Here is a 114,143-nt window from a genome sequence, read left to right as displayed (position 1 = left end):
CATGCTCAACGAATTTGACGGCAAGCTTTACAGCTCCATCGATCCCATCGGCGGCAAGATAACCGAGCTGGTCAGCCTGCAGCTCGACGTCGCCAAGTCCGAGTACGAGCAGGCGCAGGCCTGGTACGACGTCATGCTGCTCACCATGCTGGCGGTCGTTGCCGCAGGCATGGTGGCTGCCGCCTGGTTTGGCATCGTCCTCATCCGCAGCATCATCTCCCCCATCAACCAGGCACTGCAGGTAGCCAACCACCTGGCCGAAGGCAACCTCGACGTCACCATCGACATCGGAGCCCACGACGAAGCCGGACAACTGCTGCTGGCCATGCAGAACATGGTCAACAAGCTGACCGCTCTCATCAACGACATCGAGACCCTGGTGACTGCCGCCGTCGAGCAGGGAAACTTCAGTTACAAGATCGAACTGAATGGACGCCAGGGCTACATCAAACGGCTGTCCGAACTGCTCAACCGTCTATCCAACGTCACCGATACCAGCCTCAACGATGTGATGCGCATCGCCACCGCCCTGTCGCAGGGTGATCTGACCCAGAAGATAGAACAACCCTATCCGGGTATTTTTGGCCAGACCAAGGATGGCCTCAACAGCACCATAGAGGCGCTGACCGCCATCATCGAAGAAGTGCGCAACGCCGCCGACAACCTGACCAACGCCTCCAACCAGGTCAGCACCACGGCCCAGTCCCTGAGCCAGGCCACCAGCGAACAGGCCGCCAGCGTGGAAGAGACCAGCGCCTCCATCGAACAGATGAGCGCCAGCATCAACCAGAATACCGACAACGCCAAGGTCACCGACAACATGGCCAGCAGTGCCGTGCTCGAAGCCACCGAAGGTGGCCGCTCGGTTCAGCAGACGGTGGCCGCGATGCAGCAGATCGCCCGCAAGGTCAGCATCATCGACGACATTGCCTACCAGACCAATCTGCTGGCACTCAACGCCGCCATCGAGGCAGCAAGGGCCGGTGAACACGGCAAGGGGTTCGCGGTGGTGGCCGCCGAGGTCCGCAAGCTGGCCGAACGCAGCCAGATAGCGGCGCAGGAGATAGGCGAGCTCTCATCGAGCAGCGTCGATACTGCCGAGAAGGCCGGCAGCCTGCTCGACAAGATAGTGCCCTCCATTCGCAAGACTTCCGATCTGGTGCAGGAGATCAATGCCGCCTCCGGTGAGCAGGCCAGCGCCGCCAACCAGATAAGCCTCGCCATGAGCCAGCTCAACCAGGTAACCCAGCAAAACGCCGCCAGCAGCGAGGAGCTGGCAGCCACGGCCGAAGAGATGAGCTCTCAGGCCAACGAGCTGCAGCAAACCATGGATTTTTTCTCGCTGGAGAACCTGAGCAAACCGGCCAGGATCCACGAGAGCGGACATAAAGGATTGCCCCCCAGAGGCAAATTTGTCATGCCGACCCAGCACCCACTGCACGGCAATACGGCAGCGCAACCTCAGGTTGACGAGGCCGATTTTGTCCGTTTTTAACCGGAGAGCCCCATGAGCATGTCTACCGAAGTGGCCGTCCAGCCCGGCACGCTGGCCCCTGATAACCAGGGCGATGCCCAGTACCTGACCTTTCTCATCAACGGCGAGATGTTTGCTATCAACATTCTCGGGGTCAAGGAGATCATCGAATACGGCAACATCACCCCCATCCCCATGATGCCGAGCTTTATCCGCGGCGTGATCAACCTCAGGGGAGCCGTGGTCTCGGTGGTGGATCTCAATGCCCGCTTTGGCAATGCCCCTTCCAGCATCACCCGCCGCAGCTGCATCGTCATTATCGAGGGAGTGCATCCGGACGATCCGGAACACGGCAATCAGGACATCGGCGTGGTGGTCGACTCCGTCTCCGAAGTGCTGACCATTCCCTGCAATGAGATAGAGCCGCCACCGAGCTTCGGGGCTCGCATCCGGGCGGACTTTATCAGCGGCATGGGCAAGGTAAATGGCAAGTTCGTCATCCTCATCAATACCGAGAAGGTGCTCTCCATCGACGAAATGGCACAGCTCAGCGAACTGACCCAGCAGCAGGAACGGTTGCTGGAACAGAAGCCACAGACACCGTGATTCAGGCGTAACAAGCAACAAGAGTGTCGCTCACAACACCACACAGCAATGACATGTCGCACAAGGATAAGGCTCATGACTCAATCATTTTTTGGCAATCTGTTCGGCAACGGCAGCGCTCATACCTTGCTGCAGGAACAACTGCTCCAGCTCATTGGTGCAACCCGATCGCTCCAGCAGGGGATCAGACAAGGCGACCAGTCAGCCCAGCTTGAACTGGGTTCGCTCAGCGGTCCGCTGCGGGAACTCTGTCAGGAGTTCAATACCGTGCTGGCGCTGCTGGGGGAGCGCCTTAGCAACACCCTCGCCACCATCAGTGCCAATCAGACCCTGTATGACGAAAACCTGCGAGTGCGCAAGGCGCTGGATGGGGCCTCGACCAATGTGATGATCGCCGATACCAATCTCGACATCGTCTATATGAATGAAGCCGTGCTCGCCATGCTGGGCCAGGCCGAATCGGACATTCGCAAGGATCTGCCCAATTTTGATGTCAGACAGCTGATGGGCAAGAACATTGATACCTTCCACAAAGACCCCTCCCATCAGCGCAGCATGCTGGCCAAACTGAACAGCACCTATCGCGCCCAGATAACCGTCGGGGGGCGCATCTTCTCGCTGATCGCCAATCCGGTCTTCAACGATGGCGGCGAACGGCTTGGCTCCGTTGTCGAGTGGGCAGACCGGACCAAGGAGATCGCCATCGAAAACGAGATGAAGGCAGCCAGCGCAGCGGCCAAGATCGCCGCTGCAGAGAGCCTGCGCGTCAAGAAGGCGCTCGATGGCGCCAGCACCAACGTGATGATCGCCGACACCGATCTCAACATCATCTACATGAATGAATCCGTCAAAGAGATGCTGAGCCTGGCTGAAGCGGATATTCGCAAAGAACTCTACAACTTCAATTCAGCCACCCTGATGGGGGCCAACATCGACAGCTTCCACAAGAATCCGGGCCATCAGCGCAGCATGCTGGCCAAGCTGAACAACACCTATCGTACCCAGATCCTGCTCGGCGGGCGCACCTTCTCGCTCATCGCCAACCCGGTGTTTGGCGACGATGGCGAACGGCTCGGCTCCGTGGTCGAGTGGTCGGATCGCACCAAGGAAGTCGCCATCGAGCGAGAGATGTCGGAGATCGTGCAGGCGGTGATCAACGGTGAACTGCACCGCCGCATGGATCTCACCGGCAAGAATGGCTTCTTCCAGACCCTGGGAGAGGGCATCAATCGCATCGCTGAGGTGATCGATACCAGCCTCAACGACGTGATCCGGGTGGTGCAATCCCTGGCCAGAGGCGACTTGACACAACAGGTCGAGGCCGACTACCCCGGTGTGTTTGGCACCACCAAGGACTCCCTCAACCAGACCATCGTCTCGCTGACCAATATCGTCACCGAAGTACGGGGCGCATCCGACAATCTCTCCAGCGCGGCCGAACAGGTCAGCGCCACCGCCCAGTCCATCAGCCAGTCCAGCAGCGAACAGGCTTCCAGCATGGAAGAGACCAGCGCCTCCATCGAGCAGATGAGCGCCAGCATCAACCAGAACACCGACAATGCCCAGGTCACCGATGGCATGGCCAGCAAAGCCGCCAAGGAGGCCGTGGAAGGCGGTGAGGCCGTCAAGCTCACGGTCGATGCCATGAAGCAGATCGCCAAGCGGATCGGCATCATCGACGACATCGCCTACCAGACCAATCTGCTGGCCCTCAATGCCGCCATTGAGGCCGCCCGGGCCGGGGATCACGGCAAGGGCTTCGCCGTGGTGGCCGCCGAAGTGCGCAAACTGGCGGAGCGCAGCCAGGTAGCGGCCCAGGAGATTGGCGAGCTGGCCTCTAGCAGTGTCGACATGGCGGAGAAGGCGGGCCGTCTGCTCGATCAGATGGTGCCCTCCATCAACAAGACCTCGGATCTGGTGCAGGAGATCAGCGCCGCCTCCGCCGAACAGTCCACCGGCGTCAGCCAGATCAACATCGCCATGAATCAGCTGAGCCAGGTCACTCAACAAAATGCCTCCTGCAGTGAGGAGCTGGCCGCCACCGCCGAGGAGATGAGCAGCCAGGCCGAACAGCTGCAATTGGCGATGGAGTTCTTCACGCTGGAACAGCACAAGCACGGCACCAACCAGAAGGCACCGGCCCGTGGTAGCCCACGGGGGCGTTTCATGCACGAGGGCAACGGCCAGGAAGGTGTAGGCACCACGCCACGCCCTCACAATGACGCCGACTTTATCCGCTTCTAGCCTGATGCGGGTGTGCCAAGCTCACCCGCATCCCGCTCACCGCAGGGAGTTTGCGCGTGTATCAGACCCAGTTGCATGATGATGAGTTTGCGCAGTTTCAACGCTGGATCCACCAGACGGCGGGTATCGACTTGTCACCGGCCAAGAAGGCCCTGGTCGCCAGTCGCCTGTCAAAACGGCTCTGCCACTACGAGTTGGAGAGCTACGGCGACTATTTCAGCCTGATCATGAATAACCGGGGGGCAGAACTGCAGGTCGCACTCGATCTGCTCACCACCAACGAGACCTATTTTTTTCGCGAACCCAAGCACTTTGAATTTCTCGGCAACAAGGTATTGGCACAACTGCCAAAAGAACGGGCGGTACGGATCTGGAGCGCAGCCAGCTCTTCCGGTGAAGAGCCCTACAGCCTGGCCATGACCCTGGCCGACAATCTGAACCATGGCAGTTGGGAGGTCATCGCCTCGGATATCTCGACCCGGGTGCTGGAGCAGGCCAGAGCCGGGCAATATCCCATCGAGCGGGCCCACAACATCCCGCTGCCATTTTTGATGAAGTACTGCCTGAAAGGGGTCGGTTTTCAGGAAGGCACCTTCATCATCGATCGCAAGCTGCGCGAGAAGGTGCAGTTTCATCACATCAATCTGAATCAGGAACTGCCCGACATCGGGCTGTTCGACGTCATCCTGATCCGCAACGTGATGATCTATTTCAACCGGGAGACCAAGGCCCAGGTACTGCAACGGTTGGTACCGCGCCTGCGCAAAGGGGGCTATCTCATCGTCAGCCATGCCGAGAGCCTGAACGGTCTGCCCCATGGCCTGCAACTGGTATCGCCTTCCATCTATCTGAAACCATAAGGGTTTCAATATGAGAGAGGTCTCGCTGCAACCCGGAGAATTCTATTTTGGGCAGGATGACACCATCATCCGCACCCATCTTGGTTCCTGTGTGGCCATTACCATGTGGCACCCGGAACAGAAGCGAGGCGGCATGTGTCACTACATGCTGCCCAGCCGCGGTCACAGCACCATGAGTCTGGACGGTCGCTATGCCGATGAGGCAATCCAATTATTTATCAATGAAATAAGCAAATACCCCGCCCCCATCCACGAATACGAGGTCAAGCTGTTTGGCGGCGGCAACATGTTTATCGAACAACAAACGCTCAACACCATGAATGTGGCCATCAGGAACATCAAGGCTGCCTGGCAACTGACCCAGCACCTGGGCCTCACCATCAAGGCCCACCATCTTGGCCATGCGGGACACAGAAGCCTGATTTTTGAGCTGGCCAACGGCAATGTCTGGGTGCGTCATCACCGCTTGCCACATCGCTAAGGGGACGGGAATGAAACAGATCAAGGTCATGCTGGTGGATGATTCCGCCGTGGTCAGGCAGGTATTGCAGGCCATTCTCGAGCAGGAGCCCGACATCAAGGTCATCGCCACCGCGTCTGACCCGCTGTTTGCGCTGGAGAAGCTGAAGAAGGAGTGGCCGGACGTGATCGTGCTGGACGTGGAGATGCCGCGCATGGATGGCATTACCTTCCTCACCAAGATCATGGCCGAACACCCCACTCCTGTGGTCATCTGCTCCTCCCTGACCGAGAAGGGGGCAGAAACCACGCTACAGGCCATGGCCGCCGGCGCCGTGGATATCATCACCAAGCCCACCGTCGGCCTGAAAAGCTTTCTGCAGGAGTCGGCGCAGGAGCTGGCCATGGCGGTACGCGCAGCCGCCCAGGCCAATGTCAGACGACTGGCCAAAGTGCCCGCCCCCAGCGTCGCCCCCAAGCTCAACGCCGACGCCATCATGCCCGCCGCCAGCCAGCATGCCATGGCCCAGACCACCGAGCGGATCGTAGCGATCGGTACCTCCACCGGCGGCACCCAGGCGCTGGAAGCCGTGTTGACCACCCTGCCCCGGGTCTGCCCCGGCATTGTCATCGTGCAGCACATGCCGGAGAAGTTCACCGCTTCGTTTGCCGAGCGGCTCAACAGCCTGTGTCAGATAGAAGTGCGGGAGGCCAAGAGCAATGACAGGGTGATCCCCGGGCTGGCGCTGATCGCCCCCGGCGGCAAGCACATGCTGCTCAAACGCAGCGGCGCCTACTATCACGTCGACGTGATGGATGGCCCCCTCATCAACCGCCACCGCCCTTCGGTGGACGTGCTGTTTCGCTCGGTGGCCAAGTTTGCCGGCGGCAATGCCACCGGCATCATCATGACCGGGATGGGGGATGACGGTGCCCGCGGCTTGCGGGAAATGCTGGAGGCCGGCGCCAACACCTTCGCTCAGGATGAGGCCTCCTGCGTGGTCTTCGGCATGCCCAAGGAGGCCATCAAGCTTGGCGCCGCCCGCCATGTCTTGCCGCTGCAGGATATCCATCACGCCATCGTGGGCCGCTAACAGGCGGCAGAGATATGAAACGACACAGCCCGGCATAACCGGGCTGTTTTATCTCAATGTGGCATATCGTCGAGCAGGGCAAACAGGCGGTCAATCTCGGCCGAGGTGTTGTAGTGCATGCAGCCTATGCGCAGCACCCCATCGCTCACCCCCAGTTGCTCAACCAGTGCCAAGGCATAGAAATGGCCGGCCCAGCTGCATACCTGATGCTGCCCCAAAAACTCGGCCATTTCGGCCGGGGTATGGCGGTTTGACGTCAGGGCGAAGGTCGGGGTGCGCCCCAGGCTGTTGTGAATGCCGTGCAGGGTGAACCAAGGCCGCTCGGCCAGCTTGGCCAGCAGATGTTCACTGAGCTCGCGTTCGTGGGCCAGGCTGCGGGCAAACGCCAGATCGAGGCGAACTTCCAGCTCATGCTCGGTGCCGTCCAACCCGGACAAGGAGGCCAGGTATTCGACGGTGGCCTCCACCCCGGCCAGCGCTTCCCAGCTCTGGGTGCCGGTCTCCCACTTGTAAGGCGCCACGTTCTTGGCCGGTTCAACCTTGTAGGGAGTGAAATGCGCCAGGTGACGATGCTTGCCGTAGAGAATGCCGAGATGCGGGCCGAAGAACTTGTAGGCGGAACACCCCAGAAAATCGCAATCCCAGGCCTGCACATCGATACGCTCGTGGGGCGCAAAGTGAACCGCATCCACATAGAGCAAGGCCCCTACCCCGTGCACCGCATCGGCGATACGAGGGATATCGACCAGGGTGCCGGTGGTATTGGAGGCCGCCGTCACCGCCACCAGCCGGGTCTTGGGCCCCAGCAGGCTGAACAGATGCTCATAGTCCAGCCCACCGGTGGCCACGTCCACTCTTGCCTGATGCACCACCACGCCGCGATCCGCCGCCGCTTGCTGCCAGCTGGAAACGTTGGAGTAGTGATCGAGCGCGCTGACGATGATCTCGTCACCAGCCTGCCACTCCCGCGCCAGCGCTCGGCTGAGCGCAAAGGTCAGGGTGGTAAAGTTGGCGCCGAACACTATCTCCTCTGCCCGCTCAGCCCCCAGCAACGCAGCCACCGCCTGCCTGGCCCGCAGCGCCTGCTGCTCGGTCACCCTGGCCGAGAAGAAGGGCCCCCCCAGATTGGCGTTGAAGTGACCGAGATAATCGGTCATGGCGGTGAGTACGGCATGTGGCACCTGAGCGCCACCGGGGCCGTCGAAGAAGATGGGGGCTTTGCCCTCAACCAGCTGATTGAGAGCGGGAAACTGGCCGCGCAACACGGCGATATCGAGAGCCTGCATAGGGAGAGTCCACAATCCATGTTAACAGTTGAATAACATGGCGAGAGTAAAATGCGGCAGCAGCAATGTCCATCAAGGAAGCGGTCAGCCATCACACTTAGAAGAGAAGGTGATTTTTTCAGTACAAAACGCTACTCGGTACATCTTGTCTGATGATGTTTCACACCCGCGATGAGTCCTGGATCCGGTCTGACAGCGACAGGGAAATCGTTGATAAGCGTGAAAAATGAGCGACAAATATCAAAAAATGACCGAATGGCACTTTTTTATCGCCAGATAGGCCCAGCAGGGGTTCACAAAGAGCGAAGATCTGATAGTATGCGCCTCGCACTTGGGGAGGGGTTCCCGAGCGGCCAAAGGGATCAGACTGTAAATCTGACGGCTCTGCCTTCGAAGGTTCGAATCCTTCTCCCTCCACCATTCAAGTGCAACAATCAGGAAAATACCCCGTGGAGGGGTTCCCGAGCGGCCAAAGGGATCAGACTGTAAATCTGACGGCTCTGCCTTCGAAGGTTCGAATCCTTCTCCCTCCACCATCTTCCTGAACACAATATGCAAGGCCCCTGTGGAGGGGTTCCCGAGCGGCCAAAGGGATCAGACTGTAAATCTGACGGCTCTGCCTTCGAAGGTTCGAATCCTTCTCCCTCCACCATCATTCAAGAAAACCCGGCCCAGTGCCGGGTTTTCGCTTTTCACGCGTCTATCCATTTGACACTGTCAGATCTGACAATTGCCTGCCGGCCCGCTTTTGGAAACAGTATTGCCATCACATCAAGAGACATGACCATGTTCGAGATCTGGGATGAAGAGGGACAGGCAACCGGGCTGAGTCTGCCACAGCTGCAGCAACGACTCAGCTCCTATCGCGGCGAGGTGATGGTGCGCTACACCAACCGCATCGGCCTGCCCACCACCCTGTTTCTGACCATCGACCAGGGCCTTGCCTATCAGCGCTTCAAAGCCGATACCCCCCTGCTCGACTGGGCCTGGTTGGCACAGGCCGTACAGCCGGAGCAACGCAAACAGTCATTGCTTCCACTTGAAGCAGTTGCTCCCTGAATAGTTGTATGTATCAATAGATAAGTAAATGGGAAAACTATTTAAGAGAACAGATTAAATACTTAAAATTTTACTTTATATACTCCATCCAATAAGAGCATGTATTAATAATAGCTTACTATTTAAAATCATCTAGGTAGCAATGAAATTTATAACATCATACATGATGTGATCTGTTATCTATCCCAGATTATTAATATTTATAAATAGTCAGAGCGCTTACGCCCTATTCTCCGAAACAATTAGTCTGAACGAACTTGCCACCTGAACCCATTCTATAACAATCTCAAGTGCCCCCATAGCTGGCGTCATCATAAATCACTTCATGAATGGCGATCTTTACAAAAATCGCCTAACCAGCTGATGTAAAAGCAATTTAAAATGTGATCCTGGCTAGCTAAACATATGATCATATAAACTTACGATACTGATTCCTGCCGATGCAGAAGTATTGCCGCTGAACAGCAAAAAAAAGATCAAATATACTTTCCTCATTACCATTCCAAGCGTCTATCTATACAAGAGGGATGAGTGGAATCATCAACACGGCGAGGCGTTGCGGCTCTTTAATAATCATCCCACCGTATATTTACCGGGCCAGTCTATGACGCAAACGAGTCAGCGTTAATCGGAATAGTCCTATATTGCAGGCATTAATTAACGTTAATTATCAGACGATTCCTACAGGCTTTACCGATCTCTTCTGCTGTATTATCCGCAACCCTATCCGTCAACAGATGAGTGCCGTGTTTGCATTTCAAGAAGAGTACCCAATAAGTGACATGGCAAACATCGCGGTGGCCGATCTTGCCGTGCCCTTCTATCAGCCGATCATCGGTCGGGATCATCAGGTCAAGGGTTATGAGGTACTGGCCAGACGCTGGGAGCCGGCCCAGCAGAGCTATCAGGGCATCGACTTTGCCTCCCTCAGCGAGGAGCAATCCCTCCATCTGGACATCGTCATGCTGCGGGCCATCATGCGGGATCTGCCGACCCTGGCGCAGGCCGGACCCTATTTTCTTTCCATCAATCTCAACCCGACCCTGAACAGCCCCACCTATCAGAACCTGTTGCTGCTGGTGCTGATGCAGGCGCGCAAGCTGGGGATCGAGGTCTGGTTCGAAGTGCTGGAACAGGCCCCGCTGCTGCGGCAGCACAGGGCGCTGATCGAGGTACTGCGCAGCCACGGTGCCCATATTGCCTGCGATGACTTCGGTACCCTGGAGTGCAACTTCCAGCGTATGCTGGCGCTGCCCTACGAGGTCATCAAGCTGGATCGCTCCCTGCTGCTGCAAGCCAGCAAGACGCCCCATGCTCTGCGCATGCTGACCGGTCTGGTGGAGTACCTGCAGCAGCTCGGCATGAAGGTGGTTTGCGAAGGGGTCGAGACCCTGCAACACATCGAGATCGCCAACCGGCTCGGTTGCGACTATCAGCAAGGCTACGCCTACGCCATGCCCTCCCCCCTCTCTCGCTGGGCCTGAACCACCTATTTTTTGGCCGCCGACTCGCGCCGGGGCCATTCCCCTGCCAAATTGCATGATGCGGTGAGGGCGAGTACAATCTCGCACCCCGTTTATCCGGTGCATGCTGCTGCAGCCCGGATATGCCGTTATCGGGTCGCGCCGAGTGAGTATCCACTCCCGGCGCAGCTCAACCCATACGGCGCCATCAGGTGGCGCCGTCCTGATTTGCAATCAGATACGAAGAGTCCGCCATGTTTAAACCAGAATTGCTCTCCCCCGCAGGTTCCCTCAAGAACATGCGTTATGCCTATGCCTATGGCGCCGATGCCGTCTATGCCGGCCAGCCCCGTTACAGCCTGCGGGTGCGCAACAACGAATTCGATCACGAGAACCTGCAACTCGGCATCAACGAAGCTCATGCCCTCGGCAAACAGTTCTACGTGGTGGCCAACATCCAGCCCCACAACTCCAAGCTCAAGACCTTCATCCGCGACATGCGTCCGGTGGTGGAGATGAAGCCGGATGCGCTGATCATGTCCGACCCCGGTCTCATCATGATGATGCGCGAAGCCTTCCCGGATATGCCTATTCACCTGTCGGTGCAGGCCAATGCGGTCAACTGGGCCACGGTGAAATTCTGGCATCAGATGGGCCTGACCCGGGTCATCCTCTCCCGCGAACTGTCGCTGGACGAGATCGAGGAGATCCGCATGCAGGTGCCGGAGATGGAGCTGGAAGTGTTCGTTCACGGGGCGCTGTGCATGGCCTACTCCGGCCGCTGCCTGCTCTCCGGCTACATCAACAAGCGTGACCCCAATCAGGGCACCTGCACCAACTCCTGCCGCTGGGAGTACAAGGTGCACGAAGGCAAGGAAGATGACGTGGGCCAGATCGTCCACCGTCAGGAGCCCATCGCCATCCGCCCGGACAACACCCTGGGTCTTGGCAAACCGACCGATGCGCTGGTGCTGCTGGAAGAGTCCAACCGCCCGGGCGAGTACATGAGCGCGTTCGAAGACGAACACGGCACCTACATCATGAACTCCAAGGATCTGCGCGCGGTCGAGCACGTCGAACGACTGACCAAGATGGGCGTGCACTCGCTGAAAATCGAAGGCCGCACCAAGTCCTTCTACTACTGCGCCCGCACCGCCCAGGTCTATCGCAAGGCCATCGACGATGCGGTCGCCGGCCGCCCGTTTGACCGCAGCCTGATGGGCACCCTCGAGAATCTGGCCCACCGCGGCTATACCGAGGGCTTCCTGCGCCGTCACAACCACAGCGAATACCAGAACTACGACTACGGCTACTCGGTCTCCGACACCCAGCAGTTCGTTGGCGAGATCACCGGTCGCAACGGTGACATGGTGGAAGTCGAGGTGAAGAACAAGTTCCTGGTGGGCAACAGCCTGGAACTGATGACCCCGCAGGGCAACCTCAGCTTCAATCTGGAGCAGATGCAGAACCGCAAGGGCGAGCTCATCGACACCGCGCCGGGCAACGGCCACGTGGTCTATGTACCGGTGCCGAAGGAAGTGGACGTTGACTACGGCATCCTGCTGCGCAACCTCGGTGAGCGCCAGGATACCCGTCAGCCGCACTCGGCCGCCTGAGATGGCACTGCTCATCACCGACAAGTGCATCAACTGTGACATGTGCGATCCCGAGTGTCCGAACCAGGCCATTAGCCTGGGTGAGGAGATCTACGAGATCGACCCCAGTCGCTGCACCGAGTGCGTCGGTCACTACGAGAAGCCGACCTGCATCAGCGTCTGCCCCATCGACTGCATCATCTGGGATCCCGCTCACGTGGAAACCGAAGATCAGCTGATGGAAAAGTTCGTGCGGATGCACAGGCAGTAACATCGGCATCAGCATCTGCTCTACATGGACTGCATCATCTGGGATCCCGCTCACGTGGAGACCGAAGATCAGCTGATGGAGAAATTTGTACGGATGCACCGGCAGTAACTTCGGTAACCCGCAGGTCGCTGACGACACATAAAAAAAGCCCCGCATGCGGGGCTTTTTGACGTTTGGCGCTCACGGCATCTAGACGTATTCCATAAAGACCCGGGAGGTGAGCTTGGTGATGAGCTCGTAGGGGATGGTGCCGATCTGGTCGGCCACCCGCTCCACCGGCAGCCCTTCACCCCACAGCACCGCCTCGTCGCCGGCCTTGTCGGTGGCGCCTGGGCCGAGATCCACCGTGGTCATATCCATGGAGACCCTACCCACCAGCGGCACGATACGGCCGTTGACCAGCACCGGCGTGCCGTTGGGGGCCATGCGTGGATAGCCGTCGCCATAGCCGATGGCGATGACACCGAGCCGGGTATCGCGATCCGACACCCAGTTGGCGCCATAGCCCACCGGCTCGCCCGCCTTGTGATCCCGCACTGCAATCAGTTGTGTCTTGAGGGTCATCACCGGCTGCAGGTCGTAATCGGCCGCCACCGTGTTGGGGAAGGGGGAGACGCCATAGAGGATCACGCCGGGGCGGATCCAGTCGCAGTGGGAATCCGGCCAGGCCAGGATGCCCGCGGAGTTGGCCATGGCCCGCTCGCCCAACAGCGGCGCGGTCAGCTGGCTGAACAAGTCGATCTGCTCGCGGGTGGTGGGCTGCTCCAGCTCATCGGAGCGGCTGAAGTGGGTCATGATGTTGAACGGTTGAACCACGTTCTTGCACTTGGCGAGGCGCTCGATAAAGGCGGGCATCTCGTCGGCCCGCACGCCGAGGCGGTGCATGCCGGTGTCGAGCTTGAGCCAGGCCACCACGGGGGCAGGCAGATCCGCCTGCTCCAGCGCTTCGAGCTGCTCCCAGGTGTGCACCGCGGTCTGCAGGTTGTTGGCCGCCAGCACCGGCAGGTCGGCCGCGCTGAAGAAGCCTTCCAGCAACACGATGGGTTTGACCACGGCACAGGAGCGCAGCATCAGCGCCTCTTCGATACGGGCCACCGCGTAGGCATCCGCATCCACCAGGGTGCGGGCGACCGGCAGCAGCCCATGGCCATAGGCGTTGGCCTTGACCACGGCAATGATCTTGCATTGGGGGGCGTGGCGTTTCACCACGGCGAGGTTGTGGCGCAGGGCCGCGGTATTGATTTGGGCGATAGCCGCTTTCATCTGTTTTCCCTTACGAGGGCATGATAACGCGCGAACGCGCCAGGCACCGGGGGGTGTCAGCCCTTAATTGTCATCGTCTAAGGCCGGACCGGCAGAATTGTCGAACCGGGAAAACTGTTTCTGGATACCGGGAGCAGGCTCCCGGCTTACTTAGTAGTCATCATCAAACGCCGGGCCCGCGTAGTTGTCAAAACGCGAGAACTGACCCTGGAAGGTGAGGCGCACCCGGCCGCATATTGGCACCGTTACGCGGCTTTGCAGCGATGACTCTCACCACTTTCTTTCTCTTCAGGATCGCGCTGACGATGATCAGTAGTCATCATCAAACGCCGGACCCGCGTAGTTGTCAAAGCGCGAGAACTGGCCCTGGAAGGTGAGGCGCACCCGCCCGATAGGGCCGTTACGCTGCTTGCCGATGATGATCTCGGCGATCCCCTTGTCGGGGCTGTCGTCGTGATAGACCTCGTCGCGGTAGATGAACATGATCAAGTCCGCATCCTGCTCGATGGAGCCCGATTCCCGCAGATCCGAGTTGACCGGGCGCTTGTCGGCCCGCTGTTCCAGGCTTCGGTTGAGCTGGGAGAGCGCCACCACCGGGCACTGCAACTCTTTCGCCAAGGCCTTGAGGGAGCGGGAGATCTCGCCGATCTCCAGGGTCCGGTTGTCAGACAGCGCCGGCACCCGCATCAGCTGCAGGTAGTCGATCATGATCATCGAGAGACCGCCGTGCTCACGGGCGATACGACGGGCGCGAGAACGTACGTCGGTCGGGGTGAGGCCGGAGGCGTCATCTATGTACATCTTGCCCTTCTCCAGCAGCAATCCCATGGTGGAGGAGAGCCGCGCCCAGTCCTCGTCGTCGAGCTGACCGGTCCGCACCTTGGTCTGGTCGATGCGCCCCACCGAGGCGAGCATACGCATGATGATCTGCTCGGAGGGCATCTCGAGGGAGAAGATCAGTACCGGCTTGTCGGCGGTGAGCGCCGCATGCTCGCACAGGTTCATGGCAAACGTCGTCTTGCCCATGGAGGGACGGGCCGCGACGATCACCAGATCCGAGCGCTGCAGGCCGGCGGTCATCTTGTCGAGATCACCGTAACCGCTCGATACCCCGGTCACGCCGTTGTGGGGCGTCTTGAACAGCTCTTCAATCTTGTCGACGGTCTGCTCGAGAATAAGCTTGAGCGGCTGGGGCCCCTCGTTGGCGCTGCTGCGCTGCTCGGCAATCTTGAATACCTTGCTCTCGGCCAGGTCCAGCAGATCGCCGGAGGTGCGCCCCTGCGGCTCATAGCCTGCTTCGACTATCTCGTTGGCGACCGAGATCATCTCCCGCACGACCGCCCGCTCACGCACGATCTCGGCGTAGGCACTGATGTTGGCGGCACTCGGGGTGTTCTTGGCGATCTCCACCAGATAGGCGAAGCCACCGGCCTCTTCCAGCTGTTCGGAGCGCTCCAGCTCCTCCTGCAAGGTGATAAGATCGATGGGGTTGCCCGCGTTGGAGAGGCGGGTCATGGCCTGGAAGATCAGGCGGTGCGGGCGGCTGTAGAAATCCTTGTCGATCACCCGTTCGGCGACCCGATCCCAGGCCTCGTTGTCCAGCATCAGGCCGCCCAGTACGGACTGTTCGGCCTCAAAAGAGTGGGGAGGTACTTTCAGCTGTTGTGTCTTGGCGTCTTTTTTCGCCGTCACTTGCTCTGCCATACACATAAAAACCGCAGCGGGAAGGGGACGGGAATTTTACAAAAGAAACCCCGTCATCGCGAGTGCAAATGCACGCTATTCACTTCTGTCAGCCACAACCGCCCTCCTGATGGTTGCTGGCGCCGCCTGTCGATGAAATCCGTCTCGCATTCATACCATGATGAAGGGCCAGACCAGGGTCTGATCTTGCGGTTTGGCTCTCGCCTTGTTGCGCAGCTTGCGCTCCTTTCGGCTCGGTCGTCGACTTTTCATGGCCTGTCTCCTCGCAACGCCCCCGATCGGGGCAATCTGTTCATGAATAATTCATGCCAATCGTGTTAATCATAGTCGCAAGCTGCAATACAACGAGGGACAGGCAGCCTGCCATGCGCCTCGCTGAGCTTGCCAAAGCAGAGCATGCCCCACCCACTGATGAGAGTGAAAAGAGTCAAAATGAAAAAGATGCTGACCCTGTTTGCCGTGATCCTGGCCATTGGCCTGGGGGCACCCATTGCCGAGGCCAAGAAATTTGGTGGCGGCAAATCCTTTGGCAAGAGCTATAAAACGGCTCCGGCCCAACCGGCCGCCAAACCCGTCGACACCAAGAACCCCACCGTGGGCGCCCAGGCACCCAAGAAGGGCGGCATGATGGGCGGCCTGCTTGGCGGCCTGCTGGCCGGTGGTCTGTTCGCCTACCTGCTGGGTAGCGGCGCCTTCGAAGGTCTGCAAGGGATGGACTTCCTGCTGATCGCCCTGCTGGCACTGGGGGCCGTATTCCTGATCCGCACCCTGCGCAAGGGCAAGATGGCGGCGCCACAGCAACAGACGGCCTATGCCGGCTATCAGCCGCCCCAGAGTGCGGCGCCCCAGCAGTTCGAGCAGAACCACAGCGCCCCGCAGGCCACCGGTTTTGCCGACAGCGACGTGCCGTTCCGCCTGCCGCCAGGTTTTGACATGAACGGTTTCCTCGCCGGGGCTCGCGATCACTACCGCACCCTGCAGGAAGCCTGGAACAAAAACGATCTGGAAAAGGTACGCGAGTACGTGAGTCCGGAGCTGTTTGAACAGCTCAAGGCCGAGCGGGCCGAACTCAGCGGTGAACAGCATACCGAAGTGATGTATGTGGACACCCAGCTGGTGCGCGCCGACTACGGCAGCGACTGGGCCCAGGTCAGCGTGCGCTTCAGCGGCCGCTACATGGATCGCCAGGAGCAGGTCGAGGAGGACATCAAGGAGGTGTGGCACCTCGAGCGCAACCTCGCCAAGGACAATGCCCCCTGGCATATCGTCGGCATCGAGCAGCTGTAAACGCGCTTTCCTGCGATGACAAACAAAGGCGGCCTGCGGGCCGTCTTTGCTTTTTGGCATTTCCAGCCCCCTGCACCCGCCCATGCCGCCCCTTGTACCGGCTATGAGATTGAGGTGTGATTGTGTAGTATGACCGACCTTTTTTTGTTCAATTGACTCTTCATCGAGGCGTGGCCCATGGCTCTTCCCTTTCTGCGTCGCAGCAACATGCCTCGTCTCCTGGCCAGCCTGCTGTGCTGCGCCACCCTGATCCTCATCTCCCTCGTCACCCTCTACTGGCAGACCTGGTCGATGACGCGCCAGCAGGCCCAGACCGCCGCCGAACGCGCCATGACCCAGATCGACAGCGCGCTGCACCACTCGACCCTGGCGGCCAAGGCGGCGCTGCCGCTGGCCAGCCGTCCCTGCCGCGAGGTGGCCCGCGAGCTGCGGGTGCTGGTCGCCACCTCCCCCTATGTGCGCTCGGTCAATCTCTCCCGCAACGGCCGCCTCTACTGCTCCTCCATCTTCGACGAGATCGATCTCAAAGACCGGCTGCAGAACAGCCAGCACGAACTGCTCAGGCTGGAGGCGGTCACCCAGCTCGGACGTAAACCGTCGCTGCTGTTCTACCACCTGAGCGAAGGGGATCATGCGGTGGTGGTCGCCATCAACCCCTACCATCTGAGCAAGCCGTTGCAGTGGCACCTCGCCGGGCCCCACAGCTGGGTGCAAATCGGTGAGCAGTGGCTCGACCTGCAGGGCAAGGTGCACGATGGCCAACCGCCCAGGCTGCGAGGCTTCAACTACCGGCTCGACTCGGCCACGTTCGGCTACAGCCTCAACCAGGGGTTCCCACTGAGTGCCGTGCTGGCCATGACTCTGCAAAAGCAGGGCAGCATGGTGCTGCTGATCCTGGCCTTGGGGGGGCTGGCCGGCCTCGCCACCTACCGCTGGTGGAGCCATATCTCGACCCCGACCCAGGAGCTCAGGCGCGCCATCATCAAGCAGGAGTTCGTGCCCTATCTGCAGCCCATCGTCGTCAGCCAGAGTGGCCAACTGCATGGCTGCGAGGTATTGATGCGCTGGCAGCATCACCGCCAGGGGCTGATCCGGCCGGATCTCTTCATTCCGCTGGCGGAGGAGAGCGGCCTCATCATCCTGATGACCCAGACCCTGATGCAGCAGGTGCGGCTGCAATTTGCCCCCCACGAGGCGGCGCTGCCGCCCCGCTTTCACTTCAGCTTCAACATCTGTGCCCGCCACTGCCAGCAGTTGAGCCTGCTGGATGACTGCCGCAGCTTTCTCGCCGCCTTCACCGCCAACCCGATCACCCTGGTGCTGGAGCTGACCGAGCGCGAGCTCATCACCCCCAACCACCTCACCGAGCGGCTGTTTGAGGAGTTGCGGCAGATGGGGGTCAGGATCGGGTTGGACGACTTTGGCACCGGCCACTCCAGTCTCACCTATCTGCAACAGTTTCACGTGGACTATCTCAAGATCGATCAGAGCTTCGTCGCCATGATCGGCACCAACGCCCTCTCCCGTCATATTCTTGACAGCACCATCAGCCTGGCGACCCGGCTGGGGCTGCAAACCATCGCCGAAGGAGTCGAGACCCAGGAGCAGGCCGACTTTCTGGTCGAACGGCAGGTCGATTACCTGCAGGGCTACCTGTATGGCCGCCCGCTCACCCCGCAGCAATTTCTGCAGCAGCTGAGCCCCACTCCTGCGCCTTGAACCACCGCTGACACCAATGGGGTTGCATTGACACCCATGCTGGCGGAAAATCCCCGCCGCGCCTTCCCCTGCTCTGCCAAATAGAGCAAACGTTTATTTGCTTTATTAATGTGCAGTAGCTCAAAGGAATCAGCTCTGTTTATTTCCAATTATTACTTTTTGCCTAGAATCGCCACACTCCTGTCATGCAGGAACGATATACAGGACTATAACAACAAGAGGAATATTACCGATGAAGAAGACGCTACTGGCCGTCACCGTCTCTATTACCCTGTTCGGGCTGACCGCCTGCAATTCAGAAAACAGCAGCAAGGAGCATATTCCGCTGGATCTGACCATTGCCCACATCAATGATACCCACGCCCACCTCGACCCGACCGAAAATGCGCTGGCGATCCAGCCCACCGGCCAGGAACTGTTCAAGTTCAACGCCAAGCTGGGCGGCTATCCGCGCCTGAAGTTCAAGCTGGACGAGCTGCGCAGCCAGGCCGCCAACGAGGGCCGCAACTTCATGGTGCTCAACGGTGGCGACGCCTTCCAGGGCACCCTCTATTTCACCCAGTTCAAGGGTGAAGAGGAGTCCCGGCTGCTCTCCGACATGGGTATCGATGCCATGGTGCTCGGCAACCACGAATTCGATCTGGGCAACCAGGCTATTAAAGACTTTGTCTCACGGGTGAATTTCCCGGTATTGGCTTCCAATATGGTGAAATCCAGTAGCGCCACCCTGAAGGACAGTGAAAATATTCACGAATATGTCATTAAGGAAGTCAATGGCGAGAGCGTGGGTATTTTCGGGCTGGTGCTGGAAAATATGCATGACATCTCCTCGCCGGATACCGACACCAAATTCCTGCCGATGATTGAGACCGCCCAGAAAATGGTCGACACCCTCAAATCCAAGGGTGCCAACAAGATCATCATGGTCACCCATATCGGCCTGCAAAATGACCAGGCGGTCGCCAAGGCCGTCAACGGTATCGACCTGATCGTCGGCGGTCACTCCCAGACCTTCCTCGGCGACATCACCGAGCTCAACAGCATCGGCTACACCGCCCACAACCAGAACCCGGCCGACGACAATACCTACGCCCAGATCGTCAGCAACCCGGACGGTGGCAAGACCTGTATCGTGCAGGCCGGTGAATGGGCCAAGGGCTACGGCCTGGTCAACGTCTCCCTCAGCAAGGAAGGCCAGCTCACCAAGTGTGAGGGCCGCAACACCCTGATGACCGGCGACGACTTCACCAAGGAAGTGGCCAAGAAGAAAGTGCCGCTCAGCGGCACCGAGCAGACCAACGTGGTCGACTTCATCAACAAGTCCCCGGTCATCGAGATCGTGCCGGAAAACACCGCCATGCGCGATGTAATCGACACCGAGTACAAGCCGGCCGTGGCCGAGCTCGAAGCCAAGATCATCGCTGACGTGCCGACCAAGCTGACCCACGTGCGCGTGCCGACCACCCCGGACGGCGCCGGCCTCATCGATCCCCTGGTAGCCGAGTCGCTCTACTGGAAGCTCAACAAGCTCAACACCAAGGTCGACTTCACCATCCAGAACGCCGGTGGCGTGCGTGCCGACGTGAACGCCGGCCCGCTCTCGGTCGGTTACGTGATGGGTACCCTGCTGCCGTTTGGCAACAAGATCGCCGCCTTCAACCTCAAGGGCAAGGACGTTCGGGCCACCCTGGAGTACGCCGTTGACTACTCCATCGGTCTGGAGACCGGGATCGCCGCTTCCAGCGGTGCCTTCCCCTACGTCGGCCACCTGAGCTACACCTACGACGGCAAGCTGGCCAAGGGCTCCCGCATCACCAAGCTGGAACTGCTGGACGCCAACGGTCAGTGGCAGCCGCTGGATGACGAGAAGGTGTACCGGGTCGGTGCCAACACCTACATCGCTTCCGGCAAGGATGGCTACAACGGCCTGCTCAAGCGTGAAGAGCTGCCCAACAAGGGTGACTACGTCGACTCCGGCGTCGGTGAGAACGAGATGTTCATGGAGTACGCCGAGTCCCAGGGCACCCTCAACCCGCTGCCCTACGCGACCGTGACCTACTACAAGCCCTGATCCGGCTCACAAGCTGTTGCAACGGCGCCTGAGGGCGCCGTTTTTATGGCATACTCCCCGCCAATCGATGCCGAGGAGACCCTTTGATGGCGAAGTACGACAAGATTTCCCCCGAGACCCAGCAGGAGGCGATGAAAATTGCCCGTGCCAACCAGAAGCCGGGGCAGACCAAGGAGCAGACCCAGCTGATCGCGCAGGGGATCCAGAAAGGCATAGACGAATACAAGAAACAGATGAAGGTGCGGGCCCGCGAGGCCAGCCGTCAGAAAAAACTGCAGGCCAAGGCCAAACAGTCCCACGCAGCGCCGCAGGATGAGGAACCGGACGACATCGTCGAGCTGGTCGAGGTTTCTCGCCAGCATCCGCTGCCCTGGCTGCTGCTGGCCATCAGCTGGCTGGGCTTTGCCGCCTGGTTCTGGCTGCGCTGAAGCCCAGGCCGACAAACCTTTGCCCGGGATCTGCTTCACAGCCCGGGCCCTTGTGGCTGGTCATCCCCGCCTCGGGCTGATTAAATCCCGCCACTGCTGCTCACGCCTTTTTCAGGATACCCGTTATGAACCCGGCTCCACTCTACCTGCTGGCACCCCTGGTGCTGTTTATCGTGACCCTGCTGCTCTATCGCATCTCGCCGCTGCGCGCCGTTGCGGCCGGCAGCGCCCGCTGGTTTATTCTACCGGCCTTCACCCTCTTCATCCTGCTCATCATCATCAATGGTGCGGCAGACCCGAGCCTGCGTAACCCGGCCTTTCACTGGCTGATGCCGGGGCTCGGCTTCGCCCTCAGCCTGTTCCCGGCCCTGCCCAAGGCGCTGGTGCCGCGCCTCGCCATCAAGGAGGGGGCCTTCGCCGCCCTCGGCCTGATGTTGATGAGCCTGGCCATGGTCTACTGACCGGCTCGCCACTGATGCAAACATGACTCAAGGGGCACTCTGTGACGGGGGCCCCTTGTACAAACAATGGCCTGCAGGCATCTTGGGGGGAGGATAGCCAGCAAGGAGGCCAAATGGACAATCCGCCCGATTTCATGGCGCAGTGGGATTATCGGGATCCCGCCGCCAGCGCCCTGCGTTTTCATGCCCTGTTGCCCGAGGCGCGCGCTGCCGCCGATCTGCAGTACGAGCTGGAACTGCTCACCCAGATAGCCCGCACCCATTCGCTGCAACGCCAGTTTGCACAGGCGCACCAGCTACTCGACGAGATAGACCCCCGCCTCACCGACGCCACTCCGCGAGCCCGCCTGCGCGCCCTGCTGGAGCGTGGCCGCACCTTCAACTCCGCCGGCGACAAGGCCAGCGCCAAGACGCTGTTTGAACAGGCCTGGCAGCTGGGGCTCAAGCACAAGGAGCTTTATCTCGCCATCGACGCCGCCCACATGATCGCCATCGCCGCCCCGCTGGAAGAACAAAGCCGCTGGCATCAGCTGGCGATGGAGCTGGCCGAGCGCAGCACCGATCAAAAGGTGCGCGGCTGGCTCGCCACCCTCTACAACAACCAGGGCTGGACCCTGTTCGAGCTGGGTCGTTTCGATGAGGCCAGGGGCTTCCAGCAAAAATGTCTGGCCTGGCACGAGCAGCACAACAACCAGGCCAAGGCGTTTATCGCCCGCTGGAGTCTGGCCCGCCTGCTGCGGGCCCAGGGTCAGCACGAACAGGCGCTGGCCGACCTGATGCTGCTAAAGGGTGATATGGCGGCCGCCGGGGTGGCAGAGGATGGCTATCTGTTCGAGGAGCTGGGGGAGAATGCGCTGGTACTGGATGAGCCGGCGGCGGCCGAATACTTCTCCCGCGCCTGGTTCCTGCTCTCGCAGGATCGCTGGCTCAAGGCCAACGAGGCAGAGCGGCTGGCCCGCCTCAAGCTCTTGGCCAAGCTCTAGCGAGCGACCTCAACAAACGCAGCGGGGCGGCCAATCGGCCGCCCCGCACATTTATCCCCCGGGAAGGTGACCTCTTCCCGACGCCGGCCTCACGCCAGACTCGCCTCTTCCCAGCCCTGTTTCTTGCGATAGATGGTGGAAGGGCTGATCTCCAGCAGCGCTGCCGCCTTGGGGATGTTGCCGTCACAGCTGGCGATGGCCTGCTCTATGGTCTCTTTTTCCACCAGCCAGAGCGGGCGGATCGGGGCATTGGCCACCACCACGGCACCGCTGCCGGTCGCGGCCGCAGCGGGGATCGCCGCCAGCAGGCTGGCACGGCTGCCGTTGAGCGGGGGCGGCAAGATGTCGGGGCTCACCAGCTCGCGATCGTTGAGCACCACTATGTTGCGCACCACGTTCTGCAGCTCGCGCACGTTGCCGGGCCAGGGGTAATCGAGCAGCACCCGCGCCGCCTCGGCATCGAAATCCTTGAAGCGCTTGTTCTCTTCCTTGGCATAGCTCTGCAGCAGGGTTCGCGCCAGCAGCAGTATGTCCTCGCCCCGCTCGCGCAGCGGCGGCAGGCTGAGGGGGATGACGTGCAGCCGGTAGTAGAGATCCTCGCGAAAACGCCCCGCCTTCACCTCCAGCAGGGGATCGCGGTTGGTGGCGCAGACGAAGCGCACGTCGACCGTCTCCAGCTTGCCGCTGCCGACCCGCTGCAGGGTGCCGGTCTGGATGAAGCGCAGCAGCTTGCTCTGCAGGTCGAGATCCATCTCGCAGATCTCGTCGAGGAACAGGGTGCCGCCATCCGCCAGGCTGGCCGCCCCCTTGCGATCCCCCTGCGCGCCGGTGAACGACCCCTTCACGTGGCCGAAGATCTCGCTCTCCATCAGGTCGTGGGGAATGGCGGCGCAGTTGAGGGCGATGAAGGGTTGCTCGCGACGGGGGCTGCACTGGTGGATGGCCTCGGCGCACACCTCCTTGCCGGTGCCGCTCTCGCCGGTGATGAACACGGTCGCCTTGCTCGGCGCCGCGCTCTCGATAATGCGATAGACCGCCTGCATCGGCATGGAGGCACCGATGAAGCCGGCAAACGAGCTGCGCTCGAAGTTCTCCCGGTACTGGGCCACCAGCGAGCTGAGCTGCTGGTGCTTGAGGGCATTGCGCGCGGTGGCGCACAGCCGCTTGCCGTCGAACGGTTTGGTCAGAAAGTCGAAGGCGCCAAGCCGCATCGCCTCCACTGCCACGTCTACCGAGCCGTGGGCGGTGATCACCACCACCGAGCAAGGCAGCTGCTGCTCGGTAATCTGCTGCAGGATGTCCATGCCGGACATGTCGGGCAGCTCGAGATCCAGCAGCACCACCGGCGGCGGGCTGCTCAGCAGCTGCGCCAATGCCTGCTGGCCGCAATCGGCCCGCAGCACCTCGTAGCCATCCTGGGCCAGATACTGTTCATAGACCACCGCCAGACTGCGGGTATCTTCCACCAACAGGACTCGAGGTTTGCTTTCCGCCACGGGAGCCATCCTTGCAATTGATTTTGTTGTCTATTTCGGGTGTCGTTCGCCATGTTAGCACAGTTGGCGATACTCTCTTTTATCCCGCCATTCGGGCAGAGTTACAAGTAAAAACGGCTCCCTAAGGAGCCGTTTTTTCAACGTTTTCCGCTTACTTCTTGGCGTTGTCGCCATCGGCAGCCGGCTTCTCGATAGCCAGCAGCTCAACGTCGAATACCAGCACGGCATTGGCCGGGATGGAACCCGCACCGTGTTCGCCGTAGGCCAGCTTGGACGGCAGGAAGAACTTGAACTTGGAACCGACCGGCATCAGCTGCACGCCTTCGGTCCAGCCCGGGATCACCTGGTTGAGCGGGAAGGTGGCCGGCTCGCCGCGATCGACGGAGCTGTCGAACTTGGTGCCGTCGGTCAGGGTACCGGTGTAGTGGACCTTGACGATGTCGGTGGCCTTCGGCTTGGCGCCGGTACCCATCTTCTCGACCTGGTATTGCAGGCCGGATTCGGTGCTCTTCACGCCCTCTTTCTTGGCGTTGGCAGCCAGGTACTCTTCACCCTTCTTCTGGTTTTCCACGGCATCCTTGTCAGCCTTGGCCTTGGTCAACTCGTTGATCTTGGCGTCGTACTGCTGCAGAACCTTCTGGATCTCCTCGTCGGTCATCTTGGCTTCTTTGCCCAGACCGTCGGTCACACCCTTGAGGATGACGCTGTTGTCCAGCTTGATGCCGAGTTCCTGCTGACGTTCCAGGGTATTGGCGATATAACGACCCATGGAGAGGCCAATTGCATAGCCGGATTGCTCTTCAAAGCTCTTGGCTTCAGCCTTGGGGGCCTCTGCCGGCTTGCTGGCTTCTGCCTTGACCTCTGCGGTATTCGCAGCAGTCTTCTCGTCTTTTTGGCAAGCAGTCAGACTCACGGCAACTGCCGCGGCCAACAGGGACACCTTCAGAAAATTGTTCATCAGTTTCTCCAAAACTCTAAATACCGCTCTCGGTTCCTTCGTGAAATGAGAGGTTTATCGTGATAAGCGCCTTATACTAACGCCGTGATCGCAGGTAACGAAAGCATGAGACAGGAAAAATGATAAAAAGTGCCATTTATCTCGTCGCGATTTGCCTGATACTGACAGGCTGCGAACAGAGCTCATCGCCGGACCGACAACTGACCCTCGCCAACCAGGGGCTGCTGAGCGCCGATCTGGCCAGCGACGGCAAGCAGGCCATCGTCTCCAGCCTGAGCCAGGGCACTGTGGTGTGGGACCTGGAACAGGGCAAGGAGCGCTGGCGCTGGCGCCAGTCCGACAATCCGGACAACTTCATCATCATCACCCGTTTCTCGGCGGACGACAGCCACGCCGTGACGGCCACCCCCGACAGCTTCGGGATCTGGCGCCTGCAGGATGGCCAGTCGCAAGGCTACTATTCGCTTCCTGAATCCAGGCTGAGGGACATCGCCCTGTCGGCCGACGGTCGCCAGGTGCTGATCGGCCGGGAAGACGGCAAGGCGGAAGTGGTGGATACCCGCACCGGTCGCCGGCTGCAGTTTCTCGGCCACACCGAGCAGGTCAACACGGTGGATCTCTCCCCCAATGGCCGTTACGCCCTCACCGGCGGCAACGACTACAGCGCCTACCTGTGGGATACCCGCACGGGCCAGGTGGTATGGCGCTTCAACCATGCCGGTCGGGTGGTGCTGGCCCGGCTCGACCCGAGCGGACGGCTCGCCTTCACCGCCGACAGCCGCCAGGCCAGCATCTGGGATCTGACAACCGGCAAGGAGCTGAGTCGGCTGCAGTTCGATCACCGCTTCGAGGTCTACACCGCGGCGCGTTTTGCCAACGACGGCAAGTGGCTCATCACCGGCGCCCCCTCCCGTCAGCTCTCCCTGTGGCAGGTGAGCGACGGCAGCCTGCTGCAGAGCTGGCGCGTCTCGCCCCATCCCAGGGTGAAACCGCCGAGCGCAGTGGTCTACGGCGTGGCTTTGCGCGACAATAGCCACCTTGTCAGCGCCAGCTCCAGCGGCCTGGCCGAAATCTGGACTATCAAGTAAGGACCAAAAGGCCCATGAGTCAGCAATTAAACGATCGCCTCGAAACCCTGGAAAGCCGCCTCGCCTTCGCCGAATACACGGTGGAGCAGCTCAACGACGAGGTCACCACCCAGGGCCGCGAGCTGGATCGGCTCAAGCATCAGATCCAGCTGCTGGTGGACAAGCTGCAGAGCGTGCAGCCGAGCCAGATCGCCAGCATGGCCGAAGAGACCCCGCCACCGCACTACTGATGAGTGCCAGCCATAAAAAAACCCGCGCCTGGCGCGGGTTTTTTTATCATCGGCAATGCCGTGATCAGTGCTGATGGCCCTTGCCACCGCAACCACCACCACCACAGCAGCCGCCGTGACCGTGGTCGTCGCCGTGGTCATGACCGTGATCGTGGCCGTGATGACCACCACCGCAGCAACCGCCGTGCTCATGACCGTGGTCGTGATCATGGTCGTGGCCATGATCGTGACCGCAACCACCGGCACCGTGAACGTGGCCGTGGGCCAGCTCTTCGGCAGTGGCGGCGCGCACGTCCTTGATCTCGACCTTGAAGCCCAGGGTCACGCCAGCCAGCGGATGGTTGCCATCCACCTTGACGAACTCTTCGGACACTTCGATCACGGTCACCGGACGGTGGCCGTCGTCGGTCTCGGCCACAAAAGTATCCCCTTCAGACACTTCCATGCCGTCGAACAGCTCGCCGGGCACTTCCTGCACCAGGTTCTCGTCGTACTGGCCATAGGCCTGCTCCGGCGTCAGGGTGACGTCGAACGCCTCGCCCACGCTGCGACCTTCCAGCTCGGCTTCGAGGCCGGAGACCAGATAACGGGTACCGTGCAGATACACCAGAGGCTCTTTACCGACAGTGGTGTCGATGACTTCACCGTGTTCGTCGGTGACCGTGTATTCCAGCGTAACCACGCTCAGGGGAGCTACTTTCATGTCAGGGATCCTGCGGATAGAAAAAAACGGGCCCAGAATACCTCAAAAAGGCAGACAAGCATATGGTCGGTCCGGCTTCAGCATGATGAAAAAGCAATCAACAGCCACCAGCCCGATCGGCGCGCCATCACCTTGAGGCACGGCACTCACTCGGGACGAAACACGCCGATTACCTGTTCCGTCTCCCGGGTCACCTTGTCCACCTCGGCCTGGGTCTGTACCTGGGTATCCCCGCACTCGACACAGGTCACCTTCTCGACTCCATGCTCCATATACAGCATCATGGTGTCCATTTTGCCGCACGCCGGGCAGACCGCACCGGCAATGAAGCGTTTTTTACGTCTGGTTTCCATTTTCGTTACCTCCAGGCAGCATCATATCAGGGTTTTTACATGCATCACGCCATCGAATATCAGCATTTTTCCACTTCGCATCTGCAAGTCGGTGCCCGCAAGCGCGTGCCAGTGGGCCAGCTGCTGCGGATCACCCGGGGCGCGGCGCTGCTGCGCCTCGGCGCCCATGAGTGGCTGATGCCGACGGGAAGCCACTTCTGGCTCTGTGCAGATGCCCTGGCCGCATTCACCCCGTTGGCGGGCTGCCAGCATGATTTGCTGACCTGTTCGGTACGCGTGGAGCAGCCAGAGCGGGCTGGCTGGCTGCAGCCCACCCCGCTGCTGACGGCGCTGCTCGACGGCCTGGCCCAGTGGCAGCGCCCCCGCGACTGGCAAGGTGCCTATGGCCACCGCTTGCAGGTAATTCTCGATGAGCTGCCGGCCTGCCCCATTGCCTCCCAGCCAGACAATGCCCTGCAGGCCGCCTGGCAGGCGCTGGCAAACGGTCAGGAGGGCAGCGATGCGGCATGGCAGCAATGTCTGGCGCAGCGTGGCCTTACCGACCCCGCGCTGGCGGGCGATGCGCTGCGCGCCCAGTGGCAGCTGCTGCAGGCGGTGCGTCTGCTCAAGAGCGGCAGCCAACGCGCCCAGGTGGTGAGCAAGCTGGGTTATGGAGATGAAGCCGCGCTCGTCCACGCCTGTCAGCAGTGGCTCGGCACCCCGCTGGAGGCGTTGCAGGCGCGCTGAACACCCCGCCCATGAGGGCCCCAGGCAGTGCGCACAGGTGCGGATTGCGGCAATAAATGGATGAAATGAGTCCAGTTTTGCGGCCAATGGTCGTTAATAACCACAAGGCCATTTCTTCTATAATCCTTTATGCTAGGGGCCTGAATTGACTGATACCGTTTTGACTCACAGGACATCTGCCATGAAAAGCAAGGCCAACCAATCCCAGGGCATGTTGCTGTTTCATCTCTCGGCCAAGCAATCCTTCGCCATCGGCACCCTCAAGGTGAAAGAGATAGTGCCCTACACCCAGCTGACGGCCATGCCGCACTCGCACCCGACCGTGCTCGGCGCCGCCAGCATGCGTGGCACCACCATCCCGGTGATCGACATGGCCATGGCGGTGGGTTATCGCCCGATCAGCAAGGAAGAGATGCCGCACTGCTTCATCATCATCACCGACTGCCGCCGTACCCTGGTGGGTTTTCTGGTGCGCGGCATCGACAAGATCACCGAGTGCAACTGGCGCGACATCGAGCCGCCGCCCGCCACCCTCGGCCACAACGTGTTCGTCACCGGCGTGACCCGGGTCAATGACCAGCTGATCCAGCTGCTGGACGTGGAGCTGATCCTCTCCCGGGTCTATCCGGACGATCCCAGCCACCTCTACCCGGTGCTGACCGACGTGCAGCGGGAGCGGATCAAGCCGATGCGGATCCTGCTGGTGGATGACTCCTCGGTCGCCCGTCGCCAGCTGATGGCCGCGCTGGACTACATCAACATCCCCTACGAGGTGTGCACCAACGGCAAGGATGCGCTGACCCTGATGCAGACCCGCGCCAGCCAGAAGACCCCCATCGACATCCTGGTGAGCGACATCGAGATGCCGGGGCTCGACGGCTATGAGCTGGCCTTCGAGGTGCAGAGCGACGCCAAACTGGCGGGCGCCTACATCATCCTGCACACCTCGCTTTCCAGCGAGATAAGCGTAGAGCGGGCCCATCAGGTGGGCGCTCACGAGGCGCTGACCAAGTTTGAAGCCAACGAACTGATCCAGGCCATGCTGCGCGGTGCCGAGCACCACGACAGCCTGCCGGCCTGATCCCGACGGCGAGAAGCCTGGTTTCTCGCCGTTGCCTTTTCTGTCCCTGTCACCCCGCGGACCCAGCATGCTGATCGAAAGCCACTTCCACGCCCCCTGGTGGGCGCGCAATCCCCATCTGCAAACCATTTTGCCCAAGTGGCTACGCCGGCAACCGGCCCGCTTCGTGGCGGAGCGCTTCGAGCTGGCGGACGGCGACTTCGTCGATCTCGCCTGGAGCGGCGAGATCAGCCGGGATGAGCGGCCGCTCATCGTGCTGTTTCACGGGCTGGAGGGGAGCATTCACTCCCACTATGCCAAGGGACTGTTCGCCCACCTGCAACGGCAGGGCAACGAGGCGGTGCTGATGCACTTTCGCGGCTGCAGCGGCGAGCCGAACCGGCTGCTGCAGGCCTATCACTCCGGCGCCATCGAGGATGCCCAGGCGCTGATCGCCGAGCTGGGCCGCCGCTTTCCCGGCAAGCCGCTCATCGCCATCGGCTATTCGCTGGGGGGCAACATGCTGGTCAATCTGCTGGCGCGCGCCTGCCCGAGCGAGCTGAAGGCGGCGGTGGTGATCTCGGCACCGCTGCGACTGGACAGCTGCGCCGATCGGGTCAATCAGGGCTTCTCGCGGGTTTATCAGAGCTATCTGCTGCGCACCATGCGCCACAACCTGCAGCAGAAGATCCAGCGACAGGCGGCGGCCGGCGCCCACTGGCAGCCGCAGCAGGTACGCGCCATCGCCACCCTGCGCGACTTCGATGAGCAGGTCACGGCGCCACTGCACGGTTTTGACAGTGCCGATCACTACTATCAGCGCTGCTCGGGCCTGGGGATGCTGGCACGGATCCCGATCCCCACCCTGGTGATCCACGCCGCCGACGATCCCTTCATGACCGAGGCGGTGATCCCGCAGGCGGAGCAACTCTCACCCATGGTGCGCTACGAGCTGAGCCGCCAGGGCGGCCACGTGGGCTTCCTGCACGGTACCCCCTGGCGACCGCGGTTCTGGCTGGAAGAGCGGATCAGCCAGTGGTTGCAGGAGCAGACTCAGGGGGCGAGCCGGTAGCCGTTGCGGCCAGCCTCCTTGACCTGATAGAGCGCCTCGTCGGCGCGCACCAGCATGTCGGCGATGCCATCCTGCCCCCCATGCCACAGGGCGATGCCCTGACTCACGGTGACCCGATCCGACACCTCCGACAGCGCATGAAGGATGCCTCGCCCGGCCAGCGCGGCGGCAATGCGTTTGGCGATGGCGCTGGCGGCCAGTGCATCGGCACTGGGCAATAACAGCACGAACTCCTCCCCGCCATAGCGGGCCACCACGTCAGCCGGCTGGCGAATGGCCTCGCGCAGGCAGTCGGCCACCGCGATCAGGCAGTTGTCCCCCTGCAGATGGCCGTAGTGATCGTTGAAGCGTTTGAAGAAGTCCACGTCCAGCAGCAGGATGGCAAACTCGCCGTGCTGCTCTCTCGCCTCCTGCAGGATCTGCTCGCCGACGTTGTCGAAATGGCGCCGGTTGGCCAGCCCGGTCAGCGGGTCCCGCTTGGCCATGGCATCGAGCTGGCGGGCTAGGGTCAGGTTCTCGTGCTCACGGGACACCGCCAGCTCGAACCAGCCGTTGAGCATGCGCCTTCCCGTCTCCAGCATGATGATGAGACAACCCACCGCCATCCAGTGCACCGCCGGAAACGGCACCTTGACCAGCAGCGCCTCCAGCAGCAGAAACAGCAGCGGCGGGGTGCTGAAGCAGTAGAACAGCCGCACCTCGCAATAGAGCGCCACCAGCGCCGTCATCAGCAGCATGCTGATGAGATCGAACGCCAGGCTGAAACCGCCTCTCAGCTCCACCAGGGCGATGGCGTAGCCGAGCAGCGCCCAGCCGATCCCCCACAGCAGGGCACCGGCACGCAGGCAGGGTTGCCAGATGGTGGGGGGCTGACGGGAGAGCCAGTGCCAGAACAGCGGAAACGACAGGCAGGCCAGCGTCATCAGCACCAACTGCACCTCATAGCTCCAGGGCAATACCCGGGCCACCACCAGATGGGCGTCCTGATAGACATAGAAGCGCGCCAGCAGGAACAGGATCGCCAGCTGGTTGACGGCCCAGAACCAGCGCAACCCCTTGCTCAGGGCGTGGCGGCGAGACTCGTACAGATGGTGATCGAGGTGGCTGGAGAGACGACGTTGTTCATCAGAGAGCATGTTCATACCTGCTTGCTGCCATATAAATCCCTTGCGCTTGCTGCCGACAGATAGACAATACTCGCTCTCTGGTAACGGAAGATGAAACCATGATTATCCCCTGGCAAGAGCTGGATGCAGACACCCTCAACAACCTGCTCGAGCACTTCGTGCTGCAAGAGGGCACCGAGTACGGCGAACATGATGTCAGTCTGGCCGACAAGGTCGCCGATGTCAGGACACAGCTGCAGCAGGGGCTGGCCGTGATCGTTTACAGCGAGCTGCACGAAAGCGTGAACATAGTGCCCAAGGCGACCCTAGACCGGGCTCAGGTGGACGATATACCGGAATAGCCGGCCCATTGCCATCCCGATCTGGGTCTTGCCAGCCGGGCCGACACGATGGCGGCACGCACCCGACAGTTCCCGCCGGGCTGGCGCGTCCCTTTCAGAAAATAAAAATGGCCCTCCGCACTGGCGGAGGGCCATTTTTATTGTGAGCAGAGTGCGCTCTGCCGGATGTTATGCATTGATTGGTGCCCCGCGGCAATATGCTGCGGGAAAATAGGCCATATCAATACCGGTTTAATTAATAGTGGCGAGCCATGCAGAGAACCTGGCCATAGCGGCAATATAAAATTAATAAAGTGAATCAGCTCACAATATTAAATAAATATGACGACGACGCTCACCGACAATAGCGACGAAAATAGTCTTGTTCAGCGTGAAGAGATACCGCACTGCCATTGCACTGAAACATGGCGGCAGCGTAGCATGATATTTTTATTTCATTACCGATTCGCCCCGCCCAATGGCGTAGTAATGAAAACCATGATCTTTCATCCGGCCAGGATCAAACAGGTTGCGGCCATCAACGATCAGCGAATAACGCAACGCCTGCTTGATGGCGGCAAAATTGGGGGCCTTGAAATGGTTCCACTCGGTGCAGATCACCAGGGCATCCGCACCAAACAGCGCCGCCTCCTTGGTGCCCATCAGCCGCAGCTTGTCACAGTTGCCGTAGATCTGCTGGGCCTCCTGCATCGCCTCGGGATCGTAGGCCTGCACGGTCGCCCCGGCCTGCCACAACGCCTCCATCAAGGCCCGGCTCGGCGCCTCGCGCATGTCGTCGGTGTTGGGCTTGAACGCCAGCCCCCACAGGGCGATGGTCTTGCCGGCCAGGGTCTCCCCTTCGGCGCAAAAGAACGCTGACAGCAGCTGAAACAGCCGCGACTTTTGCAATTCGTTGACTCGCTCCACCGCCCGGATCAGCGGCGTGTCGTACTCCAGCTCCTGGGCCGTGGCCAGCAAGGCTTTGACATCCTTGGGAAAACAGGATCCGCCATAGCCGCAACCCGGGTAGATGAACTGATAGCCGATGCGCTGATCCGAGCCTATTCCCTGGCGCACCATCTCGATGTCGGCGCCGACCCGCTCGGCCAGTCCGGCCATCTCGTTGATGAAGCTTATCTTGGTGGCCAGCATGCAGTTGGCGGCGTACTTGGTCAGTTCGGCGCTGCGCACATCCATGAACAAGATGCGGTCATGATTGCGGTTGAACGGCTCGTAAAGCTCACGCATCAGCTGGCGGGAGGCCTCGTTGGCGGTGCCCACCACGATGCGATCCGGCCGCAGGCAATCCTGGATGGCGGAGCCCTCTTTCAGAAACTCGGGGTTGGAGACCACGTCGAAGGTGAACGACTGATCCCGCTGCTGCAGGATGGCGTTGACCCTGGCGGTCACCTTGTCGGCGGTGCCCACCGGCACGGTCGACTTGTTGACGATGATGACGGGCCGATCGCGATACTGGGCGATGGTCTCGGCCACCGTCAGCACGTGGCTCAGATCGGCGGAACCATCTTCCCCCGGTGGCGTGCCTACCGCCAGAAACTGCACATCGCCGTGTTTGACGGCCAGCACGGCGTCCGTGGTGAACACCAGGGCGCCGCTCTTGATATTGCGCTGCAGCAGGGATTCGAGACCGGGTTCATAGATGGGCACCTGGCCATCCATCAGGGCTGCCACCTTCTGTTCATCGACATCGACACAGATCACCTGATGACCGACGTCGGCCAGTACGGTGGCCTGAACCAGGCCCACGTAGCCACTTCCAAATACAGTAATGTTCATATTGATACAACCAAAATGTCAGAGAAGATGTAATTTGGAAAAACAAGAGTTGGGGGGGTTATAAATATTTATCACATTACCTAAGATGACCGCACCAGTTAATTGTTACCAGCTGTTTCTGGACCATTGCAGGCCCGCTTTTATATACGTTATGTTGAGTGCAATTTGTTGGGGCTGCCCGCTTTCACGGGCACTGATTAATATTCTTCGTTGGATCTCTTATGCAAGATTTTCTGCCATTTTCGAGGCCCGCCATCGGTGATGCCGAGATAAGTGCTGTCTGTGACGTATTGAAATCGGGCTGGATCACTACGGGCCCGAAGAATCATGAACTGGAACAGCAATTCTGCGACACATTCGGCTGCCAGCACGCGGTCGCGCTCTGCTCCGCCACCGCCGGCATGCACGTCACCCTGCTGGCGCTGGGCATAGGCCCGGGAGATGAGGTGATCACCCCCTCCCAGACCTGGGTCTCCACCATCAACATCATCACCCTGCTGGGGGCCGAGCCGGTCTTCGTCGACGTGGACAGGGACACATTGATGACCAGCGCCGAACTGATAGCGCCGCTCATCACCGCCAGGACCAAAGCCATCATACCGGTCCACTACGCCGGTGCCCCGGTCGATCTGGATCCGATCCTGGCACTGGCCGGCCAGCACGGCATACCGGTCATCGAGGATGCCGCCCACGCGGTCGGTACCCGCTACCGGGAACGCTGGATCGGCGCCAGCGGCACCGCCATCTTCTCCTTCCACGCCATCAAGAACCTGACCTGCGCCGAAGGGGGCATGCTGGTGACCGACGACAAGGCACTGGCGGACAAAGTTCGGATGCTCAAATTCCACGGCCTGGGGGTGGATGCCTTTGATCGCATGAGCCTGGGCCGCAAGCCGCAGGCGGAGGTGATCACCCCGGGCTTCAAATACAACCTGGCCGACATCAACGCCGCCATCGCCCTGGTGCAGCTGGCGCGCCTGCCCGAACTCAATGCCAAGCGGGCCGAACTGGTGGCCCGCTACCGGGAGCAACTGGCCGGTCTGCCGCTGGCGCCGCTCGCCGTGCCTGGCTACCCCCACCTGCACGCCTGGCACCTGTTCATGGTGCGGGTCGACCCGGAGCGCTGCGGGCTCGACCGGGATCAGCTGATGCAGGCACTGCAGGAGCGCGGCATCGGTACCGGTCTGCACTTTCGGGCAGCCCATACCCAGAAATACTACCGCGAACGCTACCCGACCCTCAGCCTGCCTCATACCGAGTGGAACTCGTCACGCCTGTGCACCCTGCCACTCTTCCCGGACATGACGCAGGCCGACGTCGACCGCGTAGTCGCGGCCCTTATCGACATTTTGGAGTAATGCAACGTGAACAACACTGACATCAAGCTGGTTTCGGTGGTCATCCCCGTCTACAACGAGGAGGCCAGCCTGCCCGCGCTGCTGAGCCGGGTCACCGCCGCCTGCGATCAGCTGTCACAGGATTACGAGGTGATCCTGATCGACGACGGCAGCCACGACGGCTCCACCGAGCTCATCAGAGACGCCGCCGCCGTTGAGGGCAGCAAGCTGGTCGGGGTGCTGCTCAACCGCAACTACGGTCAGCACGCCGCCATCATGGCCGGCTTCGAGACCGCCAAGGGGGATCTGGTGATCACCCTGGATGCGGATCTGCAGAACCCGCCGGAGGAGATCCCTCGCCTGGTCGAAGCCGCCATGCAGGGCTACGACGTGGTGGGCACCATGCGCCGCAACCGCCAGGACTCCTGGTTTCGCAAGACTGCCTCCAAGCTCATCAACAAGTCGGTGCAAAAGGCCACCGGTGTGCACATGAGCGACTATGGCTGCATGCTGCGCGCCTACCGCCGTCACATCATCGACGCCATGCTCTGCTGCCAGGAGCGCAGCACCTTCATCCCCATCCTGGCCAACAGCTTTGCCCGCCGCACCATAGAGCTGGAAGTGGGCCACGCCGAGCGGGCCCACGGCGAGTCCAAATACGGGCTGATGCACCTCATCAACCTGATGTATGACCTGGTCACCTGCATGACCACCACCCCGCTGCGTCTGCTCAGCATCGTCGGCAGCGTGGTGGCGGGCATCGGCTTTACCTTCTCCATCCTGCTGATCCTGATGCGCCTCATCCTGGGCGCCGACTGGGCCGCCGATGGCGTCTTCACCCTCTTTGCCATTCTCTTCACCTTTGTCGGCGTACAGCTGCTGGGCATGGGGCTGCTGGGAGAATACATAGGCCGCATGTATACCGACGTGCGCGCCCGTCCCCGCTACTTCATCCACCAGATCGTGCGCAGCGCCACCACCCCTTCGCAACAGGAAGCTGAACAATGAAAGTCGTCGTCTTTGCTTATCACGATATCGGTTGCACCGGTATCGAGGCCCTGCTCGAGGCAGGCTACGAGATCCAGGCCGTCTTCACCCACGCCGATGATCCGGGCGAGAATCGCTTCTTCGGCTCGGTCGCCCAGCTCTGCGCCGAGCACAACCTGCCGGTCTACTCCCCCGAGGACGTGAACCACCCGCTCTGGATTGAGCGCATTCGCGAGCTGGCACCCCAGGCCCTCTTCTCCTTCTACTACCGCAACATGCTCAAGCAGGCGATCCTCGACATCCCGACCGTCGGCGCCTTCAACCTGCACGGCTCCCTGCTGCCCGCCTACCGCGGTCGCGCGCCCATCAACTGGTGCCTGGTCAACGGCGAGGCCGAGACCGGCATCACCCTGCACCAGATGACCGCCAAGCCCGACGCAGGCGCCATCGTCGCCCAGCAGGCGGTGGCCATTGCCGACGACGACACCGCGCTGACCCTGCACGGCAAGGTACGCCTCGCCGCCCGGGCGCTGCTGGAGCAGGAGCTGCCCAAGCTGCGCGCCGGCGACATCCGCCTCACCCCGCAGGATGAGAGCAAGGCCAGCTACTATGGCCGCCGCACCCCGGCCGATGGCGAGCTGCACTGGCACCGCCCGGCCCGCGAACTGCACAACCTGGTGCGCGCCGTCACCCAGCCCTACCCGGGCGCCTTCAGCTTCGCTGGCGATCGCAAGCTGACGGTGTGGAAGAGCCACTGGCTGGCCCAGCAGAGCGACAAGCAGCCGGGCACCATCCTGAGCCAGGAGCCGCTACGCATCGCCTGCGGTGAAGGGGTGCTGGAGATCGTGGCCGGTCAGGCCGAAGGCGGACTCTATGTGCGCGGCGCCCAGCTGGCCCGCGAACTGGGGCTGGTCGAAGGGATGAAGATCGGCGCCAAGGCGAGCAATGCCCTGCGCAAGGCGCGGCTGACCCGGGTGCTGATCCTCGGCGTCAACGGCTTCATCGGCAACCACCTGACCGAACGCCTGCTCCAGGATGGCGGCTACGAGGTATATGGCCTCGACATCGGCTCCAGCGCGGTGGACCGCTTCATTGGTCACCCCAACTTCCATTTCGTGGAGGGGGACATCAGCATCCACACCGAGTGGATCGAGTATCACATCAAGAAGTGCGACGTGATCCTGCCGCTGGTGGCCATCGCCACCCCCATCGAGTACACCCGCAACCCGCTGCGCGTGTTCGAGCTCGACTTCGAGGAGAACCTCAAGATCGTCCGCTACTGCGTGAAGTACCACAAGCGCATCATCTTCCCCTCCACCTCCGAGGTGTACGGGATGTGCGACGATCACAGCTTCGATGAAGACAGCTCCCGCCTCATCGTCGGCCCCATCAACAAGCAGCGCTGGATTTACTCGGTCTCCAAGCAGCTGCTGGATCGGGTGATCTGGGCCTACGGCAAGAAAGAGGGGCTCAACTTCACACTGTTCCGCCCCTTCAACTGGATGGGGCCGCGTCTGGACAGCCTGGACTCCGCCCGCATCGGCAGTTCCCGCGCCATCACCCAGCTGATCCTCAACCTGGTGGACGGCACCCCGATCCAGCTGGTGGACGGCGGCGCCCAGAAGCGCTGCTTCACCGACATCGAGGACGGCATCGAGGCCCTGTTCCGCATCATCGAGAACAAGGAGAACCGCTGCGACGGCCAGATCATCAACATCGGCAACCCGGACAACGAGGCCAGCATCCAGCAGATGGCCGAGATCCTGCTCGCCAAGTTCGAGGCTCACCCGCTGCGCGACCAGTTCCCGCCGTTTGCCGGCTTCAAGCTGGTGGAGAGCAAATCCTTCTACGGCGACGGCTATCAGGACGTCTCCCACCGCCGGCCGAGCATCGCCAATGCCCGTCGCCTGCTGGACTGGGAACCGACCATCGAGATGGAAGAGACCATCGGCAACACCCTGGACTTCTTCCTGCAAGGGGCGGTCACCACGGGAGTCGAGCATGACTGAGGTAGGTCTGCGGATCGACGTCGATACCTTCAGGGGAACCCGTGACGGGGTGCCCCGCCTGCTGCAACTGCTCGACAAGCATCAGGTCAAGGGGAGCTTCTTCTTCTCGGTCGGACCGGACAACATGGGGCGCCACTTGTGGCGCCTGCTAAAACCCCGCTTTCTGCTCAAGATGCTGCGCTCCAACGCAGCATCCCTCTATGGGCTGGACATCCTGCTGGCCGGCACCGCCTGGCCCGGCAAATCCATCGGCAAGCAGCTCGGCTCCCTGATGCGCGACACCGACAGCGCCCGTCACGAGGTGGGGCTGCACGCCTGGGATCACCACGGCTGGCAGGCCAACACCGGCCGCTGGGACGAAGCCGAGCTGGCTCGTCAGACCCGGCTCGGGGTGGATGCGCTCAACCAGATCCTGGGGCGCGAAGTGGATTGCTCCGCCGCCGCCGGCTGGCGGGCCGACCCCCTCACCACCCAGGCCAAGGAGCAGTTCGGCTTTCGCTACAACAGCGACTGTCGCGGCAGCGGCCTGTTTCGGCCCCTGCTGCAGGATGGCCGTCCCGGCACCCCGCAGATCCCGGTCAACCTGCCCACCTTCGACGAAGTGGTGGGCCATCAGGTGACGGTCGACGATTTCAACCGTTTCCTGCTGGATCAGCTGGCGACCCCGCCGGCGCAGGGCCCTCACGTCTACACCATCCACGCCGAAGTGGAAGGGATCGTGATGGCCGAGCAGTTCGATGCCCTGCTCGGCGAAGCCAGGTCGCGCGGTATCCGCTTCGTGCCGCTCGGGGATCTGTTACCATCCGACCCGACCACGCTGCCGACCGGCCGGCTGGTACGCGGCACCCTGCCCGGACGGGAGGGCTGGCTCGGCTGCAAGGCCGAGGCCTGAGATGAATGACGCCACCTCGGGTGGCAGGACTAACCATCGCGCTAATCACACCATGCAACAGAGGATGTCATGACGTTGACCAAGTGGGCCCTGCCCCTGTTCTTTCTCTTCTTTTACCTGCTGCCGCTCGACCAGCGGCCGCTCTGGAGCCCGGACGAAAACCGCTACGCCGAGATCAGCCGGGAGATGGTGAGCACCGGCGACTGGGTGGTCCCCCACTTCCTGGGCTTGCGCTACTTCGAGAAACCCATCGCCGGCTACTGGTTCAACAGCATCAGCCAGCAGCTGTTCGGCGACACCAACTTCGCCGTGCGCTTCGCCTCGGCCGCCGCCACCGGTCTGAGCGCCCTGCTGATCTGCTGGTTTACCCTGCAGCTGTGGCAATGCCGGCGCAAGGCTTTCCTGACCGGGCTCATCTATCTGTCGCTGCTGATCGTCTACGGCATCGGCACCTACAGCGTGCTGGACGCCATGGTGACCCTCTGGCTCAACGCCGCCATGGTGAGCTTCTACATCATCCGCAAGGAGGGCTCCCTTGGCAGCCGGGTCGGTGGCTATCTGCTGTTCGGCCTCGCCTGCGGCATGGGCTTTCTCACCAAGGGCTTCATCGCCCTGGCGGTGCCGGTGGTGGTCATCGTGCCCTACGTCATCTATCAGCGCCGCCTGCTCGAGCTGGTGCGCTTCGGGCCGCTGGCCATCCTGAGCGCGGTCCTGCTGGCCGCCCCCTGGGCCATCGCCGTACACCTGCGCGAACCGGACTACTGGCACTACTTCTTCTGGGTTGAACACATCCAGCGCTTCGCCGCCGACAACGCCCAGCACAAGGCACCGTTCTGGTACTACCTGCCCATGGGGCTTCTCGGCACCCTGCCCTGGCTCGGCCTGCTGCCCGGCGCCCTGCGCAAGGGCTGGCAGGAGCGCAAGATAAACCCGGAAACCCTCTACCTGCTGGCCTGGGTGATCCTGCCCCTGCTGTTCTTCAGCATTGCCAAGGGCAAGCTGCTCACCTACATCCTGCCCTGCTTCGCTCCGCTGGCCATGCTGATGGCCGCCAGCGCCGTCGACCTGCTCAAGGAGGGGAAAGAGCGGGCCTTGCGGGTCAATGCCTGGCTCAACGGCCTGTTCGGCCTCATCTGTCTGGTGGTGCTGGCCGTGCTGGCGTTCTCCCCCAGCCACGCCGTCTATGGCGAGGAGGATCACGGTGCACTGGCGGTGGCCATGGTCATCTTCGCCGGCTGGAGTCTGCTTGGCTTCATCCAGTTGAAAGAGGTCAGCCGCCGCTGGATCCTGAGCGCGCTCTGTCCCATGGTGCTGGCCATCGGCCTGCCCTGGGCGCTGCCGCAATCGCTGATCGACTCCAAGCTGCCGGAGCGCTTCATCGAGGCCAATCAGGCCGTGCTGATGAAATCAGGCACCCTGCTGGCCAACGACGTCGGACTGGCCTCCTCCCTCGCCTGGGGCACCCAGCGCAGCGAGATCAATCTGTTCGACAGCAAGGGGGAGGTGCATTACGGCCTCGGCTACCCGGATGCGGCGGGGCGCTACGTGGCCCGCGCCGACTTCCCGGCCTGGCTGGAACAGGCACGCAAGAATGGGCAGGTGGCCCTGTTGATGAAGACCGATCGCGACGGCAACACCGGGCCCGTGCCCCCCGCCGACGAGACCATCGTCAGCCACCGGTTGACCCTGCTCATCTACCACGGAGCCCAGTGATGGACATCCTGCTGCTGTTGCTGGTGTGCCTGCTGACCTGCAGCGGCCAGATGCTGCAAAAGCAGGCGGTCGTCAGCTGGCAGCGCCGGCCCTGCAACCACTGGCAGAAGCTGCGCTCACCCTGGCTCATCGCCAGCGTGGCGGCGCTCGGCTGCGGCATGCTGCTCTGGATCTACCTGCTGCAACGGCTACCGCTCAGCATGGCCTACCCCATGCTCAGCATCAATCTGGTGCTGGTGCTGGTGGGTTCCAGGCTGTTCTTTCACGAGCAGATCAGCTACCACAACTGGCTGGGGGTGGGGGCCATCATAGTGGGCGCCCTGCTGCTGGGAGGCTTGCTATGAAAGATGGTCATCCGCAGGCGGGCCAACTACCGGCCAGCCCTGCAAGAGCGGCGCTGAAGGGGTATCTCTACGTGCTCGGCAGCATCTTGCTGGTGACGGCGGCCCAGCTCGGCATGAAGTGGGGGGTGATCCAGCTGCCGACCTGGCAGATGGATCTCGCCGTGATGCTGGCCCATCCTCTGCCGCTGCTGGTGATCCTGGCCGGGGTGGGCTGCTACGCCCTGTCGCTGCTCTGCTGGCTGGTGGCGCTGCACTCCACCCCGCTCAACATCGCCTACCCCCTGCTCAGCACCAGCTATGCGCTGGTCTACCTGCTGGCGGTCAACATCCCGCTCTTCGCCGAACCGCTGGAGCCCGGCAAGGCGCTCGGGGTGCTGTTCATTCTGCTGGGGGCCGTGCTGGTGGGGATCAAGCCAGCCGGCACCAAGCAGGCTGACTAGTCTTATTCTCTTTGTTTATCGCAAGGGCTGCCACGGCGGCCCTTTTTTGCGTCTGCGACCGATGCAGGCACGCTGGCACGCCCGCGAAGCAGTTGCGCGGTGGTACTGTCAGGTCGCACACTTGACCGCACTCGGAACATGCCTTTATAACGGAACTCCCAAGGAAGAGAGAATTCTATGTCGGCAAAGCATCCCATCATTGCGGTTACCGGTTCGTCCGGAGCCGGCACCTCCACCTCCACCAACGCCTTTCGCTCCATGTTTCATCAGCTCGGTTATCAGGCGGCCGTGGTGGAAGGGGACAGTTTTCATCGCTACACCCGCCCGGAAATGGACGTGGCGATCCGCAAGGCGCGCGAGCAGGGGCGCCACATCAGCTATTTCGGCCCCGAGGCCAACGACTTCGGCCTGCTGGAGAGCTTCTTTCAGGAGTACGGCCAGAACGGCAGCGGCCAGTATCGCCGCTACCTGCACAGCTTCGACGAGGCGGTGCCGTTCAACCAGATGCCGGGTACCTTCACTCCCTGGCAGAACCTGCCGAGCGACACCGACCTGCTGTTCTACGAAGGGCTGCACGGCGGCGTGGTCACCGATGAGCACAACGTGGCCCGCCATGTGGACTTCCTCATCGGGGTGGTGCCCATCGTCAACCTGGAGTGGATCCAGAAGCTCATTCGCGATACCTCGGAGCGCGGCCATTCCCGCGAGGCGGTCACCGACTCCATCGTCCGCTCCATGGACGACTACATCAACTTCATCACCCCCCAGTTCTCCCGCACCCACATCAACTTCCAGCGGGTGCCGACGGTGGATACCTCCAACCCCTTCAGCGCCAAGGTGATCCCGAGTCTGGACGAGAGTATGCTGGTGATACGGTTTCGCGGCATCAAGCAGGTGGATTTCCCCTACCTGCTGTCGATGATCGACGGATCCTTCATGTCACGGATGAACACCATAGTGGTGCCGGGCGGCAAGATGGGCTTCGCGATGGAGCTGATCCTGCGCCCGTTGATCCAGCAACTGATTGAAACCGGCAAGATCACCTGAGCCAAGGAGCTGATGATGCGGTTAGCGTTTATCTCTGTGGGATTGGCCGCCCTGCTGGGTGGCTGCAGCAGCGGCCCGGCCGCGCCGACCCTGGAAGCGGGCACCATGGTGGTGCGCCCGGCGGCCAGCTGGCCTTTCGGGGCGACGCCGCGCTATGCGCTGGCCGAGCAGTTCCAGTATGCCGGCGACAGCGCCGAGGGCTGGCTGGAGCCGGTGCAACAGGCGGTCAATCAGGAGCTGGGGCGCAAGGGGTGGCAGAGCGTGCCCCTCGACGAGGCCGATGTCTGGGTCGCCATCGGGGTGGCCGGCAGCAAGGATCTGAGCGATGGCGAGATCTTCGCTCGCCTCGGCATGACCCCTGGGCTGCAGGCCAAGGCCGATGCCCGCAAGGGTACCCTGGCCATCGTGCTGCTCGACCGGCGCACCCAGCAGGCGGTGTGGAGCAGCGCCATCTCCCTGGCCAGCGACGTGGCCATCGCCGAAGGGGAGCGTCAGCAACTGAGCCAGCAACTGGCCGCCAAGATGCTCAACGCCCTGCCGCACTGACCCCCAATATGCAAAACGGCCTGCATTGAGCAGGCCGTTGTCATCACACCATGACGATCACTTGCGCTGGCAAGTCAGCAGGGTTACCCCTTTCTGGCTGAGGATGGCCTGCTTATCCTGATTCCAGAAGGTGGTCACCCCATCGGAATACTTGGCACCGGATTCCGCCTCGACCCGGCCCAGCTTGTGATAGACCCCGGCATAGGGGAACTGCACCATGTCGGCCTGGGCATCATAGGTCACGGCCAGCAACTCCTCACCGCACTGATACTGGCTGTACTGGTACTGGGTCGGTTGCGGCATGCTGCAGGCCGCCAGCCCCAGCAGGGGGAGTAACGCTATCATCTTTTTCATTGCACTTTCCTTATGTCATGGTGTTATTCGATCGGAAGAGCCACTGCTATCAGGCTTCAAGAATTTGATAACTATGGGTAATTTCTACCGCTTTTTCCAACATCAGGGAAACTGAACAATATTTTTCCATCGACAGATCCACCGCGCGGGCCACCTGCTTTTCGGCCAGCCCCTTGCCGGTCACCACGAAGTGGAGGTGGATCTTCTCGAATACCCGCGGCACCGAGTCAGCCCGCTCTCCGGCCAGCTCCACATGGCAGGCGGTCACGGATTGACGCGCCTTCTCCAGGATGGAGACCACGTCGATCGAGCTGCAACCGCCCACCGCCAGCAGGATCATCTCCATCGGGCTGGCACCTTCGCCGGGGTTGGCACCGTCCAGGATCACCTTGTGACCGGACTCACTCTCGCCCACAAACTGCATGCCTTCCACCCAGCTGACCTTGGCTTTCATTTCACATTTCCTCTTGATGACGACAGATCTGACTGACATAGCATACCGCAGACGACGCGACAGCGGCACATATCCGCCATTTTCACGAACTTCCTGACTAACTAGATCAAAATCAACATCTGATGCCCCCATCTTCCCTACAATGGCGAACGGAACGCAGCAGGGGTTGCAAGGGGAGCTGGCAAAAGCCCTCAAAGCCTTGTCAGCACAGACAAAGGCTCTTATCCTACTGCGACTAATACAAGGAATGGCAAGGTTGGCAGCTTGCCCGGACGCACGAGTCCATAAAAAGACACTACAGAGGAATTCTCATGGTCATTGGCAAACCGCAAAGCGATCCCACCCTGGAATGGTTCTTGTCGCACTGCCACATTCATAAGTATCCCGCCAAGAGCACCCTGATCCACGCGGGTGAGAAAGCGGAAACCCTCTACTACATCGTCAAGGGCACTGTGGCCGTCTTGATCAAGGACGATGAAGGCAAGGAGATGATCCTCTCCTATCTGAACCAGGGCGACTTCCTGGGCGAGATGGGGATGTTCGAGGAGAGCGAAAACCCGGAGCGTTCCGCTTGGGTGCGTGCCAAAGGTTCCTGTGAAGTGGCCGAGATCTCCTACAAGAAGTTCCGCCAGCTGATCCAGGTCAACCCGGAAATCCTGATGCGCCTCTCCGGCCAGATGGCGGCCCGCCTGCAGCACACCAGCCAGAAAGTCGGCAACCTCGCCTTCCTGGACGTGACCGGCCGGATCGCCCAGACCCTGCTGAACCTGGCCAAGCAGCCGGATGCCATGACCCACCCGGATGGCATGCAGATCAAGATCACCCGTCAGGAGATAGGCCAGATCGTCGGCTGCTCCCGCGAAACCGTCGGCCGGATCCTCAAGATGCTCGAAGAGCAGGAGCTGATCTCCGCCCACGGCAAGACCATAGTGGTGTTCGGCACTCGCTGATCCCCGCGACTGGCGGCCCCGCACTGGGTCGCCGGATAAAAAAGGCTGCCACGGCAGCCTTTTCTGATCGTCTCCCCTATAATCCCGAACGCCCCTGCCGTCATGGCCTTCGCCAAGAGAAATCCTATGCACCTGCAATGCCCTATCTGTCGCAGCCCGCTGCAACTTCATGAAGCCTCCCGCGGGGTCTACTGCGCCAACAAGCACCACTTCGATCCCGCGCCGGAAGGCTATCTGGATCTCATCCCCGGCAAGAAGAACCCCAAGGACAGCGACAGCCGTGCCCTGATGCGCGCCAAGCGCCACTTCCTCGAGCAGGGCCACCAGCTGCCGCTGGTCGAGGCGATGGCCAGCCTGCTTGCCCCCTCGAGCCGCGCGAGCTGATCCACCTGGGCTGTGGCGAGGGTTACTACTGCCGAACCCTGGCCGAGCGCCTGCCGGGCTGGCAATTTGCCGGCGTCGACATCGCCAAGAACACCATCTTCGCCGCCAACAAGGCGCAGCCGGACGCTCAGTTCATCATCGCCGATCCGGCCCGCGCCCCCATCCTGCCGGGCACGGCCCAGCTGCTGCTGGTCAACGATCTCAAGGTCAAGACCGAGCAGCTGGTCAGCTGGCTGGCACCGGGCGGCTACCTGCTCTACCTGCAACCCGGCCCCCGCCACCAGTGGCAGCTGAGGGTCAGCCTCAACCCGGTCAGCATGGAGCACCCGCTGAGCTGGCCGAGCCTGGCCGGCCTCAACCCCATGGGTCAGCTGCGCTGCCAGTTCAGCATGCAGATGGACCAGGGCCTGCGCAGCTTCATCCTGGAGACCAGCCGCCTCGGCTGGCGCGCCAGCGGTGAGCAGCGCCACGCCTTCAGCCATCAGGGACCGGACGAGCTGGAGCAGGATCTGCTGCTGAGCCTGTGGCAAAAGCCGCAGTAAGCATGTTTACCCCATGAAAAAGGCCCTGACGGGCCTTTTTTATTGCGCGGATATCCACCGTTACAGCTTGATCCAGGCATCGCTCCAGGCCGTGCCCTTGCCGGGCTCATAGGCCCAGGCCGCGCCGGCACACCAGCCGGTGTAGGGATGGGGCTTGCACTGATAATTGCCTCCCAGGTTGCTCACCTTGTCACCGGCCTTGTAAGCGGTACCCTCTTTGTAGGGCGGGTTGCCATCCGGCGGCGTGGTACCGCCGCTGCCCTTGATCAGGATCTCGTGGGTGACGCTGCGGCTCAGCCCCTTGTCGTCGGTCACCTTGAGCACGAAGCCGTAGCGGGTGTCGCTGGTCGGGGTCGGCGGCAGGATGGCGCTCAGGGTGGACTGTGTCAGATCCGAGGCGCTGGCGCCGGCAGGCAGGGTCCAGGCGTAGCTGAGGGGCTTGCCTTCCGGATCGCTCGAGCCCTGGCCGGAGAGCAGCACGGTGGCGCCGCCCAGCGCCTCGCTCGGGCCGCTGATGCTGGCCACCGGCGGCAGGTTGGTGCCACCGCCGTTGTCCTCGATCACCACCTCGGGGAAGAAGTGCTGCACGCAGCGGCTGTAGTCACGCTCCTTGAACGCGCTGAAGCGGGTCTGGTAGCCCACCAGCTTGCAGGCGTAGCTCTTGCCACCGTTGGGGTTGCCCGGCACATAGCTCCAGTCGTTCTCCCAGTAGATGGGCAGGGCACCGGCGCCGGCCTCGTCAAAGACCTTCATGTTCTTGCAACCGAGCACCTCGTCGGCAGGCACCGGCACGCCCAGATACTGGGCCTGGGCCTGGTAGTAGGTGATCCGGTTCTGGGACTGGGCATGCTCGGCCGCACCGCCGCACTCCACCCCGCCGTTGATGATCTGGGTGGTCACCCCGAAGCCCGGCACCAGGCCGTTCTGCCGGTCGTGGGCGTTGGGCTGCCAGGTACCGTCGATCACGTGCAGCATGGAGGGCTTGGGCGGCTGTGGATAGACGAAGAAGAACACGGCGCTGGCCAGGTTGAGCCAGGTGTCCGCCACTTTCTCCGGGTTGTCCAGCAGGGTGCGCACAGTGCCGAACATGGCCTCGGAGAAGGGGCCGTAGTTGTAGTTGTACGACAGCTGCTTGGCGCCACGACCGAAGTAGCTCTTGAACTCGCCGTTGTCGAACTTGCCGCACGGCCACTGCTGACCCTGCCACACATCCGGCCGGCACTCGGCGTTGTAGCCGCCGCGCATCTGCTCGGTCCAGCCCATCTCCCGTACCCACACCAGCCCCTGACGCCACTCGGGCTCGGGGCGCCAGCTCTCGTGGCCGCCGGTCTCCTGGGCGAAGTGGGCGAACATGGTGGCCAGCGACTTGCGGCAGATGGCCTCGGCGTTGCGCCCGTCGCTGTAGTCGCCGCAGAAGGCCGGGAACTTGGCCACCGCCTGCAGGAAACCGCGATAGGTGTACTCCGGTGCCCGCAGCGGGAACAGGAAGTTGAACTGCGACTCGCTGAGCAGCCCCTCCACCCGCTTGACGTTGGCGGGGTTGAGCGGCAGGCCGGGGGCCACCGCCTCGACCACGGCATTGTCGCGGGTGGCGATGGAGGCCTTGACCGCCGTCATGGCCGGGAAGTCGGTGAGCGCATGCTCCTTGGCATCCAGCTCGCTCTGGCTCAGGTAGACGGTGCTGCCGTCAGCGGCGCCGCTGCCTCCCTGCGCGGGCGGGGCTATGCCCTCCCCGTCACCGGGTGGCGTCGCTTCACCCGCTCCCAGCAGGGCCCACGGAGAATCCCACTCGTTGGCGACCTGCACGCCCGGGCTCTGGCCCGGATTGGCATACCACTTGGCCTCGTAGATCTGGCCGTTGAAACTGACCTGGCTGCCGCCGCCATAGCCCTGATTGATGTCATAGGCGCTGGCGGCCCACAGCTGACCGCTCAGACAGAGCCCGGCCAGCAGGGTGGCCACAGAGGACTTTCTTGTCATCATATTTACCTCTTGCTTGATGAAAGGCGGGGCTTGGCCCCCGCCAGTGGCACCTCACATTGCGCGAGGAGAAAGGAGAAAAACACTCAGCGCGCCGCCAGCGGCATGCCGTTGACCGTGTAGCCAAGCCCGGCCGGGGCCGGGGCAAGCTGGGCCTCGGCCTGTGACTGGTTGCGGCACAGCACGCTGGCGCTGCGCGGTTCACTCGCGCTCGGCACGTTGACGTGGAACTTGTTCATCACGCTGGCGCTCAGCCGGTGATTGGCCAGCTTGAAGCGCAGCAGGCCGTCGCGGGTCTCCACCTGCAGCTGGCAGTCACTGTTGCCGAGCCGCTCGCCGTCATCGCCATAGGCAAAGCCGTAGGCGCCGTGCAGGGCCGGATAGAGGTAGCTCGGCAGCTGCCCCTGCGGATCGTAGTAACCGACCAGGGTGGTCACCGGCACACCGAAGGCAGCGGGCTTGCGATCAGCCGCCAGATCCGTCGGCGCGCCCTCGTTCCAGCGGCTGCCGTCGGAGCGGTAGCTCTTCTTGAAGCCGCGCGAGACGGTGATCTGCTGACCGTTGATGAAAAGGGTGCTGTTGTAGCCGGCGTTGTGGTCGATGCTGACGATGCGGCCGCGATTGACCGCCGAGGCGGCCGGCAGCTGGATGTTGCGGGTCCAGTTGCCATCCCACATGGCCACCTTGACCAGATCGTACTCGTCCAGCAGGGCAGCCAGCTTGACCTCTCCCAGATCGCTCACCGGCGCGGTGATCTGCTCGGCGAGGTCGACCCGGTGGCGGTAGGGCTCCATCCTGGCCTGGCTTTCATTCCACTTGCTGAAGCCGGTGGGGGACGCTGCATCGAACACCGCCTTGCTCTCGAGGAAGCGCTGGATGATGGCGGCCGAGTTGGGTGTGTAGAGGGTGAAGCGGTTGAAGCCGGAGAGCGGCTCACCGCCGGCCATGGCGTCGAAACCGAACTTGCGGCCGTCAAACGGCGCCTGGCACTGACCGTCGAGGCAGGCGCTCTGGCCGCTGCGGCTCGCAAAGAAGTTGGGGATGAAGCGGTTCTTGTCGCCATCCCAGCCCCAGGTGGCATTGATCTGATCGGCGCTGCGGTGCACCGAGCCGGCAAAGCCGCCCACGTAGTGGCCAAGGCCGTAGTTGTGGCCCACCTCGTGGCTGAACTCGTTGCCAAGGGAAGCGTCTAGGGTGACGATGCCGCCCCCGCCGGAGCCGCCATGCACCTGCACCCCGTTGGCGTACTTGCCGCGGCTGTTGTGGGCCGCCAGCTGAGCCACCACGTAGGGATGGCTGTTCTCCCCCTCCCCGGCGGTGCTGTTGATGCCGTAGTTGGCATTGTCGATACCAAGGGAGATGAGCTCCTTGCCGATGCGCTGACGCATGGTACCGCCGTGCCAGCCCCCCTCGCTCGGATCAAAGTCGGTGAGCAGGGTGCCATCCGGCAGCATCACCTCCGGCAGCGACAGCGGCGCATACTGGCTGACGATGAGGCGGCTGGCGGGAATGGTCTGGAAATACTCCCGCTGGGCTTCTTTATCTTTGGCAAAGGCGAACTGGTCGCGCGGGCTGGTCAGCATGCCGATGTCGATGGTGTGAATCAGCAGCTCCCCCGGCGCCCCCACCTTGAGGTCGTTCAGCTCGCCGCTCAGATCCCCCTGGCTCAGTCGCAGGATGAGGCCGGGCATGATCCACTCGGCCGGCAGCACGGCGCTCCAGGCATCGCTGGAATAGGTAATGCCGTTGTTTTCCAGCTCGCCATCGCGGATCCACTGACCACGCACGAACTTGAACTGCTGGCTCTGGCCGCGGGAGATTGTTACCTGGCGGCCACTGAAGTAGACGGTGGAGTTGTAGCCGGCATTGGAGGCGAGGCGCACCATCTTGCCCTCCAGGCTCGCGTCGCGCGGCAGGTGGATGTCGCGCACCCAGCGGCCGTCGGCGGTCTGGATGGTGACCAGGGCATGGGGCTGCAGCTTGCCGAGCAGGAAGGCACCGCTCGGATCGCTCAGCCTGGCCAGCTCGCTGCTGCTGTTGATGACGGCACTGGTGCCGGGGCCCGGGGTGAAGTCGACCCCCTCCTCCGGCGTTCCTTCCAGGTAGTAGGCGGTCTTGGGCAGGCGGGAGGGGGGATCCAGCGTGAGGCTGCCGAGCAGCTTGCCGGCGCCGTCGCGGGCCTCGAGCGCCAGCGGCGCCTGGTTGCCGGCCTGCAGCGGGCGTACCAGCAGCAGGCTCTTGCGCAGGGCGGTGAGGCAGGGCTGGTTGTCCCCCTCCCGCGGGTGGGCGGGCAGGATCTGGCTCTGGGCAAACTGGATGCCGGCCAGCAGCGACCCCTGCAGATCGTTCTGCGGCCGGGTGGCGTCAAAGACCAGCGGGGTGGGTGGCTGAACGGCGGCCAGCAGCGGGCCGCTTGCCAGGGCTGCGCCGATCAGGCAGGCAAGACGTGTGGTGCATGTGGTCATGGTGGTGCTCTTTGTTGTTATGGGGAAAAAAGGGGGCATGCCTGGCATGCCCCTATGGGTTTGACGGTGGGGTTATTTGCAGCTGGCGGCGCCGATGTCCTGCCAGACGTCGTGCTTGCCGGGCTCGTTGCCGCGGGTCCAGTACAGGGCCTTCCACTGGCGACCGTTGTGGGTGGTCACGTCACCGGCGTTGTAGGCGACACTGGCATCCCAGCCCAGCTGCACCTGGCTTATCAGCTTCCACTGATCGGCGGTGCGGCTCGGTTCGTTGCCCTGGGTCCAGTACTTGGCCTGCCACACCAGCTGGTTGTGGCTCACCTTCTCGCCACCGTTGTAGGTGATCGAGGCCTTCCAGGCCGGCCAGTTGGCGGCATCCGGATCGGTGGCATTGCAGTCGCCGCCACCGCTGACCGGGGTCACGGTGAGGCGGGTCTTGCCTTGGGCATCCAGTGCGCCGTCGGTCACGGTGACGGTGAGGTCATAACCGGTCTCCACGGTGACGCTGGGGCCCGTCACCACCAGGGTCTTGCTGTTCTGACCGCTGGCGGTGAGCCCGGCCGGCACGCTCCACTGATAGCTCAGGGTGTCGCCGTTGGGGTCGGTGGCGCTGGCGGTGATGCTCACCTGCTTGCCGGCCTGCACCGAGACCTTGTCCTGCACCGTGACGACCGGCGGCAGGTTGGGTTGCGGCGCCTTGTTGGTCACCACCACCTGATCCTTGGCGCTGAGGTTGTGGTCATCGGTCACCGTCAGCTCGAACACCAGATTGACGTCCTGGCTCACCGCATCGACGCTCACCTTGGCCTTGGCCTGGGTGGCATCGCTCAGGGTCGCCTTGGGACCGGAGATCTGAGCCCAGCTGTAGCTCAGCACCGCCCCTTCCGGATCGCGGGAGGAGGAACCATCCAGCACCAGCTGGGCCGGGCCGGTCACCGCGAGATCGGTGCCGGCGTTGGCCACCGGCGGCTTGTTGACCGGCGGTGTGCTGTCGCCGTGGCCCAGCCCCTCGTGCATGGCGTTGAGAATGTCGCCGTTGTCGGCGTCGATTTCCCAGGCGAACATGCCGCCGAGCTGGTTGGCCAGCACGTACTGCCCCTTGGCCTTGACCGAGCGCTCGTCATCGAAGGTGATGAGCTCGCCGGTGGAAGCCTTGAACACGGACGGTGCCTCGGCCACTTCGTCATAACTGTACTGCCAGTCGCCGGCCATCTTGCCCTTGGCGATGCCGCGGTAGTCGATGACCCCCTTCTCCCAGATCCCTTCCGCTTCGGTTCCCGCAATCGGGCCGGTGGCGGTGCCGGTGAAGGGGTTGTTGCCCTGATACCCGCTGACGCCGGTCCAGCCGCGACCATACATGGCGGCACCCACCACCACCTTGCCCGGCTCGACGCCCTGACCCAGCAGCGCCTTGACCCCCTTGTCGGTGGTGTACTTGGTGTTGGGATCCCAGCTCGACTCGTAGAGCGCGGTCTGGTGACCCAGCCCGGTGTTGGTCCAGGCGCCGTTGAAGTCATAGCTCATCAGGAAGATGTGATTCATGTATTGCTGGGCGGCGCGATAGTCCACCTTGGCAATCTTGTCACCGCCGGCGCTGATGGCGGAGGTGAGCTCGTAGGTGCGGCCCGTCTCTGCGCTCAGCTCGTCGAGCATGGCGCGCAGCTCCTTCATCAGCAGCACGTAGGTTTCGCCGTCGGAGGCGCTGCCGAGGTTGGGGTTGGCCCCGAGGCCCCCCGGGAATTCCCAGTCGATGTCCACCCCGTCGAAGAATTTCCAGGTCTGCAGATACTCCTTCACCGAGGCGACGAAGGTGTCGCGCTTGGTCTTGTCACCGAAGAAGAAGAAGGGGTCGGAGAGGGTCCAGCCACCGATGGAGGGGAGGATCTTCAGGTCCGGATAGGCCTTCTTGAGCGCCATCAGGTTGCCGAAGTTGCCCTTGTAGGGTTCGTCATAGGCGGTGAGATTGCCCTGCCCCATCTGGATGGCAGCCCAGGGATCGTGGATGGAGACCTTGAAGTCCTCGCGGCCGGCACAGGAGCGCTGCAGCGCCTCGAAGCTGCCGGAGATCTCTTTCAGGCTGTCGTTGATGCCGTTGCCACCGCAGATCGGGGTGAAGCCGTAGAGGATGTGGGTCAGGTTCTGGGCCGGGATCTTGTCCACGGTGAACTTGCGACCATAGACCCCCCACTCCACGTAGTAGGCCCCCATCACCTTGCCGGTCTTGTTGACATAGGGCTTGTTGTTCTCCTTGAGCGGCGCCTTGAGCGGCAGCAGGTGGCTGCCGTCGGTGTCGGCCACCAGGATCTCTTTCTTGTCGGAGAGGGTGCAGCCGTCGGCGTTGCACAGCGCCACCTGCATCTGGTAGCGGCCCCCCTTGGTGACCTTGAAGTTGGCGGTGCCGGAGGCGGACGCGGCACCAGACCACACCTCCTTGCCGTCGAGCAGTACCTTGGCGGTCTGGCCGACATCACCGGACCAGAGGTTCCAGCTCACGCTGACCGGCGCGCCATCGGCGTGCACCTTGACCAGCTTGTTGTAGGAGGTGGCGGCTTGATCCACTTCGACGATGGCGAACTTGGTTTCGCCCCAGCCGATGGTGGGTTTGCCGGGGGCGGCAGCGAAGGCGGAGGAGGCGCACAGACCCCCGACCAACAACGCCAGTACGGAGGGTTTTGGACTTAACATAGTTGAATATCCTTATTTCGTTCTTGGAATAGATAACGAAAAAGGCAACGCAACCTGACAGGTAACGCAGACAACATCGCACCATGGCTTGGCCCATGGACGAAACAACCTGTGGTGGCCCCGCTATCTTAGGTACTGCTGACCCTTAGACCGGAAGCTTTGCGTCCCGGACTTTCATCCGGTTTGCCTTTTGCACAACTTGATTTGCGACAAAAATAATCGCGACCTGACTATAAGGGAGTCAAAGGAGGGAGGGCAAACCCCCGAGCGGTTATTAATAAACCACTTTTTATCGAAAATGAGCCTCAAACGAGAAGAAAAGGCACTTTTTTGTGTCAGAAAGTGCCGATCTTGCTGGCTGGGAGCCGTCGATTAAAATTCGGACGAATTCCCGGTTTCGTGATCATCATCAAGTTTGGCCGGCCGCAAGATGCTGTTCATCAGCGCTCGCAGCTTGAGCGGCTTGACCGGTTTGCTGATGTAGCCGTAGCCGTGTTCGCGGATCTGCGCCTGCAGCTCGCTCTTGCGATCCGCACTGATGATGATGCCGCCGATGTCGTTGCCGTGGGCGAGACGCAGCATGTGCAGCGCCTGCAGTCCGGTCTTGCCGTCGTCCAGATGGTAATCGGACAGCACCAGCTGCGGCAGGAAGCCGCCGGCGATGAGATCCTCCGCCTGGGCCAGGCTCTGGGCACAGACCACCTCGCAGCCCCAGCGCCCCAGCAGGGAGTGCATGGCGATCAGGATGTCGCTCTCGTTGTCGATGCAGAGCACCCGGATCCCCTCCAGCTGGCTGTCGCGCTGGGTGGGGGCCGCCACCTGCGTCGTTGCGACAGGACGGGTCGCCAGGTTGAGGGTGATGGCAAACACCGAGCCCGCCCCCGGCCAGCTGTGCAGGGTCAGGTTGTGGCCGAGCACCAGGGCGATGCCACGGGCGATGGCAAGGCCGAGCCCCAGCCCTTGCTCTCGCGCGGTGCGGGAGTGATCGAGGCGGGAGAACTCGTCGAAGATCGCCTCCTGCTTGTCGGCCGGAATGCCGGGGCCGTTGTCCCACACCTCGATGCGCACCTTGTCGCCGAGCCGGCGACAGCCGAGCAGCACCCGCCCGCCCGGGTTGTAGCGAAAGGCGTTGGTGAGGAAGTTTTGCAGCACCCGCCGCAGCAGGCGCACGTCGCTGTAGACCGCCACACCGCTCTCCACCACCGAGAACTGGATCCCCCCCGCCTGCGCCAGCACCCCGAACTCCGCCTTGAGGTTGTCGAACACGTCGCGCAGGGCGAAATCCAGCTTCTTGGCCTTGAACTTGCCCGCTTCGAGCCGCGAGATGTCGAGCAGATCGGTGATGAGATCCTCGGTCGCCCCCAGCGCGTCGTCGATGTGGCGGGCGATGCGGGCCGGCTCGTCCGCCGGCGGCAGCATCTCCAGCAGGGAGGAGGTAAACAGCTTGGCGGCGTTGAGCGGCTGGGTCAGGTCGTGGCTCACCGCCGCCAGGAAGCGGCTCTTGGAGTGGTTGGCCCGCTCCACCTGCTGGTTCACCAGCAGCAGCTGGCGGTTGAGCTCGGAGAGCTCGTGGGTACGCTCGGCCACCCGCGCCTCCAGGTGTTCGTTGGCCTCCCGCAGCACCCGCTCGGCGTCACGAAACGGGGTGATGTCGGTAAAGGTCATCACGAAACCGCCCGCCGGCATGGGGTTGCCCTGCATCTCGATCACCCGGCCATCGGGGCGCTCACGCGCCGAGATATGCTGGCTGCCGCGCTGCATGAAGGCGACCCGCCGCGCCACGTGAGCCTCGACATCGCCGGGGCCGCACAGCCCCTGCTCGGCGTTGTAGCGGATGATCTCCTCGATGGGGCGGCCCACCTGGATGAGGCCGGGCGGATAGTGGAACAGCTCGATGTAGCGCCGGTTCCAGGCCACCAGCTTGAGCTCCCGGTCCACCACCGAGATCCCCTGCCCCATGTGTTCGATGGCTCCCTGCAGCAGGCCGCGGTTGAAGCGAAACACGTCGGAGGCCTCGTCCACTATGGTGGCGATCTCCTCGAGCTGCATGTTGCGCCCCTGCAGGGCCGAGGCCAGTACCAGGCGGGCGGACGAGGTGCCGAACACCCCGGCCAGCAGCCGCTCGGTGTGGGCAATCAGCTCGGCGGAGGCCTGCATCTGGGGCGCCAGGGTGCCGCCCCGCTCGCCGGCGAAGCGACCAAAGGCGCGCTTGACCCGGCTCGAGCCGACGAAGCGGGCCGCCAGCATCTCCAGCTCCTTGACCGAGACCCGCGCCTGATAGAGCGCCGTGGTGTCGCGGCTCGGCTTGCCGACGAAGTTGGCCGCCTGCAGCCGCTCGCTCACCGCCGCCTGCGACAGCAGGGAGCCCGCCACATAGCCGATGAGGTTGAGCAACAGGCTCAGGAAGATGCACCAGGCCCCCAGGCTGAGATCGCGAAACGCGGGCCAGTCCGGCGGTGCCAGCAGGGCCGCCAGCGGCGAGCCGGCCAGCAGGCCGCTCTCCGCCAGCAGGGTGGCGAACCAGAGGCTGACCCCGAGGGCGAGACCGAGGTAGACCCCCTTGCGATTGCCGTGCCGCCAGTAGAGGCCGAGCAGCAGCGCCGGCGCGAACTGGGCCACGGCGCCGAACGACAGGTAGCCGATGCGCGACAGGCTGGTGAGATCCCCGAGCCAGAGGTAGAGCCCCCAGGCCGCCAGCAGGATCAGCAGGATGGCGCCGCGGCGCACCTGCAGCAGCAGGCGCACCAGCCGCTCGTCGCGCCCCTGCTGCCAGAAGCGGCGCAGCAGCACCGGCAGCACCAGATCGTTGCTGACCATGATGGCCAGCGCTATGGTGCAGACGATCACCATGCCGGTGGCCGCCGAGGTGCCGCCAAGAAACGCCAGCAGCGCCATGCCGTCGAAACCGAGCGACATGGGCAGGCTGATCACATAGGTATCCGAGGCCATGCCGGCCCCCACCCACTGCTTGCCCGCCAGCGCCAGCGGCCAGATGAAGAGCCCCATCACGAACAGGTAAAGCGGAAACAGCCAGCGCGCCCAGTGCAGATCCTGGCCCTGGTTGTTCTCCACCACGGTCACGTGAAACTGGCGCGGCAGGCAGATGACGGCGCACATGGCGACCAGGGTGTAGATGGCAAGCTCCAGCAGACTGCCCGGCGTTACCGCCACCACCGCATCGAGAAAGTCGCTGGCCACCAGGGTGCGGGCCTGGCTCGGCTTGCTGAGGATAAGCCAGAGCGCAAAGCCCCCCACCGCCATGAAGGCGAGCAGCTTGACCACGGATTCGAAGGCGATGGCCACCACCATGCCGCGGTGGTGCTCGGTGGCGTCCAGATGGCGGGTGCCGAACAGGATGCTGAACAGCGCCAGCAGCAGGGCCACGCCGAGGGCCAGCCCGGCGGTATTGCCGGTGGGGCCGGCAGGTACAGAGTTGGCCATCAGCAGATCCAGCCCGGTGACGATGGCTTTCAGCTGCAACACCAGGTACGGCAGTATGCCCATGATGGCGATCAGCGCGATCACCATGGCCAGGCGCTGGGACTTGCCGTAACGGGCGGCGATGAAGTCGGCGATGGAGGTGATGTGCTCGCGCTTGGCCACCAGGATGAGGCGGGCCAGCAAGCGCCAGCCGAACAGGAACACCAGCATGGGGCCCAGATAGATGGGTACTGGTGACCAGGGCGACTCGCTGGCCTGGCCCACCGTGCCGAAGAAGGTCCAGGAGGTGCAGTAGACCGCCAGCGACAGGCTGTAGAGCAGGGGCTGCCCCTTTAAACGGCGACGTTTGTTCTTGTCCGCCACGTAGGCGATCAGAAACAGCAGCCCCAGATAGGAGAGCGACAATCCGATCAGCAACCATCCCTGGTGCATCTGTAACCTCTTGTCCGTGTTGAAGATTCAAGCGCAGCAGCAGCCAGTCTAGAGAGCCGCCCGAAAAATGTCATCTTCTTATTGCAGCGAGAATTTATCGTTTTTCAATAAAAAATGGTTGAATAAATATCGAAAAACGATAAACATCTGGCTGTGTTTATTGATAAACAATAATTCGGTGCTGCGCGTGGCCCACCCTTTCACTCCAAGAGGTAAGCGATGAAACACAACAAGCTCGAACGCATGAGCAACCTGATCGAATGGATCCTGCTGTTCGCCCTGCTGGCCACCCCGCTCATGACGGTCATGGGGGTCTGGTCCCAGCTGCTCGGCGGCAGCGACTACCTGCAGCAGGAGCTGATCGACGCACTGGCGGTGCAAGACAGTTCGGTGCTCAACCATGTCCCCCTGACCATGGCACAGCCGGCGCTGGCCAGCACGGCGCCCTCGATTGCCGACTACCCCCTCAGCCTGGGCACCCGTCTGCTGGGCACCCTGGTGATGCTGCTGCCGGATCTGGTGTTCATGCTGATGCTGTGGCAGCTGCTCCAACTGTTTCGCGGCTATCGGCAGGCCATGCTGTTCACCTTCAGCCAGATCCGCCGCTACCAGTTGATCGGCCTGCTGCTCTGTGTCAGTTTCGTCACCAAAATCATCACCACCCCGCTGCTGGACCTAGTGCTCACCCTGCCGGGCCCCGAGCTGCACGGCCAGATCAACATAGGTTCATCGGACTTCCAGTTGCTGCTGGCTGGGCTTATCGTGTCGGCGCTGGCGCTGGTGATGCGCGAGGCCAAGCGGCTGGCCGATGAACAACAACTGACGGTGTGAGGAACCCATGCCCATCATCATCCGACTCGATGCCCTGCTGGCCGAACGCAAAATGACTGCCCGCGAGCTGGCCCTGCGGGTCAACATCACCGAGGCCAACCTCTCCATCCTGAAAAACGGCCATGCCAAAGCGGTTCGCTTCTCCACCCTGGAGGCGATCTGCCGCGAACTGGGCTGCCAGCCCGGGGATCTGCTGGCCTTTGAGCAGGAGTCCTGAGCCTGCCGGCACGGCCTGCGTGCCAGCCGTCACCATGCAACAAGGGGAGCCGAGGCTCCCCTTTTTCTTTGCTGATCAATGTGGTCGCGAACCGGACAGGGCCCATCAGGCGGCCTTCAGCTCGCCCTCCCGCAGGCGCAGCACGAACACCGGCAGCACCACCAGCACCATCAGGAAGAAGATGCCGCCCCCCAGCGGTTCGAACAGCAGGCCGCACAGGGTCATCAGGGCGGCCACCGTCATGCCGAGCCCCAGCGCAGCATAGAGCGCCTGGGTCGGGATCAGCTGCTCTGCCGGCAGCTGACGGGTCATGAAGCGCACGGCACCGAGGTGGCTGACGCAGAAGGTGACCGCATGCAGCAGCTGACCCGCCACCAGCACCAGCAGCTCGGTGGAGGCACCGAGCAGGATCCAGCGCACCACGCAGCCCAGCGCCCCCACCAGAAACAGGGTCTGGGCGCCGAAGCGGTTGAGAAAGCGCTTGTCGGCGGCAAACATGCCGATCTCCGCCACCACCCCCAGCGCCCACAGATAACCTATGGTGGTGCCGCTGTAGCCCGCAGCCTTCCAGTGCATGGCACTGAAGCCGTAATAGGCGGCGTGGCTGCCCTGCAGCAGGGCCGAGATCAGCAGAAAACGGCGCACCTGGGGGGACTTGAGAGTATCGAGCAGGGAGGCCTTGGCCCGTTCGCCCTGAATGTCCTGCGGCGCCGGGTGCAGCGGCAGCCAGCTCAGCAGCAGCATCAGCAGCAGCCCGGCCACCATGGTGTGCAGTATCCAGTCGCTGCCAAAATTCCCCACCAGCGCCCCCACCAGGGTCGAGGCGACGATAAAGGCGAACGAGCCGCACAAGCGCACCTTGCCGTAGTCGAGGTGTGCCTGCACCACCATGCGGGTGGCCAGCGCCTCCCCCACCGGCATCAGGGTCGGGTAGATGAAGTTCGCCACCAGGGTCAGCCCCACCAGCCACCAGAGGTTGTGGCTGAGGTAAAAGCCGAGGAAGGCCAGCAGACTGAGCAGGCAGAGCAGGCGGGTGACCGGCAGCAGGTGCCCCGCCCCCTTGATCTGCCCCATCACCATCAGATTGCCGGCAAAGCGGATCGCCATGCCCGCGCCGAGCAGCAGACCGATCATCTCGGCGCTGACCCCGATCCCCTCCAGCCAGAGCGACCAGAACGGTAGATAGGCACCGTAGACGAAGTAGAAAGCGCCAAAAAACAGGGCTAACCAGGAGAAGGCGGGCATAGATCCTCGACACTGAGAAACGGGGGCACAAATGATAACCGATTTGTCGGTGGGGATCCTGCGATCCCGGGTGGGAAGCCGCTCAGATAATAATGAAAAACATCAATAAAATTGAACTATTGCCACAAGGCCGGTGTCTATTGAGTAACACCTCCTCCTGGTTAGTGTTGCAATCCTTCCACCCGCCTTCGGCGGGTTTCTTTTTGTCCGCCATCGGAGGCCCGGTTCCCGCCATGAAAAAGGGGCCAGCAGGCCCCTTGTCATAGTGTGCATTCATCAGAACACGTACTTGACCCGTGCACTCAGGTTGCGACCCGGCTCGGTCTGGCGGCTGGTGCTGGCACTGGCGCTCTGACCGGTGATGCTCTCGTAGTTGACGTACTCCTTGTCGAACAAGTTGAAGACGCCCACGTTGAACTGCAGATCCTGCACCGGCTTGAACTGGGCATAGATGTCCACCACGCCCCAGCCCGCACTCTTGATGTTGTCGTTGCCCTTGGCATCCTTGCCCACCTTGCCCACCTTGCTCATGTCGTCGGCAAAGCGCAGGGCGGTGTTGATGTTCCAGTTGGGCTGCTCCAGTCGAACACCCAGGGTCCCCTTGAGCGGGCTCAGGCTGTTGATGTAGTTGCCGTCGCCATCCTTGCCCTCGATGTAGGAGAGGTTGCCCCAGACGTTGACCAGATCGTTCAGCCAGTAGTCCGCCTTGGCCTCGGCCCCCTTGGTGGTTGCCTTGTCCAGGTTCTGATACTGATACAGCGCGGTGCGGCCCTCGGTGCCGACCCCGGCCAGCTCGATGAAGTCTTCGAACTTGTTGTAGAAGGTGGCCACTTCATAACTGAAGCCGCCGGCACTGCCGCGCACCCCCAGATCGATGCCGTCGCTGCTCTCGGGCTTGAGGTTCGGGTTGGGCTCGATGCGATAGCCATATGCCTGGTGGTTCAGGGTCGAGAACGCGTTGTCATACATGGGGGTCTTGTAGCCGTGGCTGTACTGGGCGAACAGGTTGGCCGCCTCGCGCGCCTTGAACACCAGCCCCAGCTTGGGCGAGAACTCCCCTTCGGAGAAGCGCTTGAGGTTCTCGCCGGTGTAGGCGGGATCCTGATCCGGGTTCATCCGGTAGTAGTCGTAGCGGGCACCCGGCGTCAGCACCCAGCGCTCGCCGAACTTCAGCTCGTCGAACGCCCACAGGGCGCCGTGCTCGGTGGTGGTGGAGGGGAAGCTCAGCTCGTTGTAGCCGACGAAATCCCCCGGCACGGTCGGCGCCTTGAAGCGGGTCCGCTCGTTGTCGGTGTGCTCATACTCCAGGCCCCAGGCCAGCCGCTGGCTCGCCAGCGCCTTGCTGAACTTCAGCTGGGCACCCAGGCTCTTCTGCTCGAAACCGTTGTTGTCCAGCGAGTTCTTGGTCACATAGGGGTTGGTCGGCCGCACCGGGTATTTGGAAGAGGCGTACTGATCCATGGTCTGCTTGGTGCGGGCGTAGTAGAGCTTGCTGTCGATGCGATCGACCCAGGGCGCGTTCAGGGCGATGCCGTGATCCAGCACCAGCGACAGGTTGTCGGTCTCCTTGTCGGTGATCGGCTGGTTGAAGACCGAGCCCGCCTTGGTGAGGTCGACGGCATCGGGGTCCTGCCCCTCGTTGAAGTAGTCGACGGTCAGCTTGAGGAACTGGGCATCGCTCAGGTTCCACTGGCTCTTGAACAGCACGGCCTGGCTGACAATGTCGAACTCGTTCTTGTCGCCGTCGTAGTTCTGGGTTACCCCGCCGTCACGCCAGGTGTAGCGCAGCAGGTTCTCGAACGCGCCGGCGCGCAGGGCCCCGGTAACGCCGGCCATCTTCTGGTGGCTGCTGGAGGCATAACCGGTGGTGGCATCCAGGTAGCTGTCGCGACCCTTGAGGAAATCGGCCGCATCCTTGGTGGTGATGGCGATGACGCCGCCCAGTGCATCGGAGCCGTAGGCTGCCGAGGCCGGTCCCTTGACCACCTCGACCTGCTTGATCATGTCGGTGTCGAAATAGCTCTGGCCCACGCCGCCGTTCTTGTAGGCATCGTTCTGGCGCACGCCGTCGCGCACTATCTTGACCCGGTTCTCGCCCATGCCGCGAATGACGAAGGTCTGGGCATCGCCGGCGCCGCCGAGGGCGGTGACGCCCGGTTCGTAACGGAACAGGTCGGCGACGTTGCTCACCACCTGCTCTTCAATCTGTTCGGCGGTGATGACCGAGATGGGGCCGGAGACATCCTCCAGTTTCTGCTCCATCCGAGAGCCACTGACCACCATGACTTCATCTGCTTTCTTGTCCGCCGCAAAAACCGGGGAAGCGAGGCCGGCCGCCACGGCAAGGGCGACCAGCGATAGGGTGTTGTTATGGGCCACTGCAAATCCTTATTGAGAACTGTTATCAAACAGCTGGCATCTTACCCACCTCTCAACAAAGATCAATAATAAACGGAATCATTCTCATTTTCTTTTGTCATAATTCGGTTCTACACTACGCCCCTCTGTTTTCCCGCCCGCCATGCTGCCATTGTATGGTGCAGGCCCTTCATCGCTGCGAGACATCCATGACCCGACTACTGCCCCTGTTCACCCTGCCCCTGCTGCTGGCTGCCTGTGCCACGACGGCCCCCGTCAACGATGCCGGCACCCTCTATCACTATCAGCTCAAGACCACCCAGGGGAACGATCTGACCCTAGAGCAGGCCCTGGCCCGGGTGGCGGATGCCGACATAGTGCTGGTGGGCGAGCTGCACACCCACCCGGCGGTGCACCTGCTGCAAGCCAGAATGCTGGCGGGCCTGGCCGCAGACGGTCGCCCTCTGGTGCTCTCCATGGAGCAGTTCAGCCGCGCCGATCAGCCGGTGCTGGATGCCTACCAGGCCGGTCGCATCGGCGAGGCGGCGCTCATTCGTGACGGCAACGCCTGGCCCAACTACCAGAGCGACTATCGCCCGCTGGTGGAGTTCGCCAAGGCGCACCACCTCCCGGTCATCGCCGCCAATGCGCCCAAACCGCTGGTGAGCTGTGTCGGCCAGGAGGGGCCGGCCTGGCTGGAGCAGCTGCCCGCCAGCCGTCGCAGCCAGCTGGCCCGCACCCTCACCTTCGGCGATGACCCCTATCGCCAGAAGTTCATGGCCTCGCTCCATCATGGGGATGCCGACAGCAACGCCCGCCGCTTTGCCGCCCAGACCAGCTGGGACGACACCATGGCCGAGAGCATGGTGGATTACCTGCGCAGCCACCCGGGCCAGCGCATCATGCACATCGCCGGCAACTTCCACGTGGAGGGCGGGCTGGGGCTGGCCAGCCGCATCGCCAGCCGCAACCCGGATCTCAAGGTGGCGCTGGTCGTGCCGGAGCTGACGACGCCGCAAGCGGGTGACGGCCAAGTAGCGGCCGGCCGGGTTGCCGACGTGCGGGTCGGTATCGCCCCCCTGCCGGAACGCTGGCTAAATGCCGATGAAATGAAGCAAGATATGGGCGCACTGCATCAATCCCGCAGTCGTGACTGCAGCCAGTGGCTGCAACCCTGACCTTGCGTCTGAGGAGCCCAGTGGCTGCCACCCTGACAAACATTTGCCCAAGGATTTCATATGGATGTGTTACTGGTCATCGACATGCAACAGGGGCTGTTCACCCAGCCTCGCCATCAGGACACTCAGGTCATCGCCAATATCAATCGGTTGGCTGAACGCGTGCGGGCAGAACAGGGTCGTGTCATCTATGTGCAGCACGATGCCCCCGGTTCCGAAGTGGATCCTGCCAGTCCGGGCTGGCAGCTGCACGCCGATCTCGCCCCACAGGGGCATGACAGCCGGGTACGCAAGACCGCCTGCGACAGCTTCCTCGACACCGAGCTCGGTTTCCTGCTGGCGGAACAGGCGGTGGACAGGCTGCTCGTCTGCGGCTGTGCCACCGACTTTTGCGTCGACACCACCTTGCGCAGTGCCGCCGCCCGCGGCTTCGAGGTGGTGGCGGTGACCGACGCCCATACCACGGCGGACAGGCCCCACCTGGGCGCGGAGCAGATCATCGAGCACCACCACTGGATGTGGCGTCACCTCAGCCTGCCAAAAGGCAGAAGCGTGACCCTGCTCACGACGGATGAGCTGCTCGGCGCCACCCAACCCGAGCCGGCATGTTAATCTGCCCGCTCTGAAGCGATCACCCGATTGGAGTCTTGTGTGCGTCTACTCTCTGCCGTTGCCTTCACGCTGCTGTTACCGGCAATCACCGCCTGCTCAGGCCTGCCGGGGCGCCAGCCGGATGGCCCGGCTCCCCTGTTCAGGACCCACATCAATGAGGAGGGGAGCAAGCGCTTCACCTTCGAAGCCGCCCCGCTCGATACCCTGCCCACCCGCCTGCAGGACGATGACGGCAGCCGCCTGAGTCGCAGCAAGAGCCTGCTGGAGCGGCGTGAAGCGCTGCAGGATGCCCAGCTCACCCAGGCGCTGGCCGAGCGCAAATACTGCCGTGAAGGCTACATAGTGCTCAGCCAGACCTCCTGGAAGATCCGGGGCGAGTGCAACGAGACCGCCACCCGGGCCGACCGCGACGCCTTCCCCAACAAGGCCTCCTGGCAGGATTAAGGGAAAACCGTCCATAAAAAACGGGCAGCCCCAGGGCTGCCCGTTTTGTCATGTTCGTGATCGCGTGGATCAGACCGGCGCATCGGCCGGACTGGTCAGCTCGGCACCATTGTCGACGCGCTTGTGCCCTTCCACCAGGTGGACGAAATCCACCAGCTCGTCGCCGGAGACCCGGAACGCCTGGCCGAAGCCCTTGACGAACAGCCCCTGCTCGGGCTTGAGACGAAACAGCACAAAGTCCTTGAGGTTGGAGAGCCCTTTGACGATATCGCCGAAGCGCCCTTCCAGCGCCGCAATGGCCTTTTCCCAGCGCACGTCGTCGCGGGCCACCACTTCGGCCACCGCATCGAAGGTCAGGCGCTTGCGGGCAAACAGTTCGCGGGCCCCGTTCTCGTCCTCGATCAGCATCAGCGACACCTTGGGCACCTGTTGCAGGTTGCGGGCGTGGCGGGCGATCTCGGAGATGAGCACATAGTAGCCATCTTCCTGCAGCACGAAGGGGGCATAGCTGGCATTGGGGTTGCCTTCACTGTCCACCGTCGCCAGCTGCAGGGTGCGGCAACCGTCGCGGAACTCGCGGATCTCCGGTTGCAGGCGGTTCTGCAGACGCTCCTGACGTTCACTCATGCTTTGACTTCCTCTTGATACTGGTGGCGCAGGGCCATGAAGCGTTCCACCTGGGCCGGCAGCAGCTGACGCTGCTCGTCACGCCCCAGATAGACCTTGAAAATGCAGCGACCGCTGTGGCCGAAGAACTGGAAGGAGTGCCCCTCCTTGCCCATGAACAGCTTGCTGACCAGGGCGATGCCGGCCACGTTGTCGAGCTTGAGGTGGCCGTGCATCTCGCCATCGCGCCCCATCAGGTTGTAGTAGCCGCGGGCGCTCTTGCCACGGGGGAAGGGGGCCTTCACCTCGAAGATGGAGCCGTCGGACTCGACAATGGTGGTCACCTGGCCCCAGTCGGCCAGATCCGCCAGCAGGACTTCGGCCTGCTCGGCGGGCACCAAGGTGACCAGCTCGGCCGGCAGGTGGCGTACCACCTCCCATTCGCTGACGGCCAGCTCGGCGGCGATGGTGGATGGGTGAGCGCTGGGATCTTGTTCCAGCAGCCCATGAATGCGTTGTGCAATGCTCATCGGTTCTCCCTTGGGGTGCCTGCGGCATCCCTGTTCTGTCATGGCGGATACTGTAATGAAGGCCCCAAACCAATGCAATTGATAATCGCTTTCATTCTCAGTGCATTTTTTTCGACGACTTGATATTCTCGGCGGCAACCCAACTTCATTCACCCTTCGGAGGTTAGCATGGGCCGTCGTTTTGCCCTCGCACTCAGCCTGCTCGGCTGCTCAGCCCTGTCCCTGCCCGTTCTGGCGCAGGAACGTATCGTCAGCATAGGCCCGGCCACCACGGAACTCATTCTGGCGCTGGGCGGTGAGCAGAGCCTCATCGCCACCGACATCAGCAGCCCAGAGCCGAAAAACCTGCCACGGGTCGGCTATCACCGCGCTCTTGCCGCCGAAGGGATCCTGAGCCTGGCGCCGACCCGGCTGGTCGGCAGCGACGAGATGGGACCGCCGCCCGCCCTGGAGCAGTTGCGCAGGGCCGGGGTCGAGGTGGACGTGCTGCCCACCGCCCCCACCCTCGCCAACCTCAACCAGCGCATCGATACCCTGGCCGCCCTGCTCAAGGACCCGGCCGCCGGCACCCGCCTGAAGGCCGAGATCCAGGCCCAGAGCGAGCAGCTGGCCGCCCAGGCCAAGCAGAACAAGCCGCTCAAGGTGGTCTTCCTGCTGCTGCACAAGGGTCAGCCCACCAGCATCGCCGGCGGCAACACCACCGCCAGCGCCCTGCTCACCCTGGCCGGCGGCGTCAACCCGGTGGCCCAGCTGCAAGACTACAAGCCCGTCTCCACCGAATCCCTGATCGAGCTGCAGCCCGATCTGGTGCTGGTGAGCGGCCGCGACTGGCAGCAGTATCAGGATCCTGAAACCGTGCTGAGCCAGGTGCCCGCCCTTTCCGCCACCCCGGCCGGCAAGAACAGGGCCATCCACGCCATCGACGGTCACGCCCTGCAAGGGGGGCTCAGCCTCACCTCGCTGCAGCAGGCCAGCCAGATCGCCAAGTGGATCAAACTGGGTTCATGATGCGTCTGCCACTGTCCTGGCTGCTGTGCCTCACTGGCGGCGCACTGGCGCTGCTGCTGGTCGGATCCTTGGCCACCGGCCCCATGGCCCTCTCCTTTGGCGAGAGCCTGCGCGCCCTGTTCGCCGGCCAAGGGAGCGGGATTGAGGCCCACAAGCTGCTGATCGTGCAGGAGATCCGCCTGCCGCGTACCCTGCTTTGCATCGCGGTGGGGGGGATTCTCGGCCTCTGCGGCGCCGTGATGCAGGGGCTGTTTCGCAACCCCCTGGCCGACCCCGGCATCATCGGGGTCTCCGGCGGGGCGGCGCTCGGCGCGGCGCTGGCCATCGTGCTGCTGGCCCCCCTCGGCCAGCAGTGGCAGAGCCTGCTCGGCATCGGCCTGCTGCCCCTGCTCGCCTTTCTCGGCGGCGCGCTGACCACCACCCTCGTCTATCTGCTCGGCACCCGGGAAGGCGGCACCTCGGTCACCGTCATGCTGCTGGCCGGGGTGGCCGTCACCGCGCTGTCCGGTGCCGTGATCGGCCTGCTCACCTATCTCGCCGATGATCAGATGCTGCGCAACCTGAGCCTGTGGCAGATGGGGTCACTGGCGGCGGGCAAGCCGGTGGACGTGGCGCTGGCGCTGCTGACCCTGGTTGCCCTGCTCATTCTGTTCTTGCGCGATGCCAACCCCCTCAACGCCCTGCTGCTGGGTGAAGGGGAAGCCCGCCACCTCGGCATCCAGGTGCAGTCCCTCAAGCGGCGGCTGATCCTGCTCACCGCCGCTGGGGTCGGCGTGGCGGTGGCAGTGGCCGGCATGATCGGTTTCGTCGGCCTGGTGGTGCCCCACCTGGTGCGGCTGCTGGCCGGCCCCAACCACGTCCGGCTGCTGCCGCTCTCCGCCCTGCTCGGGGCCGCCCTGCTGCTGGGCGCCGACATGCTGGCCCGCACCCTGCTGGCGCCGGCCGAGATGCCGGTTGGCATCATCACCGCCCTGCTGGGCGCCCCCTTCTTCATCTGGCTGCTGGTCAAGGGCCGCCGGACGCTTTAACCGGAGGACTCCTCTTGTCTGCTTCATCGACCCTGCTGCACTGTCGCCAGCTCAGCCTCAGCCGGGGCGGCCGCCCCATCCTGGACAGGCTCGACCTCAGCCTGCAGGCGGGCAGCCTCACCGCCCTGCTCGGCCCCAACGGCGCCGGCAAGAGCTCGCTGCTCAAATGCCTCACCGGCGAGCTGGAACATCAGGGAGAGATCCGCCTGTTTGGCCGGGAGCGGCAAGAGTGGGCCGGCACCGAGCTGGCCCATCGGGTCGGGGTGCTGCCGCAGAGCTCGTCCCTGAACTTCCCCTTCCTGTGCGAGGAGGTGGTGGCCATGGGCCGGCTGCCCCACAGCGAACCGGCCAGCCGGCGCGACGAGATAGTCGGGGCCGCCATGACCCATGCCGGGGTCGATCAGCTGGCCGGCCGCCTCTATCCCGGCCTCTCCGGCGGGGAGCGCCAGCGGGTGCAGTTCGCCCGGGTGCTGGCCCAGATCTGGCAGGCACCGGACGAACCGCAGCAAGCGCGGCTGCTGCTGCTTGACGAGCCCACCTCGGCGCTCGATCTCAAGTACCAGCACCAGCTGCTCACCATGGCGCGCGCCCTCGCCGCCCGCCATACCGCCGTGCTGGTGGTGCTGCACGACCTCAATCTGGCGGCCCGTTACGCCGACCGGCTGGTGATGCTGGAACAGGGCAGAGTGATGGCAGACGGCACCCCGCACGAGGTGCTGACGCCTGATCTCATCGACCGGCTCTACGACTACCCGGCCCAGGTGATCCTCCATCCCGAAAGCGGGCTGCCCATGGTGGTGTGATGCGGTGATGGCCGTGCGGCAGATAGCAACAGAGCGCCATCAGGCGCTCTGTTTGTTTGCAAGGCGGGCAGGCTTATCACTCACCAGACAGCCTCATATGATTCTTTACTCGTCAAGCGATCTGATAACGGCCCGGCTTGTGGTTGAGTGTCAACACCAGGTTACAGATGATGGCCGCCACCACGGAGAGCGCCAGGATCCAGGGCTGCACCACGAAGAAGGAGGCGATGACGATGGTGCAATCCAGCCCCATTTGCAGCTTGCCGGCGCGAATGCCGAACCGGTCCTGGATAAACAGCGCCAGGATGTTGAAGCCGCCCAGGCTCGATTTGTGGCGAAACATGATGAGCAGCCCCATGCCGATCAGGGTGCCGCCGATCAGCGCCGCGTAGACCGGCTCAATCTTGCCGATTTGCAGCACGGCGTTGAGGTGATCCGTCATGAAGGAGACCGCCGCCACCGAGACGAAGGTGTTGAGGGTGAAGCGCGGCCCCATCCTCAGCCAGGCCAGGGCATAGAAGGGCAGGTTCATGCCGAAGAACAGCAGGCCGAAGCTCAGCCCCGTCACCTGCTGCAGCAGCAGCGCCAGCCCGGCGGTGCCGCCGGTGAGCAGACCGACCTGATGAAACAGAAAGATGCCGAGGGAGACGAAGCCGGCCGCGGTCAGCAGGGCGATGACGTCTTCATAGAGGGGGTGCGCAGTCCGAACGGAGTGCGCCGAGCCAGGGGTGTTGTCCATAACCGGTATCCAATAGCGAAGTGAAAGAGTGTCTGTTGCCCGTCTGGCGGGCGCGAGCCCTGTCCGCAGGGCTTCGTTATGGGGTTCAGTCTATTTTTTGCGACCATGATCACAATAGTCGCCGCCCACGCCCCGTTTTGGTGCCTGTCATTCTCCATTGACAGCCGCTGCACCAAGATGCAGCATGCCGCGCCTGAACCGCCCCCGTCGTGCCGACACCGGCGGTTTGCCATGGCACAGACGCGCCGGCTCTGCTACAAAGCGCGCAGCCCCTTTTCCCATCACCGTCAGGAGCCCCATGATCTGCACAGGACCCCAACCATGAAGTATCTGGTCACCGGCGCCGCCGGCTTTATCGGTTTTCACGTCGCCAGACGGCTGTGCGAGGCGGGTCATCAGGTGGTGGGGCTGGACAACCTCAACGACTACTACGAGGTGAGCCTCAAGGAGGCCCGCCTGGCGATGCTGACCCCCTTCCCCCATTTTCGCTTCGTGCAGGGCGAGCTGGCGGACCAGGCCGGCATGGCCGCCCTGTTTGCCGAGGGGCGGTTCGAGCGGGTGATCCACCTGGGCGCCCAGGCGGGGGTGCGCCACTCGCTGGAAAACCCGTTTGCCTACAGCGAGAGCAACCTCACCGGCATGCTGACGGTGCTGGAAGGGTGCCGCCAACACGGCATCCAGCATCTGATCTACGCCTCCTCCAGCTCGGTCTACGGCATGGGCGAGCAGCTGCCGTTCAGTGCCGATCAGCAGGTGGACCACCCGGTCTCCCTCTATGCCGCCACCAAGAAGAGCGGCGAGCTGATGGCCCACGCCTATTCGGCGCTCTACGGTCTGCCCACCACGGGGCTGCGCTTTTTCACCGTCTACGGCCCCTGGGGCCGGCCCGACATGGCCATCGCCAAGTTCACCCGCGCCATCCTGGCGGGCGAGCCCATCGACGTCTACAACCAGGGCGATCTCAGCCGCGACTTCACCTTCATCGACGACATCGTCGAGGGGATCCTGGCCGTCGCCGAGCTGCCGCCCCGCCCCAACCCTCACTGGCATGCCGGCGAGCAGAGTCCGGCCGAGAGCGCCGCCCCCTACCGCATCCTCAACATCGGTCATGGCCAGCCGGTGCGGCTGCTCGATTTCATCGAGGCGCTGGAACAGGCGCTGGACAAGCCCGCCATCAAGCGGATGCTGCCGATGCAGGCGGGCGACATGCACGCCACCTGGGCCGACAGCGAGCCCCTCCACACCCTCACCGGCCTGCGCCCCGCCACCTCCATCAAGGAAGGGGTTGCCGCGTTCGTGCGCTGGTATCTCGACTACTACCAGCCCGCCCGCTGACCCATTCAGGCACGGCGGGCCTGCCGAGTGGGCACCAGCACCATGACCGCCATGGTCAGCAGCACGCCGAGCACGCCCCAGCCCACCTGCCGCCAGATCACCTCCTCCCCGCTCAGCATGCCAATCAACAGCACCAGCACCGGGATCAGGTAGGTGTAGGCCGAGACCTGCTCCGGCTGCAGCACCACGCTCCCCTGCTGGAACAAAAAGAAGCTGAGCGCCGTGGCAAACAGCGCCAGATAGGCAAGGCCGAGCCAGAGCGGCAGCGACACCTGCTGCCAGTCGGTTGTCAGCAGCCGCGGCGCCGCCACCAGGGTGAGCAGCAGGGTGGCGCAGATCAGGGTCCAGCAGGTGAGGTGGGCAAAGGACTCGCCCCGGTAGTAGCGCTTCACCAATATGGGGTTGAGCGCCATCCCCACGCAGCCCAGCAGATAGATGCGGTTGCTGGGGGTGAGGCTCAGGCTCGCCAGCTGGCTCAGCTCACCGCGAAAGATGATGAGAGCGGCCGCCACCATCCCCCCCAGCAAAGCGAACGCCATCGACCAGCCAATGCGGCGCTGGAAGATCAGCATGCTGGCCAGCGCGCTGATGAGGGGCACCGTGGTGTAGAGCGCGCTGGCATCGAGGGCGCTGGTCTCCTGCAGCGCCACGAACATGGCGACGAAGTAGCAGAGAGCCGGCAGCGAGATGAGGGTATAACGCCCCAGATCCCGCAGCGAAGGCAGCACCAGACGGCGCTGGCAAGCCAGCAGAATCACGAAGGTGAGCGCCGCCAGCAGGTAGCGCGCCCAGGTGACCACCAGCGGGTCCAGCACCGCGGTGAGGGCGCTGCCGATGGGGAAGGAGAGGCTGATGAGCAGGGTGAACAGCAGCACCTTGCCGTGGGCCTGCACGAAATGAAAACGGGGATGGGACATGGCATGCACCTGTGCAAAGGGGCGCCCCGCCGGGCGCCGCACTGGATGGGAATGATTCAATAACTGCCGTCGGCAACAACCGGCTTCTTGCCCTCGATAGTGGCCAGCAACTGACCGAGCAGGCTGGAGGCGCCGAAGCGAAAGCGCTCGGCAACCAGCCACTCATCGCCAAAGAGTGCGGCCGCCATGGCCAGATACTCCCCCGCCTCCTGCGCGCTTTTCACCCCGCCTGCCGCCTTGAATCCCACCCGGTGCTGCGCGCCGCACTCGGCGATGGCCGCCAGCATGGTGCGGCACGCCTCGGGGGTGGCATTGACCGGCACCTTGCCGGTGGAGGTCTTGATGAAATCGGCCCCCTCCTCGATGGCAAGCAGGGAGGCGGCGCGGATAAGCGCGGGCTCCTGCAGCTCGCCGGATTCGATGATCACCTTGAGCAGCCGCGTCCCGCACAATACCTTGCAGCCGCGCACCAGCGCCCGGGCGGGCGCCTCGTCCCCCGCCTTGAGCGCACGCCAGGGGATCACCAGATCGATCTCGTCGGCGCCAGCGAGGAGGGCTGCGCGGGTCTCGGCCAGCACGCTGGCCAGCTCATCGTCGCCATGGGGGAAGTTGACCACGGTGGCGACCTTGATTTCGGGGGTGCCCTGCGCCGCCAGGGTGAGCCTGGCCAGCCCCACGAAGCGCGGATAGATGCAGACCGCGGCGGTGTTGCCAAAGGGAGTCTGCGCCTGGTGGCAGAGGGCGATGATGCGCGCATCGTGGTCATCGTCATTGAGGCTGGTGAGGTCCATCAAGCGGATGGCTCGGCTGGCGGCCTCGGTGGCAGCGCAGGCAGGTGCAAAAGCAGTAGCTGGAATCATGGAAGGCTCCTGTCGGGATAAGAAAGGGGCGCCGCAGCGCCCCGGAACAAGGGATGGGACGCTCAGGCCAGGGAGAAGAAGATCCCGGCGATGGCGGCGCTCATCAGGTTGGAACAGGTGGCGGCCAGCACGGTACGCAGGCCGTAGCGGGCGATGAAGTCGGTGCGGGAGGGGCAGAGGGTGCCGAGGCCACCGATCAGGATCCCCATGGAGGCCAGGTTGGCAAAGCCGCACAGGGCGAAGCTGATGATCACCTTGGACTTCTCCTCCAGCACCTGCAGGCCGGCGGCGGTCACAGTGCTGGCGTCTTTCAGGTAGGGGGAGAGGTCGCTGTAGGCCACGAACTCGTTCACCACCAGCTTCTTGCCGATCATGGCGCCGGCGATGCCAATGTCCGCCAGCGGCACCCCGAGCAGGAAGGCGAGCGGCGAGAAGATCCAGCCCAGGATGAGCTCGAGGGAGAGCGGCATGCCCACCATCTCCCCCACCCCGCCCAGCAGGGTGTTGACCAGGGTCACCAGCCCGATCATGGCGATCAGCATGGCGCCGATGGCCGCCGCCAGCTTGAGGCCGCTGCTGGCCCCCTCGCCTGCCGCCGCCAGCACGTTCTCCGGCTTCTTGCCGTCAAACTGGATGCTGTTGTCGAACACATAGTCCGGCTGGCTGGTTTCGGGAATGATCAGCTTGGCGAACAGGATCCCGCCCGGCGCCGCCATGAAGGAGGCGGCCAGCAGGTACTGCATGTCCACACCCATCATGGCGTAGCCCGCCAGCACGGTGCCGGAGACCGAGGCCATGCCGCCGCACATGACGGCGAAGAACTCCGAATCGCTCATCTTGGGCATGTAGGGCTTGACCACCAGCGGCGCCTCGCTCTGGCCAACGAAGACGTTGGCCACCGCCGACATGGATTCGGTCTGGGAGGTGCCGAGCAGCCGCGCCATGGCGCCGCCGATGAAGCGGATCACCAGTTGCATGATGCCGAGGTAGTAGAGCACGGCGATCAGCGCCGAGAAGAACACCACCAGCGGCAGCACGTTGAGGGCAAACACGAAGCCGATACCGTCCACCGAGAAGTTGACCAGGTTGCCAAACAGGAAGTGAATGCCCGCCTTGCCGCTTGCCAGCACGGCGTCGACCCCGTGGGCCATCCCCTCCAGCGCCCGGCGCCCCAGCGGTACATAGAGCACCAGGGTACCGATGGCGACCTGCAAGGCCAGCGCCAGCCCCACGGTGCGCAGGCGAATGGCCCTGCGGTTGGTCGATGCGAGCACGGCGATGAGGATCAGCGCCGCCATACCGAGAAATCCTGCTGCAAACATAACTGACCTCCTGGTCGTTCCCTACTTACTGGAAGTGGTGCTGGATAAAGGTGTTGATGAGGCGGATGAAGTCCGTTTCCGCCAGCTTGGCGCACTTGAGGGTCTGCTCGTGGGAGAGCTGCACGTCGCCAAGCCCCTCCGCCATGTTGGTGATGGCGCAGATGGCCAGCACCGGCAGGCCGCAGTGGGCGGCGCTGACCACTTCCGGTACCACCGACATCCCCACCACGTCGCCACCGATGATCTGCATCATGCGGATCTCGGCGGCGGTCTCGAAACAGGGGCCGCTGTAGGAGACAAACACCCCCTGATTGACGGCGATCCCCTCCCGCTCGGCCAGCGCCAGCGCTTCGCTGCGCAACCCCTTGTCATAGGCATTGGCCAGGCTGAAGAAGCGCGGGCCGTAGGCCTCGTCATTGGCGCCCGTCATGGGGGTGCCCGGCATGGTGTTGATGTGATCGTTGAAGATGACCAGGGAGCCGACCCCGATCCGCTCCGGGCGCAGCGAGCCGGCCGCGTTGGTCACCAGCAGCAGCTCGCAGCCCAGCCGCTTGAAGGTGCGCACCGGGGTGGTCATCACCTTCATGGTTTCGTGTTCGTAGTAGTGGCCGCGCCCCTTCATGCAGACCACGTCCACCCCGTGCAGCTTGCCGAGCACCAGCTCGCCGCTGTGGCCGGCCACCGTGCTGACCGGGAAGCCGTCCAGCTCCTCGTAGGGAATGGTGACCTTCTCCTCCAGCGCATCGGCCAGCACGCCGAGGCCGGAGCCCAGGATCATGGCGGCGCGGGGGGCGAAACCCGGCTTGCGGGCGAGAATGGTGGCGACGGCGTTGAGTACCGGATCTTGTTGCATGAGCTGCACCTCTTGAGGCTGTAAATGGGACATGGCGCTCACTCTAGGGGAGGTATTGGGCGATAAAAATCGCTAAAATCGGCCTGACTATCCTGATTTTCAGCATAATTTCCCGCCGGGAAATGGCTGAAAACCAAAGGAAGCGGCATGAATGGCGCTGATTGGCCCCGTTTTTCCGCCAACCAGCCCCGGTACGGTCAAAACGGGTCGGCAAAGGTGTGAGCCGGATCGACCATCCGCCGGGCAGCGGCCCTGCTGCTGCCCGCACCGGTCGCGCAAACTTTGACGGGGATCGCACCCGGCCCTCAATCAGCCACCGAAGGAGGTCGCTTGGCCCTCGACAGTCACTGGCGCGATCGCGTCACCCTCAAGATGCTGCGCTACTTCCATGCGGTGGCCAGCCAGGGACACTTCAGCCGGGCCGCCCTGCAGCTCAATGTCTCCAAGTCGCCGCTCAGCGCCCAGATCAAGGAGCTCGAGTCCCTGCTGGGGCTGGCGCTGTTCGAGCGCCACACCCGCCAGGTGAGCCTCACCGCCACCGGCCGGCTGCTGCAGGCCGAGTGCGCCCTGCTGTTCGACGTGCTGGAAAGCGGCCTCAACCGGGTGGTGCAGGCGGGGCGCATGGAGCGCAACCAGATCCGCATCGGGCTGGTCAGCTCCATCTTCTGGGCCGGCTTTGGTGAGGTGATCCGCCAGTGCCACCAGCGCCACCCCGAGTTCGAGATCACCTTCACCGAGCTCTCCCCCGAACGGCAGAAACAGGCGCTTTCGCGCAAGGAGATAGACCTCGGCCTCGCCCGCTTCGCCGACACCGTCAACATCCATCCGCTGCTGGCCGAAACCATCTATCGCGAGTCCATGGTGCTGGTGGTGTCGGACGAGCATCCGCTGCGGGATCGCAAGCTGGTCTCCCTGCCCGAGCTGGCGGGGGAGCCGTTCGTGCTGATGAGCCGCGCCAACTCCTCCTCTACCGACCTCATCATCAACGCCTGTCTGGTGGAAGGCTTCTATCCCCACCTCAACCAGGAGGTGGTCGAACCCAACACCCTGATGGCGGTGGTGGCCACCAGCCTGCAGGTGGCGCTGGTGCCGGCCAGCTACGCCCGCCAGAAGTGGCCCCACGTGCGCTTCATCCGGCTCGAGCAAGCGATCCCCGCCGATCTCTGCGTGCTTTACGCCCCGCCCGGCGACGGCCAGCCGGCCGCGGTGGCGATCCGCCACTTCATCGACACCATGAGCGCACAGATGAACCGGCCGACCGTGGATTGATGAGTTAATCGGATGGTGCTTCACCACCTCCCCCCTTAGGATGAAAATCTGAAGTGGATGGCGCTTCACTGCCTCCATCTCCGCTCTTAGGATGGAAATCTGAAGCGGATGGCGCTTCACTGCCTCCACCTCCGCCCTTAGGATGGAAATCTGGAGCGGATGGCGCTTCACTGCCTCCACTTCCGCCCTTAGGATGAAAATCTGGAGCGGATGGCGCTTCACTACCGCCACCTCCGCCCTTAGGATGGGGATGTGAAGCGGATGGCGGTTTGCCGGGCACTGGCTGGAGTATACTGGCCACACTTGGTGCCACACGGGCACGCATCCGCGCCCTCACCATGATGAGAAGGAGTCACCTCATGATCCGTATTCTGCTGTTGCTGGGCGCCACCTTGTCTGCCTACGGACTGCAACAGAGCCACACCCTGGCGCCGCTGCTGAGCCTGCTCGGCCTGCTCTCGCTCTGGGTGGCGAGCGAAATTCGCCTGATGTATCGCCAGCTGCCCGCCGCCGAGCCGGACGAGCAGCCCTATCACCTCGACGTCTGAGGGGCCTGCAAGGCCCCTCCCTTCTTATCTCCTTGTTCATGCCAGGTCACCCATGAAACCGACTCGTCCCCTCTGCGCTCTGCTGTTGCTGCTTGGCTGCCTGCACGGCGCCCCGCTGCAGGCCCGCACACCCTGTCCGGCCGGTGATGACTGTCCGCCGGCGGACAATGGCCAGTGGCTCCCTGAACCGGGCAGTGATGGCAGCGCCAGTGCCGACGGCATGGAGGGTGCTGATGGTATTGATGGCGCTGACGGTATCGATGGTACCGATGGTGGCGAGCCTGGCCAGGGGCAGCTTATCTAGCAACCCCTTTGTTGGCGGCGACCCTTATGAGCCGTCGCCAACCCCTGCCGCATCAGCCTCCGTCATTGGTTCCATACCGTTTTGATCTCTGGATACCCGGATCCATAACAACAGGATCCACTGGATTAATGGCAGAACAGGCCATGTTCCCCTATATCTTCTGTACCCCAACAGGAGAGAATCCATGTCGAGTTCCAGCGAAAACAGGCTGTTTTTGCTGCTTTTTTTATCGCTGTTGCTGGCCGGCACCGGGCAGGCAGCGGCGCAAAGCAGGGATTTCAGACAGGCGCCCAAGGCGCTCAGCGCACTGAAGAAAGGTCAACAGGCACAGAGTCAGGGCAACCTGACCCAGGCCATCCACTTCTACTGCGCCGCCGCCACCACGGGTAACCCGGAAGGTTACTTTCGCATCGGCCGCCTGCTCGCCACCGGCCCGGGCTCGGTTCGCAACCCCCGCATGGCCAACGCCTACCTGGCCATGGCGATCCGCCTTGGCAACCAGCAGGCCGCCCGCTACTACAACAGCCGGGTCGGCAATGCCGTGATGGGGGATCAATGCGGCAGCGGCGTCGGTGGATCCGGCGGCTACTTCGCCGCCATCCCCACCACCCCCTTCAATCTGGAGGCCTATCTGGCCCGCCAGTCGCCCGCCAAACAGAAGCTGGCCAACATGCTGCGCCACGCCGCCAAGCGCCACCGCATCGACGAGCGGCTGGTGCTGGCCATCGCCATCGCCGAATCCAACCTCGACAGCCGCGCCGTCTCCCCCAAGAATGCCCAGGGGCTGATGCAGCTCATCCCCGAGACCCAGCAGCGCTTCGGGGTCACTCGCCCTTTCGATCCGGAGCAGAACATCAAGGGCGGCGTGGCCTACCTCAAGTGGCTGCACACCCATTTCGACGGCAACTGGACCCTGATGTCGGCGGCCTACAACGCTGGCGAAAAATCGGTGGAGCAGTATGGCGGCATCCCCCCCTATCAAGAGACCCAGCAATATGTGCGACGGGTGCTCTACTTCGCCGGCCACAAGCAGCCCTGAGCTAGGCTCCCTGCCGGCCCGCTATTGACAAAAACCATACCCGCATTTGCACAATCGTTTGCCTTTCGGTAGGATCCGGCGCTTTCTCGCACGTTCTACAGGTAATCCATGAATTTCATCAAACGCTGCTCGCGCCTGCTTACCCTGTTTGCCCTCTTCTCCTCTGCCGTCGTGGCGGCCAATCCGGCCCCCGCCCCCATCCTGATCCAGGGGGCGATGGATGTCGAAGTCGAGACCCTGGTGGCCGCCCTCAAGGACAAGCAGGAGCTGACCGTCGGTTCCTGGACCTACTGGCAGGGCACCCTCTCGGGTTATCCGGTGGTCGTCTCCCGCACCGAGGTGGGACTGGCCAATGCCGCCGCGGCCACCACCCTCGCCATGGAGCGCTTCCAGCCGCGCCTCGTCATCAATCAGGGCACGGCGGGCGGCCACGATCCGGCGCTGCACCGGGGCGACATCGTCATCGGCACCAAGAGCTTCAACATGGGCGCCTATCGCAGTGACCTGACGCCCGCCGAGCAGGGTGTCGACCCGAGCAAATGGCACAACTTCGAGGTCACCATGCGCCTGCGCGACAACGGCAAGCTGGTGGAACACACCTCCTTTGCCGGCGATCCCGAGCTGGTCGGCCGCGCCCTCGGCATGGCCGACCGTTATCGTCACGGTCGGGTGGTCCCCGGCATCATAGGCACCGCCGACGAGTGGAACCGCCAGGTGGCCCGCATCAACTGGCTGCACCAGACCTACCAGACCGCTGCGGAAGAGATGGAAACCTCCTCCGCCGCCCTGGTGGCCGAGGCCTACAAGGTGCCCTTCATCGGGATCCGGGTACTCTCCAACACCGATCTGCACGGCGAGGAGTTCGATCCGCAGACCGCCATCCACTGCCAGCAGTTCGTCATTGATTACGCACAAGCGCTCATCAACGGCTTCAACAAAGCCTGATAAGCCAGGGAGGCCACCAGTATGGCGGCCTCCCTGCTTTGTAATCCCTATCAGACGGGACTTGCCCCACGCTCTCTCCCGCAGCCGATATCAACGCCCCGGATATGCCCTGCGCCCATAGTGGCGGTAGTAGCCCACCAGATTGCTGACCAGAAACAGCCCCTCCATCAGTGCCGCCACGGGCGACCCCACCAGCAGGTTGTTGGCCAGCCAGCAGAGGGTGCCCAGCAACATCCAGCGCCGCAGCAGGCGATCATCTAGGCAAAACGCAGCTCGGGTCTGCAGCAGACTGGCTAGCAACCCCAACAGGGCGAGCGGTCCCTGATAGGTGGCGAGCACCGCGAGGCAGGACAACCCCATAAAGAGCCACAGCAAGAGGCGACGCGTGGCCAGCATGCTGACCACGAAGCGCAGGCTCGCCAGCCAGAGCAGCAGGGCGGCCGACGCTTGTCCCAGCAGCGCGAAATGGGCGCCATTGAGGGAGCAGGAGAGCGCCAGACAGGCCAGAATGGCCCGGCGCGTCCGCAGCTGAAACGACAGCAGATCCAGCAGCAGCGCCAGGCCCACCACCAGTTGTGACCACAAAAACAGCGACATCATCCCCACTCCAGGCTTGTTCGAGGGGCCCAGCATGGCGGGAATGGATGCGGCGCGGCATTAACCCGTGTTAATGCGCCGGCGGATCCGCGACAGGGTGACCGGGCTGACGCCGATGTAGTTGGCGAGCTGCACCTGAGTGAGCCGCGCCGGCCAGTGGGGGAAGGTGCGGCAGAGCTCCTGGTAGCGCTCTTCGGGGGAATGGAGCAGCAAGAAGGCCTCCTTGCGCTCCTTGTAGCACAGCTGCTGGCGCAGCAGGGCCATGCAGACCGGTTGCCAGGCAGGCTCATCCAGCAGGGCGAGCGGCACCCGCACCAGTTGCAGCGTCGTGACAGCCTCCAGCTGGTAGCGGGCAGGCGACCCGCTGAGCCAGCTGTCGTAGAGCAGACAGAGCTCTCCTTCGAAGTAGAACTCCTTGCAGCGCTCCTGCCCGTCCCGGGCATAGTGACAGGCGCGAGCGATGCCCCGCTCGATGTAGAAGGCCGACTCCTGTATCGCCCCCTGGGCCAGCAGCGGCTGGCCCGGCTGCAAGGTCAAACGGGGCAGGCGACCGGCAAGCGGCTCACCGATGGCGGGTGCCAACCCCATGGCGGCGAGGGTGGCCGCCAGAGGCGGGGCTGAAGGCAGGCTGGTCATGCAAACTCCGGGGCAAACGGGGCCTTCATCATGCCAAGTTTGGCGGTCCGTTGCAGCAGGCTGTGATAGCCCCGGCAAAGGGGATGGCCGGCCGGGTGCCACCTTTGCCCCCCTCGCCCATTGGTTTACAATCGACGGGTTTTTTGGAACCCGGTTGACCCGCGTCGACCTGGCCCCACCACGACATCAGTCTGTTAGTGCCAAGACATTAACCTGCTGAAAAGGAAGAGAATTAGCCAATGGCTCAATTTATTTACACCATGAACAGGGTCGGCAAGGTAGTGCCGCCCAAGCGTCATATTCTCAAGAACATCTCCCTCTCCTTCTTCCCGGGCGCCAAGATCGGCGTGTTGGGTCTGAACGGCGCCGGTAAATCGACCCTGCTGCGCATCATGGCGGGCATCGACACCGAGATCGAAGGGGAAGCCCGTCCGCAGCCCGGCATCAAGATCGGCTACCTGCCCCAGGAGCCGAAGCTGGATCCGGAGCAGACCGTGCGTGAAGCGGTCGAAGAGGCGGTCGGCGAGGTGAAACGCGCCATGGCTCGGCTGGACGAGGTCTATGCGGCCTACGCCGACCCGGATGCGGATTTCGACAAGCTGGCCCGCGAACAGGGCGAGCTGGAAGCCATCATCCAGGCCCAGGGCGGCCACAACATGGAAAACCAGCTGGAGCGCGCGGCCGACGCCCTGCGCCTGCCGGCCTGGGATGCCCAGATCAAGCACCTCTCCGGTGGTGAGCGCCGCCGGGTGGCGCTGTGCCGCCTGCTGCTGGAAAAGCCGGACATGCTGCTGCTGGACGAACCGACCAACCACCTGGATGCGGAATCCGTGGCCTGGCTGGAGCGCTTCCTGCACGACTACGAGGGCACTGTCGTGGCCATCACCCACGACCGTTACTTCCTCGACAACGTGGCCGGCTGGATCCTGGAGCTGGACCGCGGCGAAGGCATCCCGTGGGAGGGCAACTACTCCTCCTGGCTGGAGCAGAAAGACGCCCGTCTGGCGCAGGAAGCCAGCACGGAAGCGGCTCGTCGCAAGTCCATCGAGAAAGAGCTGGAGTGGGTTCGCCAGAACCCGAAAGGCCGTCAGGCCAAGTCCAAGGCCCGTATGGCTCGCTTCGAAGAGCTCAACACCAACGACTACCAGAAGCGCAACGAGACCAACGAGCTGTTCATTCCGCCCGGACCGCGCCTCGGCGACAAGGTGGTGGAGGTTGCCAACCTCTGCAAGTCCTACGGCGACCGCCAGCTGATCGACGATCTCTCCTTCTCCATTCCGAAGGGGGCCATCGTCGGCATCATCGGTCCGAACGGTGCCGGTAAATCGACCCTGTTCCGCATGATGTCGGGTCAGGAGCAGCCGGACTCCGGTTCCATCACCCTGGGTGAGACCGTGGTGCTGGCCTCGGTGGACCAGTTCCGCGACAGCATGAACGACAAGAAGACGGTGTTCGAGGAAGTCGCCGACGGCCAGGACATCCTGCGCATCGGCAACTACGAGTTCCCAAGCCGCGCCTACATCGGCCGCTTCAACTTCAAGGGCGCCGATCAGCAGAAGCGGGTCGGCGAGCTGTCCGGTGGTGAACGCGGCCGTCTGCACCTGGCCAAGCTGCTGCAGACCGGCGGCAACGTGCTGCTCTTGGATGAACCGACCAACGATCTGGACATCGAAACCCTGCGCGCCCTCGAGAACGCCCTGCTGGAGTTCCCGGGTTGCGCCATGGTCATCTCCCACGACCGCTGGTTCCTCGACCGCATCGCCACCCACATCCTGGACTACCAGGACGAGGGCAAGATCGCCTTCTTCGAGGGCAACTTCACCGAATACGAAGAGTGGAAGAAGAAGACCTACGGCGCCGAGGCCATCCAGCCGCACCGCGCCAAGTACAAGCGCATCGCCAAGTAACAGGGCAAACAAGTACGGCTTCTACATCAGCCGCACCGTTCCCATCACGACAAGCGCATCGCCAAGTCAACCGGCACATGCCACAAGGGGAGCCCAGGCTCCCCTTTCTTGTGCCCGATCGCTTACAATCCAAGACGGATACCTTATGCATGGATGTAGCAAGATGACGACCCAGCCCACAGAGAAGAAACTGACCATCCAGATCCGGGTCGAGCCCGGCTGCCTCGGGCCGGATGGCAAGGCGCACATCGAGACCTTCTGCACCGCCGCCGCCAAGATCTTCGCCGCCGTGGAGCCCGATCTGGTGAACTGGACCCTGCTGCCCCGCTATGACAAGCAGCTGCCGGAGCAGGAATTTTTCATCGACGGCCGCAAGCTGACCGAGGAGCAGGCCAGCCTGTTTCTGCGCCGCCTGGGGCGGGAGCTGGGGGAAGTGCAGGAGACCCTCGACTCCGTGCTGGCCCAGCTGGTGGAGCGCTACTTCAAGACCCTCTGATGGGCCGCTGCCCGTGCAAAAGGTTCTCCAGCGAGAACCTTTTTTATTTTCGGCAGGGCAAACGTTTGAATTTTTGCTCTATTCATTGATCCGCCTCGCAGATCCGGGGTTTGTAAACGGCGCCGCCTGTGTAAAAATGTGCGCGCTGTCACGGTATCAGGACGAGTCTGGTTGTTTAACCACCAGAAACAGGGCATCACGCCCGCATGGATGGGACCGGCTCCTCGCCTGCTGCTTATTTCACGTCACCTATTGGAATCCAACATGAATCAACCACACCAGGCCCCCGCACAGGCCGCCGGGCAAGGATTGCTTGAGCGTCTGTTTGCCCTGAAGGGCCATGGCACCAACGCCCGCACCGAAGTGATCGCCGGCATCACCACCTTCCTGACCATGGTCTACATCGTCTTCGTCAACCCGCAGATCCTCTCTGCGGCCGGCATGGACACCCAGGCCGTGTTCGTCACCACCTGCCTGATCGCCGGCATCGGCAGCATCCTGATGGGTCTGCTCGCCAACCTGCCCATCGCGCTGGCCCCGGCCATGGGCCTCAATGCCTTCTTCGCCTTCGTGGTGGTGGCCGGTATGGGCTACTCCTGGCAGGTCGGCATGGGCACCATCTTCTGGGGTGCCATGGGCCTGCTGATCCTCACCCTGCTGCGGGTGCGCTACTGGCTCATCGCCAACATTCCGCTCACCCTGCGGGTCGGCATCACCGCCGGCATCGGTCTGCTGATCGCCCTGCTCGGCCTGCACAACGCCGGCATCGTGGTCGCCAGCCCCGCTACCATGGTGACGGTGGGCAACCTCACCTCCCTGCCCTGCCTGCTGGGGCTGCTCGGCTTCTTCCTGATCTGCATCTTCTCCGCCCGCGGCGTCCACTCCGCCGTGTTGATCGCCATCGTGGTGACCACCACCCTGGGCTGGCTGTTTGGTGACGTCACCTTCAAGGGCTTCGTCTCCATGCCCCCCAGCATAGAGCCGGTGTTTGGCCAGCTGGACCTAATGGGCTCGCTCGACATCAGCCTGGCCGGGATCATCTTCTCCTTCATGCTGGTCAACCTGTTCGACTCCTCCGGCACCCTGATCGGCGTCACCAACCGTGCCAAGCTGGCCGATGACAAGGGTCACTTCCCGCGCATGAAGCAGGCCCTGCTGGTGGATAGCGCCAGCTCGGTCGGCGGCGCCTTCATGGGTACCTCCTCGGTCACTGCCTTCATCGAGAGCAGCTCCGGCGTCGCCGTCGGCGGCCGTACCGGCCTCACCGCCATCGTGGTCGGCCTGCTGTTCCTGCTGGCGATCTTCTTCTCTCCGGTCGCAGCCATGGTGCCGGCGTATGCGGCGGCGGGCGCCCTCATCTACGTGGGCGTGCTGATGTGCTCCGAGCTGACCCGGGTGAAGTGGGAAGACCTGACCGAAGCGGTGCCGGCCTTCATGACCGCCGTCATGATGCCGTTCAGCTTCTCCATCACCGAGGGGATCGCCGTGGGCTTCATCTCCTACTGCGTGATGAAGGCGGGCACCGGCCGCTGGCGCGAGATCAACCCCTGCGTGCTGGTAGTGGCCCTGCTGTTCGTGCTCAAGTTCGTCTGGGTCGACAGCCACTAAGCTGCGACGCACAAACACTGCGCAAACAAAAATGCCCGTCAGCGACGGGCATTTTTTATGGCTGACGAAGGGGCGCTCAGCGAATGCCGCGCGCCTCGCGGATCCACTCCCAGGCCTGCTGGATCTCCTGGGTCTTCTCCTTGGCCATCTCCATCATCTCCGGCGGCAAGCCCTTTGCGGCCAGCTTGTCTGGGTGGTGCTTGCTCATCTCCTTGCGATAGGCGCGCTTGATCTCCTGATCGCTGTCGCTCTCGCTCACCCCCAGCAGCTGGTAGGCATCCTTGAGCCGGTCACGGGAGGGGGCCTCCTGCCGGTACTGCTGCCCGCCGTGCCCGCCATCCTGATACTGGCCACCGTGCGCCCGGTTGAAGAAGTTCATCTGCGCCTCGGCCATCGCCAGAATGCGGGCCAGCTCGATGCGGCTGAAGCCCAGCTCGTCGGCGATGGTGTGCAGGATGGCGCGCTCGTTGGCCTCGACCTTGCCATCGGCGAAGGCGGCCTGCAGCTGCACCTCGAGGAAGAAGCGCAGGATATCGCGCTGGCCCTGGCTGGCACGGCGAAACTCGGCCAGGGTCTCTCGCAGCGGGAAGTCCGCCTCCTTGCCCTGACGGAACGACTCCTGGGCGCGAGCACGCTGCTCACCTGCCAGCCGCATCCGGTCCATCAGGTTGGAGGCGACCCGGATCTCCTGCTCGGTCACCTGGCCGCTCGCCTTGGCGATGTGGCCCATGACGGCGAAGGTGGCGTGGAAGAAGACCGCTTGTTGCTGCTGGGTGGGTGCGCGGCGAAAATTCAAGCCCATGCCACGGTCGAAACGGTGGCCGATCCAGAGGCCCAGCAGGGCACCGAAGATGTTGCCGAGCAGAAAACCGAAGAAGGCGCCAAGCGCCTTACCCCAAATACGCATGGTTCAAGACCTCGTGAAATTAATGAGTGCGTCCTTGCAACTGATCGTCCAGCGCCTGCAGCCGCGCTACCGTGCCGATGTCGCGCCACTCGCCGGCCAGCAGGCTGCCGCCCACCCGGCCCTGGGCCATCCAGTCTCGCAGCAGGGGCGCCAGCTTGCGCGCCCCCGGTGTGAGTCCGGCAAAGGCGGCGGGATCATAGAGCCCGACTCCGCTGAAGGTCAGCGCCGGGCTATCGACCACCTTGCCCGCTTGCAGCGCAAAATCCCCTGCCGGATGCTGCGGCGGGTTGGGCACCAGCCAGAGGTGGGCCAGATCCGTGCCCAGTGGCTGGGTCACCAGGGTGCGATAGTCCAGATCGAGCCAGGTATCGCCGTTGATCACCAGAAACGGCTCGTCTCCCAGCAGCGGCAGCGCCTGCACGATGCCACCGGCGGTCTCCAGCGCGCTCTCCTCCGTCGACCATTGAATGTCGACTCCGAACTGACGGCCATCGCCGAGGGACTCTACCAGCTTGTGGCCGAGCCAGGCGTGGTTGATGACCAGGTCGGTCACACCGGCAGCCTTGAGCTTCTCGATATGGTGCACGATGAGGGGCTTGCCCCCCACCGCCAGCAGCGGTTTGGGCAGGCTGTCGGTAAGCGGGCGCATCCGCTCGCCGCGACCGGCGGCCAGGATCATCGCCTTCATGACGTAACCCCGGTGCGGGCCAGCCCAGGCAGCACCACCTGCGCCAGCCATTGGCCGAAGCGGGCCAGCACCGGGTAGCTCGCGCCATGGCTGTGGCAGACATCCACCACATAGCCGAGGGTACGGGGAATGTCCTTGAGGTAGCCGGGCTTGCCATCGCGGTGGTAGAGACGAGTGAAGATGCCCGCCGCCTTGAGGTGGCGCTGCATGCCGGTGAGATCAGCGGCGCGACGAAACGCGGCGTAATCGAGCTCGCCCAGCAGCTTGGCCTGCTGCAGGGTATCGAAGCCCTGCCGCATGCCCTGCTCGATCACCGTGTCCGGCCAGCGCACGTAGCAGTCTTTCAGCAGCGAGACCAGGTCATAACTGAGCGGGCCTATGACCATGTCCTGGAAGTCGATGACCGCCAGCCGGCTGTCGGCCGGGGTCTCGCCACCGCACACCATCAGGTTGCGGCTGTGAAAATCCCGGTGCATCACCCCCTGTGGCTGGGCCAGGTTGTTCTCGGTGAGGCAGGCGAAGGTTTCATCGAGCAACTGCTGCTCTTCGTCGCTCAGGGTCAGTTGCAGATGGTGACCCAGCAGCCACTCGGGAAAAATGCCGTTCTCCCGTACCATAAAGGCGGCATCAAAAGGCTCAAGGTCCAGTTCAACAGCACCGAGACGGGGCAGCAGCGCGATGGCCTTGCCGTACCAGGCCAGCACGTTGTCTGCGTTCAGACAGCCGATAAGCTGGGTGTCCCCCAGATCCGTCACCGCCAGCAGACCCTGCTCATAGTCCACCGCCCGCACCTCGGGGGCCAGTAGGCCACCGGCGTTCAAGGCCGAGGCATTGCGGACAAACTCATGATTCTTTTCGGTTTTAGGATTGGCATCCACCCAGATCAGGCCACCGCCACGGTGGTAGCGGCGAAAACTGGCGTCACCGGAAATGAGGGTCAACTGCAGGCTGGCATCACCGGAAATCCGGCGCGCCCAGTGCAACAAGAGGGAATCGCGATCGTGCATAAGTCGGGGACCAAATTGGAAAGCAGCACTTGGCTGTTAGCCCTGGCCGCAATAATGCTTTATCATTGCCGGCTAACATAAAGCAATGACATGCAATGTCAACTCGATGAATCCTGTCGTAAAATGCATGTCTTGAATCAGCCGTAGCTACCACGGATTGCGCGAGTCTTTCACATGACAAAACGGACACTGGGATACTCTTATCCCATCGCCCTGACCATCAGCCTTGTTCCAGCCCTGACCCCGGCCATCGTGCAGGCGGCGCCGCTGACGCCGCCGCCCGCCACCGGGATCCTGGACGGGCTCTGCTATGACTATGTCCCCAAGATTGAGAAGCTGGCGCCCGGCAAGGACGCCAACGCCCAACCCGTGGAAGTGGATGCCGATCGGCTCGAAGCCAAGCAGGGCGGCACCGCCGTCTACCAGGGCGACGTCAAGGTGCGCCAGGGCGTGCGCAAGTTTGATTCCGACTACGCCGAGCTCGATCAGAAGAGCCGGGACGTCATCGCCATCGGCAACATCTACTACAACGATGGCCAGATCACGGTCACCAGCGACAAGACCCTGAAATCCAACCTGGATACCAAGAACTCCGAGCTGGAAGAGGGCAAGTATCAGGTGCATGGCTCGCCGGTGCGCGGCTCCGCCGACCGGGTCACCATGACCAACAACAACCAGAACATCACCCTGGAAGGGGCCCAGTACACCACCTGCCCGCCGGGTCAGGAAGTGTGGACCCTGAAAGCGGGCAGCATCGACATCGATCAGACCGAGGTGTTCGGGGAAGCCTGGAACGCCAGTCTCTGGCTCTACGACTACCCGGTGTTCTACTTCCCGTACATCAACTTCCCCATCAAGGATGAACGCAAGACGGGCCTGCTCTACCCGGGTTATACCCAGAGCTCCAAGAACGGCATGGACATCACCCAGCCGTTCTACTGGAACATAGCCCCGAACTACGATGCCACCATCACCTCCCGCTTCATGGACAGACGGGGCCTGATGGAGCAGGTCGAGTTCCGCTACATGCCGGATCCGGCCCATGTCGGCAGCCTCTATTTCGAGAACCTGGCCAACGACAAGCAGTACGACGAGACGCCGAGTCTCAACGATTACCTCTCCGATGGTCATCGCTACCTGTTGAACGCCCGTCATACCTCCATGTTCATGGACAATGCGATGCGGGTCTCGGTGGACTACACCAAGGTGCGGGATCGGGATTACAACTACTTCAACGACTTCTCCCCCAAGGTGGGCACCCAGGTCGACAACCAGTTGCAGCAATCCCTGATGGCCGGTTACTTCCAGTCCAACTGGAACATCAACACCGAGGTGCGCACCTACCAGATCCTGCTAGCCAGCGCCCAGCAGCCCCACGAGCTGATGCCGCGCATCGACCACAACTATTACCAGCAAGGCAGCTGGTACGATCTCGCCTGGAACACCGAGATCACCAAGTTCGGCTACAACAACGCCCAGGCCATCGCCCAGAATCAGGGGAGTGCCTACACCGGTACCCGGGTCTACACGGCCCCGACCCTGACCATGCCACTCATTGACGAGGCCGGCTACTACCTCGACAGCCAGTACAAGCTGATGTACACCCGCTACGATCAGGAAGTGCCGGACAACATGAGCCAGACCTTTGTCAGCCGCTTTACTCCAGCTGGCGCCAATGGGGTTACCCTGGACGAAGGGATCATCACCCGCACCCTGCCCTCCTTCCGTCTCAAGGGCGGCATGACCTTCGAGCGCAACCAGAACTGGTTCGGCGGCGATGCCAACCAGACCCTGGAGCCGGAGTTCCAGTACCTCTATGTGCCCTACAAGGATCAGGACAACATAGGTGTCTATGACTCCACCAGCATGCGCCAGGACTACTACAGCCTGTTCAGCGATCGCCGCTACGCCGGTCTGGATCGCATCAGCGACTCCAACCGCCTGTCTGTCGGTGTCACCAGCCGGGTATATGATGACGCTGGTGATGAACGAATTCGGCTGGCCGTTGCCCAAGCTTTCGATTTTGTTGCGCCCAGGGTCAAGCTCTACCCCAGCGATGCTCTGACCACCAATACCCGTTCTCCGCTCTCCTTCGAGGGGGATGCCAAGATCAACGAGCAGTGGTTTGCCCATGCCGGCGCGCAATATGATGTGGACCAGAGCCGCTTCAGCTCTGCCAACAGCGCCGTCGAGTATCGCCGCGAGAAGCTGATCAGCCAGCTGAATCATCGTTTCGTGCGCGATGCCAACCTTGTGCCGAACACCAATAACGAGGTTACCGACCTCAACCAGATCGGCCTGCTGTTGACCACACCGCTCAACGATCAGTGGCACCTGTACGGGGGTTACTATCAGGAGCTGAATCAGAGCGTGAAGTCTGACCGCAAGGTAGGCCTGAAGTACGACTCCTGCTGCTGGAGCATCAACTTCAACCTGGAGTGGGTCAATACGCCCAACAACGTGAACAATACGTCCACAGCCGAGCGCAGTTTCGGTATTCAGTTTGAAATGAAAGGATTGGGTAGCGTGGGTACCGGCACCAAGGGCACCTCCCTGGACACCGAAGCACTGCCTTACATTCGTCCGTTTAACCTGCGAGACCAATAAGCGGTCTGGCAAACGCCTTGAGAGATGGATATGAAGAAGACGTTGATTTCCCTGCTGACTGCAGGCCTGTTCGGAGCCATGAGCCAGGGTGCCTTCGCCGCCCCCGAACTGATGGACAAGGTGCTTGCCGTGGTCAACAAGGACGTGGTGCTGGCCAGCCAGCAGGAAGCCCTGGTGCAGAAGGTGAAGGCCTCTGCCCAAGAGAGCGGCCAGTCCCTGCCCGATGACGCCACCCTGCGCAAACAGGCGCTGGATCGGCTGATCCAGGAGAGCCTGCAACTGCAACTGGCGGATCGTCAGGGCCTCAAGATCAGCGATACCCAGCTGGAGCAGGCTATCCAGAGCATCGCCGCCGACAACAAGATGACCCTGGATCAGCTGCGGGCCCAACTGGCCCGTGAAGGGCTGACCTATGCCCAGTATCGGGAAGAGGTGCGCCGCGAGATCCTGATGAACGAGGTGCGCCGCAATCAGGTGCGCCGCCGCATCAACATCTCCGAGCAGGAGGTGAAGCAGGTAGTCGACATCCTCGCCAAACAGGGTCAGCAACAGCAGCAATACCATGTCGGCCACATCCAGGTTGCCCTGCCGGACAACCCGAGCGCCGAGCAGCTCAACGCCGCCAAGAGCAAGATTGAACGCATCCTGGCCGCCCTCAAGCAGGGCGCCGACTTCCGCAAGATGGCCATTGCCGAGAGCAGCGGACCCAAGGCGCTGGAAGGGGGTGACTGGGGCTGGATGAGCCCGCAAGAGATGCCGACTCTGATGGCCGAGGCGGTGCAAGGCACCAAGAAGGGCGACATCGTCGGCCCGCTGCGTTCCGGTGCCGGCCTGCACATCATCAAGGTGTTCGACACCAAGGGCCAGCAGCAGGTCGTGCAGACCGAAGTGCGCGCCCGCCACATCCTGATCAAGCCCTCCATCATCCTGAGCGAAGAAAAAGCCAAGGGCATGCTGGACGGCATCCTGCACGACATCAAGAGCGGCAAGGCCAGCTTCGCCAGCCTGGCGGAGAAATACTCCGAAGATCCGGGCTCTGCGGTGCAGGGTGGCGAACTGGGCTGGTCCGATCCCAACGTCTATGTGCCGGAGTTCCGCGACATGGTCAACCGCCTGCAACCGGGCCAGATCAGCGAACCCTTCCGCACCACCCACGGCTGGCACATCGTCCAGCTGGAAGAGCGCCGCAGCCAGGATGCCACCAACAAGGCCCAGGAGCAGCGCGCCTATCAGCTGATCTACAACCGTCGCTTCACCGAAGAGTCCCAGGCCTGGCTGGACGAGCTGCGTGACGAGGCCTACATCCAGATCGAAGGCGCCGGCAGCTGATGAGTTGTCGTCGTCTCGCCATCACCCCGGGTGAACCGGCTGGGATCGGCCCGGATCTGGTGCTGCAGATTGCCCAGCAGGATTGGCCGCACCAGCTGGTGGTCATTGCCGATCCGGCGCTGCTGCGCGAGCGGGCTGCCCTGCTGGGGCTGCCCGTCGAGCTGCAGCCCTATGATGCCGACCAGCCTGCCCACCCGCAGCGGGCCGGTACCCTCACCGTCTGTCCGGTTCCCCTCGGCGCCGCCGTGGTGCCGGGCATGCTCGACGAGGGCAACGGCGCCTACGTACTGGCTACCCTGCAACACGCCTGCGACGGCAACATGAGCGGCGAATTTGCCGCCGTGGTGACCGGGCCGGTGCACAAGGGGATCATCAATCAGGCTGGCGTCTCGTTCAGCGGCCACACCGAGTTCTTCGCCCAGCAGTCGGGCACCGCCGACGTGGTGATGCTGCTGGCAACCGAAGGGCTACGGGTCGCGCTGGCGACCACCCACATTCCGCTGGCCTATGTGGCGATGGCCATCACCGAGGATCGGCTCAGCAAGGTGATCCGCATCCTGGATGCGGATCTCAAGAGCAAATTCGGCATCGCCAAACCCCGCATTTACGTCTGCGGCCTCAATCCCCACGCCGGGGAAGGCGGCCATCTCGGCCGTGAAGAGATTGACGTGATCGAACCCGCCCTGGCAGGCCTTCGCCAGGAGGGGATCGATCTGGTCGGCCCGTTGCCGGCCGATACCCTGTTCCAGGACAAATACCTCAAGGATGCGGATGCGGTACTCGCCATGTACCACGACCAGGGGCTGCCCGTGCTCAAATACAAGGGCTTCGGCAGTTCGGTCAATATCACCCTTGGACTTCCTTTCATCCGCACTTCGGTGGATCACGGCACCGCACTGGATCTGGCAGGCAAGGGCCTCGCCGACTCGGGCAGCCTGATCACCGCGATCAACCACGCCATCAAGATGGTAGAGAAAAAAAGATATGAGCAGTAAGGTGCAGAGCAACAAGGTGCACATGGGCCACACCGCCCGTAAGCGTTTCGGTCAGAACTTCTTGCACGATCGCTACGTGATCGATCAGATCGTGGCCGCCATCAATCCGCAGCCGGGTCAGAACCTGGTGGAGATCGGCCCGGGTCTGGCCGCACTGACCGAGCCGGTCGCCTCCCAGATGGACAAGATGACCGTGGTCGAGCTGGACCGGGATCTGGCCGCGCGCCTGCGCGAACACCCGACCCTCAAGGAGAAGCTGACCGTCATCGAAGCCGATGCCATGCGCTTCGACTTCGGCACCCTGATGGGGGAAGGCAAGGGGCCGCTGCGCATCTTCGGCAACCTGCCCTACAACATCTCCACCCCGCTCATCTTCCACCTGTGCGAGTTCGCCGACCGGGTAGAGGACATGCACTTCATGCTGCAAAAGGAAGTGGTCCTGCGTCTGGCCGCCGGCCCCGGCAGCAAGGCTTATGGCCGGCTGAGCGTGATGACCCAGTACTACTGCCAGGTAGTGCCGGTGCTGGAAGTGGGCCCTGGCGCCTTCAAGCCGGCGCCAAAGGTGGACTCCGCCGTGGTGCGCCTGATCCCGCACAAGAACCCGACCATAGTCGCAAAAGACATTCGTTGCCTGAACCGGGTCTGCACCGAGGGCTTCGGCCAGCGTCGCAAGACCATTCGCAACAGCTTCTCCAACTTCATCACGGACGCCCAGCTGACCGAGCTTGGTATCGATGGCAACCTGCGCCCGGAGAATCTCTCCCTCGAGCAGTTCGTCATGATCGCCAACTGGCTGGCGGATCAGCAACAGGCCTGATCCCGTGGCCACTCCGCACATCGTGATCCGCCCATACCCCCGTTATGTGACGGATTCCAAAGACCCTTACCAGTTCCACTATCTCATCGAGATCGAGAACCTGGGGCCGGGCCCGGTGCAGCTGCTGCACCGGCGCTGGCTCATCACCGATGCCAATGGCAAGATGCTGGAAGTCGAAGGCCCCGGCGTGGTCGGCGAGCAGCCGGTGATCGCAGAGGGAGAGACCTTCCGCTATCAAAGCGGCGTGCCGCTGGCCACCCCGCTCGGGGTGATGGAAGGGAGTTATACCCTGCAAGACGAGTCGGGGCAGCAATTCGAGGCGCCCATCGCGCCCTTTACGCTGGCCGTCCCCCACATTATCAACTGAGGTTTCATGGCGAACTGTTTTGTTGGCGATATCCAGGGCTGTTACGACGACTTGCGCCGTCTGCTGGATCTGGCCGAGTTCGATCCCGCTAACGACGTGCTCTGGCTGTGCGGCGATCTGGTCGCCCGCGGCCCGGATTCGCTCAATACCCTGCGCTTCGTCAAGGGGCTGGGCAACCGGGCCGTCACCGTGCTCGGCAACCACGACCTGCATCTGCTGGCGGTCGCCGATGGCGTCGCCCCGCTCAAGAAGAAGGACAAGCTGCAGGAGCTGATGGAGGCACCAGACCGGGACGAGCTGCTGGAGTGGCTGCGCCACCGTCCGCTGCTGGCGGAGCACCCGGACCTGCCCATCATGATGGTGCATGCCGGCATCTCCCCGGCATGGGACGCCCGCACCGCCCGCAACTGCGCCCGCGAGGTGGAGAGCCTGCTGCGTGGCGATCAGTACCAGTGGCTGCTGCACAACATGTATGGCGATCAGCCGGATGGCTGGCAGGACGATCTGGTCGGGATCGAGCGCTACCGCTACATCATCAACACCTTTACCCGGATGCGCTTCTGCTATTTCGACGGCCGGCTCGACTTCAAATGCAAGAAGGGCCCCAAGGAGTCGACCCCGGGCCTGCGCCCCTGGTTCGAGCAGCGCGAGCACCATGTGGATGACCCCATCCTGGTGTTCGGCCACTGGGCTGCCCTGATGGGCAACACCGGCAAGCAGGACATCAAGGCACTGGACACCGGCTGTGTCTGGGGCAACAGCCTCACCCTGTGGCGCTATGAAGATGACGCCCTGATCGCCACCCCCTGTCCCACTTACGCCAAGTGACGATAAGGGGGCTGTGTCTGAGCAATCAGTGCCTCACCCTGCGGCGCTATGATGCTGATGCCCTGATCGCCACCCCCTGTCCCACTTACGCCAAGTGACGATAAGAGGCTGGGTCTGAGTGATCAGCACCTCACTATAAAGATGGTGCCTTGATAATTCTTCTGTCCCACCCACACCAAGCAGGTGGCAGGCAATAAAACAAAACGGGCCCGGCATCGCTGGACCCGTTTTCTATGGAGCATCGCTCACCCTAGAGCTTGCGCCCCAACCGCTTCTCGATCTGCTGCCGCTCCCACTCGGGGCCAAACAGCTTGAACGGCTGGAACAGGTTGATGGCATGGGAGATCAGTCCCAACCCCCAGCCCAGCGCCGGCCACCAGGCCCAGATATAGCCCGGGTTGCTCAGGTAGTTGATGACAAACAGCCCGCAAATCACCAGCAGGTAGCTGGCGATGTGGTAATAGAAGCCCTTGAGCCCCTCCACATAGCGCATGGCAGCCCGCTCCTCTACCGATACCCGTATCTCATCCCGTTCCATCGTGTCACTCCCTCTCATCTCGTGCTCCTGTTGGCTTGTACCGTCAAGTTGCGCCACTTCGAGCTCAAAGACGGCGGCCAGGGCCTTGAGGGATTCCAGTCCGGGCTGCTGGCCCTGCTCGATCCGCTGAATGGTGCGAACGCTCAGGCCGGTAAAGGCGGCCAACTGCTCCTGTGACCAGCCCCGCTGCAATCTCAACTTCCTGACGATCATCTCGAACTCCTTGTGGTTGATTGACGGGGCCAGCATAGGGGCCGGCGGGTGCCATGGGCCACGACAGCGCCCTGACACCAACCTGACTTTCCTTTGGATTCAGTGCATTAGATAAAAGAGCGTGCTCAAAAAAACCTGTCTTCCCTCCCCACGACGCCCCCCTTTCGATCACCTGACAGCAGGGCGACAGAGGTGGTGCTTTGTGCAAGATAGCGCCTTGGTATCGGGCAGGCGAGCTTATAGCGCCTGCATCAACTCGGCGGCAATCTCGAAAGAGCGCAGACGAGCCTGATGATCGACGATGGGACCGTTGAACATCAGCTCGTCGGCCCGGGTTTCCGCCAGCAGCGCCTTGAGGCCGTGACGTATCTGATCCGGGTTGCCCACCAGCGAACGGGCCAGGGTCTGCTCCATGGCCAGCAGCTCGCGCTCCGACCACTCCTCTCCCAGCTCGATGACGGGGGCCGGCAGCTTGCCTGCGTTGCCGCGATGCAGACGCAGGAACTGCTGCTGCAGGGTGGTGAACTGGAAGCGTGCCTCCCGCTCGCTGTCGGCGGCGATCATGTTGATGCAGACCACCGCATGGGGCTTGGGCCAGCGGGCGGAGGGGCGATACTGGGCACGGTAGATCTCCAGCGCCTGCAGCAGCATGGCGGGGGCGAAGTGGGAGGCAAAGCCGAACGGCAGCCCCATAGCCGCCGCCAGCTGGGCGCTGTAGAGGCTGGAGCCCAGCAGCCAGATGGGCAGGTGCAGCCCCTGCCCCGGTACCGCCTGCACCGCCCCCACCTCGTCGCCAAAGTAATCCATCAACTCGCGCACATCAGCCGGGAAGTCATCCACCTCACCGCTGCGCTGGCGTCTGAGCGCCCGCATGGTGCGCTGATCGGTGCCAGGCGCACGGCCAAGCCCCAGATCGATGCGATCCGGATAGAGCGACGCCAGGGTGCCGAACTGTTCGGCGATGACCAGCGGCGAGTGGTTCGGCAGCATGATGCCACCCGCCCCGATGCGCAGGGTATTGGTGCCGCCGGCCAGATGACCGATCAGCACCGAAGTGGCGGCGCTGGCGATGCCCGGCATGTTGTGGTGCTCGGCCAGCCAATAGCGGCAATAGCCCAGGCGTTCGGCATGACGGGCCAGGTCCAGCGAGCGGCGAAACGACTCGGCCGGCTGGGAGCCTTCGGCCACGGGCACCAGATCGAGTACGGAATAGGGGATGGCAGACATGGGTCACTCCATTGATTCACAGACCAGTAACAAGTGGGGCAATGTAGCACGGGATACCTGAATGAATCACGTGATCAGCCGGCAAAATTGGCCAGAGCGAGCGCCGAGAGCCCCGGCAGGGGCCGTTTCCGTCAGCCACATCCCGATATCCATGAATGGGTTATTGTGTTTTCTGTCATCCTATTGGCACACTGCAAGCTGATCGTCTCTGCAATCGCCCGTGTGACAAGGATGTGTCCATGACAACTGCCAGGCCAGGTCGTAAACCCTTCTACGTGCATATCGCCACCCTCTTCATCCTGCTGTTCACCCTGCTCGGCAGCGCCCTCATCGCCTTGCAGTTCCAGCAAGGGGCGCGCCAGGGACTGGAACACGAGCGACAGAACTTCCTGCAGTATCGCCAGCAGCTGGCCCTCGCCCTGCAACTGAACGAGCGGCCGGCCCGCATGTCGCTCAGCCTGTTGCGCAGCGGCCAGCTGGCCGCCATGACCACCTTGACCGAACGCCTGGCCTATCTGCCGCAACTGGCGGAGGTGCTGGCCAACAGCCCCAGCTATGGAGCCGTCTATGCCGGCTACGAAGACGGCGACTTCTTTCTGGTACGCAAGCTGACCGAGCGGGCCAGAGCCCAGCTGGGCGGCGTACCGGCTACCAGTACCCTGCTGGTGCAGAGCCTCAGCCAGGGCAAGGGGGAATTTCTCTATTTCGATCAACGGCTGACCCTGCTCGAACGCCGTGCCATGCCGAACTACCGCTACGATCCCCGCAGCCGCGACTGGTACAAGCAGGCCCGCTGGCGCGCGGGGATCGCCACCACCAGTCCCTATCTCTTCTTCACCACCAAGGAGCCGGGCATGACGCTGGCGGTGGAGAGCGACGACCGGCGCGCCGTGATCGGACTCGACACCAGCGTCGAGGGGCTGTCGGCCCTGATCGGCAAGCTGCAGCTGCCCGCCCAGAGCCAGGTGATCCTGTTTGACGAGTACGCCACCCTGCTGGCCGCCGACCCCAGACACCTGCCCAGCTTCGAACAGCTGAGCCAGCTGCCCATGCTGGCGACCCTGCCCCACCCGGCCCTGCCGGATCTGCAGCAGCGGATCATCAGCCAGCCCACCCTGCTGAGCGAGCCGGCGGAGCTCAACCTGACCGCCGCCGATGGCAGTGACTGGCTGGTCAACCTCGCTCCCCTCGGGACCGACTCCCCTTTCCACATCGCCCTGCTGGTCTCGGCCGACCTGCTCTATCAGCAGGCCCGGGACGAAGCCCTGGTCAACCTGGGTTGGGCACTGGCGGGCCTGCTGCTGCTGCTGCCGGTGATCTGGCTGGTCTCGCGGCGCACCGCCACCCCGCTGCTGGCGCTCACCCAGGAGGCGGAGCGGATCCAGCACTTCGATTTTGGCGAGAGCCGGGTCCCCGAGTCGGCCATCCGCGAGATCGACGATCTGGCCCGCACCATGTCCGGCATGCGGCTGACCCTCGGCAACTTCATGAACATGGGGCGGGCGCTGGCGGCCGAACACCGCTTCGACTCCCTGCTCAGCCGCATTCTGCACGAGACCATCGCCGCGGTGCAGGCCGAAGGGGGTTGTCTCTACTTGGCCCAGGAGCAGGGCATGGTGGCGGTACAGGCGCTGTGGCGCCAAGCGCCGCTGCCGGCCGGACAGATCCGCTGGCAGCAGGCCCTGTTTGGCGAGCTGGCCCGGGGCGAGCGGCTCAGCCTCGTCATCGATCAGAGCGGCTGGCAGCAGTATCTGGCCGACTGGGGCCCCTTCCCCGGCCCCTGCCAGCTGGTGGCCGAGCCGCTGCGCAACCATCGCCAGGAGCTGAGCGGCTGCCTGCTGCTGATCCTGCCTGACTGCCCGGCCCGTGAGCTGGCCTCGCGCATCAGCCTGATCGAGGCGCTGGCCGGCACCTCGGCCTCCGCCATCGAGAACCAGCGCCTGTTGGAGGAGCAGAAACAGCTGCTGGAATCCTTCATCGAGCTGATGGCTGGCGCCATCGACGCCAAGAGCCCCTACACCGGCGGCCACTGCCAGCGGGTGCCGGAGCTGACCCGGATGCTGACCGAAGCCGCCTGTGCCCAACAACAGGGGCCGTTCGCCGAGTTTCGGCTCAACGAGGAGGAGTGGGAGGCCATCCATATCGCCAGCTGGCTGCACGACTGTGGCAAGGTGACCACCCCCGAGTTCGTGGTGGACAAGGCCACCAAGCTGGAGACGCTCTACGACCGGATCCACGAGATCCGCACCCGCTTCGAGGTGCTCAAGCGTGACGGCTACATCGAGGCGCTGGCGGCCCGCCTGCCAGCATCGGAACGGGAAGCGGCCAGGAGCGAGGTGGCTCCGCTCTGGAGCACCCTGGATCAGGAGTTCGCCTTCGTTGCCGAGTGCAACCTGGGCGGTGAGTGGATGGCGCCGGAGAAGCTGGCCAGACTGGATGCCATCGCCAGCCGCACCTGGCTGCGCACCCTGGACGATCGACTCGGCATCAGCCGGGAGGAGCTCAAGCTGCGCCAGAACGAACCGGCCGCACCACTGCCCTGCGTCGAACCCCTGCTGGCGGACAAGGCCGCCCACCTCATCCCCCGCCCCGTTCACGATCAGCTGGACGAGCGCAACCCCTGGGGCTTCAAGGTGCGAGTGCCCACTCACCTCTACAACCGCGGCGAGCGTTACAACCTCGCCATCTGTCGCGGCACCCTCACCGAGGAGGAGCGCTACAAGATCAACGAGCACATCATCCAGACCATCCGCATGCTCGAGCGCCTCCCCTTCCCCCGCCATCTGCGCAGCGTGCCCGAGATTGCCGGCGGCCACCACGAGCGGATGGACGGCAAGGGCTATCCGCGCCAGCTGCTGGGAAGCCAGATGAGTATCCCCGCCCGCATCATGGCCATCGCCGACATCTTCGAGGCGCTGACCGCCAGCGATCGCCCCTACAAATCGGGCAAGACGGTCTCCCAGTCGCTGGCCATCATGCAGAGCATGGTGCGCGAGCAACACATCGATCCCGCCCTGTTTGCCCTGTTTGTCAGCAGCGGCATCTGGCGCGACTACGCCGAGCGCTTCCTCGCCCCCGAGCAGCTGGATCCGGTAGATGAAGCCGCCCTGCTGGCCGCGCTGGCCTAGGGCGGGTCATATTTTCTTACATTTGCGGACTGGCCTGAGCGTCCCCGGCTGGTTATAACGGTGCCCCTATAGCGAAGGGGGAGCAATAGACTCCCCCTCACTCTTTGTCACACCACACTGTTCAGGTTATCTATGTCAAAACATCTCATTGTGCTGGGCGCGCTGACGCTGTCCGGCTGCTCCCTGCTGTCTCCCCCCGCCCCCACCGTCACCCCGGTACACCTGGCCGATGCCAGCCAGCGCGGCTTCTACATCGAGTGCAGCAGCATGACCGCCTGCTTCCAGCAGGCCAACCAGACCTGCCCGCAGGGCTACAAGGAGACCGATCGTCGCCAGCAGACGCTCTACAGCACCCAGTATCTGGGGGGCAGCTACGACGAAGACAAGAAGGTCTACAAGGCAGCCAAGCCCTATCGGGTCGCCAACACGGTCCACTCCCTGACCATCCAGTGTCCGGTCGACATGGGCATCACGCCACGCTGATCCGCGCCTCGCGGCCGGCACGGGAAACCCGAATCCTGGCCGGCCCTTCTCTTGTCTCACCAAGAACGAGCCTCTTATGTCACCCAGAATATGGCTGCTGGGCAGCATCTTGCTGTCCGGCTGCGCCCTGCTGCCGGCACCCGCCACCGTCAGCGAACTCCCCTCCGCCAATCCCGCCCAGCAACGCTTCCAGATCGAGTGCGGCGCGCCAGAGGAGTGCCAGCAACAGGCGCTCTTGAGCTGCCCCCACGGCTATCAGCAAGTCGATCGAAGCAAGCGCACCATCACCACTCACCAGATGAGCATGGGGGTCGCCGATCCGGTCACGGGATTTAGCCCAGGCTTCCCCCAGACCAGCACCTTCACCACCCACATGCTGCTGGTACAGTGCCCCCGCACACCGGCACTGCCCCACCCGCTTGGACGCTGACGAAAAAGAGCCCGCAGGCCCTTTTCCCGTTGTCACCGCCACTCAGCCCGTCGCCTCGGCGTGCTGGCGGGCCAGCTCGTCGCTCATCAGCTCCCGCATCCTGAATTTTTGCAGCTTGCCGGTCACCGTCATGGGGTACTCCTCCACGAACCGGATGTATCTGGGCACCTTGAAATAGGCGATGCGGGCCGCCAGGAACTGTTTCAGCTCCTCCTCGCTGGCCTCCTGACGGGGTCTGAGCTTGACCCAGGCGCACACCTCTTCGCCATAGCGCTCGCTGTCGACCCCGAACACGGCCGCATCCTGCACCGCCGGATGATCGTAAAGACGCTCTTCGATCTCGCGCGGATAGATGTTCTCGCCACCGCGGATGATCAGCTCCTTGCTGCGCCCGACGATCCGCACATAGCCCTCTTCATCCATGATGCCGATGTCCCCCGAGTGCAGCCACCCCTCCTGGTCGATGGTCTCCGCCGTCTTGATCGGATCCTCCCAGTACCCCTGCATCACCCCGTTGCTGCGACAGCAGATCTCGCCCCGCTCGCCGATTGCGACTATCTCTCCGCTGGGGTCGACCAGCTTGATCTCGGTGTGACCGATGGCGCGGCCGACCGTGGTGACCCGCTTGTCCAGCGGCGCATCGATGGCGGTCATGTGATTGATGGGGCTGCACTCGGTCTGGCCGTAGGCGATGGTCACCTCGGTCATGTGCATCAGGGTCTGCACCTTGCGCATCAAGGGCTCGGGGCAGATGGCACCGGCCATGATGCCGGTGCGCAGGGAGGAGAGATCGAACTGGTCAAACTCCGCCAGCTCCAGCTCGGCGATGAACATGGTCGGCACCCCGTGCAGGGCGGTGCAGCGCTCCTCGCTCACCATCCGCAGGGTGGCCACCGGATCGAAGGCTTCGGCCGGAAACAGGGCGCAGGCCCCCACGCTGATGCTGGCCAGGTTGCCGAGCACCATGCCGAAACAGTGGTAGAGCGGCACCGGAATGCAGAGCCGGTCCTGCTCGCTGAACGCCATGCCTTGCGCCACCTGGCGACCGTTGTTGAGGATGTTGCTGTGGCTGAGGGTGGCTCCCTTGGGGTTGCCAGTAGTGCCCGAGGTGAACTGGATGTTGATGGCGTCATCGGGTTTGAGGGTGGCCGCCACCCGGGCCAGCCAGGCCGGGTCCTGCCGGTCGCCCAGTGCCAGCACCTCGGGGAAGTTGAGCATGCCGGCGCTTTGTTCCTCCCCGAGCCGGATCACCATCTCCAGGCTCGGCAGCCGGGATGATGCGAGGCGGCCGGGTGGGCAGTGCGCCAGCTCGGGGGCCAGCACCCCCAGCATGGCGAGGTAGTCGCAGCCCTTGAACGCACTGGCACAGATGAGGGCCCGACAGCCCACGTTGTTGATGGCAAAGGCCAGCTCGTAGCTGCGGTAGGCGGGGTTGATGCAGACCATGATGGCCCCGATGCGGGCCGTGGCAAATTGCACCAGGCACCACTCGATGTTGTTCGGCGACCAGATGCCGACCCGATCCCCCGGCCGGATCCCGAGCGCCAGCAGGCCCAGCGCCAACCTGTCTATCTGGGTCAGGTATTCACGGTAGTTCCAGCGGATCTGCTGGTGGCGCACCACCACTGCGGGTCGGTCGGGAAAACGTTCCGCCACCTGTTGCAGGTAGGCGCCTATGGTCTGATGAAGCAGCGGCTGATCGCAGGGACCGGCCCGGTAGCTGAGCAGTGAGGTCATGGGGTGACTCCTGGCCACATAGGTTGGACGTGCCTACTGCTCGGCTGGCGTGTTTTTGCAGCCTGTTACATTAATGTAAAAACAAGGTCTGCAAAAGACTCACTTTGGTCTAATGCCAGCCATAAAAAACGGCCAACCGAAGTTGACCGTGTGACAAGGCGCGAGCCGGATCAGAACAGCAGGTGCGCCACCCCGGCGATGACCGGCAGGGTGATCAGGGTACGCAGCAGGAAGATCACGAACAGCTCCCACAACTTGACCGGGATCTTGCTGCCCAGCAGCAGGGCGCCCACTTCCGACATGTAGATGAGCTGGGTGACCGACATGGCGGCGATCACGAAGCGGGTGATGTCGCTCTCGATGGTGGAAGCCAGCACCGCCGGGATGAACATGTCGGCAAAGCCCACCATGATGGTCTTGGAGGCCGCTTCTGCCTCCGGCAGTTGCAGCAGCTCCAGCAAGGGTACGAAAGGGGCCCCCAGCCAGTTGAAAATGGAGGTGTGCTCGGCCAGCATCAGGGCGCAGGTGCCGATGGCCATCACCACCGGCAGCACGCCGAAGATCATGTCCAGCGCATTCTTCACCCCTTCCCGTGCCACTGCCCCCATGTCGGTCATGCCCTCGGCCTTGGTCAGGGCCCGCTCATAGCCGTAGCTCAGCACGCTGTGCTGATGTGGTACCGACTCCTGCTTACGACACAGGGGAGTACCGTCGCTGTAAACATCCTTCTTCCAGCAAAGTGGCGGCAGGCGCGGCACCACGATGGCGGCCACCACCCCGGCCAGGCAGACGGTCAGGTAGAAGGGCACGAACATGTGCTCCAGCCGAACCTGGGAGATCACCACCAGGCAGAAGGTGATGGAGACGGCAGAGAAGGTGGTGCCGATGACGGCCGCTTCCCGCTGGGTGTAGAACTTGCCTTCGTACTGTTTGCTGGTCAGCAGGATGCCGACACTGCCATCCCCCAGCCAGGAGGCGAAACAGTCCACCGCGGAGCGACCGGGCAGACGGAACACCGGGCGCATGATGCGGGTCATCATGGTGCCGACAAACTCCAGCAGACCGAAATCGAGCAGCAAGGGCAGCAGCAGGCCGGCGAAGATGAAGACGGAGAACAGCACCGGCAGCAGATCATGCAGCACCAGGCCGCCGGTCGCATCGGAGCGCAGGGCCGCCGGGCCCGCCTCGAAGAAGGTCAGCAGCACGAAGATGCCGCCCAGCACCCGCACGCAGGCCCAGAAGGGGGAGACGTTGAACAGGCTGTTGAGGAAGGGGCGTCTGACCAGGATCGCCGGCTTGAACAGCCAGGCTACCAGCGTCATCAGCATGGTGGTGGTGATGATGGCGCTGACCATGGCCACCAGATAATCGGCAAACACCGTCTGTACCAGCTTCGCCAGCACGGCCACAGGGATGGTGACGTTTCCGTCATAAATGACGGGGGTCATGAACAGCAGGATCCCGATGAGTGACGGGACCAGGAACATCAGCACGTTGCGGCGGGTATTGAGCGCAGGTGCTTGCAGAGTCTTTTCCAGCATGGTCTACAGCCTTAATGTTACTTTTCCTTAGCCAGGCAAACCTGCATATCCATGCTCTCGCCCGGCAAAACGGGCGCAAGAATACCCCAATAAAATGCACAAACAAGCCTTTAATGGATCATTTCAAGCATAAATATTTATACAGGCAAACCTTCCATAAGAATGCACGCAAGCAGATACGCATATCAATTCATTGCAATTGGTTAGCATATTGTTTCGGCAAGGTTACATTCAGGTGCGCAGTATAATCAGTTGCGGTCGGCAGGCAATAAGTGACATAAGAAATATATCTATATGGTGATCCGGTCGATCCCCATAAAAAAACCGGAGCCTGGGAAGGCTCCGGTTTCTCAGCACCGGGTGGCGGTATCACGACCGCGCACGAGATCTGGGTCAGTCACGCACGTAGATGACTTCCACGCCATCATCGTCTTCGTCGTCCCACTCGTCGTCGTCCAGTGATTCATCAAACGCCTTGGAGGCGGCCAGCGCATCGGCTTCAGCCTTGGCCAGCTGGTTCTTGTGGTAGTCGTCCCACTTGAACTCCACCTTCTCGATGGCGTCTTTGGCATCTTCCGCCAGCTGACGGGGCATGGTGTCCAGCAGGTCCAGGATGTCGTAGCAAACCTTCTTGGTCCCTTCCTTGCTGATGGCGGTGATGGCGTAGACAGGGCCTTCATGATTGAGGGCGGTCTTGACGCGCTCCATCACTTCCTGCGCCTCTTCTTCCAGGATCAGGTCCATCTTGTTGAACACCAGCCAGCGCGGCTTGCTCGCCAGCTCAGGGCTGTATTTTTCCAGCTCCCGGACAATGGTCACCGCATTTTCGGCCGGATCAGAACCATCGACCGGGCAGATGTCCACCAGATGGATCAGCACTCGGCAACGCTCGAGGTGCTTGAGGAAGCGGATACCGAGGCCGGCGCCTTCGGCGGCACCTTCGATCAGACCGGGAATGTCGGCGATGACGAAGGAGCGGGAGTTCTCACCACGCACCACGCCCAGGTTAGGCACCAGGGTGGTGAAGGGGTAGTCGGCCACTTTCGGACGGGCCGCGGAGACGGCACGGATGAAGGTGGACTTGCCGGCGTTGGGCAGACCCAGCATGCCGACGTCGGCCAGCAGCAACAGCTCCAGCTTCAGGGTACGCACTTCACCCGGGGTACCGTTGCTCTTCTGGCGCGGCGCCCGGTTGACGGAGCTCTTGAAACGGGTGTTGCCCAGACCGTGGAAGCCGCCCTTGGCGACCAGCAGCTTCTGCTCGTGGTGGGTCAGGTCACCCAGCAGTTCGCCGGTGTCTTCATCGCTGGCGCGGGTGCCGACCGGTACGCGCAGGATCCTGTCCTTGCCGCGACGGCCGGTACAGTTGGCGCTCTGGCCATTCTCGCCACGTTCGGCGGCGTGAAAACGCTCGAAACGGTAGTCGATCAGGGTGTTCAGGTTTTCATCGGCAACCAGATATACGTCGCCACCGTCACCGCCGTCACCGCCGTCCGGGCCGCCGTTTGGAATGTACTTCTCACGGCGAAAGCTCACACAACCGTTACCACCGTCACCGGCATCGACTCGAATCTGGACTTCATCAACAAACTTCATAGGTAACCGTCACCTTAATTCGAAAAACCGATACGCAATTATAGTGGTACAGACCCCTGCGGGCGATACGCATCTTGCCAAGCATGCCCTTTCAGAGCCAGGGTCAGCTGCGTGCCGTTTTTTCGTAAACTGCTGCAGAAAAACAAAAGCCCCGCCTGTTGGCGGGGCTTCGGATCCTTGCGGTCCGTAATTACTCAGCAACGATGCTAACGTACTTACGGTTCAGCGGACCTTTAACTTCGAACAGGATTTTACCAGTCGCAGTAGCGAACAGGGTGTGATCCTTGCCCAGACCAACGTTGGTACCGGCGTGGAACTTGGTGCCACGCTGACGAACGATGATGCTGCCAGCCAGAACTGTTTCGCCGCCGAAACGCTTCACGCCCAGGCGTTTAGCTTCTGAATCGCGGCCGTTGCGGGATGAACCGCCAGCTTTTTTGTGTGCCATCTATCGTACTCCTCTAATTAAGCGCTGATGCCAGTGATTTTGACTTCAGTGAACCACTGACGGTGGCCCGCTTGCTTACGGTGGTGCTTACGACGACGGAACTTGACGATAGTCACTTTCTCGCCACGGCCGTGAGCCACAACTTCAGCTACAACCTTGCCACCTTCAACGAAAGGAGCACCTACTTTAAAAGTGTCGCCTGCAGCAACCATCAGCACTTCGTTGAAGTCGATGGTAGCGCCAGTCTCAACGTTCAGCTTTTCCAGACGAACGATTTGACCTTCGGCCACACGGTGTTGTTTTCCGCCGCTTTGGAATACCGCGTACATTTGATTAACTCCGTAAAGGCGTGTCTTTTGCTCAAGGCCAGACACGCGCAAAAACCTATAACAATGGGCCGGCATTCTACGCAAATCGATTTGCTCAGGCAAGGCCAATTTAGCAAAAAGTTTATTTTGTGCGCATATCTGCCGCCGTGAACAAACGCTTAACTGTAACCCATTGTGAAATCGTGTAGAATCCCCGCCATTGCTAAAATCGCAGTCATCACTGCCGTCACGTTACGAGACTTATGGACCAACAGACTATCCGTGCGCTCTGTGCCGCCGACATGACGGCGGTCAATGAACTGATCCTGGCGAGACTCCAGTCCGATGTCAGCCTGATCAACCAGCTGGGTTTCTATATTGTCAGTGCAGGCGGGAAACGGATGCGCCCCATGCTGACCGTCATGGCCGCCCGCGCACTGGGATACGAAGGTGAAGATCACCTGAAACTGGCTGCCATCATCGAATTCATTCATACCTCCACCCTGCTGCACGACGACGTGGTCGACGAATCCGACCTGCGCCGCGGCCGGGAAACCGCCAATGCCCTGTTCGGCAATGCCGCCAGCGTGCTGGTCGGTGACTATCTCTACAGCCGTTCCTTCCAGATGATGAGCGAGCTCTCCAACCTGCGGGTGATGGAGATCCTCTCCGATGCCACCAATACCATCGCCGAAGGGGAAGTATTGCAGCTGATGAACTGCAACGATCCGGATACCACCGAAGAGAGCTACATGACGGTCATCTACTGCAAGACCGCCAAGCTGTTCGAGGCGGCCACCCGCCTCGCTGCCGTGCTGACCCATCAGCCCGAGCCCGTCGAGCAGGCGATGACCGACTACGGCAAGTATCTGGGTACCGCCTTCCAGATCATCGACGATGTGATGGACTACTGCTCCCAGAGCGACGAGATGGGCAAGAACGTCGGCGACGATCTGGCCGAAGGCAAACCCACCCTGCCGCTGCTGCGAGCCATGGAAGTGGGCAGCCCGGAAGAACGCCAGCTGGTGCGCGATGCCATCGAGCACCGCAACGGCATGGAGCACCTCGACCGGATCCTGACCATCCTCGACCGTACCGGCGCCCTGGAATACTCCCGCATGCGGGCTCGGGAAGAGGCCGACAAGGCCATCGCGGCCCTAGCCATCCTGCCGGACTCCCAGCACAAACAGGCATTGGAAACACTGGCCCACATGGCGGTGCAGCGCAGCGCCTGATGCCAGTCGGAGCACAATAAAAAAGAGGCCAAAGGGCCTCTTTTTTATTGTCCGGCAAACACAGTCTGGCCCACTCAGCACCATCCTCTAACGCGCCAGCGCCCACAGAATAACGGCCCCAGCTACCACCAGACAGCCGCCGATGCGGCGCAGCTGCTCGGTGGGCTGCTCGCTCAGCAGCCGCAACATCTGTTGCCAGGCGCGCGGCATCAGCAGCGGTCCCAGCCCCTCGAACAGCAACAGCAAGCCCAGCCCCATCAAGATGGATGTCAGCATCATCTCTCCTCTCAACCACTACGTCCACAAGCTGCCGGAACACCGGCAAGCCCCCGACCGCCAAACAAAAGGGCCTGAATCATCAGGCCCTTGGGTGTTATTGCGACTCGCTTACTGCTTGCTGCCGTGCGGCGACTTGAGGTAGCGGAAGAACTCGCTGTCCGGCTTGAGGACCATCAGGTCATTGCCACCGGCAAAGCTCTTGCGATAGGCCTCCATGCTGCGCACGAAGCTGAAAAACTCGGGGTCTTTCTTGTAGCTGTCGGCATAGATCTTGGCGGCCTCGGCATCCCCTTCACCACGCAGCTGACGGGCGTTACTCTCGGCGTCGGCGATCATCACGGTCACCTTGCGGTCGATGTCGGCGCGCAGGATCTCGGCCTGCTCGCGGCCCTGGGAGCGATGCTCACGGGCTACCGCAGTCCGCTCGGCACGCATCCGCTGATAGATAGAGCTGGAGACTTCCACCGGCAGGTTGATCTGCTTGATGCGCACATCCACCACCTTGATGCCGAGCTCGGAGGAGCGCGCCATCTTCATCAGGGCATCTTCCATCACGGTACTGCGCTCACCGGAGACGATGTCCTTGATGGTGCGGTTGCCGATCTCGGAACGCAGACCGTTGTTGATCTTGCGCTTGAGCAGGTCTTCGGCCTGGATCTTGTTGCCACCACCGGTCGCCAGGTAGTACTTGGAGAAGTCCTCGATCTTCCACTTCACGTAGGAGTCGATGATGAGGTCTTTCTTCTCGGACGTAACGAAGCGATCCGCCTGCCCTTCCAGGGTCTGGATGCGGGCATCCATCTTGCGTACCTGATCGATGAGCGGCACCTTGAAGTGCAGGCCCGGCTCGTACAGGCGCGGTTCACCGGAGTCGACCCGCTTCACCTTGCCGAACTGCACCACGATGCCCTTCTGACCTTCATCGACGATGAAGACCGATGAGAAGCAGACCATGGCGGCCACAGCGATGACACCAATAGCTATCTTTTTCATCTATTAGTTTCTCCCTGAGCTGAAACGGTCGCCGCTACGCAGCGGAGTCGGAGTGGAGTTGGCCCCTTCGTTGGACGGCGGGGTCTGTTCCACCACCGGTGCACCTGCCGGACGGGCCGGTTGCACTGCGGTCGCCTTGCCGGAAAGCTTGTCGAGCGGCAGATAGATCATGCTGTTGTTGCCAGCCGGCATGTCGACCACCACCTTGTTGGCCTGCTGATACAGCTCTTCCATGGTCTCCAGGTAGATACGGTCACGGGTCAGCTCGGGCGCAGCCTGATACTGGGGCAGCAACTCGTTGAAGCGAGCGACTTCACCCTTGGCCTTCAGCACGATCTGGGACTTGTAGGCCTCGGCCTCCTGCTCCAGACGCTTGACCTGGCCGCGGGCCTTCGGTTCCACTTCACGGGCATAGGCTTCGGCTTCACGAATGAAGCGCTGTTCATCTTCCTGGGCGGAGATGGCGTCATCGAAGGCGTCTTTCACCTCTTCCGGCGGACGTGCCGGCAGGAAGTTGACGTCGACGATCTGCAGACCCATGTGATACGGCTCGATGATGCTGTCGATCACCTGCCAGGTCTCCTGGCGCACCTTCTCACGACCGGTGGTCAGCACGTCGTCCATCCGGGTGTGGCCCACCACGTAACGCAGGGCGCTGTCGGTGGCCTGGCTCAGACTCTCGTCGGCGTTGGTGACGCTGAACAGATACTGCTCCGGGTCGACCACGCGATACTGCACGTCCATCTCGACCCGCACCACGTTCTCGTCCTGGGTCAGCATGAAACCGGAAGCCGGCAGGGAGCGGACCGATTCCACGTCCACCGGGATCACCCGATCGATGAAGGTCGGCTTCCAGCGCAGGCCGGGATCCACGTTGTGGGAGTACTCGCCAAAGCGCAGCACCACGCCCCGCTCGGCTTCACGAATGGTATAGAAGCCGCTGACGACCCACACCACTACCGCCACCACCAGGGCGATGGAGAGGCCAAACTTGCCTACATCGCCACCACCAGACTTGCCGCCACCGAGCAGACCACCAAAACGGCGGCTTACCTTGCGCAGCATCTCGTCCAAATCAGGGGGTCCCTGATTCTTGCCGTTGTTCCCCCAGGGGTCACGGTCTTTGCCGTTGTTACCAGGCTCATTCCAAGCCATCAGCGTCTCCATTAATACATGCGGATGGATATCATCTCTATCGGGCCATCAACCGTTGATGAAGCCAGCAAACATTCATCTCATCGACGAATCAATGCCTGATAAAGCGTTGTAAACTCTCACCTTCTTGTTTCATGAGGCGGTTCCAGTCAGCCAGTTGCAGGCGGACTTCCAACACAAAATCCCCCTCCTCGCTGAAACCTTCCTGCTCGATGCCCTTGAGGCGATAGAGCGCACTGCGCAATCTGGCGGCCGAAGGCGGCAACTGCAGGGTGTGGTGCACCATGGATCCGGCCAGCAATTCAGTCAGGGCCGTAAACAGGTCAGCACATCCTTCCCCGGTCTGGGCTGACAGCCAGACCCGTACCGGGCGCCCCTCTTCGTCACGCTCCAGCCCGACCGGATGTTCACCCAGCTTGTCGATCTTGTTGCAGATCATCAGCTGGGGTCGGTCATCGGCTTCGATCTCGGCCAGCACCTGCTGCACCGACTCGATATTTTCCTGCATCTGCTCATCGGCACAGTCCACCACGTGCAGCAGCAGGTCCGCTTCGCGGGTCTCCTGCAGCGTCGCCTTGAAGGCCGCGACCAGATCATGGGGCAAGTGTCGAATAAATCCAACTGTATCCGCCAGAATCACATCACCCACATCCTGGATCACCAATTTGCGCAGGGTCGGATCCAGGGTTGCGAACAATTGGTCGGCAGCATACACGCTGGCAGCTGTAAGTTGGTTGAACAAAGTGGACTTTCCGGCGTTGGTGTAACCCACCAGGGAAACGGTCGGCACCTCGTTGCGGTTGCGGGCACGACGCCCCTGCTCCCGCTGCTTGGCCACCTTGTCAAGCCGACGCAAAATCGCCTTGATGCGCTCACGCAACAGGCGACGGTCGGTTTCCAGCTGAGTTTCACCCGGACCGCGCAGGCCGATCCCGCCCTTCTGACGTTCAAGGTGGGTCCAGCCTCGCACCAGGCGAGTAGAAAGATGGCGTAACTGGGCCAGTTCGACCTGCAACTTGCCTTCGTGGGTACGGGCGCGCTGGGCAAAGATATCGAGGATCAGGCCGGTCCTGTCCACTACCCGGCACTGGAACAGACGCTCCAGGTTGCGCTCCTGGGCAGGGGTCAGGGCATGGTTGAAGATGACGACGTCGGCATCCAGCATCTGGACCTGGGACGCTATCTCTTCAGCCTTGCCGCTGCCGACAAAAAATTTGGCGCTGGGCGCACTGCGGCTGGTGGTGATCACCCCCAGCGCATTGACCCCGGCCGAGCTCACCAGCATCTTGAGCTCTTCCAGATCCTCCCGCTCACCCTCATCACTGAAGTTGACATGTACCAGAACGGCCTGTTCGCCGGCTTCATAACGGTCAAACAAGCGCTTGCTCCTTGACAGGAATCATGATGAATCTGGGTTGACGAGTCGCCTCGTCCCGGGATATCACGCCTCGGCTTCACCCTGCTCTTCGCCAGCCGCGCCCGGCGCATGCTGGTGGTGGTTGACGGCACGGGCCGGCACCACGGTAGAGATGGCGTGCTTGTAGACCATCTGGCTCACGGTGTTCTTCAGCAAAATGACAAACTGGTCAAACGATTCGATCTGACCCTGCAGTTTGATGCCGTTCACCAAATAGATAGAAACAGGAATCCGCTCACGGCGCAGCGCATTCAAAAACGGGTCTTGGAGAGATTGCCCCTTAGCCATCTTCTTTTCCTTATAGTTTGTTGTTTTTAAACACCGGATATCAATATAACAACCTGATTATACAGGAGTGTCAAGCCACTCCGGCACGGGCGACGACCCTTGCCAGATTGCCAGACTCACCAGATTCCAACCAGGTCACATCAGACCAACCGCGCAACCAGGTCATTTGACGCTTGGCCAACTGGCGGGTGGCAACAATTCCGCGATAGCGCATCTCATCATACTCCACTTCCCCCGCCAGGTAGTCCCACATTTGGCGGTATCCCACGCAGCGGATGGAGGGAAGATCCGGGGTGAGATCGCCCCGTTGGTAGAGTGCCCTGACTTCCTGTTCAAAGCCCCCCTGCAGCATCTTGTCAAAGCGCAGCTCGATGCGCTGGTGCAGCACGGCGCGATCGCTCGGTGCGATGGCAAACTGCAACACCCGATAGGGCAACCCCTCCCCCTGCACCTGGGTCAGCTCGGTGAGGGTCTTGCCGCTGATGCGGTAGACCTCGAGCGCCCGGCTGAGCCGCTGTGGATCATTGGGATGGATGCGGGCACCGGCCACCGGGTCGATGCGCACCAGTTCATCGTGCAGTGCCTGCCAGCCAAGACGGGCCGCCTCTTCCTCGATGCCGGCCCGAATGACGGGGTCGGCGGAAGGCAGCGGAGAGAGCCCCTCCAGCAGCGCCTTGAAATAGAGCATGGTGCCGCCCACCAGCAGCGGAATGCGGCCGCGATCGGCAATCTCTTTCATCTCCCGCAGCGCATCCTTGCAAAAGTCGGCCGCCGAATAGCTCATGGCGGGGTCCAGGATGTCGATCAGCCGGTGCGGCGCCAGCGCCAGCTCGGCGGCACTCGGTTTGGCGGTGCCGATATCCATGCCGCGATAGATGAGCGCAGAATCCACGCTGATGATGTCGCAGGGCAGCGCCTGACACAGTTCGATGGCGAGATCCGTCTTGCCGGAGGCCGTCGGCCCCATCAGAAAAATTGCAGTCGGCAAGTCAGCCACGTGAAAAACTCCCCTTGCATGGTCGCCGCCCGTGCGGCGCACCTGCAAAAAACTGGTTTATGGGTTCAAGAGGGGCATTCCCCCTCAATGGCCATCGGCGAACTCGGCCAGCACGCTCGCCAGCGCCAGCGGGCGCACCATGCGAACGTCTGCCAGTTGGTCACTGAAATCGGCAACAAGTTCCGTCAGCAGGCGGTTGGCCGTGGCAAAATCGTATACTTTTTCGCGACTTATCCCCTGCTCCACCAGCCATTGGCATAGTACTTCAGCCTGCTGGCCGGCATCACTGTCAGATCCGCTCTCGATCAGTTGCAGCAATTCGGGTAATAAGCGCACCAGATCGGTCTGGCGCAGCAACGCCGGCACCCGAGTCAGGATCATGGTGTCGCGCCCGCCGCTTTTCAACTCCAGCCCCATCCGTTTGAGCAAACGATCCTGCTGCTCGACCAGCGCGACCAGGTTTTTCGGCAGCTTGAAGGAAACCGGCAACAGCAGCGGCTGGGCCGCCAGCCCCTGACCCCAGGTTTCCAGCAGCCAGTGGCGCAGCAGCAGGCGCTCGGCCCGCACCAGCGACAGCAGGGCCAGCCGGTTGTCTCGCTCCAGCAGCAGATAAGCCTGTTCCACCAGGGTCAAAGCCCGCCACGTCCCCGCTTTGGCGGGCACGGCAGCGGCAACAGCCGCGGTTTCAGCCACTGCCAGCGGCATGCCCTGCACCGCCGGCAGGGTGGTGAGCAGCGATCCCATGCCGCGCATCGCCTCCCGGCTGGGGGGCTCGGGCGGCTGGTAGTTGCCCGCTCTCCCTGCACCACTCCCTTCCCGCACTTCCCGGGCCGGCGCCCGGTAGTTGTGCTCGGCGCCATACCACTCGGCTCTGGGAGCCTGACCCGGATACTCGATGGGGGCACTGACCGGCAGCTCGACCAGGGTCTCGGCCAGGGGCTCGTCGCTGGCCGCTCCTTGCTGGCGCAGGGCAGTAAACAGCGCCTGGAAGATGAAGTCGTGAATGAGGCGTGCCTGATGAAAGCGCACCTCGTGCTTGGCCGGATGGACGTTGACATCCACCTGGCGCGGATCCAGCTCGATGTAGAGCACGTAGGCCGCGAACCGATCGGCCGGCAGCAGCTCGTCATAGGCCTGGCGAATGGCGTGGTTGATCAGCTTGTCGCGCATCATGCGGCCGTTGACATAGGTGTATTGCAGATCGTTCTGCGGCCTGGCGCCCTCCGGGGTCGCCAGCCAGCCCCACAGCCGCACGTCGCTGTGCTCGCTCTCTACCGCCAGCGCGTGGTGCATGAAGGGAGAGCCGCACACCGCAGCGAGTCGGCGCTCCTGCTCCGCCACCGTGTTGGCGGCCTTGTACTGGCGCACCACCTTGCCGTTGTGGCGCAGGATCAGGGTGACGTCGAAACGGGAGAGCGCGATGCGGCGCACCAGCTCGTCGATGTGGGCGAACTCGGTCTTTTCGCTGCGCATGAACTTGCGCCGCGCCGGAGTATTGAAGAAGAGGTCCACCACCTCTACCGTGGTGCCCACCGGGTGGGCCGCCGGCTTGACGGTGACGCTCATCTCGCGCCCTTCGGCCTGCGCCTGCCAAGCTTCGGACTGCTCCGCCGTGCGGGAGGTGAAGGTGAGCCGGGAGACCGAACTGATGGAGGCGAGCGCCTCGCCGCGAAAGCCCAGGCTGTTGATCCCTTCCAGATCGTCGAGGGTCGCAACCTTGGAGGTGGCGTGACGCGACAGTGCCAGCACCAGCTCATCCTTGGCGACACCACCGCCATTGTCACGAATGCGAATGAGCTTGGCACCGCCCTTGTCGATGTCGATCTCGACCCGGTCGGCGCCCGCGTCCAGGCTGTTTTCCACCAGCTCCTTGACCACGGAGGAGGGCCGCTCCACCACCTCACCGGCAGCAATCTGGTTGGCCAGAATCGGCGGCAATATACGAATTGGCATCGCTTACTCCTGATGGTTAAAGGCGCGGGTAATCGGCGGGGGTCGATGACTGCTCGCCGGACCCGTCCCTGCCACCGGCAGGGACGGGTCCGGCGCCTCATCAAGCGCTATTTTTGCGGAATATAGAGCACCTGCCCTATCTGGATGTCCCGCGACTTGAGCTTGTTGATCTCCACCAGCCGCGCCTGGCTGACCCCGTATTTCTCGGCGAGCCGGGAGAGGCTCTGCCCGCGGGTGACCACATGACGGAGCATGTTGGCCTTGTCGTTGGTCTGCACGCTGGCGACAGGTGCACTCGGCTCCTTGGCCGCCACCACGTAGGGCTTGATCACGCCAGCGCCGGACGAGGGTCCGCCAACGCTGCTGACCGGTGCCCCGCCATCGCTGCTGCGATTCGGCTCGGTGGCCGGCATCCGGTTGGTCACCACCTGCTGTACCGGTTGCGCCGCCGGCTTGCTGACGGCGACCGGCTTGCTGGCGGGGGCGGGTCGGCTGACCGCTGCCTGCTTGTTACTAGCCTGCCCCTTGCCGGTGAGCATGGCTCCCTTGGTTGGATGGGCCCGGTAATAGTTGCGGATCCCCTCAAAGATGGCGCGGGCCAGCTGATCCTGATAGCTGGCGGTGGCCAGCAACTGCTCTTCGGCATGGTTGGAGATAAAGCCCGTCTCCACCAGCACGGAGGGGATATCCGGCGCCTTCAGCACCGCCAGACTGGCGTGCTCCGGTGCCTTCTTGTGCAACCTGGCAACCCGGCCCAGCGAGCGCAGGATCTGGCGGCTGACGTCATAGCCCTCGGCGCGGGACTTGTCCATGGAGAGGTCGAGGAAGGTCTGCGCCAGATAGGGGTTCGGGTCTGATTCGGCCAACACCTTACCGACGCCCCCCAGCAGCTCGCCCTGCTTCTCCTGTTTCTCCAGCCAGCTGCCCATCTCGCGGTTGGCGCGGTTGGTCGACAGTACCCAGACGGAGGCACCGCGCGGGGTCGAGTTGTGGAAGCTGTCGGCATGCACCGACACCAGCAGGTCGGCCTTGGCCTTGCGGGCAATCTCGGAGCGCTTGTTCAGATCGACGAAATAGTCGCCGCGCCGGGTCAGCACGGCACGCATGCCGGGCTCGCGGTCGATGAGGGCGGCCAGCTTCTGGGAGACCGCCAGGGTCACCCGCTTCTCGTAGGTGCGACGCGGGCCGATGGAGCCCGGGTCTTCACCGCCGTGGCCCGGGTCGATGGCAATCACCACTCCCTTGCCCTTGCCCCCCACCGGCGTGGCTTGCACCGCGGCGGAGGCCTTCTCTTCGTACGGCAGGTCGATCACCAAGCGGTGGCCGTAGGGTCCCGCCGGCGCCAGCGGGAACACCACCGGCTTGATGGTGGAGCTGAGATCCAGCACCAGCCGCAGACCGCCCTTCTCCAGCGGCGAGCTCTCGCGGATCTTGCGCACCAGCTCGCTCTTGTTCTCGATGCGGGCCAGATTGGTGACGTTGCTCGCCCCTTTCAGGTCGATCACCAGCCGGTCGGGGCCGGTCAGGGTGAAATAGTTGTAATTGGGGGCGCTGCTCATGTCGAGCACCACCCGGGTGTTGTCCGGCGACGGCCACACCCGCACGCTCTTGAGCTGATTCGCCCAGGAGGGTAAGGCCAGCAGGGAGAGGGCAATAACAAGGATCAAGCGCACGTAGATGACAACCGTTCCAGAATGGCTTCGCCAATAGCGGTGCGGGCCTCTATCAGGACCTCGCGCTGCTCGTTTGCATAACTCAGGGTAATGTCGAGATCGGGAGCGGGCAGCCAGCCTTCCCCTTTTTCCGGCCACTCCACCAGACAGAGGGTGTTGGCGCCGAAGTAGTCACGGATCCCCATGAACTCCAGCTCCTCCGGGTCGGCCAATCGATAGAGATCGAAGTGGTAGAGCTGCCAGTCGGCCAGCTCATAGGGCTCGACCAGGGTATAGGTCGGGCTCTTGACCTTGCCCTCATGCCCCAGCCCCTGTACCCAGCCCCGGGTCAGGGTGGTTTTGCCGGCCCCGAGAGAGCCGTGCAAGAACACCGTGGTTGCCTGCTGGCAGGCGTGGGCCAGTCGGCCACCCAGTGCCACTGTTGCTGCCTCGTCCGGCAGTGTCATCATCAACTGTTTTGCCATGTTC

The 114,143-nt window shown here is 62.6% G+C and carries 104 protein-coding genes, 3 tRNA genes, 2 pseudogenes and 1 riboswitch (1 of these 110 cut by a window edge); of the genes and pseudogenes, 64 read left to right on the top strand and 45 right to left on the bottom strand.

Translation table 11 applies throughout. From position 1 onward, the window contains the following. The 6 genes from E5E97_RS09630 to E5E97_RS09605 all read left to right on the top strand — a co-directional run. Nucleotides 1-1,495: the 3' portion of a methyl-accepting chemotaxis protein gene (locus E5E97_RS09630; protein WP_171280208.1), read on the top strand. The gene continues 428 nt to the left of window position 1, outside the view; the window shows 1,495 of its 1,923 coding nt (coding positions 429-1,923); its start codon lies off the left edge, out of view; its stop codon occupies nt 1,493-1,495. Between the two features lie 12 nt (nt 1,496-1,507). Next, a complete protein-coding gene (locus tag E5E97_RS09625) occupies nt 1,508-2,080 on the top strand; it encodes a chemotaxis protein CheW (protein WP_016349735.1) in 573 nt (190 codons plus the stop codon). 75 nt (nt 2,081-2,155) lie between these two features. Next, a complete protein-coding gene (locus E5E97_RS09620; protein ID WP_171280207.1) occupies nt 2,156-4,324 on the top strand; it encodes a methyl-accepting chemotaxis protein in 2,169 nt (722 codons plus the stop codon). 56 nt (nt 4,325-4,380) lie between these two features. After that, nucleotides 4,381-5,184: a protein-glutamate O-methyltransferase CheR gene (locus E5E97_RS09615; protein ID WP_029301656.1), complete on the top strand. Its 804-nt coding sequence runs from the start codon at nt 4,381-4,383 to the stop codon at nt 5,182-5,184. 10 nt (nt 5,185-5,194) lie between these two features. Further along, a complete protein-coding gene (gene cheD / locus E5E97_RS09610) occupies nt 5,195-5,665 on the top strand; it encodes a chemoreceptor glutamine deamidase CheD (protein ID WP_011704960.1) in 471 nt (156 codons plus the stop codon). Between the two features lie 10 nt (nt 5,666-5,675). Beyond that, nucleotides 5,676-6,737 carry a chemotaxis response regulator protein-glutamate methylesterase gene (locus E5E97_RS09605; RefSeq protein ID WP_011704959.1) on the top strand — a complete coding sequence of 354 codons (1,062 nt, stop codon included), beginning with the start codon at nt 5,676-5,678 and terminating at the stop codon, nt 6,735-6,737. Between the two features lie 53 nt (nt 6,738-6,790). Here E5E97_RS09605 and E5E97_RS09600 read toward each other — a convergent pair whose 3' ends face one another. After that, on the bottom strand, nt 6,791-8,023 hold the full coding sequence (locus E5E97_RS09600) for a cysteine desulfurase-like protein (RefSeq protein WP_171280206.1): 1,233 nt from the start codon (nt 8,021-8,023) through the stop codon (nt 6,791-6,793). 335 nt (nt 8,024-8,358) lie between these two features. Here E5E97_RS09600 and E5E97_RS09595 point away from each other — a divergent pair. The 8 genes and pseudogenes from E5E97_RS09595 to E5E97_RS09560 all read left to right on the top strand — a co-directional run. Beyond that, nucleotides 8,359-8,443 (top strand) — tRNA-Tyr (locus tag E5E97_RS09595). Between the two features lie 31 nt (nt 8,444-8,474). After that, nucleotides 8,475-8,559, top strand: a tRNA-Tyr gene (locus tag E5E97_RS09590). Nucleotides 8,560-8,590: 31 nt separating this feature from the next. Continuing rightward, nucleotides 8,591-8,675 (top strand) — tRNA-Tyr (locus E5E97_RS09585). A gap of 134 nt (nt 8,676-8,809) precedes the next feature. Continuing rightward, the gene (locus tag E5E97_RS09580; protein ID WP_171280205.1) at nt 8,810-9,082 is read left to right on the top strand and encodes a hypothetical protein; all 273 of its coding nucleotides are present in this window, start codon (nt 8,810-8,812) and stop codon (nt 9,080-9,082) included. A gap of 746 nt (nt 9,083-9,828) precedes the next feature. Then, nucleotides 9,829-10,566 (top strand): EAL domain-containing protein, encoded by a 738-nt coding sequence (locus E5E97_RS09575; RefSeq protein ID WP_171280204.1) that lies wholly within the window; start codon nt 9,829-9,831, stop codon nt 10,564-10,566. 233 nt (nt 10,567-10,799) lie between these two features. Beyond that, complete coding sequence (yegQ, locus tag E5E97_RS09570; RefSeq protein ID WP_017408769.1) at nt 10,800-12,161, top strand: tRNA 5-hydroxyuridine modification protein YegQ; 1,362 nt, start codon at nt 10,800-10,802, stop codon at nt 12,159-12,161. Nucleotide 12,162: 1 nt separating this feature from the next. After that, on the top strand, nt 12,163-12,411 hold the full coding sequence (locus E5E97_RS09565; protein WP_005334896.1) for a YfhL family 4Fe-4S dicluster ferredoxin: 249 nt from the start codon (nt 12,163-12,165) through the stop codon (nt 12,409-12,411). A 24-nt stretch (nt 12,412-12,435) separates the two neighbouring features. After that, nucleotides 12,436-12,519 (top strand): annotated as a pseudogene (locus tag E5E97_RS09560) (ferredoxin); the annotation flags it as partial. Between the two features lie 81 nt (nt 12,520-12,600). Here E5E97_RS09560 and alr read toward each other — a convergent pair. Both alr and dnaB read right to left on the bottom strand, forming a co-directional pair. Then, on the bottom strand, nt 12,601-13,674 hold the full coding sequence (gene alr / locus E5E97_RS09555; protein WP_017408770.1) for an alanine racemase: 1,074 nt from the start codon (nt 13,672-13,674) through the stop codon (nt 12,601-12,603). 309 nt (nt 13,675-13,983) lie between these two features. After that, nucleotides 13,984-15,378, bottom strand: coding sequence for a replicative DNA helicase (dnaB, locus tag E5E97_RS09550; protein WP_011704946.1), 1,395 nt, complete (start codon nt 15,376-15,378; stop codon nt 13,984-13,986). A 432-nt stretch (nt 15,379-15,810) separates the two neighbouring features. Here dnaB and E5E97_RS09545 point away from each other — a divergent pair, with 432 nt between their 5' ends. The 6 genes from E5E97_RS09545 (at nt 15,811) to E5E97_RS09520 (ending at nt 22,327) form a co-directional block, all read left to right on the top strand. Beyond that, a complete protein-coding gene (locus E5E97_RS09545; RefSeq protein WP_029301667.1) occupies nt 15,811-16,665 on the top strand; it encodes a Tim44 domain-containing protein in 855 nt (284 codons plus the stop codon). A gap of 177 nt (nt 16,666-16,842) precedes the next feature. Then, nucleotides 16,843-18,384 carry a cyclic diguanylate phosphodiesterase gene (locus E5E97_RS09540; RefSeq protein ID WP_171280203.1) on the top strand — a complete coding sequence of 514 codons (1,542 nt, stop codon included), beginning with the start codon at nt 16,843-16,845 and terminating at the stop codon, nt 18,382-18,384. A 232-nt stretch (nt 18,385-18,616) separates the two neighbouring features. Beyond that, complete coding sequence (locus E5E97_RS09535) at nt 18,617-20,455, top strand: bifunctional UDP-sugar hydrolase/5'-nucleotidase (RefSeq protein ID WP_011704942.1); 1,839 nt, start codon at nt 18,617-18,619, stop codon at nt 20,453-20,455. Nucleotides 20,456-20,541: 86 nt separating this feature from the next. Then, nucleotides 20,542-20,883, top strand: coding sequence for a DUF2956 domain-containing protein (locus E5E97_RS09530; RefSeq protein ID WP_016349725.1), 342 nt, complete (start codon nt 20,542-20,544; stop codon nt 20,881-20,883). A gap of 125 nt (nt 20,884-21,008) precedes the next feature. Then, nucleotides 21,009-21,344, top strand: a complete 336-nt coding sequence (locus tag E5E97_RS09525) for a hypothetical protein (protein WP_005303968.1) — start codon at nt 21,009-21,011, stop codon at nt 21,342-21,344. A 113-nt stretch (nt 21,345-21,457) separates the two neighbouring features. Continuing rightward, nucleotides 21,458-22,327 (top strand): tetratricopeptide repeat protein, encoded by an 870-nt coding sequence (locus E5E97_RS09520; protein ID WP_101614990.1) that lies wholly within the window; start codon nt 21,458-21,460, stop codon nt 22,325-22,327. Nucleotides 22,328-22,416: 89 nt separating this feature from the next. Here the strand turns inward: E5E97_RS09520 and E5E97_RS09515 are convergent, their stop codons facing one another. Both E5E97_RS09515 and fkpA read right to left on the bottom strand, forming a co-directional pair. Further along, nucleotides 22,417-23,823, bottom strand: coding sequence for a sigma-54 dependent transcriptional regulator (locus tag E5E97_RS09515; protein ID WP_043159586.1), 1,407 nt, complete (start codon nt 23,821-23,823; stop codon nt 22,417-22,419). Between the two features lie 151 nt (nt 23,824-23,974). Beyond that, nucleotides 23,975-24,781 carry an FKBP-type peptidyl-prolyl cis-trans isomerase gene (fkpA, locus tag E5E97_RS09510; protein WP_011704938.1) on the bottom strand — a complete coding sequence of 269 codons (807 nt, stop codon included), beginning with the start codon at nt 24,779-24,781 and terminating at the stop codon, nt 23,975-23,977. A 119-nt stretch (nt 24,782-24,900) separates the two neighbouring features. On the opposite strand from fkpA, the gene E5E97_RS09505 reads away from it, so the two are divergent. Beyond that, entirely contained in the window at nt 24,901-25,869 is a 969-nt protein-coding gene (locus E5E97_RS09505; RefSeq protein WP_171280202.1) for a WD40 repeat domain-containing protein, read from the top strand. A 14-nt stretch (nt 25,870-25,883) separates the two neighbouring features. Continuing rightward, the gene (locus E5E97_RS09500; protein WP_011704936.1) at nt 25,884-26,099 is read left to right on the top strand and encodes a SlyX family protein; all 216 of its coding nucleotides are present in this window, start codon (nt 25,884-25,886) and stop codon (nt 26,097-26,099) included. 64 nt (nt 26,100-26,163) lie between these two features. Here the strand turns inward: E5E97_RS09500 and E5E97_RS09495 are convergent, their stop codons facing one another. Next, the gene (locus tag E5E97_RS09495; RefSeq protein ID WP_011704935.1) at nt 26,164-26,802 is read right to left on the bottom strand and encodes a peptidylprolyl isomerase; all 639 of its coding nucleotides are present in this window, start codon (nt 26,800-26,802) and stop codon (nt 26,164-26,166) included. A 146-nt stretch (nt 26,803-26,948) separates the two neighbouring features. Then, a complete protein-coding gene (locus E5E97_RS09490) occupies nt 26,949-27,155 on the bottom strand; it encodes a YheV family putative zinc ribbon protein (RefSeq protein ID WP_011704934.1) in 207 nt (68 codons plus the stop codon). A 39-nt stretch (nt 27,156-27,194) separates the two neighbouring features. On the opposite strand from E5E97_RS09490, the gene E5E97_RS09485 reads away from it, so the two are divergent. From E5E97_RS09485 to E5E97_RS09475, 3 genes are all read left to right on the top strand, one after another. After that, entirely contained in the window at nt 27,195-27,881 is a 687-nt protein-coding gene (locus tag E5E97_RS09485) for a hypothetical protein (protein WP_118881786.1), read from the top strand. Nucleotides 27,882-28,062: 181 nt separating this feature from the next. Next, the gene (locus tag E5E97_RS09480; protein WP_011704932.1) at nt 28,063-28,962 is read left to right on the top strand and encodes a chemotaxis protein; all 900 of its coding nucleotides are present in this window, start codon (nt 28,063-28,065) and stop codon (nt 28,960-28,962) included. Between the two features lie 67 nt (nt 28,963-29,029). Further along, nucleotides 29,030-30,013: a hydrolase gene (locus tag E5E97_RS09475; RefSeq protein WP_162902012.1), complete on the top strand. Its 984-nt coding sequence runs from the start codon at nt 29,030-29,032 to the stop codon at nt 30,011-30,013. Here E5E97_RS09475 and E5E97_RS09470 read toward each other — a convergent pair. Further along, nucleotides 29,995-31,155, bottom strand: a complete 1,161-nt coding sequence (locus E5E97_RS09470) for a membrane-associated sensor domain-containing protein (RefSeq protein WP_162902013.1) — start codon at nt 31,153-31,155, stop codon at nt 29,995-29,997. The two genes, E5E97_RS09475 and E5E97_RS09470, sit on opposite strands and share 19 nt — an antisense overlap. Nucleotides 31,156-31,238: 83 nt before the next feature. On the opposite strand from E5E97_RS09470, the gene E5E97_RS09465 reads away from it, so the two are divergent. Then, nucleotides 31,239-31,481 (top strand): YheU family protein, encoded by a 243-nt coding sequence (locus E5E97_RS09465; RefSeq protein WP_011704929.1) that lies wholly within the window; start codon nt 31,239-31,241, stop codon nt 31,479-31,481. A 429-nt stretch (nt 31,482-31,910) separates the two neighbouring features. Here the strand turns inward: E5E97_RS09465 and E5E97_RS09460 are convergent, their stop codons facing one another. Continuing rightward, nucleotides 31,911-33,257 carry a UDP-glucose/GDP-mannose dehydrogenase family protein gene (locus E5E97_RS09460; RefSeq protein WP_118881788.1) on the bottom strand — a complete coding sequence of 449 codons (1,347 nt, stop codon included), beginning with the start codon at nt 33,255-33,257 and terminating at the stop codon, nt 31,911-31,913. Nucleotides 33,258-33,478: 221 nt separating this feature from the next. Between E5E97_RS09460 and arnB the strand changes: the two genes are divergently transcribed. The 9 genes from arnB (at nt 33,479) to E5E97_RS09415 (ending at nt 42,572) form a co-directional block, all read left to right on the top strand. Next, nucleotides 33,479-34,615 (top strand): UDP-4-amino-4-deoxy-L-arabinose aminotransferase, encoded by a 1,137-nt coding sequence (arnB, locus tag E5E97_RS09455; protein ID WP_118881789.1) that lies wholly within the window; start codon nt 33,479-33,481, stop codon nt 34,613-34,615. 6 nt (nt 34,616-34,621) lie between these two features. Beyond that, entirely contained in the window at nt 34,622-35,602 is a 981-nt protein-coding gene (gene arnC / locus E5E97_RS09450; RefSeq protein WP_024944375.1) for an undecaprenyl-phosphate 4-deoxy-4-formamido-L-arabinose transferase, read from the top strand. Continuing rightward, a complete protein-coding gene (gene arnA, locus E5E97_RS09445) occupies nt 35,599-37,590 on the top strand; it encodes a bifunctional UDP-4-amino-4-deoxy-L-arabinose formyltransferase/UDP-glucuronic acid oxidase ArnA (RefSeq protein WP_118881790.1) in 1,992 nt (663 codons plus the stop codon). Before arnC ends, arnA begins: the two co-directional genes overlap by 4 nt. Then, a complete protein-coding gene (gene arnD / locus E5E97_RS09440) occupies nt 37,583-38,482 on the top strand; it encodes a 4-deoxy-4-formamido-L-arabinose-phosphoundecaprenol deformylase (RefSeq protein WP_118881791.1) in 900 nt (299 codons plus the stop codon). Before arnA ends, arnD begins: the two co-directional genes overlap by 8 nt. A gap of 69 nt (nt 38,483-38,551) precedes the next feature. Continuing rightward, nucleotides 38,552-40,195, top strand: a complete 1,644-nt coding sequence (arnT, locus tag E5E97_RS09435) for a lipid IV(A) 4-amino-4-deoxy-L-arabinosyltransferase (protein WP_171280201.1) — start codon at nt 38,552-38,554, stop codon at nt 40,193-40,195. Beyond that, complete coding sequence (locus E5E97_RS09430) at nt 40,195-40,539, top strand: EamA family transporter (protein WP_024944371.1); 345 nt, start codon at nt 40,195-40,197, stop codon at nt 40,537-40,539. The genes arnT and E5E97_RS09430 overlap by 1 nt, the downstream gene beginning before the upstream one ends. Then, on the top strand, nt 40,536-40,979 hold the full coding sequence (gene arnF, locus E5E97_RS09425; protein WP_118881793.1) for a 4-amino-4-deoxy-L-arabinose-phosphoundecaprenol flippase subunit ArnF: 444 nt from the start codon (nt 40,536-40,538) through the stop codon (nt 40,977-40,979). Before E5E97_RS09430 ends, arnF begins: the two co-directional genes overlap by 4 nt. Before the next feature lie 177 nt (nt 40,980-41,156). Beyond that, complete coding sequence (locus E5E97_RS09420) at nt 41,157-42,026, top strand: phosphoribulokinase (RefSeq protein ID WP_011704920.1); 870 nt, start codon at nt 41,157-41,159, stop codon at nt 42,024-42,026. A gap of 15 nt (nt 42,027-42,041) precedes the next feature. Further along, on the top strand, nt 42,042-42,572 hold the full coding sequence (locus E5E97_RS09415) for a DUF4136 domain-containing protein (RefSeq protein ID WP_011704919.1): 531 nt from the start codon (nt 42,042-42,044) through the stop codon (nt 42,570-42,572). A gap of 57 nt (nt 42,573-42,629) precedes the next feature. Here the strand turns inward: E5E97_RS09415 and E5E97_RS09410 are convergent, their stop codons facing one another. Next, entirely contained in the window at nt 42,630-42,926 is a 297-nt protein-coding gene (locus tag E5E97_RS09410) for an MliC family protein (RefSeq protein WP_118881794.1), read from the bottom strand. Between the two features lie 49 nt (nt 42,927-42,975). Next, a complete protein-coding gene (locus tag E5E97_RS09405; RefSeq protein ID WP_016349708.1) occupies nt 42,976-43,380 on the bottom strand; it encodes an OsmC family protein in 405 nt (134 codons plus the stop codon). Between the two features lie 311 nt (nt 43,381-43,691). Between E5E97_RS09405 and crp the strand changes: the two genes are divergently transcribed. Beyond that, entirely contained in the window at nt 43,692-44,330 is a 639-nt protein-coding gene (gene crp, locus E5E97_RS09400; RefSeq protein WP_011704916.1) for a cAMP-activated global transcriptional regulator CRP, read from the top strand. 126 nt (nt 44,331-44,456) lie between these two features. Beyond that, nucleotides 44,457-45,256 (top strand): annotated as a pseudogene (locus E5E97_RS09395) (putative RNA methyltransferase). 60 nt (nt 45,257-45,316) lie between these two features. Here E5E97_RS09395 and E5E97_RS09390 read toward each other — a convergent pair. The 4 genes from E5E97_RS09390 to E5E97_RS09375 form a co-directional block, all read right to left on the bottom strand. Further along, nucleotides 45,317-47,239: a glycoside hydrolase family 19 protein gene (locus E5E97_RS09390; RefSeq protein WP_238427612.1), complete on the bottom strand. Its 1,923-nt coding sequence runs from the start codon at nt 47,237-47,239 to the stop codon at nt 45,317-45,319. A gap of 83 nt (nt 47,240-47,322) precedes the next feature. Beyond that, complete coding sequence (locus E5E97_RS09385) at nt 47,323-49,701, bottom strand: M66 family metalloprotease (RefSeq protein WP_171280200.1); 2,379 nt, start codon at nt 49,699-49,701, stop codon at nt 47,323-47,325. 72 nt (nt 49,702-49,773) lie between these two features. Then, on the bottom strand, nt 49,774-52,383 hold the full coding sequence (locus E5E97_RS09380; protein ID WP_118881798.1) for a glycosyl hydrolase family 18 protein: 2,610 nt from the start codon (nt 52,381-52,383) through the stop codon (nt 49,774-49,776). 110 nt (nt 52,384-52,493) lie between these two features. Next, a riboswitch (cyclic di-GMP riboswitch) is annotated at nt 52,494-52,581 on the bottom strand. A gap of 174 nt (nt 52,582-52,755) precedes the next feature. Continuing rightward, the gene (locus tag E5E97_RS09375; RefSeq protein ID WP_171280199.1) at nt 52,756-56,256 is read right to left on the bottom strand and encodes a PAS domain-containing hybrid sensor histidine kinase/response regulator; all 3,501 of its coding nucleotides are present in this window, start codon (nt 56,254-56,256) and stop codon (nt 52,756-52,758) included. Nucleotides 56,257-56,475: 219 nt separating this feature from the next. Between E5E97_RS09375 and E5E97_RS09370 the strand changes: the two genes are divergently transcribed. Then, on the top strand, nt 56,476-57,087 hold the full coding sequence (locus tag E5E97_RS09370; protein WP_016349702.1) for a DUF2975 domain-containing protein: 612 nt from the start codon (nt 56,476-56,478) through the stop codon (nt 57,085-57,087). A 7-nt stretch (nt 57,088-57,094) separates the two neighbouring features. Next, complete coding sequence (locus tag E5E97_RS09365; protein ID WP_011704909.1) at nt 57,095-57,304, top strand: helix-turn-helix transcriptional regulator; 210 nt, start codon at nt 57,095-57,097, stop codon at nt 57,302-57,304. 105 nt (nt 57,305-57,409) lie between these two features. On the opposite strand, the gene E5E97_RS09360 is transcribed toward E5E97_RS09365, so the two are convergent. Together E5E97_RS09360 and E5E97_RS09355 are read right to left on the bottom strand one after the other, a co-directional pair. Further along, entirely contained in the window at nt 57,410-58,549 is a 1,140-nt protein-coding gene (locus E5E97_RS09360) for a 3-phenylpropionate MFS transporter (RefSeq protein WP_011704908.1), read from the bottom strand. Between the two features lie 276 nt (nt 58,550-58,825). Continuing rightward, complete coding sequence (locus tag E5E97_RS09355) at nt 58,826-60,928, bottom strand: TonB-dependent hemoglobin/transferrin/lactoferrin family receptor (RefSeq protein ID WP_171280198.1); 2,103 nt, start codon at nt 60,926-60,928, stop codon at nt 58,826-58,828. 188 nt (nt 60,929-61,116) lie between these two features. On the opposite strand from E5E97_RS09355, the gene E5E97_RS09350 reads away from it, so the two are divergent. The 3 genes from E5E97_RS09350 to E5E97_RS09340 are packed head-to-tail and all read left to right on the top strand — an operon-like array spanning nt 61,117 to nt 63,141. After that, the gene (locus tag E5E97_RS09350; protein WP_171280197.1) at nt 61,117-62,085 is read left to right on the top strand and encodes a ChaN family lipoprotein; all 969 of its coding nucleotides are present in this window, start codon (nt 61,117-61,119) and stop codon (nt 62,083-62,085) included. 60 nt (nt 62,086-62,145) lie between these two features. After that, the gene (locus E5E97_RS09345) at nt 62,146-62,697 is read left to right on the top strand and encodes a cysteine hydrolase family protein (protein WP_171280196.1); all 552 of its coding nucleotides are present in this window, start codon (nt 62,146-62,148) and stop codon (nt 62,695-62,697) included. 39 nt (nt 62,698-62,736) lie between these two features. Then, nucleotides 62,737-63,141: a lipoprotein gene (locus E5E97_RS09340; RefSeq protein WP_010634919.1), complete on the top strand. Its 405-nt coding sequence runs from the start codon at nt 62,737-62,739 to the stop codon at nt 63,139-63,141. A 69-nt stretch (nt 63,142-63,210) separates the two neighbouring features. Here E5E97_RS09340 and hutZ read toward each other — a convergent pair whose 3' ends face one another. Next, nucleotides 63,211-63,768 carry a heme utilization protein HutZ gene (gene hutZ, locus E5E97_RS09335; protein WP_118881807.1) on the bottom strand — a complete coding sequence of 186 codons (558 nt, stop codon included), beginning with the start codon at nt 63,766-63,768 and terminating at the stop codon, nt 63,211-63,213. Next, complete coding sequence (hutX, locus tag E5E97_RS09330) at nt 63,765-64,277, bottom strand: heme utilization cystosolic carrier protein HutX (protein WP_118881808.1); 513 nt, start codon at nt 64,275-64,277, stop codon at nt 63,765-63,767. The genes hutZ and hutX overlap by 4 nt, the downstream gene beginning before the upstream one ends. Before the next feature lie 168 nt (nt 64,278-64,445). Here hutX and E5E97_RS09325 point away from each other — a divergent pair, with 168 nt between their 5' ends. Genes E5E97_RS09325 through E5E97_RS09315 form a run of 3 tightly spaced genes read left to right on the top strand, consistent with a single transcriptional unit; the run spans nt 64,446 to nt 67,116 of the window. After that, nucleotides 64,446-65,285, top strand: coding sequence for a hemin ABC transporter substrate-binding protein (locus E5E97_RS09325; RefSeq protein ID WP_016349696.1), 840 nt, complete (start codon nt 64,446-64,448; stop codon nt 65,283-65,285). Then, on the top strand, nt 65,282-66,313 hold the full coding sequence (locus E5E97_RS09320) for an iron ABC transporter permease (protein WP_162275620.1): 1,032 nt from the start codon (nt 65,282-65,284) through the stop codon (nt 66,311-66,313). The genes E5E97_RS09325 and E5E97_RS09320 overlap by 4 nt, the downstream gene beginning before the upstream one ends. Nucleotides 66,314-66,327: 14 nt before the next feature. Further along, complete coding sequence (locus E5E97_RS09315) at nt 66,328-67,116, top strand: heme ABC transporter ATP-binding protein (protein WP_171280195.1); 789 nt, start codon at nt 66,328-66,330, stop codon at nt 67,114-67,116. Between the two features lie 112 nt (nt 67,117-67,228). On the opposite strand, the gene E5E97_RS09310 is transcribed toward E5E97_RS09315, so the two are convergent. Further along, entirely contained in the window at nt 67,229-67,855 is a 627-nt protein-coding gene (locus tag E5E97_RS09310) for a YitT family protein (protein ID WP_011704899.1), read from the bottom strand. Between the two features lie 321 nt (nt 67,856-68,176). On the opposite strand from E5E97_RS09310, the gene E5E97_RS09305 reads away from it, so the two are divergent. Continuing rightward, nucleotides 68,177-69,190, top strand: a complete 1,014-nt coding sequence (locus tag E5E97_RS09305) for an NAD-dependent epimerase (protein ID WP_118881810.1) — start codon at nt 68,177-68,179, stop codon at nt 69,188-69,190. 5 nt (nt 69,191-69,195) lie between these two features. On the opposite strand, the gene E5E97_RS09300 is transcribed toward E5E97_RS09305, so the two are convergent. The 4 genes from E5E97_RS09300 to xapA form a co-directional block, all read right to left on the bottom strand. Further along, nucleotides 69,196-70,107, bottom strand: coding sequence for a DMT family transporter (locus tag E5E97_RS09300; protein WP_011704897.1), 912 nt, complete (start codon nt 70,105-70,107; stop codon nt 69,196-69,198). 56 nt (nt 70,108-70,163) lie between these two features. Beyond that, complete coding sequence (gene deoC, locus E5E97_RS09295) at nt 70,164-70,967, bottom strand: deoxyribose-phosphate aldolase (protein ID WP_171280194.1); 804 nt, start codon at nt 70,965-70,967, stop codon at nt 70,164-70,166. Nucleotides 70,968-71,029: 62 nt separating this feature from the next. Next, complete coding sequence (locus tag E5E97_RS09290; RefSeq protein WP_011704895.1) at nt 71,030-72,289, bottom strand: NupC/NupG family nucleoside CNT transporter; 1,260 nt, start codon at nt 72,287-72,289, stop codon at nt 71,030-71,032. A 25-nt stretch (nt 72,290-72,314) separates the two neighbouring features. After that, on the bottom strand, nt 72,315-73,142 hold the full coding sequence (gene xapA / locus E5E97_RS09285) for a xanthosine phosphorylase (protein ID WP_011704894.1): 828 nt from the start codon (nt 73,140-73,142) through the stop codon (nt 72,315-72,317). A gap of 330 nt (nt 73,143-73,472) precedes the next feature. Between xapA and E5E97_RS09280 the strand changes: the two genes are divergently transcribed. The 5 genes from E5E97_RS09280 to E5E97_RS09260 all read left to right on the top strand — a co-directional run bounded on the left by E5E97_RS09280 (nt 73,473) and on the right by E5E97_RS09260 (nt 77,247). Continuing rightward, nucleotides 73,473-74,411, top strand: a complete 939-nt coding sequence (locus tag E5E97_RS09280; protein ID WP_043168421.1) for a LysR family transcriptional regulator — start codon at nt 73,473-73,475, stop codon at nt 74,409-74,411. A 359-nt stretch (nt 74,412-74,770) separates the two neighbouring features. Beyond that, entirely contained in the window at nt 74,771-74,959 is a 189-nt protein-coding gene (locus tag E5E97_RS09275) for a hypothetical protein (protein WP_076362237.1), read from the top strand. A 52-nt stretch (nt 74,960-75,011) separates the two neighbouring features. Next, the gene (locus tag E5E97_RS09270) at nt 75,012-75,263 is read left to right on the top strand and encodes a hypothetical protein (RefSeq protein ID WP_171280193.1); all 252 of its coding nucleotides are present in this window, start codon (nt 75,012-75,014) and stop codon (nt 75,261-75,263) included. 184 nt (nt 75,264-75,447) lie between these two features. Further along, nucleotides 75,448-76,302: a lytic transglycosylase domain-containing protein gene (locus E5E97_RS09265; RefSeq protein ID WP_042065208.1), complete on the top strand. Its 855-nt coding sequence runs from the start codon at nt 75,448-75,450 to the stop codon at nt 76,300-76,302. A gap of 108 nt (nt 76,303-76,410) precedes the next feature. Further along, a complete protein-coding gene (locus E5E97_RS09260; RefSeq protein ID WP_162902014.1) occupies nt 76,411-77,247 on the top strand; it encodes a 5'-methylthioadenosine nucleosidase in 837 nt (278 codons plus the stop codon). A 90-nt stretch (nt 77,248-77,337) separates the two neighbouring features. On the opposite strand, the gene E5E97_RS09255 is transcribed toward E5E97_RS09260, so the two are convergent. Both E5E97_RS09255 and E5E97_RS09250 read right to left on the bottom strand, forming a co-directional pair. Beyond that, nucleotides 77,338-77,847 carry a YgjV family protein gene (locus tag E5E97_RS09255; RefSeq protein ID WP_171280192.1) on the bottom strand — a complete coding sequence of 170 codons (510 nt, stop codon included), beginning with the start codon at nt 77,845-77,847 and terminating at the stop codon, nt 77,338-77,340. 57 nt (nt 77,848-77,904) lie between these two features. Beyond that, complete coding sequence (locus E5E97_RS09250; protein WP_118881812.1) at nt 77,905-78,480, bottom strand: Crp/Fnr family transcriptional regulator; 576 nt, start codon at nt 78,478-78,480, stop codon at nt 77,905-77,907. Between the two features lie 239 nt (nt 78,481-78,719). Here E5E97_RS09250 and ettA point away from each other — a divergent pair, with 239 nt between their 5' ends. The 3 genes from ettA to E5E97_RS09235 all read left to right on the top strand — a co-directional run bounded on the left by ettA (nt 78,720) and on the right by E5E97_RS09235 (nt 82,491). Next, on the top strand, nt 78,720-80,387 hold the full coding sequence (ettA, locus tag E5E97_RS09245) for an energy-dependent translational throttle protein EttA (RefSeq protein WP_016349627.1): 1,668 nt from the start codon (nt 78,720-78,722) through the stop codon (nt 80,385-80,387). Nucleotides 80,388-80,550: 163 nt separating this feature from the next. Further along, nucleotides 80,551-80,883, top strand: coding sequence for a hypothetical protein (locus tag E5E97_RS09240; protein ID WP_118881813.1), 333 nt, complete (start codon nt 80,551-80,553; stop codon nt 80,881-80,883). Between the two features lie 264 nt (nt 80,884-81,147). Next, nucleotides 81,148-82,491 carry an NCS2 family permease gene (locus tag E5E97_RS09235; protein WP_005304142.1) on the top strand — a complete coding sequence of 448 codons (1,344 nt, stop codon included), beginning with the start codon at nt 81,148-81,150 and terminating at the stop codon, nt 82,489-82,491. Nucleotides 82,492-82,567: 76 nt separating this feature from the next. On the opposite strand, the gene djlA is transcribed toward E5E97_RS09235, so the two are convergent. Genes djlA through E5E97_RS09220 form a run of 3 tightly spaced genes read right to left on the bottom strand, consistent with a single transcriptional unit; the run spans nt 82,568 to nt 85,093 of the window. Continuing rightward, nucleotides 82,568-83,398, bottom strand: coding sequence for a co-chaperone DjlA (gene djlA / locus E5E97_RS09230; protein WP_118881814.1), 831 nt, complete (start codon nt 83,396-83,398; stop codon nt 82,568-82,570). Nucleotides 83,399-83,417: 19 nt separating this feature from the next. Then, the gene (gene murU, locus E5E97_RS09225) at nt 83,418-84,086 is read right to left on the bottom strand and encodes an N-acetylmuramate alpha-1-phosphate uridylyltransferase MurU (protein WP_118881815.1); all 669 of its coding nucleotides are present in this window, start codon (nt 84,084-84,086) and stop codon (nt 83,418-83,420) included. After that, the gene (locus E5E97_RS09220; protein WP_118881816.1) at nt 84,083-85,093 is read right to left on the bottom strand and encodes an aminoglycoside phosphotransferase family protein; all 1,011 of its coding nucleotides are present in this window, start codon (nt 85,091-85,093) and stop codon (nt 84,083-84,085) included. Before E5E97_RS09220 ends, murU begins: the two co-directional genes overlap by 4 nt. 174 nt (nt 85,094-85,267) lie before the next feature. Here E5E97_RS09220 and lptD point away from each other — a divergent pair, with 174 nt between their 5' ends. From lptD to E5E97_RS09190, 6 genes are read left to right on the top strand one after another with little or no spacing between them, the layout of a single operon-like run. Further along, entirely contained in the window at nt 85,268-87,700 is a 2,433-nt protein-coding gene (lptD, locus tag E5E97_RS09215; RefSeq protein WP_171280191.1) for an LPS assembly protein LptD, read from the top strand. Nucleotides 87,701-87,730: 30 nt separating this feature from the next. Continuing rightward, nucleotides 87,731-89,029: a peptidylprolyl isomerase SurA gene (gene surA, locus E5E97_RS09210; protein ID WP_011704881.1), complete on the top strand. Its 1,299-nt coding sequence runs from the start codon at nt 87,731-87,733 to the stop codon at nt 89,027-89,029. Continuing rightward, entirely contained in the window at nt 89,029-90,024 is a 996-nt protein-coding gene (gene pdxA / locus E5E97_RS09205; RefSeq protein ID WP_118881817.1) for a 4-hydroxythreonine-4-phosphate dehydrogenase PdxA, read from the top strand. The genes surA and pdxA overlap by 1 nt, the downstream gene beginning before the upstream one ends. Then, the gene (gene rsmA, locus E5E97_RS09200; RefSeq protein WP_016349619.1) at nt 90,014-90,841 is read left to right on the top strand and encodes a 16S rRNA (adenine(1518)-N(6)/adenine(1519)-N(6))-dimethyltransferase RsmA; all 828 of its coding nucleotides are present in this window, start codon (nt 90,014-90,016) and stop codon (nt 90,839-90,841) included. The genes pdxA and rsmA overlap by 11 nt, the downstream gene beginning before the upstream one ends. Nucleotides 90,842-90,845: 4 nt before the next feature. Then, nucleotides 90,846-91,208, top strand: coding sequence for a Co2+/Mg2+ efflux protein ApaG (gene apaG, locus E5E97_RS09195; protein ID WP_118881818.1), 363 nt, complete (start codon nt 90,846-90,848; stop codon nt 91,206-91,208). A 6-nt stretch (nt 91,209-91,214) separates the two neighbouring features. After that, nucleotides 91,215-92,036, top strand: a complete 822-nt coding sequence (locus E5E97_RS09190; protein ID WP_011704877.1) for a symmetrical bis(5'-nucleosyl)-tetraphosphatase — start codon at nt 91,215-91,217, stop codon at nt 92,034-92,036. A gap of 250 nt (nt 92,037-92,286) precedes the next feature. Here E5E97_RS09190 and E5E97_RS09185 read toward each other — a convergent pair whose 3' ends face one another. Then, nucleotides 92,287-92,787 carry a 2TM domain-containing protein gene (locus E5E97_RS09185; protein ID WP_017410311.1) on the bottom strand — a complete coding sequence of 167 codons (501 nt, stop codon included), beginning with the start codon at nt 92,785-92,787 and terminating at the stop codon, nt 92,287-92,289. A gap of 237 nt (nt 92,788-93,024) precedes the next feature. Beyond that, on the bottom strand, nt 93,025-94,014 hold the full coding sequence (locus E5E97_RS09180; protein ID WP_016349616.1) for a luciferase-like monooxygenase: 990 nt from the start codon (nt 94,012-94,014) through the stop codon (nt 93,025-93,027). A 155-nt stretch (nt 94,015-94,169) separates the two neighbouring features. Here E5E97_RS09180 and E5E97_RS09175 point away from each other — a divergent pair, with 155 nt between their 5' ends. The 3 genes from E5E97_RS09175 to E5E97_RS09165 all read left to right on the top strand — a co-directional run bounded on the left by E5E97_RS09175 (nt 94,170) and on the right by E5E97_RS09165 (nt 98,055). Further along, nucleotides 94,170-97,142, top strand: coding sequence for an HD domain-containing phosphohydrolase (locus tag E5E97_RS09175; protein WP_171280190.1), 2,973 nt, complete (start codon nt 94,170-94,172; stop codon nt 97,140-97,142). A gap of 132 nt (nt 97,143-97,274) precedes the next feature. After that, entirely contained in the window at nt 97,275-97,625 is a 351-nt protein-coding gene (locus tag E5E97_RS09170; RefSeq protein WP_024944334.1) for a hypothetical protein, read from the top strand. A 76-nt stretch (nt 97,626-97,701) separates the two neighbouring features. Next, entirely contained in the window at nt 97,702-98,055 is a 354-nt protein-coding gene (locus E5E97_RS09165) for a hypothetical protein (RefSeq protein WP_118881821.1), read from the top strand. 42 nt (nt 98,056-98,097) lie between these two features. Here E5E97_RS09165 and E5E97_RS09160 read toward each other — a convergent pair whose 3' ends face one another. The 5 genes from E5E97_RS09160 to rplU all read right to left on the bottom strand — a co-directional run bounded on the left by E5E97_RS09160 (nt 98,098) and on the right by rplU (nt 103,706). Then, complete coding sequence (locus tag E5E97_RS09160) at nt 98,098-99,792, bottom strand: AMP-binding protein (RefSeq protein ID WP_171280189.1); 1,695 nt, start codon at nt 99,790-99,792, stop codon at nt 98,098-98,100. Between the two features lie 170 nt (nt 99,793-99,962). Beyond that, nucleotides 99,963-101,333 (bottom strand): YjiH family protein, encoded by a 1,371-nt coding sequence (locus E5E97_RS09155; protein WP_016349611.1) that lies wholly within the window; start codon nt 101,331-101,333, stop codon nt 99,963-99,965. A gap of 393 nt (nt 101,334-101,726) precedes the next feature. Continuing rightward, on the bottom strand, nt 101,727-102,929 hold the full coding sequence (cgtA, locus tag E5E97_RS09150; RefSeq protein ID WP_049047644.1) for an Obg family GTPase CgtA: 1,203 nt from the start codon (nt 102,927-102,929) through the stop codon (nt 101,727-101,729). Between the two features lie 190 nt (nt 102,930-103,119). Further along, on the bottom strand, nt 103,120-103,377 hold the full coding sequence (gene rpmA, locus E5E97_RS09145) for a 50S ribosomal protein L27 (RefSeq protein WP_005339028.1): 258 nt from the start codon (nt 103,375-103,377) through the stop codon (nt 103,120-103,122). 17 nt (nt 103,378-103,394) lie between these two features. After that, nucleotides 103,395-103,706, bottom strand: coding sequence for a 50S ribosomal protein L21 (gene rplU / locus E5E97_RS09140; RefSeq protein WP_005304210.1), 312 nt, complete (start codon nt 103,704-103,706; stop codon nt 103,395-103,397). A gap of 242 nt (nt 103,707-103,948) precedes the next feature. Between rplU and ispB the strand changes: the two genes are divergently transcribed. Continuing rightward, nucleotides 103,949-104,920: an octaprenyl diphosphate synthase gene (gene ispB / locus E5E97_RS09135; protein ID WP_118881825.1), complete on the top strand. Its 972-nt coding sequence runs from the start codon at nt 103,949-103,951 to the stop codon at nt 104,918-104,920. An 87-nt stretch (nt 104,921-105,007) separates the two neighbouring features. Here the strand turns inward: ispB and E5E97_RS09130 are convergent, their stop codons facing one another. From E5E97_RS09130 to tsaE, 9 genes are all read right to left on the bottom strand, one after another. Continuing rightward, nucleotides 105,008-105,196: a DUF2065 family protein gene (locus tag E5E97_RS09130; protein ID WP_011704868.1), complete on the bottom strand. Its 189-nt coding sequence runs from the start codon at nt 105,194-105,196 to the stop codon at nt 105,008-105,010. A 111-nt stretch (nt 105,197-105,307) separates the two neighbouring features. Then, a complete protein-coding gene (gene hflC, locus E5E97_RS09125; protein ID WP_011704867.1) occupies nt 105,308-106,192 on the bottom strand; it encodes a protease modulator HflC in 885 nt (294 codons plus the stop codon). Between the two features lie 3 nt (nt 106,193-106,195). After that, nucleotides 106,196-107,347 carry an FtsH protease activity modulator HflK gene (hflK, locus tag E5E97_RS09120; protein ID WP_016349609.1) on the bottom strand — a complete coding sequence of 384 codons (1,152 nt, stop codon included), beginning with the start codon at nt 107,345-107,347 and terminating at the stop codon, nt 106,196-106,198. Between the two features lie 91 nt (nt 107,348-107,438). After that, nucleotides 107,439-108,725, bottom strand: a complete 1,287-nt coding sequence (gene hflX / locus E5E97_RS09115) for a ribosome rescue GTPase HflX (protein WP_011704865.1) — start codon at nt 108,723-108,725, stop codon at nt 107,439-107,441. A 63-nt stretch (nt 108,726-108,788) separates the two neighbouring features. Then, on the bottom strand, nt 108,789-109,052 hold the full coding sequence (hfq, locus tag E5E97_RS09110) for an RNA chaperone Hfq (RefSeq protein WP_011704864.1): 264 nt from the start codon (nt 109,050-109,052) through the stop codon (nt 108,789-108,791). A 70-nt stretch (nt 109,053-109,122) separates the two neighbouring features. Beyond that, nucleotides 109,123-110,040: a tRNA (adenosine(37)-N6)-dimethylallyltransferase MiaA gene (miaA, locus tag E5E97_RS09105; protein ID WP_139750366.1), complete on the bottom strand. Its 918-nt coding sequence runs from the start codon at nt 110,038-110,040 to the stop codon at nt 109,123-109,125. A 93-nt stretch (nt 110,041-110,133) separates the two neighbouring features. Next, entirely contained in the window at nt 110,134-112,002 is a 1,869-nt protein-coding gene (gene mutL, locus E5E97_RS09100) for a DNA mismatch repair endonuclease MutL (protein WP_171280188.1), read from the bottom strand. Nucleotides 112,003-112,109: 107 nt separating this feature from the next. Further along, nucleotides 112,110-113,675, bottom strand: coding sequence for an N-acetylmuramoyl-L-alanine amidase (locus tag E5E97_RS09095; RefSeq protein WP_118881827.1), 1,566 nt, complete (start codon nt 113,673-113,675; stop codon nt 112,110-112,112). After that, on the bottom strand, nt 113,666-114,139 hold the full coding sequence (tsaE, locus tag E5E97_RS09090) for a tRNA (adenosine(37)-N6)-threonylcarbamoyltransferase complex ATPase subunit type 1 TsaE (RefSeq protein WP_011704860.1): 474 nt from the start codon (nt 114,137-114,139) through the stop codon (nt 113,666-113,668). Before tsaE ends, E5E97_RS09095 begins: the two co-directional genes overlap by 10 nt. Between the last annotated feature and the right edge of the window lie 4 nt (nt 114,140-114,143).

This window comes from Aeromonas sp. 2692-1 (assembly GCF_013085505.1).
In the GTDB taxonomy this organism is placed as follows: domain Bacteria; phylum Pseudomonadota; class Gammaproteobacteria; order Enterobacterales; family Aeromonadaceae; genus Aeromonas; species Aeromonas hydrophila.
Note: the sequence above shows the minus strand (reverse complement) of the source record. Positions and strands in the feature narration are given on the sequence as shown.

Bases quoted from the DNA above. Each gene is read 5' to 3' on its own strand.
- E5E97_RS09305 (WP_118881810.1), top strand. From the start codon at position 68,177: ATGAAGTATCTGGTCACCGGCGCCGCCGGCTTTATCGGTTTTCACGTC.
- E5E97_RS09480 (WP_011704932.1), top strand. From the start codon at position 28,063: ATGAAAAGCAAGGCCAACCAATCCCAGGGCATGTTGCTGTTTCATCTC.
- E5E97_RS09505 (WP_171280202.1), top strand. From the start codon at position 24,901: ATGATAAAAAGTGCCATTTATCTCGTCGCGATTTGCCTGATACTGACA.
- ettA (WP_016349627.1), top strand. From the start codon at position 78,720: ATGGCTCAATTTATTTACACCATGAACAGGGTCGGCAAGGTAGTGCCG.
- alr (WP_017408770.1), bottom strand. From the start codon at position 13,674: ATGAAAGCGGCTATCGCCCAAATCAATACCGCGGCCCTGCGCCACAAC.
- E5E97_RS09235 (WP_005304142.1), top strand. From the start codon at position 81,148: ATGAATCAACCACACCAGGCCCCCGCACAGGCCGCCGGGCAAGGATTG.
- yegQ (WP_017408769.1), top strand. From the start codon at position 10,800: ATGTTTAAACCAGAATTGCTCTCCCCCGCAGGTTCCCTCAAGAACATG.
- E5E97_RS09265 (WP_042065208.1), top strand. From the start codon at position 75,448: ATGTCGAGTTCCAGCGAAAACAGGCTGTTTTTGCTGCTTTTTTTATCG.
- E5E97_RS09260 (WP_162902014.1), top strand. From the start codon at position 76,411: ATGAATTTCATCAAACGCTGCTCGCGCCTGCTTACCCTGTTTGCCCTC.
- E5E97_RS09470 (WP_162902013.1), bottom strand. From the start codon at position 31,155: ATGAACATGCTCTCTGATGAACAACGTCGTCTCTCCAGCCACCTCGAT.
- E5E97_RS09625 (WP_016349735.1), top strand. From the start codon at position 1,508: ATGAGCATGTCTACCGAAGTGGCCGTCCAGCCCGGCACGCTGGCCCCT.
- E5E97_RS09360 (WP_011704908.1), bottom strand. From the start codon at position 58,549: ATGCCCGCCTTCTCCTGGTTAGCCCTGTTTTTTGGCGCTTTCTACTTC.
- deoC (WP_171280194.1), bottom strand. From the start codon at position 70,967: ATGATTCCAGCTACTGCTTTTGCACCTGCCTGCGCTGCCACCGAGGCC.
- rpmA (WP_005339028.1), bottom strand. From the start codon at position 103,377: ATGGCACACAAAAAAGCTGGCGGTTCATCCCGCAACGGCCGCGATTCA.
- cheD (WP_011704960.1), top strand. From the start codon at position 5,195: ATGAGAGAGGTCTCGCTGCAACCCGGAGAATTCTATTTTGGGCAGGAT.
- E5E97_RS09345 (WP_171280196.1), top strand. From the start codon at position 62,146: ATGGATGTGTTACTGGTCATCGACATGCAACAGGGGCTGTTCACCCAG.
- E5E97_RS09365 (WP_011704909.1), top strand. From the start codon at position 57,095: ATGCCCATCATCATCCGACTCGATGCCCTGCTGGCCGAACGCAAAATG.
- E5E97_RS09620 (WP_171280207.1), top strand. From the start codon at position 2,156: ATGACTCAATCATTTTTTGGCAATCTGTTCGGCAACGGCAGCGCTCAT.
- E5E97_RS09165 (WP_118881821.1), top strand. From the start codon at position 97,702: ATGTCACCCAGAATATGGCTGCTGGGCAGCATCTTGCTGTCCGGCTGC.
- E5E97_RS09605 (WP_011704959.1), top strand. From the start codon at position 5,676: ATGAAACAGATCAAGGTCATGCTGGTGGATGATTCCGCCGTGGTCAGG.
- arnD (WP_118881791.1), top strand. From the start codon at position 37,583: ATGACTGAGGTAGGTCTGCGGATCGACGTCGATACCTTCAGGGGAACC.
- ispB (WP_118881825.1), top strand. From the start codon at position 103,949: ATGGACCAACAGACTATCCGTGCGCTCTGTGCCGCCGACATGACGGCG.
- E5E97_RS09370 (WP_016349702.1), top strand. From the start codon at position 56,476: ATGAAACACAACAAGCTCGAACGCATGAGCAACCTGATCGAATGGATC.
- E5E97_RS09300 (WP_011704897.1), bottom strand. From the start codon at position 70,107: ATGTCCCATCCCCGTTTTCATTTCGTGCAGGCCCACGGCAAGGTGCTG.
- xapA (WP_011704894.1), bottom strand. From the start codon at position 73,142: ATGCAACAAGATCCGGTACTCAACGCCGTCGCCACCATTCTCGCCCGC.
- E5E97_RS09535 (WP_011704942.1), top strand. From the start codon at position 18,617: ATGAAGAAGACGCTACTGGCCGTCACCGTCTCTATTACCCTGTTCGGG.
- E5E97_RS09220 (WP_118881816.1), bottom strand. From the start codon at position 85,093: ATGCACGATCGCGATTCCCTCTTGTTGCACTGGGCGCGCCGGATTTCC.
- E5E97_RS09380 (WP_118881798.1), bottom strand. From the start codon at position 52,383: ATGTTAAGTCCAAAACCCTCCGTACTGGCGTTGTTGGTCGGGGGTCTG.
- E5E97_RS09405 (WP_016349708.1), bottom strand. From the start codon at position 43,380: ATGAAAGCCAAGGTCAGCTGGGTGGAAGGCATGCAGTTTGTGGGCGAG.
- tsaE (WP_011704860.1), bottom strand. From the start codon at position 114,139: ATGGCAAAACAGTTGATGATGACACTGCCGGACGAGGCAGCAACAGTG.
- hfq (WP_011704864.1), bottom strand. From the start codon at position 109,052: ATGGCTAAGGGGCAATCTCTCCAAGACCCGTTTTTGAATGCGCTGCGC.
- crp (WP_011704916.1), top strand. From the start codon at position 43,692: ATGGTCATTGGCAAACCGCAAAGCGATCCCACCCTGGAATGGTTCTTG.
- E5E97_RS09275 (WP_076362237.1), top strand. From the start codon at position 74,771: ATGATCCGTATTCTGCTGTTGCTGGGCGCCACCTTGTCTGCCTACGGA.
- E5E97_RS09545 (WP_029301667.1), top strand. From the start codon at position 15,811: ATGAAAAAGATGCTGACCCTGTTTGCCGTGATCCTGGCCATTGGCCTG.
- E5E97_RS09255 (WP_171280192.1), bottom strand. From the start codon at position 77,847: ATGATGTCGCTGTTTTTGTGGTCACAACTGGTGGTGGGCCTGGCGCTG.
- E5E97_RS09185 (WP_017410311.1), bottom strand. From the start codon at position 92,787: ATGATCGTCAGGAAGTTGAGATTGCAGCGGGGCTGGTCACAGGAGCAG.
- hutZ (WP_118881807.1), bottom strand. From the start codon at position 63,768: ATGAGTGAACGTCAGGAGCGTCTGCAGAACCGCCTGCAACCGGAGATC.
- E5E97_RS09465 (WP_011704929.1), top strand. From the start codon at position 31,239: ATGATTATCCCCTGGCAAGAGCTGGATGCAGACACCCTCAACAACCTG.
- E5E97_RS09485 (WP_118881786.1), top strand. From the start codon at position 27,195: ATGCATCACGCCATCGAATATCAGCATTTTTCCACTTCGCATCTGCAA.
- arnF (WP_118881793.1), top strand. From the start codon at position 40,536: ATGAAAGATGGTCATCCGCAGGCGGGCCAACTACCGGCCAGCCCTGCA.
- arnA (WP_118881790.1), top strand. From the start codon at position 35,599: ATGAAAGTCGTCGTCTTTGCTTATCACGATATCGGTTGCACCGGTATC.
- E5E97_RS09540 (WP_171280203.1), top strand. From the start codon at position 16,843: ATGGCTCTTCCCTTTCTGCGTCGCAGCAACATGCCTCGTCTCCTGGCC.
- E5E97_RS09495 (WP_011704935.1), bottom strand. From the start codon at position 26,802: ATGAAAGTAGCTCCCCTGAGCGTGGTTACGCTGGAATACACGGTCACC.
- E5E97_RS09250 (WP_118881812.1), bottom strand. From the start codon at position 78,480: ATGACCAGCCTGCCTTCAGCCCCGCCTCTGGCGGCCACCCTCGCCGCC.
- hutX (WP_118881808.1), bottom strand. From the start codon at position 64,277: ATGAGCATTGCACAACGCATTCATGGGCTGCTGGAACAAGATCCCAGC.
- E5E97_RS09475 (WP_162902012.1), top strand. From the start codon at position 29,030: ATGCTGATCGAAAGCCACTTCCACGCCCCCTGGTGGGCGCGCAATCCC.
- E5E97_RS09320 (WP_162275620.1), top strand. From the start codon at position 65,282: ATGATGCGTCTGCCACTGTCCTGGCTGCTGTGCCTCACTGGCGGCGCA.
- E5E97_RS09525 (WP_005303968.1), top strand. From the start codon at position 21,009: ATGAACCCGGCTCCACTCTACCTGCTGGCACCCCTGGTGCTGTTTATC.
- E5E97_RS09170 (WP_024944334.1), top strand. From the start codon at position 97,275: ATGTCAAAACATCTCATTGTGCTGGGCGCGCTGACGCTGTCCGGCTGC.
- cgtA (WP_049047644.1), bottom strand. From the start codon at position 102,929: ATGAAGTTTGTTGATGAAGTCCAGATTCGAGTCGATGCCGGTGACGGT.
- E5E97_RS09375 (WP_171280199.1), bottom strand. From the start codon at position 56,256: ATGCACCAGGGATGGTTGCTGATCGGATTGTCGCTCTCCTATCTGGGG.
- E5E97_RS09290 (WP_011704895.1), bottom strand. From the start codon at position 72,289: ATGTTTGCAGCAGGATTTCTCGGTATGGCGGCGCTGATCCTCATCGCC.
- hflC (WP_011704867.1), bottom strand. From the start codon at position 106,192: ATGAAAAAGATAGCTATTGGTGTCATCGCTGTGGCCGCCATGGTCTGC.
- E5E97_RS09430 (WP_024944371.1), top strand. From the start codon at position 40,195: ATGGACATCCTGCTGCTGTTGCTGGTGTGCCTGCTGACCTGCAGCGGC.
- E5E97_RS09130 (WP_011704868.1), bottom strand. From the start codon at position 105,196: ATGCTGACATCCATCTTGATGGGGCTGGGCTTGCTGTTGCTGTTCGAG.
- E5E97_RS09530 (WP_016349725.1), top strand. From the start codon at position 20,542: ATGGCGAAGTACGACAAGATTTCCCCCGAGACCCAGCAGGAGGCGATG.
- surA (WP_011704881.1), top strand. From the start codon at position 87,731: ATGAAGAAGACGTTGATTTCCCTGCTGACTGCAGGCCTGTTCGGAGCC.
- rplU (WP_005304210.1), bottom strand. From the start codon at position 103,706: ATGTACGCGGTATTCCAAAGCGGCGGAAAACAACACCGTGTGGCCGAA.
- arnB (WP_118881789.1), top strand. From the start codon at position 33,479: ATGCAAGATTTTCTGCCATTTTCGAGGCCCGCCATCGGTGATGCCGAG.
- djlA (WP_118881814.1), bottom strand. From the start codon at position 83,398: ATGCGTATTTGGGGTAAGGCGCTTGGCGCCTTCTTCGGTTTTCTGCTC.
- E5E97_RS09270 (WP_171280193.1), top strand. From the start codon at position 75,012: ATGAAACCGACTCGTCCCCTCTGCGCTCTGCTGTTGCTGCTTGGCTGC.
- E5E97_RS09565 (WP_005334896.1), top strand. From the start codon at position 12,163: ATGGCACTGCTCATCACCGACAAGTGCATCAACTGTGACATGTGCGAT.
- E5E97_RS09310 (WP_011704899.1), bottom strand. From the start codon at position 67,855: ATGGACAACACCCCTGGCTCGGCGCACTCCGTTCGGACTGCGCACCCC.
- E5E97_RS09385 (WP_171280200.1), bottom strand. From the start codon at position 49,701: ATGACCACATGCACCACACGTCTTGCCTGCCTGATCGGCGCAGCCCTG.
- E5E97_RS09350 (WP_171280197.1), top strand. From the start codon at position 61,117: ATGACCCGACTACTGCCCCTGTTCACCCTGCCCCTGCTGCTGGCTGCC.
- E5E97_RS09325 (WP_016349696.1), top strand. From the start codon at position 64,446: ATGGGCCGTCGTTTTGCCCTCGCACTCAGCCTGCTCGGCTGCTCAGCC.
- E5E97_RS09175 (WP_171280190.1), top strand. From the start codon at position 94,170: ATGGGTTATTGTGTTTTCTGTCATCCTATTGGCACACTGCAAGCTGAT.
- E5E97_RS09500 (WP_011704936.1), top strand. From the start codon at position 25,884: ATGAGTCAGCAATTAAACGATCGCCTCGAAACCCTGGAAAGCCGCCTC.
- mutL (WP_171280188.1), bottom strand. From the start codon at position 112,002: ATGCCAATTCGTATATTGCCGCCGATTCTGGCCAACCAGATTGCTGCC.
- E5E97_RS09600 (WP_171280206.1), bottom strand. From the start codon at position 8,023: ATGCAGGCTCTCGATATCGCCGTGTTGCGCGGCCAGTTTCCCGCTCTC.
- E5E97_RS09410 (WP_118881794.1), bottom strand. From the start codon at position 42,926: ATGAAAAAGATGATAGCGTTACTCCCCCTGCTGGGGCTGGCGGCCTGC.
- arnT (WP_171280201.1), top strand. From the start codon at position 38,552: ATGACGTTGACCAAGTGGGCCCTGCCCCTGTTCTTTCTCTTCTTTTAC.
- E5E97_RS09415 (WP_011704919.1), top strand. From the start codon at position 42,042: ATGCGGTTAGCGTTTATCTCTGTGGGATTGGCCGCCCTGCTGGGTGGC.
- E5E97_RS09155 (WP_016349611.1), bottom strand. From the start codon at position 101,333: ATGCTGGAAAAGACTCTGCAAGCACCTGCGCTCAATACCCGCCGCAAC.
- E5E97_RS09390 (WP_238427612.1), bottom strand. From the start codon at position 47,239: ATGATGACAAGAAAGTCCTCTGTGGCCACCCTGCTGGCCGGGCTCTGT.
- E5E97_RS09460 (WP_118881788.1), bottom strand. From the start codon at position 33,257: ATGAACATTACTGTATTTGGAAGTGGCTACGTGGGCCTGGTTCAGGCC.
- E5E97_RS09420 (WP_011704920.1), top strand. From the start codon at position 41,157: ATGTCGGCAAAGCATCCCATCATTGCGGTTACCGGTTCGTCCGGAGCC.
- E5E97_RS09520 (WP_101614990.1), top strand. From the start codon at position 21,458: ATGGACAATCCGCCCGATTTCATGGCGCAGTGGGATTATCGGGATCCC.
- E5E97_RS09240 (WP_118881813.1), top strand. From the start codon at position 80,551: ATGACGACCCAGCCCACAGAGAAGAAACTGACCATCCAGATCCGGGTC.
- pdxA (WP_118881817.1), top strand. From the start codon at position 89,029: ATGAGTTGTCGTCGTCTCGCCATCACCCCGGGTGAACCGGCTGGGATC.
- E5E97_RS09160 (WP_171280189.1), bottom strand. From the start codon at position 99,792: ATGACCTCACTGCTCAGCTACCGGGCCGGTCCCTGCGATCAGCCGCTG.
- lptD (WP_171280191.1), top strand. From the start codon at position 85,268: ATGACAAAACGGACACTGGGATACTCTTATCCCATCGCCCTGACCATC.
- E5E97_RS09490 (WP_011704934.1), bottom strand. From the start codon at position 27,155: ATGGAAACCAGACGTAAAAAACGCTTCATTGCCGGTGCGGTCTGCCCG.
- fkpA (WP_011704938.1), bottom strand. From the start codon at position 24,781: ATGAACAATTTTCTGAAGGTGTCCCTGTTGGCCGCGGCAGTTGCCGTG.
- rsmA (WP_016349619.1), top strand. From the start codon at position 90,014: ATGAGCAGTAAGGTGCAGAGCAACAAGGTGCACATGGGCCACACCGCC.
- E5E97_RS09190 (WP_011704877.1), top strand. From the start codon at position 91,215: ATGGCGAACTGTTTTGTTGGCGATATCCAGGGCTGTTACGACGACTTG.
- murU (WP_118881815.1), bottom strand. From the start codon at position 84,086: ATGAAGGCGATGATCCTGGCCGCCGGTCGCGGCGAGCGGATGCGCCCG.
- dnaB (WP_011704946.1), bottom strand. From the start codon at position 15,378: ATGGCAGAGCAAGTGACGGCGAAAAAAGACGCCAAGACACAACAGCTG.
- E5E97_RS09580 (WP_171280205.1), top strand. From the start codon at position 8,810: ATGTTCGAGATCTGGGATGAAGAGGGACAGGCAACCGGGCTGAGTCTG.
- hflK (WP_016349609.1), bottom strand. From the start codon at position 107,347: ATGGCTTGGAATGAGCCTGGTAACAACGGCAAAGACCGTGACCCCTGG.
- E5E97_RS09180 (WP_016349616.1), bottom strand. From the start codon at position 94,014: ATGTCTGCCATCCCCTATTCCGTACTCGATCTGGTGCCCGTGGCCGAA.